This window comes from Pseudomonas putida, assembly GCF_028682475.1.
In the GTDB taxonomy this organism is placed as follows: domain Bacteria; phylum Pseudomonadota; class Gammaproteobacteria; order Pseudomonadales; family Pseudomonadaceae; genus Aquipseudomonas; species Aquipseudomonas putida_AG.
The window spans coordinates 229,089-323,008 of record NZ_JANHLE010000002.1 but is presented as its reverse complement, the minus strand read 5'-3'; the positions used below and the strand labels follow the sequence as shown (position 1 = coordinate 323,008).

The following is a 93,920-nucleotide window of genomic DNA, read 5'->3' as shown; positions in this document are numbered from 1 at the left end:
GAGGAAGGAAAGCAATCAGGCGATGGTGCCCAACAGCTTCTCCCACTCTTTGTTTTCTTTCTTCGACACACCACCGAGCAGGTCCAGGGCCTGGCGCAGACGGTAGCGAGTCAGGTCCGGGCCAAGAATCTCCATGGCGTCGAGCACCGATACCGAGCTAGCCTGACCGCTGATCGCGGCGAACATCAGCGGCATGGCATCACGCAGTTTCAGCTCCAGGGCCTCGACCACAGCCTGGATGCAACCGGTAATGCGGTCTTTTTCCCACTGACGCAGGCTTTCCAGTTTCCACAGGATCAACTGGATAACCTGACGCACCTGATCGGCCGAGAGTTTCTTGTGCTCGAACAGTTTGGCATCGAGCTTGAGCGCGCCTTCAAAGAAGAAGCCACCCAGCGGTGCGATCTGGCTGAAGGTCTCTACCCTGCCCTGCACATGCGGGGCGATCTTCATCATGTAGTCGTTGTTGAACGCCCACTTCTGCACCCGCGCGGCGAATTCTTCCACCGGCAGGTCACGCAGCCACTGGCCGTTGAGCCAGGACAGCTTCTCGATATCGAAAATCGGCCCCCCCAGGGAAACCCGCGACAGGTCGAAGTGCTCGACCATCTCGGCCAGGGAGAACTTCTCGCGCTCGTCAGGCATCGACCAGCCCATGCGCCCCAGGTAGTTGAGCATGGCTTCCGGCATGAAGCCCATGCGCTCGTAGAAGGTCACCGAGGTCGGATTCTTGCGCTTGGACAGCTTGCTCTTGTCCGGGTTACGCAGCAGCGGCATGTAGCACAAAGTTGGCTGTTCCCAACCGAAGTACTCGTACAACTTGATCAGCTTGGGCGCCGACGGCAGCCATTCTTCGCCGCGCAGGACGTGGGTGATGCCCATCAGGTGGTCGTCGACGACGTTGGCCAGGAAGTAGGTCGGCAGGCCGTCGGTCTTCATCAGCACCTGCATGTCCATGCGGTCCCACGGGATCTCGACATCGCCACGGAGCATGTCCGGCACCACGCAAACGCCTTCGCTCGGCACCTTCATACGGATCACATGCGGCTCGCCAGCGGCCAGGCGGCGCTGCACTTCTTCGGCCGACAGCAGCAAGGCACGACCGTCATAGCGCGGGGTCTCGCCACGGGCCATCTGTTCGGCACGCATCTGGTCCAGCTCTTCGGCGGTGCAGAAGCACGGGAAGGCGTGACCCATGTCGACCAGTTGCTGGGCGTACTGCTTGTAGATGTCGCCACGCTCGCTCTGCCGGTACGGGCCATGCGGGCCACCGACGTCCGGACCTTCGCTCCACTCGATGCCGAGCCAGCGCAGGGCGTCGAAGATCTGCTGTTCGGACTCGCGGGTCGAACGCAACTGGTCGGTATCTTCAATACGCAGGATGAACTCGCCGCCGTGCTGCTTGGCGAAGCAGTAGTTGAACAGGGCGATGTAGGCGGTGCCGACGTGGGGATCGCCAGTCGGCGAAGGCGCGATACGCGTGCGAACGGTGGTCATGAGAGTCTCGAACTAGAGATGAATCAAAGGCTGGATGTTAACAGGGAGCGGGCACCGGGCTCCAGCAATGGGCGCGATCAACACTTGTGGCAGCGGATCCAAACGCGGTTAAATTTGCTTACATTTTTGGAACGATAGTACCCCATGCCCGCTCAACTCAAACGTCGCCTGCTGGTTTTCCTGACCCTGGTTGTGTTCATCGCCCTTGCCTTCTTCGCCCACTGGTATGTCAAAGGACGCTTCTACGAGAGCACCGACAACGCTTATGTACAGGGTGAAATCACCCGGGTTTCCAGCCAGCTCAGCGCGCGCATCGACGAAGTATTGGTTCAGGATAACCAGCATGTCGCCAAGGGCGATCTGCTGGTACGCCTTGAGCCGGACGATTTCCGCCTGGCCGTGGAGCGCGCCCGCGCCGCCCTCGCCACCCGTGAAGCCGAGCGCCTGCAAGCCGAAAGCCGCTTGACCCAGCAATCCAGCCTGATCGCCGCAGGCCAGGCTCAAGTCGCCGCCAACCAGGCCACCCTGGGGCGCGCCGAGCTCGACTTCAATCGCGCCCAGGCCCTGCGCAAACCGGGCTTCGTCTCCGAAGAACGGGTGACGACGCTGTCGGCGGAAAATAGCGTCGCCCGCTCCCAGGTGAGCAAGGCGCAAGCCGACCTGCAAGGCCAGCGCCAGCAGATCAACGCCCTGAGCGCTGAAATCAAGCGCCTGGACGCGCAGATCGTCAATGCCCGTGCCGAGCTGGCCCAGGCCGAACTGAACCTGACCCGCAGCGAAATCCGCGCGCCGATCAGCGGCATGATCGGCCAGCGTGCCGCGCGTAATGGTCAGGTGGTACAGGCTGGCGCCTACCTGCTGTCGATCGTTCCGGACCAGGACATCTGGATCCAGGCCAACTTCAAGGAAACCCAGATTGGCCGCATGCTGCCGGGCCAGACCGCCGAGCTGGTGTTCGACAGCTACCCCGACACGCCGATCGCTGCCCGGGTCGACAGCCTGTTCGCCGCCTCCGGCGCCCAGTTCAGCCTGTTGCCACCCGACAACGCCACCGGCAACTTCACCAAGGTGGTGCAGCGTATTCCGGTGAAGTTGACCTTCGCCGCCGACAACCCGCTGAACGGCAGGATCCGTCCAGGCATGTCGGTCACCGCCACTGTGGACATCCGGGACACCACCGACAATGGCCGGTGATGCGCTGATCCGGCCTGCCGGCGAACCCAGCCGGCGCGACTGGATCGCGGTGATGAGCGTGATGCTCGGCGCCTTCATGGCGGTGCTCGACATCCAGATCACCAATTCCTCGCTCAAGGACATCCAGGGCGCCCTCTCGGCCACCCTGGAGGAAGGCTCGTGGATCTCCACCTCGTACCTGGTGGCCGAGATCATCATGATTCCGCTGACCGCCTGGCTGGTGCAGCTACTGTCGGCCCGGCGCCTGGCGGTGTGGGTGTCGCTGGGCTTTCTGGTCTCGTCGTTGCTGTGCTCCATGGCCTGGAACCTGGAGAGCATGATCATCTTCCGCGCCATGCAGGGCTTTACCGGCGGCGCGCTGATTCCGCTGGCGTTCACCCTGACCCTGATCAAACTGCCCGAACACCACCGCGCCAAAGGCATGGCGATGTTTGCCATGACCGCCACCTTTGCCCCCTCCATCGGCCCGACCCTGGGTGGCTGGCTGACCGAGAACTGGGGTTGGGAGTACATCTTCTACATCAACATCCCGCCCGGCCTGATCATGATCGGCGGCCTGCTGTATGGGCTGGAAAAGAAAGAGTCGCACTGGGAACTGCTGAAAAGCACCGATTACGCCGGCATCGTCACGCTTGGCGTCGGACTGGGTTGCCTGCAGGTATTTCTTGAAGAAGGCCATCGCAAGGACTGGCTGGAGTCGAGCCTGATCGTCGGCCTGGGCAGCATCGCCTTGCTGAGCCTGATCACCTTTGTGATCCTGCAATTTTCCAAACCCAATCCGCTGATCAATCTGCGCATTCTCGGCAACCGCAATTTCGGTTTGTCGAGTATTGCCAGCCTGGGGATGGGCGTGGGCTTGTATGGCTCGATCTACCTGCTACCGCTGTACCTGGCGCAAATCCAGAACTACAACGCCCTGCAGATTGGCGAAGTGATCATGTGGATGGGTATTCCGCAGCTGTTTCTGATTCCGTTGGTGCCGCAGTTGATGAAGGTGATCTCACCCAAGATTCTCTGCACCCTGGGTTTTGGTCTGTTCGGCCTGGCCAGCTTCGGTTCCGGGGTTCTCAATCCGGACTTTGCCGGCGAACAGTTCAATCATATCCAGATCATCCGCGCCCTTGGCCAGCCGATGATCATGGTGACCATCTCGTTGATCGCCACCAGCTACATCCTGCCGCAGGATGCAGGTTCGGCATCCAGTCTGTTCAACATCCTGCGCAACCTGGGCGGTGCCATCGGCATTGCGTTGCTGGCGACGTTGCTGGATGCGCGGACCAAGGTGTACTTCGATTACTTGCGCGAGTCCGTCGTACCGAGCAACCCACAGGTGGCGGAGCGTCTGGCGCAGCTGACGGAACGCTTGGGTAGCGATACTGCGGCGCTGGGCAAACTGAGTGAAATCACCCACCAGCAGGCGATGATCATGGCCTACAACGATGCCTTCCATTTTGTCGGTATCGGTCTGGCGATCAGCATGCTGGCGGTGATGATGACGCGCAAGTTGCCGCTGGGGTTGAAGGCTGGAGAAGCCCACTGATCAGCCTTGCAAATCGCTTTGTAGGAGCGGATTCACCGGGACGCCGGACCGCCGCGATGGACTGCGTAGCAGTCCCATTTTGGGGCCGCTCTGCGCCCCATCGCGGATAAATCCGCTCCTACACAGTCAGTAAGCGCTCGCGCAACGCGGTAATCTCGTCACGCAACTGCGCCGCCGCCTCGAACTCCAGGTCCCGCGCCAACTGGTACATCTTCTCTTCCAGCAGCTTGATACGTTTGGCAATCTCCCCCGGAGAGCGCAACTCGGCTTCGTAGCGCGCGCTTTCTTCGGCGGCCTTGGCCATGCCCTTGCGCTTCTTGCTGCGCGAGCCGGGCACGTTGGCGCCTTCCATGATGTCGGTGATGTCCTTGACCACACCCTTGGGCACAATGCCATTGGCTGCGTTGAAGGCAATCTGCTTGTCACGACGACGTTCGGTTTCGCCGATGGCCCGCTGCATCGAGCCGGTCATGTTGTCGGCATATAGGATCGCCCGGCCATTGAGGTTGCGCGCCGCACGGCCGATGGTCTGGATCAGTGAGCGCTCGGAACGCAGGAAGCCCTCCTTGTCGGCATCGAGGATGGCCACCAGCGACACCTCGGGCATGTCCAGGCCCTCGCGCAACAGGTTGATCCCCACCAGCACATCGAAGGTCCCCAAGCGCAGGTCGCGGATGATTTCGACGCGCTCCACGGTGTCGATGTCCGAATGCAGGTAGCGCACCCGCACGTCGTGATCGGCGAGGTAGTCGGTGAGGTCTTCGGCCATGCGTTTGGTCAGGGTAGTGACCAGCACGCGCTCTTCCACGGCGACACGCTTGCGGATTTCCGAGAGCAGGTCGTCGACCTGGGTAGTCGCCGGGCGCACTTCAACCTGAGGATCGACCAGGCCGGTCGGCCGCACCACCTGCTCCACGACCCGGCCAGCATGCTCGGCCTCATAGTTCCCGGGGGTGGCGGAAACGAAGATGGTCTGTGGACTGACGCTTTCCCACTCGTCAAAACGCATCGGCCGGTTGTCCAGCGCCGAAGGCAGGCGGAAGCCGTATTCGACCAGGGTTTCCTTGCGCGAGCGGTCGCCCTTGTACATCGCCCCGACCTGGGGAACGCTGACATGGGACTCATCGATCACCAGCAGTGAGTCCGCTGGCAGATAATCGTAGAGCGTCGGTGGCGGCGCCCCGGCCGGACGACCGGAGAGGTAGCGCGAGTAGTTCTCGATGCCGTTGCAGTAACCCAGTTCGATGATCATTTCCAGATCGAAACGGGTGCGCTGCTCCAGGCGCTGGGCTTCGACCAGTTTGTTGGCCTTGTGCAGGTATTCCAGACGCTGCTGCAACTCCTCCTTGATGCCCTCCACCGCCTCAAGCAGGGTTTCACGCGGGGTCACGTAGTGGCTCTTGGGGTAGAAGGTGAAACGCGGCAACTTGCGGATCACTTCGCCGGTCAGCGGATCGAAAGCGGCAATGTTCTCCACTTCATCATCGAACAGCTCGATGCGGATGGCTTCCAGGTCCGATTCGGCCGGGAAGATATCGATCACATCACCCCGCACACGGAAGGTCGCGCGGGCAAAGTCCATTTCGTTGCGGGTGTACTGCAAGTCGGCCAGGCGGCGTAGCAAGGCACGCTGGTCGAGCTTGTCGCCACGGTCCACGTGCAGGACCATCTTCAGGTAGGTTTCCGGGCTGCCCAGACCATAGATACAGGACACCGTGGTGACGATGATCGCATCGCGACGCTCCAGCAGCGCCTTGGTCGCCGACAGGCGCATCTGTTCGATGTGGTCGTTGATCGAGGCATCCTTCTCGATGAAGGTATCGGACGACGGCACATAGGCTTCGGGCTGGTAGTAGTCGTAGTAGGAGACGAAGTACTCCACGGCATTATTGGGGAAAAATGCCTTGAACTCGCCGTACAGCTGCGCCGCCAGGGTCTTGTTCGGCGCCAGCACCAGAGTCGGCCGCTGCACCTGGGCGATGACGTTGGCGATGCTGAAGGTCTTGCCCGAACCCGTCACCCCGAGCAGGGTCTGATGCGCCAGGCCCGCTTCGATGCCTTCGACCATCAGGCGAATGGCTTCGGGCTGGTCGCCGGCCGGCTGGAAACGGGTGACGAGCTGAAACTCGGACATGACAAACCTCTGTGTAATCGCGACGTGTTTATCGCAGACGCTGGTAACTGTATTTATAGACAGTGCTTATACCGAATTAGGGCTCTCGAACGCCAGTTTCAACGCAATGATGTGAGTATGGACCGGTCAATTCGACTAACGGTCGAAAAATAATCGGCGAAACAGCAGGAAAAGCTGCGTCAGACTGTCGCCGTGACCGATGGGTATCACTATACTGACTCCCCGTTTGTGCACCGCTCTAGTGCATTCGACTGGAGCGTGCGACCTCTTCCACTCTCCATTCAGAGCCAAGGTAATAATGAGCCTGTTTTCCGCTGTCGAGCTGGCACCACGCGACCCCATTCTGGGCCTCAACGAAGCTTTCAACGCCGATACCCGTAGCAACAAGGTCAACCTGGGTGTAGGTGTTTACTGCAACGAAGAAGGGCGTATCCCACTGCTGCGTGCAGTGATCGAAGCCGAAACCCAGCGCGCTGCCCAGCACGCTTCCCGCGGTTACCTGCCGATCGATGGCATCGCCGCCTACGACCAGGCCGTACAGAAGCTGCTGTTCGGTGCCGAGTCGCCGCTGCTGGCTGCTGGCCGGGTCATCACCACCCAGGCCGTTGGCGGTACCGGCGCCCTGAAGATCGGTGCCGACTTCCTCAAGCAGGTTTCGCCAAACGCCGTCGTGGCGATCAGCGACCCGAGCTGGGAAAACCACCGCGCCCTGTTTGAAACCGCTGGCTTCCCGGTCCAGAACTACCGCTACTACGACGCCGCTACTCACGACGTCAACCGCAGCGGCATGCTCGAAGACCTCAACGCCTTGCCGTCCGGCTCGATCATCGTGCTGCACGCCTGCTGCCACAACCCGACGGGCGTCGACCTGAGCCTGGACGACTGGAAAAATGTCCTCGAAGTGGTCAAGGCCAAGGGCCACGTACCGTTCCTCGACATGGCCTACCAGGGCTTTGGCGACGGCATCTACGAAGACGCCTTCGCCGTGCGCCTGTTCGCCGAGTCGGGCCTGAACTTCTTCGTCTCCAGCTCGTTCTCGAAATCCTTCTCGCTGTACGGCGAGCGCGTGGGTGCGCTGTCGATCATCACCGAGTCCAAGGAAGAGAGCGCGCGCGTGCTGTCGCAGGTCAAGCGCGTGATCCGCACCAACTACTCCAACCCGCCGACCCACGGCGCCACTATCGTCGCCACCGTGCTCAACAGCCCGGAACTGCGGGCAATGTGGGAAGACGAGCTGGGCGAGATGCGCCAGCGCATCCACGGCATGCGCAAGCAGATGGTTGAACAGCTGGCCAAACTGGCTCCCGGGCATGATTTCAGCTTCGTCGCCCGTCAGCGCGGCATGTTCTCGTACTCGGGCCTGAGCGTCGAGCAGGTGGCGCGCCTGAAGAACGAGTTCGGTATCTATGCCCTGGATACCGGTCGCATTTGCGTGGCCACCCTGAATCAGAGCAATATCGATGGGGTGACCAATGCGATCGTCGAGGTCCTGTAACTGACTTTTTGCCCGGGGGAGGCTTGACTTCCCCTTAGCAATCAGTAAGATACGCCACAGATTCCGCGATAGCTCAGTCGGTAGAGCAAATGACTGTTAATCATTGGGTCCCAGGTTCGAGTCCTGGTCGCGGAGCCAAACACCTGAAAAACCTCCAGTTGCGCTGAGCACTGGAGGTTTTTTCGTTTCAGCCCCTCCCTACTGCTGGTAAGGCTCAGTCACTGGCTTTTGCTCATCCACCAGCGACCACACCAACAGTTTTGCCGGCTGCGTCGCACTGGCATTGTAAGACACCAGGTGCACCGACCCTGGTGCTTCGTACCAGAACTCTCCCGCCTTGTAGGTGACCGGCTTGGGCTCGCCCTTGAGCTGGGACACCACTGTGCCTTCGAGCACATAGGCCATGACCGCCCCCGGATGTTGATGCGCCAAGGACTTCTGCCCAGGCGCATAACTGACCGTGAGCATGATGGCTTTCTTGCCAGCGGCATTGCTCGGCAATTGTTCCTGCAGGATCTTGACCGCCTCCTGACCCGGCTCCGGACCATGGGCCCAAGCGCCCGGCAGGGTAAACAGGCTAGCGACGATCAGGGTGCTGACAGGTAACAGACGCGATTTCATTGGCACTGCCTCGTGATGGGGAATACCGGCAGGTTATGCCGGCCCTCACGAGGTAAAAAGCGCCAATTCGGGGAAAAATGCGGAGGCTAATCAGCTGCGGCCGATGGGATAGAAGGTGCCGTTGCTCCAGACCCCCAGCCATTGCTGCCCGTCGATCTGCTGCGGAACAGCCAGGTCCACCAGCTGATAAAACACATTGCGATGGATCAGCGCCTCAAGGTTGCTGCGCATGTGCACATACGGCGACGGCTCCTGGGTCTGCGCATCGATCTCGAAACGCAAAGGGTGGTCGGGACCGGCGTCGACCTGATCCTCGACATTGCTGGTGAAGCGCAGCACCTGCTGCTCCCCCTCACCTTCGACCTCAAGACTGACCGCAACAAATGGCGCATCATCGACCTTGATGCCGACCTTCTCCACCGGCGTCACCAGAAAGTAATCGTCACCGTCGCGACGAATGATGGTGGAGAACAAGCGGACCATCGGCTTGCGCCCGATTGGCGTACCCAGGTAGTACCAGGTACCGTCACGGGCGATGCGCATGTCGATATCGCCACAAAAGTCCGGGTTCCACAGATGCACCGGTGGCAGCCCTTTTTCGGACTTGGGAATCTGCGCCAGCAGATCATTGGCCTTGCCGGAATCTGTCATCACCCTCTCCTCAACGACTCATGCCCAAAAGGCTACGAGCGTAATCCTCTAGCGGTGGCCCGAGCAAATCTTCCGGCCTGTTGTCGTGGAACGTCAGCAATCCGCCACGACTGTTGATCCGCGTGGTATCGATCAGGTAGCGGGTATTGGTTTCGATGAGCATCAACTGGATTACCCCGGTATCGATGCCCAGACGGTCGACCGCTTGCTCGTCATACCACTCATCGCCATTGCCGATACGGTCGTCGGTGCGGGCAAAGCGCGCGTAGAGCAGATAATGCGCCCCCACCCCACGCGCCTCGACCAGGGCCTGCTCCAGCCCCAGCGGCCCTTGGGCACGACGGACCATGGGGAAGTATTCGATAAAGCCTTTGAACGCCTCTTCGGCCACCACGTTGGGCCGTGGATAAGGCCCTTTACCCGGCGGAACGAAAGCGCCCTGGCCGATGTAGATGAACGAGTCAGGCTGCAGGCGTACCGACAGCGACCGACGAGTGTCGCTGTGATCGAGCAGACCGGCGTCGCTCATGTGATAACGGACACCCTCACCCATATCGCTGACATTCATGCAGCCGCCCAGCGCCGTCAGCGCCAGCAGCAAAACCAGGCTACGCATCAATCCTCCAGTGGCCGGTGACGGAAAACCGGCGAATGGCCGACAGATGCAGCTTTTGCGCCAGTCTTAGCCGCCGATGATTTTCATCACCGTTGCACCGCCAGAAAACGCCACCGGCTGCTTGTCGCCAAGGGCCTTGACCAGCAACCCCTGCAGCGCGGGCAAAGCCTGATGACGCGGTTTGTCGAGCAAGTCGCCGATATAGTGACGGTTACTCGACGACAGGCAGCCATGCAGCCAGCCCGTGGACGACAGGCGCAAGCGTGAACAGGTGCGGCAAAACGGTACGCTTTCGTTGGCGATCACGCCAAAGTAGCCCTGACCCGGGATCTGATAGCGCAACGCTGTGGCATCCACGGGCGCATTGGCCTGCAGGTATTCGTAGCGCTCACCGATCAACTGCAGCAAATGCTCAAGACTGACGAACTGCTGCAGGAAGGCATTGCTGTCGCGCGCCAGATGCCCCATGCGCATCAACTCGATAAAGCGCAGCTCGTAGCCACGAGCGAGGCAGTACTCGAGCAGCGGTACCACCTGATCGAAGTTCTGCCCACGCAAGGGCACCATGTTGACCTTGATGTTCATCCCGGCAGCACTGGCCTGCTCCATGCCATCGAGCACGCTAGCCAGGTCGCCACCACGGGCAATACGCCGGAAGGCATCCGGATCGAGGGTATCGAGGGAAACGTTGAGCCGACTGATACCGGCCGCACGCAGCAACGGCAGCTTGCGGGCCAGTAATTGACCGTTGGTGGTCAGACTGATTTCGTCCAGGCCCAGGCCGGCGACGGAGCTAAGGAAGGTTTCAAGCTTGGGGCTGACCAGCGGCTCGCCGCCGGTAATCCGCAAGCGTTCGATGCCGGCTGCTTCGATCAGGTAGGCCACCGCGCGGGCCATGGCCTCGGCAGACAGCTCATCCTGGGCCGCCACCAGACGCTTGCCGTCCGGTACGCAATAGGTGCAGGCGTAGTTGCAGGCAGCGGTAAGGCTGACACGCAAATTGCGAAAACGCCTGCCTTGGCGGTCGACGATCATGGATGACTCCGGCATGGATGAATCGGGCCTGCAAAACCTGACTCAAAAATCAGGTTTTTGCAAGCCTCATACCTGAGTATATTCCTGCCCGGGCCGCGCCAGTAGTTTCGCTCGGCCTCTGAATATGTCAGCTGCCGGTTGTGTCCGGATCACGCTTGCGCTTGTTGCCCATGCGCACGCCGATATCCATCAGGAACTGGAAAAAGCCTTCCTGGTCTTCCAGCACGTTACTCCAGAACGGCGAGTGGTACAGCGCCACCGCGCCGTGCACCAGTGCCCAGGCGGCGCAGTAGTGGAAGTAAGGCGGCACGTCTTCGAGCTTGCCTTCGCTGATGCGGCCTTTGATCAGCAAGGTCAGACGGTCGAAATTGGAGGCACGGATCTTGTGCAACTCCTCGACCATCTCCGGCACCTGATTGCCCTTGACCACCTTCTCTTCGAGGCGGTCGAACAAGCGGTAACGCTGTGGATCGCGCATGCGGAATTCGAAGTAGGCACGCGACAGGGCTTCCTTGTCGCGATCAACATCGGCAGAGTGCAACAGTTCGTTCAAATCGCGCTCATAGTCGAGCATCAGGCGCAGGTAGATCTCCGCCTTGGATTTGAAATGCTTGTAGATCGTGCCTTTGCCGATACCGACTGCATCAGCGATCATCTCGACGGTGACACTGTCTTCACCCTGTTCGAGAAACAGCTTGAGCGCGGTATCGAGAATTTCTTGCTCACGGCGACGAAACTCACGGACCTTACGAGGTTCTTTCTGCATAAGAAGGACTGGATCAAAATCGAAGCCGGTTATTATGCCTAACTTGCGCCAAAATGCACGGATCATCCGACCATGTCTATGTTTCTTGATGAGTTTGAACAGGCGCCAGGCCTTCGCTACCTGAACCATGCTGCTGTCGCCCCCTGGCCAACAAGGGCCAGCCAGGCGGTTGCGCGCTTTGCCAGCGAAAACGTTTGGCTCGGCGCCAGGGACTATCCAGACTGGATGGCGATGGAGCAACGCCTGCGCGAACGCCTGATGCGCCTGACCAACGCCCCATCGACCGATGACATCGCCCTGGTCAAGAACACCTCCGAGGCACTTTCGTTCGTGGCTTTCGGCATTGATTGGCAGGATGGCGACCAGATCGTCATCAGCGATGAAGAGTTCCCGTCCAACCGTATCGTCTGGGAAGCCTTGGCCGATCAGGGCGTCGAAGTGATCCAGGTGAGCCTCAAGGGCCAAGACCCGGAAGCCGACCTGCTGGCCGCCTGCGGTCCGCGCGTACGTTTGCTGGCAATCAGTGCCGTGCAGTTCGCCAGTGGCCTGCGTCTGGACCTGGTGCGACTCGGTCAGGGCTGTCGTGAGCGCAACGTGCTGTTCTGCATCGACGCCATTCAGCAACTGGGCGCCCTGCCCTTCGATGTCCAGGCCTATCAGTGCGACTTCGCCATGGCCGATGGCCACAAGTGGATGCTCGGCCCGGAAGGCCTCGGCGTTTTCTACTGCCGCGCCGAAGTTCGCCCACAGCTGCAACTCAGCGAATACGGCTGGCACATGCTCGAGCACATGGGCGACTACACCCGCACCACGTGGGAGCCGGCCCGCAGCGCCCGGCGCTTTGAGTGTGGCAGTCCGAACATGCTCGGCGCCGCGGCGCTGGACGCCAGCCTGTCGCTGCTGGAAGAAGTGGGCATGGGACAGGTATCGACGCTGTTGGCAGAACGAGTGCAGTGGCTCTATGAAGGGCTGGCGGCGATTCCCGGGGTTCAACTGCACAGCCCGGAAGATCCGCAACGCCGTTCCGGCATTGTTTCGTTCAGCATTGCCGGCGTGGACAATGCCCAGGCCTACCACTTACTGAAACAGCAGCAGGTGGTGTGCATCACCCGCGGGCCTGGCGTGCGCTTTTCCCCGCATTTCTACACGCCCAGGCAGATAATCGACGAAACTCTGGCAATTGTGCGGCAAATTGCAGAGCGATGAGTGCTCAGCAGTCGCGGCCGTATTCCAAATCTGTTTAAAAAACGAGCAATAGCCGCTGGCAGCCGGCCAATCCTGACCAATACTTCAGGTGTTGGCGCGGCGCATCCCCCCAAGTGGCGCGCCGATAAAGGTGCTCAGGGACCGCGTACCTTTGTTTTACTCCTAATGGTCTTAACCCGGATTCACCCCCCAGAACCCGGGTTTTTTTTGCCTGTGATTCTGCGGTGGGAGCGGGCTTGCCCCGCGATGCGAGGTTGGCTGCAGCGATGTCATCGCGGGGCAAGCCCGCTCCCACCTAAACGCGCGCCAGCGGGAACAGGCGCTTGAAATTCGCGGTGGTCTGCTCAGCCAATTGCTCGTATTTTTCACCCCGCACCATCGCCACGAACTCCGCCACTTCCCGCACATACTGCGGCAGGTTCGGTTTACCACGGTACGGAATCGGCGCCAGGTAAGGCGAATCGGTTTCGACCAGCAGGCGGTCAGCCGGCACTTGCCGAGCGACGTCGCGCAAGGCATCGGCATTGCGGAAGGTGACGATGCCGGACAGCGAGATGTAGTAGCCCAGGTCCAGCGCCGCCTTGGCCATGTCCCAGTCTTCGGTGAAGCAATGCAGCACGCCAGCCTGACTCAGGTCTGCTTCGCGCAGCAGGGTCAGGGTGTCGGCGCGCGCCGCACGGGTGTGAATGATCACCGGCTTGCCGGTCACTTGCGCCGCGTGCAGGTGCAGGCGGAAGGAATCCTGCTGCACGTCGGCCGCTTCCGGCTCGTAGTGGTAGTCCAGTCCGGTTTCGCCGATAGCCACCGCATGCGGGTGTTCAAGCTCCTTGAGCAGCCACTCCAGCGGCGGTGCGCCGTCGGGGGTCAGGTCGAGCGGATGGATACCCACCGAACAGTCGACGTCGCGGTAACGTTCGCTCAGATCCTTGACCGCCTTGGCGTTGTCGGCACTGACGCCGATGCACAGGAAGTGACCGACCCCGCAAGCACGGGCGGCATCAAGCGCCGCATCCAGAGAGCCCTGGTGAGCGGTAAGGTCGAGACGGTCGAGGTGGCAGTGGGAATCTACAAGCATGGGCACATGACAACACTGAAAAGAAATAAAGGGACAGCTCGGTTCAACGCTGGCCAGGCAACATTGCCCAGGAGGCCAGCAGCGCTTCGAGCAACAGCACGCGATTGAGATTGGCCTTGGCCAGGACTTTCTGGCGCTGGGCGAGGATCCAGTCCTGAATCTCCAGAACCTTGCCCTGGCCGCTCTTCTGCGCCAGGTACTGCACAACCTTGCGCATATCGCTCAAGCCTAAACCTTCCTCATCCTCGGTCAACTGATAGCGCAGGATGAGGTTCGACCAGTCACAGAACCAGTCGAACAGCAGCAGCAAGGGAATGGCACTCCAGGCTTCGGCCAGCTGGCTTGGGGATTGCTGCTGCTTGAGCAGCTTCTTCACCCCGTCGACCACCAGCGCGCGCTGCTCGCGTACACCCTGGGCCTGCAGGCTGACCGCAGCCAGCGGCGAGCCAGCCGCCAGGCTGAGCAGATCCAGACGCTCCTGCTCATCGCACTCAGGCAAGGCTGTAGTTAACCAGGCCAGGCTTTGTGTGGCACTGGGCAAAGGACACGTCTGCTGCACACAACGACTCTTGATGGTCGGCAACAAGCGGCTTGGCTGATGGCTGACCAGCAGCAACACGGTATTGCCGGACGGCTCTTCCAGACTTTTGAGCAAGGCGTTGGCCGCATTGATGTTCATCGCCTCGACCGGCTCGATCAACACCACCTTGCGCCCACCCAGCTGTGCGGTCTGGACCACAAAGGACACCAGGTCTCGCACCTGGTCGACCTTGATCGGCTTGTCGGCTTCCTCCGGCTCCAGCACATAGTTGTCCGGGTGGCTACCAGCTGCCAGCAACAGGCACGACTTGCATTGCCCACAGGCTTGCAGATCGACCGGGCGCTGACACAGCAGCAAGGCCATCAACCGCTCGGCCAGCGCGCGCTTGCCGATACCTTGTGGCCCATGCAGCAGGTAGGCATGCGCGTGCTGGGTGCGTCCGGCCAGTTGTTGCCACAAGGCCTGCTGCCAGGGGAAGGCCTCAGCCACGGCAGCGTTCCAGGATCTGCGGCAGCAAGGCATCCAGTGCCTGTTGCACCTGTGCCAACGATTGTGCGGCGTCGATCAGTTTGTACTGCTGCGGGGCTGCCTTGGCGCGTGCCAGGTAAGCCTGACGCACAGCCTCGAAAAAGGCCTGACCTTCCTGCTCGAAACGATCCAGGCGACCGCGGGCCGCCGCCCGCGACAAACCGATTTCCACCGGCAGATCGAAGACCAGGGTCAGGTCCGGGCGCAGCGTGCCCTGGACAAAATTTTCCAGCGTGGCAATGCGCTCCAGCGACAGGCCACGGCCGCCACCCTGGTAGGCGTAGGTAGCATCGGTGAAACGGTCACAGAGCACCACCGCACCACGGGCCAGCGCCGGGCGAATCACTTCGGCCAGGTGCTGGGCACGGGCGGCGAACACCAGCAACAGCTCGGTGTCGGCGTCCATTTTTTCGTCGCTGGGCGCCAGCAGCAGTTCGCGGATCCGCTCGGCCAGCGGCGTACCGCCAGGCTCACGGGTCAGCACCACATCCACACCCCGGGCACGCAGGTGCTCGGCCAGGTACTCGCGGTTGGTGCTCTTGCCCGCGCCTTCGGGACCTTCCAGGGTGATAAACAAGCCGCTCACAGGCAGTCCTTACAGTTGATCATTGCGAAGAGGTTTCACTGGCCGGTGCCGACGCTTCAGGTACCGGCTCAGGGCTCGCCTCAGGGGATTGCGGGACCTGCGGTTCAGCCTCAGGCTCAGATTCGGCCCCAGACTGAGAGTCGGTGACAGGTGCCGGGCTGGAACGATAATCGGCACGGCGCTTGATCTGGTACTCGCGGACCGCCGAATTGTGCGCATCCAGGTCGTCGGAGAAGATATGGCTACCGTCGCCACGGGCAACGAAGTACAGGCTGCTGCCCGGCGTCGGGTTCAAGGCGGCATGGATAGCTTCGCGGCCGACCATGGCAATCGGGGTCGGCGGCAGGCCAGCATTGGTATAGGTGTTGTACGGCGTCGGTTCGCGCAGGTCGGCGCGGGTGATCTTGCCGTTGTAACGTTCACCCATGCCGTAGATCACTGTCGGGTCGGTCTGCAGCAACATGCCGATACGCATGCGGCGCACGAACACCCCGGCGATCTGACCACGTTCCTGCGGCACACCGGTCTCCTTCTCCACCAGCGACGCCATGATCAGCGCCTGGTACGGATCACGATACGGCAGGTCGGCCGGCCGCTCCGCCCACTCCTTGGCCAGCACTTCGTCCAGACGTGCGTAGGCTTGCTGGAGGAACTCGACATCGGTCATACCGCGCACGAAGCGATAGGTATCGGGGAAGAAACGCCCTTCAGGGAACACCCCGGGATGACCAAGTTTGTCCATCACCTCGGTATCACTGAGGCCATCGAGGGTCTGCTTGATTTTCTCGTGCCTGGCCAGCGCCGAGCGCACCTGGCGGAAGTTCCAGCCTTCGACCAGGGTCAGGCTGTACTGCACGACATCGCCACGGCGCCAGACCTCGAACAGGTCACGCACGGTCATGCCCGGGGTCATGCGGTACTCGCCGGTATGCAGCGGCACCCCCGCCATATTGAAGCGCCAGTACAGACGCAGCCAAAAGGCATCGTCCAGCAGGCCTTCATGCTCCATGCGGTAGAACATACGGTTGGGGTTGGTACCGGTAGGCACGTCGAGCAGTTGCTCCTGGCTAACGTGCAGGGTCTGCTCCAGCGCCGAATTCACTTTCCAGGCCGAAAAACCCAGGATCAGGCCTGCCAGAATCAATCCGGTTTCCAGCAGCACCAAGAATTTACGTCTCACAAATCAGGCATCCAGTAACGTACGGGCAATGGCCTGCAGTTTACGGGTGAGCGGGCCCGGCGACCAGTTCAGCGATGCAAAAGCACGCACCGGCCAGATACCGTAGACGCTGTTGCAGACGAATACTTCGTCAGCCTGCTCCAGGTCCTGCAGGGACAGATCGGTAATGTGCAGCGCAATCCCGGCTACTGCCGCGTGCTCAATCAGGGCCGCACGCATGACCCCGGCCACGCCACAGCGGCTCAGGTCAGCCGTCAGCAGCTCGCCGCCGCGCACCAGGAACAAATTGCTGTAGACCCCTTCGATGATGCGACCGGAAACATCGCGCATCAATCCTTCGGCATGCTCGGCATCCTGCCATTCGGCACGCGCCAGCACCTGCTCAAGTCGATTGAGGTGTTTGAGCCCGGCCAACAGCGGTTGTTCCGCAAGACGAGTGTTACAGGGAAAAAGACGAACGCCCTGCTCGGCATGCTGAGCAGGATAGGCGGGCAAGGGACTGCCCTGCAGGATACGCCGTGGTGCCGCGCCAACCGCAGGCGCATAGCCGCGCTGGCTGTCACCACGGACGAGAATCAGTTTAAGTACGCCGTCACCCAGCAAGCGGGCATAACGGCATAGCTCGTCGCGAATCAGGCCGTGATCGGCGCTGATCGCCAGGCGCTGGCAACCCAGCGCCAGGCGCTCGAGATGATACTCGAGTAACGATGGCCGACCGGCCCTGACCGCGATGGTCTCGAACAGACCATCGCCGTAGGCCAGCGCACGGCTTTGCAGGTTGACTGCATCCGCCGGCTGGCCATCGATCCAGCTGTGCATCACTCGGCGAACCGGCGGAACACCAGCGAGCCGTTGGTACCGCCAAAACCGAAGGAGTTGGACAGGACGACATCGATCGGCATGTTGCGCGCCTCATGCGGCACGAAATCCAGATCGCAACCTTCGCTTGGCTCATCGAGGTTGATGGTCGGCGGGGCTACCTGGCTGTTGATCGACAGCACGCTGAAGATCGCCTCCACGGCACCGGCGGCGCCAAGCAGGTGACCGGTCATCGACTTGGTCGAGCTGACCGCCAGCTTGTAGGCGTGGTCGCCGAACACCGACTTGATCGCCGACGCTTCAGCCAGGTCACCGGCCGGGGTCGAGGTACCGTGAGCGTTGATGTAGTTCACCTGATCAGCGTTCAGGCCGGCATCGCGCAAGGCGTTGACCATGCAGCGCGCTGCGCCGCTGCCGTCTTCCGGCGGCGAGGTCATGTGATAGGCGTCGCCACTCATGCCAAAACCAACCAGCTCGGCATAGATGGTCGCACCACGGGCCTTGGCGTGCTCGAGCTCTTCGAGCACCAGCGCACCGGCACCATCGGCGAGAACGAAGCCGTCACGGCCCTTGTCCCACGGACGGCTGGCACGGGTCGGGTCGTCATTGCGGGTCGACAGCGCCCGCGAGGCACCGAAGCCGCCCATGCCCAGACCGCAGGCGGCCATTTCCGCACCACCGGCAATCATCACGTCGGCTTCACCGAAGGCGATGTTGCGCGCCGCCATGCCGATACAGTGAGTACCGGTCGTGCAGGCCGTGGCAATGGCGTAGTTAGGTCCCTGTACACCCAGGTGGATCGACAGGAAACCGGAAATCATGTTGATGATCGAACCCGGCACGAAGAACGGCGAAATACGCCGCGGGCCTTGTTCATGCAAAGTCCGGCTGGTTTCTTCGATATTGGTCAGGCCACCGATACCCGAGCCCATGGCCACGCCAATGCGCTCGCGGTTGGCATCGGTCACTTCCAGGCCGGCGTTACGCACTGCCTGAAAACCGGCTGCCAGGCCGTACTGAATGAACAGATCGAGCTTGCGGGCTTCCTTGACCGACAGGTACTGCTCAACCTCGAAGCCCTTTACCGAGCCGCCAAAACGGGTGGAGTAGGCAGACAGGTCCGTATGTTCGATCAGACCTATGCCACTGCGGCCAGCCAGAATGCCCTGCCAACTGCTCGGCACATCCGTACCCAGTGGCGACAGCATACCCATACCGGTGACCACGACGCGTCTACGCGACACAGCACTCTCCTTATTCACATTGACTACATCTCTTGTAAAGAAAAAACCGCACGCCGGCGAAGGCAGTGCGGTTTTTCCATGACAAGAAGCGACGACTACAACGTCTTAAGCCTGGTGGCTGGTGACGTAGTCGATAGCAGCTTGAACAGTAGTGATCTTCTCGGCTTCTTCGTCAGGGATTTCGGTCTCGAATTCCTCTTCCAGAGCCATCACCAGCTCAACGGTGTCAAGGGAATCGGCACCCAGATCTTCGACGAAGGAAGCAGTGTTCACTACTTCTTCTTCTTTAACGCCCAGTTGCTCGGCGACGATTTTCTTGACGCGTTCTTCGATGGTGCTCATACCTTGTTTTCACTCCTAATGGACATATGTCAGGCAGCTGGCCGGTGTGTAAGTGTATAGAAAGACGTCCGCTTTTCAAGCGCAACACGCCTCGCCAGACCACACCTGCCAACCGACTAGAATCTGGTTGCAGCTTTATAACGGATTTTAGACAGCTCGTATGACATTTTTTTGAAGCAATCCGTCACATTAGATTTACATGTACATGCCGCCGTTGACCGGAATGGTCGCGCCAGTCACATAACCTGCGCCTTCAGAGGCCAGGAAAGCCACCACATTGGCGATTTCCTGAGCCTGGCCCAGACGCCCCAGAGGGATCTGGGTCTGCAGCGCTTCGCGCTGAGCTTCAGGCAGTTCGCGGGTCATGTCGGTATCGATGAAGCCCGGGGTCACCGAGTTGACGGTAATCGCACGGGAGCCGACTTCACGCGCCAGAGCACGGCTGAAACCTTCCAGGCCGGCCTTGGCTGCAGCGTAGTTGACCTGCCCGGCATTACCCATGGCGCCGACTACCGAACCGATGCTGATGATACGACCCCAGCGCGCCTTGGTCATGCCGCGCAGCACGCCCTTGGACAGACGGTAGAGGCTGTTCAGGTTGGTGTCGATGACGTCGAACCACTCGTCGTCTTTCATGCGCATCATCAGGTTGTCACGGGTGATGCCGGCGTTGTTGACCAGAATGGTCGGCGCGCCGAACTGCTCCTGGATCTTGGCCAGGGTGGCAGCGACCGACTCGTCGCTGGTCACGTTCAGCTCCAGGCCGGTGCCGGTGATGCCGTGTTCTTTGAGGGTCGCGGCGATACGCTCGGCACCCGAGGCGGAGGTCGCAGTACCGATCACGGTAGCGCCCAGACGGCCCAGTTCCAGGGCGATCGCCTGGCCGATACCACGGCTGGCGCCAGTAACCAGTGCAACTTTACCTTGCAGGCTCATGCAAGCTTCTCCTAAATCAGGCCAGCGCCGCGAGGGTAGCGGCGAAAGCATCCGGGGTATTGAGGTTAGAGGTGTTCACGCCGTCGGCGCAGCGCTTGTTCAGGCCAGCCAGAACCTTGCCCGGACCGCACTCGACCAGCTGTACCGCACCCTTGGCGGCCAGGGTCTGTACGCATTCGACCCAGCGAACCGGCTTGTACAACTGCTCGAGCAGATCGCGCTTGAGGGTGTCGAGGTCCGCGGCAACGGCAGCGCTGACGTTCTGTACCACTGGAATTTGCGGGGCCTGCCAGTCGATGGCATTGACCGACTCGGCAAAACGCTCGGCAGCAGGACGCATCAGTTCGCAGTGCGACGGCACGCTGACCGGCAGCGGCAGCGCGCGCTTGGCACCGGCGGCCTTGCAGGCTTCCATGGCGCGCTCGACAGCAGCCTTGGCACCAGCGATCACGACCTGACCTGGCGAGTTGAAGTTGACCGCGCTGACCACTTCGCCCTGGGCTGCTTCAGCGCAGATACCCACGACGACAGCGTCGTCCAGACCGAGGATTGCCGCCATGGCGCCCTGCCCGGCCGGCACGGCCTCTTGCATGAGCTCGCCACGACGCTTGACCAGTTTGACCGCGTCACCCAGGCTCAGGCTGCCAGCGGCAACCAGCGCGCTGTACTCGCCCAGGCTGTGGCCGGAAACGAAAGCCGGACGCGCACCGCCCTCTGCCAGCCACAGACGCCACAGGGCGATCGAAGCAGTGAGAATGGCCGGTTGGGTTTTGTCGGTTTGGTTGAGTTGCTCTTCCGGACCGTTCTGAGTCAATGCCCAGAGGTCATAGCCCAGAGCCTCGGAGGCCTCGCGGAAGGTATCAATGACCAGCGGATACTGGGCGCCCAGCTCGGCAAGCATGCCGAGGGACTGCGAACCTTGACCGGGAAAGACGAATGCGAGGGATGCAGACATTGAACAAGCCCCTAATGATCTTGTCGTCGGAAATGAAGCACCCAGCACCAGGCTGAGCACAAGAAACTGAAGACTTGGATGGTAATGAGGACCAAGCGGTCACATTTAACCACTTCCTGAGGCATATGCCTAAAGCAACAGATCTTCCAGGCGCCCGTGCAGGCGCTGCGGCAGATTCTCCTGAATCTCGATCAAAGCGCGCTGAATGGCACTCTGAAAGCCCTGCACGCCGGCAGAACCATGGCTTTTGATGACGATGCCCTGCAACCCCAGAAAGCTTGCGCCATTATGCCGCGCCGGTGCCAGGTCGGCCTGCAGGCGCTTGAGCAGCGGCATGGCCACGGCACCGGCCAGGCGTGCACCGAGCCCGCCCTTGAACAGGGCTTCGATGCGCGCACCGATCATGGTCGCCAGACCTTCGCTGGACTTGAGCAGGATGTTGCCGACAAAGCCGTCACACACCACCACATCCGCCTCTCCACGGTACAACCCGTCACCTTCGACAAAGCCGATGTAGTTCAACCCGCGGGCGTTCTGCAACATGTTGGCGGCGAGTTTGACCTGCTGGTTGCCCTTGATGTCTTCGGTACCGACATTCAGCAAGGCCACCCGCGGCCGGGAGATACCCAGGGCTTGAGCCGCCACCGAGCCCATCACGGCGAACTGGTAGAGGTTTTCGGCGCTGCAGTCGACATTGGCGCCCAGGTCGAGCAACTGACAATAGCCGGTCTGGGTCGGAATGGCCGCCACCATGGCCGGACGGTCGATACCGGGCAGGGTTTTCAGCACATAGCGCGACAGCGCCATCAGCGCGCCGGTATTACCAGCACTTACGCAGGCCTGAACCTTGCCATCACGCAATAATTCCAGGGCCACGCGCATGGACGAATCGGGCTTGCCACGCAACGCTTGCGAGGGCCGCTCATCCATGCCGATCACTTCGCTGGCGGCAACAATCTGCAGGCGCGCGCGATCCGCTGCCGACTGGCCAGCGATAAGATCTTCAAGGAGGGAGGGTTGACCGACAAGGGTCAGGTGCAGCGAGGGGGTAGCCGACAGGCAAGCAATACTCGCCTGAACAATGCTGCGGGGACCGAAGTCCCCGCCCATTGCGTCAATCGCGATGATCTGAGCGGACAAGGATTACTCGTCAGCGCCCTTGTCGATCACTTTACGACCACGGTATACGCCTTCTGGCGATACGTGGTGACGCAGGTGTACTTCACCAGTGGTTTTCTCTACGGACAGAGCGTTTTCCGAGAGAGCGTCGTGCGAACGGCGCATGTCACGGGCAGAGCGGGATTTTTTGTTCTGCTGAACAGCCATAATTGATTAACTCCTAAACGTTTGGGTCACGCTTTAACTGCGCCAATACACTGAACGGGTTGGACCGTGTTACCTCGTCCTTGCTCGGTTCGGGCTCATCGGCGCCCGCCGGCTGCTGGCATTCTTCCGGATGATGAGCAGGCACGATGGGCAGGGCGAGCAAAAGCTCCTCCTCGACCAAGGCCTGCAGATCCAAAGGATCTTCGCCCAGTTCCAGCACGTCATAACCTTTCGGCAACGACTGGGTATTCGCACCCTCCTTCACCACGGCGTAAGTGCATTCGCTGTGGATCGGCAGGGTGACCAGCTCAAGACAACGCTGGCAAACCATCTTGACCTCGACGCTCAGGTCGGTGTGGATAACCACAGCCTTCTGCTCGTCTCGCTCAAAATCGAATTTAGCCTGCACCGTACCGACAGTGTCGGAAAGCGGGTCGCAGAGTCTCTCCAAATCGGCGAGTTGCAGTGTTCCTTCGAGGGAAACACCACGATCGGCCAATTTGCGCGGGTCAACGTGAGGTGGAATCGGGTCATTCAACATAGGCGCAGCATTCTAGGGATGACCCCCGCCCCTGTCAAAGGAAATTCGGCCCCGTTCAGCATGTTAGAATCGTTTCACCTGCCCAGGAGTTTATCATGCTGCCTTTATTACTGGCTTCCAGCTCGCCCTACAGGCGCGAATTACTTGAACGCTTGCGCCTGCCCTTCAGCTGGGCTTCACCGGATATCGACGAACACCGCCTGCCCGAAGAGCCTGCCGTTGACCTGGTCAAACGCCTGGCACGAGAGAAAGCCCAGGCCCTGGCCACCAGCCATCCCGAGCACCTGATCATCGGCTCGGACCAGGTCGCCGTGCTCGGCGAGCAGATCCTCGGCAAACCGCACACCTTTGAGCGGGCCTGCGAGCAATTGCTGGCCGCCAGCGGCAACCACGTCACCTTTCTTACTGGCCTGGCGCTGCTCAATAGCGCTACCGGCCACTGCCAGGTCGATTGCGTGCCGTTCACGGTCAACATGCGCGAACTGGACCTGGCGCGCATCGAACGCTACCTGCGCGCCGAAGAGCCTTATGACTGCGCTGGCAGCTTCAAGGCCGAAGGCTTGGGCGTCAGCCTGTTTCAGGGCACCCATGGCGTCGATGCCACCAGCCTGGTCGGCCTGCCGCTGATTCGACTGGTGGACATGCTCCTGATCGAAGGCGTAACCCTGTAGGAGCGGGCTTGCCCCGCGATGCGACTCAACTGGCAGCTCACAATCGCGGGGCAAGCCCGCTCCCACCGCCCCCAAATAAAAAACCCCGACATCTGCCGGGGCTTTTTTCACTTCGCTCGCACTCAGCGCAACGACGGCCCCTGAAAGCCCATCCACAGCGCCAGACGCTCGGCAATACTGGTACCCAGGCGCTTGGAGAAGCGATCGAACGGCGACTCTTCGATGGTGAAGTCGACCAATTCTTTCTCGCCTACCACTTCGCGCGCCACGTAACCGGCGCTGCCCAGGCCATCCACCAGCCCCAGGGCCAGTGCCTGCTCACCCGACCAGATCAGGCCGCTGAACAACTCAGGATGCTCTTTGTCTTTCAGGCGATCACCACGCCCTTGCTTGACGCTGGCAATGAACTGCTTATGGGTGGTTTCCAGAACGCCCTGCCAGAACGCGGTCTCCTCAGGCTTCTGCGGCTGGAACGGATCGAGGAAGGCCTTGTGCTCGCCCGCCGTGTAGGTACGGCGCTCGACACCGAGCTTCTCCATGGTGCCGACAAAGCCGTAACCGGCCGCCGTGACACCAATGGAACCGACCAGACTGGCCTTGTCGGCATAGATCTGGTCCGCAGCGCTGGCGATGTAATAGGCACCGGAAGCACCCAGATCACTGATCACCGCGTACAGCTTGATTTGCGGGTACTCGGCGCGCAGACGACGAATTTCGTCATAGATGTAGCCCGACTGCACAGGGCTGCCACCCGGACTGTTGATCCGCAGGATCACCGCCTTGGTTTTCGAATCCTTGAACGCTTCGCGCAAGCCGCCAACGATGTTATCGGCACTGGCGGGCTCCTGATCGGCAATCATCCCGCGCACTTCAACCAGCGCGGTGTGACTGACGCTTCGGGAAGCAGCCTTGTCCACATTCATCAAGGGACTGAACAGCGCGAGAATGCCAAACAGATAGACGAAGGTCAGCAGCTTGAAGAAGATCCCCCAGCGCCGCGCACGACGCTGCTCCTGCACACCCGCCAGGAGGGTTTTCTCCAGCAGCTTCCAGCTTTTCTGCTCTTCGTTGCCTTCGGCGCTTGGCGCCTTCCACTCGTCAGCCATGCTCACCTACCCTGGAATTACCGCGACAGGCGACCGGCTCAGCCAGGCCTGCAACTGTGAAAAGTGCTCGATACAGACTTGTGGCCCGAAAGCACTCAGTGCTTGCGGCGACATGGCCCCGTAGGCAACAGCCACCGAATGCATGCCAGCGTTGCTGGCCATCAACAGGTCGAACGACGAATCGCCGACCATCAACGCCCTGCCCGGCTCGACCCGGCAATGCGCCAGAATTTCTTCGAGCATTTGCGGATGGGGCTTGCCACGACTCTCGTCGGCAGCGCGAGTGATATCGAAGTAATCCTGCCAACCATTGGCCCGCAGCACCCGATCCAGACCCCGACGCGCCTTGCCGGTAGCCACCGCCAGACGATAGCCCTGTGCACGAAACGCTTCCAGCGACTCCACCACGCCGTCGAACAAGGGCGACGGCTGCTCGTCCAATGCCATGTACACATCGGCATAGTGCTGACGGAACACCGCCACCTGCTCGGCATCCAGGTGCGGATACAGCGTGGCGATCGCTTCGGACAGCGCCAGGCCAATTATACCCTTGACCGCCTCGTCATCGCAGGTAGCGTGACCGGCGCGACCTGCGGCCAGATGCATGGCTTCGACAATGCGCCCGACCGAGTCAGCCAGCGTGCCATCCCAATCGAAGATCAGCAGATCGTAATCACGCCGCACTCAAGCGCTCCACAGTCTTGGCCCACATCTCGTCCACCGGTGCCTCGAGCTTGAGCTCGCCACCATCAGGCAGCGGCACGGTCAGGGCATAGGCATGCAGAAACAGACGCTTACCGCCCAGGTCGCGAATCTCGCGAGTGAAATCTTCATCGCCGTACTTGCTGTCACCGGCGATGCAGTGCCCGGCATGCAAGGCGTGCACGCGGATCTGGTGGGTACGACCGGTGATCGGGCGCGCCTCGACGATGGTGGCAAATTCACCAAAACGACGCAGCACGCGGAAAATGGTCAGCGCCTCCTTGCCTTCGTCGTTAACCTCGACCATACGCTCGCCAGAACGCAGATTGCTCTTGAGCAGCGGCGCATTGACCTGCTTTTTCGCCGTTGCCCAGTGACCACGGACCAGCGCCATGTAGCGCTTGTCGACACCATCACCGCGCAATGCGGCATGCAGGTGACGCAACATGCTGCGCTTTTTGGCAATCATCAACAGCCCTGAGGTGTCGCGGTCCAGGCGATGGACCAGCTCCAGCTCCTTGGCATCCGGACGCATCTGACGAAAGGCTTCGATCACGCCGAAATTCAGACCGCTACCGCCATGCACGGCGATCCCCGCCGGTTTGTTCAGCACGATCAAGGCCTTGTCTTCATAGACGATGGCGGCCTCAAGGCGCTGAAGCAAACCCTGAGCCACCGGCACAGGCTCGTCGCGCTCGGGCAGACGAACGGGCGGCACGCGCACGATGTCGCCGGCCTGCAACTTGTACTCGGGCTTGATCCGGCCCTTGTTCACCCGCACTTCGCCTTTACGCAAAATGCGGTAAATCAAGGTCTTGGGAACACCCTTGAGTGCAGTGATGAGAAAATTATCGATTCGTTGGCCGGCAAGTTCCGGCGCGACCTCGATCAGCTGGACGCCGGAGGTCGGAGGGGCATTAGTCGTCATTTGCCAATCATAACAATTTTTTATGGATTTGAAGCACTTAATGATTGCTGCTATAGTCGCGAACGCCGCCAAAAGCGGCTGGGCAGCGGACTCACGGCTTCTAGCCGGCCCTGACCGACGCAAAATCTCGAGGACGCGAGGCCGTCCGACGGGGCTTTTGCCAGTTTACAGAATTGCCTGGAATCGCCACCAGCGCCGTGCAGAGAAGACCGATAAAAAACGACAAGAGCGGTGTTTTGCCCTCCCCCGATGTTTTTTTCGATGCCACTCTGTCAGTGCCGTCAATTTCACGCAGTCATGGTGAAAGCTTCGGAAATACCAGCCTTGGACATAAAAGGCGCGGGCTCCCGTATTGGAGCTGGCGATAAATGCAACCCGTTGCGGATTCAGCGCGCGGCAGCACCCGAATTATCAGGGATACGTGTAGGGTGGAGATGCACAACCGTCGGACCGTGTAGCACCGCGTCCAGTCCACAGGCCTTCTGGCCAGGCGACCGGACCCGGTCTTGATCAAGATGCCCCCAGGGCGTCCACGGCCGAAGGCTGATTCCTCCTCCTGACTGAGTGCATTTGACACCACAGCAAGCAGGACGCGTCGTCGCGACTTCGGCAGTACTGGGTTACCAGTCTGGCTCGACAGTCGCTGGACACGGGGGTGGCCCGCCACCCCTTGCGCACCTGACACCGACCGTGAGAAGTCGTGTGTGCCGAACGCCGTTTCCGGCAGCCCGGAAACCGACGGTATTACATGAAAAGAATGCTGATTAACGCGACTCAACCCGAAGAGTTGCGTGTAGCTCTGGTAGACGGCCAACGTCTCTACGACCTGGACATCGAGTCCGGTGCGCGCGAGCAGAAGAAGGCCAACATCTACAAAGGCCGGATCACCCGGATCGAACCCAGCCTGGAAGCCGCTTTCGTCGACTTCGGCTCCGAACGCCATGGCTTTCTGCCGTTGAAAGAAATCTCCCGCGAATACTTCAAGAAGTCCCCGGAAGGCCGGGTGAACATCAAGGAAGTGCTCAGCGAAGGCCAGGAAGTTATCGTCCAGGTCGAGAAAGAAGAGCGCGGCAACAAGGGCGCCGCCCTGACCACCTTTATCAGCCTGGCTGGCCGTTACCTGGTGCTGATGCCGAACAACCCGCGTGCCGGTGGCATCTCCCGCCGCATCGAAGGCGAAGAGCGCAATGAACTGCGCGAAGCCCTGAACGGCCTGGTCGCCCCTGCCGACATGGGCCTGATCGTGCGCACTGCCGGCCTTGGCCGCAGCAGCGAAGAAATGCAGTGGGACCTGGATTACCTGCTGCAGCTGTGGACTGCCATCAAAGAAGCCTCGCAGGACCGCGCTGCGCCTTTCCTGATCTACCAGGAAAGCAACGTCATCATCCGCGCCATCCGCGACTACCTGCGCCAGGACATCGGCGAAGTACTGATCGACAGCATCGACGCCCAGGAAGAAGCCCTGACCTTCATCCGCCAGGTGATGCCGCAGTACGCCAGCAAGATCAAGCTGTATGAAGACAGCGTTCCGCTGTTCAACCGCTTCCAGATCGAAAGCCAGATCGAAACCGCCTTCCAGCGTGTGGTCGACCTGCCGTCCGGCGGCTCGATCGTCATCGACCCGACCGAAGCCCTGGTGTCCATCGACATCAACTCGGCGCGCGCCACCAAAGGCAGCGACATCGAGGAAACCGCCCTGCAGACCAACCTGGAAGCGGCTGAAGAAATCGCCCGCCAGCTGCGCCTGCGTGACATCGGCGGTCTGATCGTCATCGACTTCATCGACATGACCCCAGCCAAGAACCAGCGCGCCGTCGAAGAAAAGGTACGCGAGTGCCTGGAAGCCGACCGTGCCCGCGTACAGGTTGGCCGCATCTCGCGCTTCGGCCTGCTGGAAATGTCCCGTCAGCGCCTGCGTCCGTCCCTGGGCGAAAGCAGCGGCATCGTCTGCCCGCGCTGCAGCGGCACCGGCATCATCCGTGACGTCGAATCCCTGTCGCTGGCGATCCTGCGCCTGATCGAAGAAGAAGCCCTGAAAGACCGCACCGCTGAAGTTCGCGCACAAGTGCCGATTCCTGTTGCAGCCTTCCTGCTCAATGAAAAACGCAACTCGATCACCAAGATCGAACTGCGCACCCGGGCGCGTATCGTCATCCTGCCGAACGACCACCTGGAAACTCCGCACTTCGAAGTCCAGCGCCTGCGCGACGACAGCCCGGAAGCGCTGAGCAGCCAGTCCAGCTACGAAATCGCCGCCGCCGAGACCGAAGAAGTCCAGCCGACTGCCGCCACCCGCACCCTGGTTCGCCAGGAAGCCGCGGTCAAGACTGCACCGGCTCGCGCCAATGCTCCGGTTCCAGCTGCCCCGGAACAACCTGCCGCACCGGTCCACGTCGCGCCAGAACCAAGCCTGTTCAAAGGCCTGGTGAAGTCGCTGGTCAGCCTGTTCGCCGGCAAGGAAGAGCCTGCCGCCGCCCCAGTGGTTGCCGAAAAACCGGCCACCGAGCGCCCGCAGCGTAACGAAGAGCGCCGCAACGGTCGTCAGCAGAGCCGCAACCGCAATGGCCGTCGCGATGAAGATCGCAAGCCTCGCGAAGAGCGCGCACCGCGTGAAGAGCGTCAACCACGCGAAGCCCGTGAAGAAACCCAGGCCCGCGAAGAGCGCGCTCCACGTCAGCCACGCGAAGAGCGTCAGCCTCGCGCCCCGCGTGAAGAGCGCCGCTCCCGCGAAGACCGTCCGGTCCGCGAACTGCGCGAGCCGCTGGATGCTGCCACCCCGGCCGTGCGTGAAGAGCGTCCTGAGCGCGCCCCGCGTGAAGAACGCCAGCCTCGTGAAGAGCGCAGCCCACGTGAAGAGCGTGCACCACGCGAAGAGCGCGCGCCTCGTGAAGAACGTGCGCCACGCGAAGAGCGTCAGCCACGTGCGCCACGTGAAGAGCGCCAGCCTCGTCCAGCCGAGCAGGCTGCGGAAGCGGCTGAGGAGCAATTGCCGAACGAAGAACTGCTGCAGGACGACAACCAGGAAGGCACCGACGGCGAACGCCCACGTCGCCGCTCCCGTGGCCAGCGTCGCCGCAGCAACCGTCGTGAGCGTCAGCGTGATGCCAACGGCAACGTCGTTGAAGGCACCGAAGACGGTAGCGAAGAAGGCAACGAGCCGTCGGCCGCCGACCTGGCAGCTGGCCTGGCAGTCACCGCTGCAGTTGCCACCAGCAACATCAGCGCTGAAGCCGAAGCGCAAGCCAACGTTCAAGCTGAACGCGCTACTGCCGCCATTGAAGAGGCTGCCCCGGTAGCTGCTGAGGTTGTCGCCGTAGAGACCGTTGAAGCAACCGAACCTGCTGTGGTCGAACCTGTTGTGGTTGAAGCGCAACAGCCTGTCGTTGCTGAAGAAGTGGTAATCGCCCCAGTGGTCGAGCAGCCATTCAGCGAACCTGTGGCTGCAGTGGAAGCGAGCATTGAGCCGGTTGTCGACGTTGCCCCTCAGCCAGTTGTAGAAGCACCGGTTGAAGTAGCTGTCGCCGCCGAGCCTGTCGTTGAAGCACCACGCGAGCCAGAAGTTGTTCAGGCCCCAGTGGTTGAAGCCGAAGCTGAAACTGCCAAGCCGGCTGTTGCCGAGCCAGCGCCGGTTGCTGCGGAACAGGCACCTGCTGCCGAGCCAGCGGTGGCCGAAGCCCCGGTAGTGATGCTGCCAAACGGCCGTGCACCCAACGACCCGCGTGAAGTGCGTCGCCGCAAGCGTGAGGCCGAAGCAGCAGCTGCTGCCGCCGCCCAAGCCGCACCGGTAGAGCAACAAGCTGAAGCCCTGGAAACTGCAGAAGAGCACAAACCGCTCGTCTGATCATCCAGGCAGTAAAAAGCCCCGCCAGGTAACTGGCGGGGCTTTTTTTATGGCCTCTGTGGGAGCGGGCTTGCCCCGCGATGCGATGCAACTGATGTGCTGCAATCGCGGGGCAAGCCCGCTCCCACAGCGATCAGTACAGATTCGGCTCCATCTCAAGCCTGACGCCGAAGCGCTCAAGAATGTCAGCCTGGATTTTCTGCGCCAACTGATGCAACTGCAGGCCAGTGGCCTGGCCATAGTTGACCAGTACCAACGACTGCAAACGGTGCACCCCGGCATCGCCTTCACGGTGACCTTTCCAGCCTGCCTGTTCGATCAGCCAGCCCGCCGCCAGCTTCATCTGCCCGTCAGCCTGTGGATAAGCCACCAGCCCCGGATACTGCAGACGAATCTTGTCGGCCAGCACAGCGGCGACCACCGGGTTCTTGAAGAAGCTCCCGGCATTGCCCAACTCGACCGGGTCTGGCAGTTTCTCCCGACGAATGCTGCAAATCGCATCGCTGACATTCTGCGCCGTCGGCTGACTGATACCCTGTTCGCTCAAGCGCTGACGCACCGGCCCGTAGTCCAGATGCGCCTGCATGACGCGACTCAAGGCAAAACGCACACGCAGAATCAGCCAGCGCCCCGGATGCTGTTTGAACAGGCTGTCGCGGTAGGCAAACTGGCACCCTTCAAGATCAAAGTCATGCAACTCGCCGGTCTCGCGATCCAGCGCGGTCAACCCGACGAAGACATCCTTGATCTCGACCCCGTAGGCACCAATGTTTTGCATCGGCGCGGCACCGACGGTACCGGGAATCAGGCTGAGGTTCTCCAGCCCTGCCAGGCCTTGCGCCAGGCTCCACTGCACGAAAGGATGCCAGGGCTCCCCGGCCTCGGCTTCGACAATCACCCGCCGACCATCATCAGCCAGGATGCGCAGACCACGACTGGCCATACGCAACACCAAGGCCTGCACATCCGCGGTCAACAGCAGATTGCTGCCGCCGCCAATGACCAGCACCGGAACATCATGCTGCCTGGCGTCCGCCAGGGCCTGTCGAACTTCGTCATCGTTGTGAGCTTCGGTGAAATACCGCGCCCTGACGTCAATACCGAAGGTGTTGTACGGCTTGAGCGATACCTGCTCCTGCCACTGAGCGCTCATAGACGACCCTTGAGTTCGATGACCAATTGGCGGCAGGCAGCTTCGATCAGATCAAGTACCTGCTCGAAACCTTGCTCACCGCCGTAGTAAGGATCCGGCACTTCATCCAGCACGCCCTCATAGCGACGCAGGAACAGGTCCAGCTCGGCTTTTGCCCCGGCGGGTTGCATGGCCCGCAGATGGCCAAGGTTGCTCTTGTCCATCGCCAGGATCAGGTCGTAATCATTGAAATGCCTGGGCTTGACCTGCTGTGCGCGCTGCTGCGACAGGTCATAGCCGCGCAATTGCGCGGCACGACGGGTGCGGCTGTCCGGCTGTTTGCCGACATGCCAGTCACCGGTACCGGCCGAGGCCACTTCAATCAGCTCGCCCAGGCCTTCGACCTGAAGCTGGTGGCGCAATACGCCCTCGGCGGTGGGCGAGCGGCAGATATTGCCCAGGCACACGAACAGAACCCGCATCAGGCCTCCAGAATGCGCCGTACGCGCTCGAGGTCTTCGGGAGTATCGACACCCACCGGTGGCGCCTCGATGGCATCGGCGACGTGAATACGCACGCCGTGCCAGAGCGCCCGCAGCTGCTCAAGCGATTCGGTGCGCTCCAGCCAGCAAGGTCCCCAGCCAACGAAATCCTGCAGGAAACCCGCACGGTAAGCGTACATGCCGATGTGCCGACGAAAAGGCACGCCTTCTGGCAGCGTATCGCGGCTCTGGGCAAACACATCCCGCGCCCAGGGCAATGGCGCCCGGCTGAAAGTCAACGCCAGGCCATTGCAGTCGCTGACCACTTTGACCGCATTGGGATTGAACACCGCCGTGACGTCGCTGATCGGTTCGGCCAGGGTCGCAATGCCTGCTTCTGGATGCGCCGCGAGGTTGGCCGCCACCTGGTCAATGATGACCGGCGGAATCAGCGGCTCATCGCCCTGGACATTGACGACAATGGCGTCCGCAGCCAGCCCGAGTTTGGTGGCCACTTCGGCCAGTCGGTCGGTACCCGAATCATGGTCTTCGCGGGTCATCAGCACTTCAGCGCCAAAGGCCTCGCAGACCTGGTAGATACCGGCATCATCGGTGGCAATCACCACGCGACTGGCGCTGCTCTTGCGCGCCTGCTCCCAGACGTGCTGAATCATCGGCTTGCCAGCAATCGGCAGCAACGGCTTGCCCGGCAGACGGGTAGAAGCCAGCCGCGCCGGAATCACCACAGTGAAGGTCAAGCTCATTTGTCCAGACGCTCTTCATCGGTCAGGGTACGGGCTTCGCTTTCGAGCATCACCGGGATACCGTCGCGGATCGGATAGGCCAGGCCAGCGCCCTTGCTGATCAGCTCGGTCTTGTCGGCGCTGAGTTTGAGCGGGCCTTTGGTGATCGGGCAGGCCAGGATGTCGAGCAGTTTGGTGTCCATGGATATTCCTCAGGCCAGTGGCCGGAAAAAGAAAAGAATCAGGGCTGCGATGGCGCCTGCAACAGTCGCTCAAGCTGGCCGTCGAACCAGGCCACAAAGGCCGGTGAAGGCACAGCGTCGACCGCCAGGTACCACCAGTCGTCAGCTGCAAAGGCACGGCATTTGACCGCGTCTTTCTCGGTCATGACCAGCGGCAGCGCAGGGCTGAAGCTCAGGGCCTGGGCGCTGTACTCGGCATGATCGGCAAACGGGTGCGGCACAGGCCGCCAGTTTAGCCCCTGCAGGGTATTGAAGAAACGTTGCGGGTTACCAATGCCGGCAACCGCGTGAACCGCTTGACCCGCCGGGAAGTGCTGCACGCTTACGCGCTCGCCGCTGCGCAGGTTGACCAGCGCGGTTGGCTTGAGGGCAAACCCATAGCCATCGTCACGATCGGCGGTGGCGCCGTTGTAGAGCAGTGCATCCACCTCCTGCAGGCGCTCCACCGGCTCGCGCAGAGGACCTGCGGGCAGACAGCGGCGATTACCCAAGCCCCGGGCGGCATCGATCAACACCAGCTCCAGGTCACGGGCCAGGCGGTAATGCTGCATGCCGTCGTCACACAGGATCAGGTCCACTGGCTCGCTGGCCAGCAACGCCTGCACGGCGCGCGAACGGTCGGGATCAATCATCAGCGGTACGCCGCTGCGCTGGACGATCAGCAATGGCTCATCCCCGGCCTCGGCCGCACTTTGTTCAGCGCGCACCCGCCAGGGCAATTGCGGCGGTTTGGCGCCATAGCCACGACTGACCACACCGACGCGCAGGCCTTGCTGACGGCAATGCTCGATCAACCAGAGGATCATCGGTGTCTTGCCGGTGCCGCCAACGGTGATATTGCCCACCACGATCACCGGCACCGGGGCGCGGTAGCTTGGACTTTCGCCGCTGAGGAAGCGCGCGCGTTTGCGTAGCACCACCCGGCGATAGAGCGCCTCGAGCGGGCGCAGCAGGCCCAGAGCCGGATGCCCGGCGTACCAGGCATTGAGCAGACGGTCGGCAAAAGCCATCAAGGCGTTCCTTGGGCCGCCTCGACGGTGGTCATGCGCAACTGGCTGAAACCGAGCTTGCCGGCCGCATCCATGGCAGTGACCACCGCCTGGTGCGGGGTCTTGCCGTCGGCGCTGATCGACAACGGCAGTTTGGTGTCACCGGCAGATTCTTTCTGCAGGGCTTCGGTCAGCGTCGCCAGATCGCTCTTGGGCAACAGGTTGTTGTTCAGCGAATAGACGCCATCGGCGCTGATGGTGATCTCCAGTTGCTTGAGCTCGCTGTCGGGTGCGGGCGCACCACTGACAGACTCCGGCAGCTCGACCCGCAGCTGGGTTTCGCGGGTGAAGGTGGTAGTCACCACGAAAAACAGCAACAGGATAAACACCACGTCGATCAATGACGCCAGGTTGATGTCCACGGTCTCCCGTGCCTTGCGCCGGAATTTCACGCCTTGCCCTCGGCCAGGTCGACGTCACGGTCGCCCTGCACCACTTCGACCAGCTTGATCGCCTCTTGCTCCATGCCGACCACCAGTTCGTCGATACGGCGCTGCAGGAAGCGGTGGAAGAACACCGACGGAATACCGACCATCAGACCGGCTGCGGTGGTAATCAAGGCTTTCGAGATACCGCCGGCCAGCACCGCGGCATTGGTGGTCATGCCGGTCCCCATGAAGGCACTGAAGATATCGATCATGCCCAGCACAGTGCCGAGCAGACCGAGCAATGGCGCCATCGCGGCAATGGTGCCCAAGGCATTGATATAGCGCTCCAGCTCGTGGATAACCCGGGCTGCAGCTTCTTCAATGCACTCTTTCATGATCTCGCGGCCATGCCGGGAGTTAGCCAGGCCAGCCGCGAGGATCTCACCCAACGGCGAATCGGCGCGCAGGGCCTTGAGCTTGTCACTGGTCAGCTGCTTGTCTTTGATCCACAACCACACCTGACCCAGCAGGTGCGGCGGGGTGACCCGGCTGGCGCGCAGGGTCCAGAGACGCTCGGCGACGATAGCCATGGCGGCGATGGAACTCAGAATGATCGGCAGCATCATCCAACCACCGGACTTGACCAATTCCCACACAGTTAGCATCCCCTTGAAAAAGTCCGCCACTCTACCATAGGACCCTTGGACGCTCATCTGCCGAAGGTCGTCAACTCGGGTCACGCCAGAAGCGCCGCTGGCTGCGCATCCCCAGCGGCTCGCCGAAAGTCCCCAGACGCAGGCGCAGCGCGCCGTGCACAGCACTGTCGAAGGCTTCGATGCCATTTATCCGGTAGCGCTCCATGACTTCGGCATGGGGATGGCCAAACGCGTTGTAGCGCCCCCTGGAAATCAATACGCCACGCGGCGCCGTGGCTGCCAGCAACGCCTGGCTGGATGAGGTGCGACTGCCATGGTGCGGTGCCTGCAGCCAGTCGACCCGGGTAGCTTGCCAGTCGCTGATCCAGGCCCGCTCGCCAGCGGCATCGAGATCACCGGCAAGCAATAGCCGCTCGCCACCCGCCTCAACCAGCAGTACGCAGGAGTCCTGGTTACTGTCGCGGGCACCGCGCCACTGCCAGACCGAAAAATTCACCCCATCCCACTGCCAGCGCTCGCCATTGACACAGGGCAACGCTTGCAAGGCTGACGCAAGCCGCGCCGATTCACCGCCGCGCACCTGATGCACCGGCAATCCGCGCTTGATCGCCAGGGCGCCGCCAGCATGATCGGCGTCGGCGTGACTGAGTAGCATCAGATCGAGCTCGTGCACCCCCAACTTGCGCAAAGTCGGTAGAACGACCCGCTCCCCCAGATCGTGATCACCCAGCGCAGGCCCGGCGTCATACAGCATCGCGTGCTGACGGGTACGCAGCACGAACGCCAGACCCTGGCCGACGTCCAGTTGCCAGACTTCTACTTGGCCATGCGGTACCCACTCTCGTGGCGCAAACGCAGCCAGCAGGAGCAATGGCCAGCCGAGCACACGCATTGGCAGACCACGGGGCAGTAACAGCAGCACAGCTCCCAGCCAGAGCAATGCCCAGAGCGGCCATGACAAATACTCCGGTGTCCATGCAGGCTGAATGTGGGCGAGGTTTTCCAGCAGGCCGAACAGCACGCCAAGCAGACCACCTGCCAGCCAGAGCAATCCTTGCCCCACTAACGGCACAGGCAGCAGCAGGGTTCCCAGCAATGCCACTGGCAGCACCGCCAGGCTGATCCAGGGCACGGCAAACAAGTTGGCCAGCGGCGCACTGAGACTGACCGGCAGCCCCAAAGCGATCAACACCGGCAGCAATCCCAAGGCAATCAACCACTGCGCCCGTCCCCACGCCCGCCAGGGGCTCCAGACCCCGAGCCGGCCACTGAAGGTGAAGAGCAGCACCGCAACCGCGGCAAAAGACAGCCAGAATCCGGGCAGCAGACTGGCCAGCGGCTCCCACAGCAACACGGCATTGAGTGCCAGCAACAACGGTAAGCCCACCCCCAGATGGCGATAGCGCAAACGCCAGAGCAGCACCACCGCGAGCATCATGCAGGCGCGCTGTACCGGCACCTGAAAACCGGCCAGCAAGCCGTAACCCAGCGCGGCGGCAAAGGCTGCGCCACAGGCCCAGGGCAACCAGGGCAAGGCCTGCGGCCAAAGTCCAAGCCGCGCCAAACCGGCTATCAGCCCATAGACCATTCCGGCCAGCAGGCCGACATGCTGCCCGGAGATCACCAGCAAGTGCACCGTGCCGGTCGCCTGCAGCGTTTGCCAGCTGTCCCGGGCCAACCCTGCGCCATCGCCCAGTACCAGGGCAACCAGCTCTGCCTCGCGCCCCTGGGCATCCACACCCGACAAGCGCTGACGCAGCCCGTCGCGCCAGGCGCCCTCGGCAGGCGTCAGCCGCTCCCCGGCCTTGACGTTACCGGTGGCGCCAATCCGCCGGGCCAGCAAGGCGGCCTCGCGGTCCGGACCATGCGGGTTGAGCAAGCCATTGGGACGCTTGAGGGTGACCGCCAGCCGCCAGCGCTCGCCACTGTTCACCTGCGGCCCGGCAAACCAGCTCAGTTGCAGGCGCTGCGGCAACTGCGCGCGGCGAGATTGAGCGGCATCGAGTTCGAATCGAATTGACCGGCCGTTGTGCGCGGGCAAGCCGACCACCCTGCCCTCCAGCCACACAGTACGACCATCGAGCGCAGGCGCCAGACGATCATCCAGCGCTTGCTGCGCCGATAGACAGGCCCAGCACAGGCCGAGCAGGAACAGCCCGAGCGGACGAACTCGCCAAGGCAGACAACACAGCCCAACCAAGGCCATCAAAACGACGATCCCGACCGATGGCAATACCGGTAAGGCACGCAGGCACAGCAGGCCCAGTGCCAGCGCTAACATCCCTGTGCGCATGGTTTACAGCTCCAGAACAGATCCACCCTTTGAGGCTTAGATCAGTGGAGCCGACAGCTCACTCAATAATTGTCACAAAGTCTGTAATGGGGGCTTTTTAGAATCGGTGCATACTTGCCCCCTTCACCCAGTCGAGAGCCTACATGCCGCGTCGTCTCTTCAAACGCTACATGCCCGACCCGACCAGCATCAGGGAACACAAATCCTTACGCTTTCTCGGCCGGCTATTGCATGACCCGAACCTCTGGCACCTGAATCGTCATTCAGTGGCGCGGGCGATGGCTGTCGGCCTGTTCGCGGCATTCATTCCGGTGCCGATGCAAATGCTCCTGGCCGCCAGCCTGGCGATCCTGGTGCGTGGCAACATGCCGATTGCTGTCAGCCTGGTCTGGCTGACCAACCCGTTCACCATGCCGCCGGTGTTCTACTGCACCTACCAGATGGGCGCCTGGCTGATGCAGGTGCCAGCCAGAACCTTGCCGGACGAATTGACCTTCGAGTGGATCACCGGCGAGCTGTCGACCCTGTGGCAGCCGTTTCTGCTCGGCTCGGTGGTCTGCGGCCTGCTCCTCGGTGCCCTGGCCTACTGCCTGACCATGCTCTACTGGCGCTGGTGGGTAGGCCGGCAGTGGCACCGACGCAAGCAAAAGGTCTCAGCTGCGCATTCCTCGCCCACTGACCAGTAGGCGCACGCAGCCGACGTACAGCACAGCCGTGGCAATGAGCATGAAGCTGATGGCCACGCTGATGCGAATGTCCGAAACCCCGAGAATGCCGTAACGGAACGAGTTGACCATGTGCAGCACCGGGTTGGCCAACGACACCGTCTGCCAGAATGGCGGCAACAGGTTGATCGAGTAGAACACCCCGCCCAGGTAGGTCAACGGTGTGAGGACGAAGGTCGGAATGATCGAGATGTCGTCGAAGTTGCGCGCAAACACCGCATTGATGAAGCCGAGCAGCGAAAAGATCGTCGCGGTCAGCAGCACCACCAGGATAGTCACGCCCAGATGGTGCACCTGCAGGTGCGTGAAAAACAGCGACAGCGCCGTGACAATCACCCCCACCGCCAGACCACGCAGTACCCCGCCGAGGGTGTAGCCTATCAGGATGGTGTGCGGCGAAACCGGCGATACCATCAACTCTTCGATCGAGCGCTGGAATTTGCTGCCAAAGAAGCTCGAAACCACGTTGCCGTAGGAGTTGGTGATCACCGACATCATGATCAGCCCGGGCACAATGTACTCCATGTAGGTGAAACCACCCATGTCACCAATCTGCCGGCCAATCAGGTTCCCGAAGATCACAAAGTACAAGACCATGGTGATTGCCGGGGGAAGCAGGGTCTGCGGCCAGATCCGGGTGAAACGACGCACTTCGCGGTGGACAATGGTATTGAGGGCGACCAGGTTGGCGCTCAGCTCCGAACTCATACCGCCACCTTCGCCAGGTTTTTCTCGACCAGTGACACGAACAGCTCCTCAAGGCGGTTGGTCTTGTTGCGCAGGCTTTGCACTTCGATGTTCTGCACCGCCAGCTGGCTGAACAGACCGGTAATCCCCGCTTCGTTGTCCACGCCCTTGTCCACCTGCACTTCCAGGGTGTTCGGGGTGAGCAGACGGCACGGATAGCCGATCAGTTGCGGGGCTTGCTGCAGATCATTCTTGAGATCGAGCAGGAAGGTCTCGACATGCAGCTTGCCGAGCAGCTCGCGCATGCTGGTGTTCTCGACAATCGTGCCGTGGTCGATGATGCCGATGTGTCGGCACAGCTGTTCGGCCTCTTCCAGGTAATGGGTGGTCAGAATGATGGTGATGCCCTGCTGGTTCAGCTCGGTGAGAAAGCTCCACATCGAGCGGCGCAGTTCGATATCCACACCTGCGGTCGGCTCATCGAGAATCAGCAAGCGCGGCTCATGGATCAACGCCCGGGCGATCATCAAACGACGTTTCATGCCGCCCGACAGTGAACGCGATGGCACATCGCGCTTGTCCCACAGGCCGAGCTGGGTCAGGTACTTCTCGGCGCGTTCCTTGGCCACTTTCGCCGGGATGCCGTAGTAACCGGCCTGGGTCACGACGATGTCGAAGGTCTTTTCGAACTGGTTGAAGTTGAACTCCTGCGGCACCACACCGATGCTGCGCTTGAGTGCGGCCGGCTGGCGATCGAGGTCGTGGCCAAAAATACTCACCGTACCGCTGGTCTTGTTGACCAGGGTCGAGAGGATGCCAATGGTGGTGGACTTGCCAGCGCCATTGGGACCGAGCAAGGCAAAGAAGTCACCTTCGGCGACATCCAGGTCAATCCCCTTGAGGGCCTGGAAACCGTTGCCGTAGGTTTTGGTTAGCTGCCTTATGGACAGAGCAGAACTCATAGCGGGTCGCGTACCAGTTTTAAAGGTTCAAGACGCGACCGGACAGGCCGGCCGCAGTGAATATGACCATGGTGCTTGTCCAGGCCATACAAGTACAGTCATGTGTATCGATAATGACTATCAGGTTAACCGTTGTGATCAGGTCAGCGCGGTCATGACCGCTGCCTGATAGGCCGGGCGCTCTTGCAAACGCTCGTACCAGGCGCGCAGGTGGCGCATTTCAGGACGTTCGATAGGCATCTCGAACCAGGCATAGGCAAAGCAGCCCAGCGGGATATCGCCCATGCCCAGCTCGTCGCCGGACAGGTAAGGCTTGTGCGCCAAGGCCTGGTCAGCAATCGACAGCAGCTGCGCGCAGGTCTTGTGTGCGGCATTGATCGCAACCCAGTCCTGCTGATCTGCAGGCGTGCGCAGGATGCCCCAGAACAACGGGCGAAACGGCGTCGCCAGGGAAGAGGTCACCCAGTCCATCCACTTGTCCGCCTCGGCGCGCTTGCGCGCATCAGGCTCGTACCAGCCCGAGTCACTGCCGTACTGCGCCGACAGGTAGCGCACAATGGCATTGGACTCCCAGAGCACCAGGCCGTCATCTTCGATCATCGGCACCAGGCCATTGGGATTCAATGCGCGGTACTGAGGTTCGTTGACCAGGCCGAAGGCACCACCGGCATCGATCGATTCGTACTCCAGCCCCAACTCTTGCGCGCACCACAGTGCCTTCCTGACATTGGTCGAATTCTTCCGGCCCCAGATCTTGAGCATAACGGCGTCCTGATGAATGTGCGGTCGCCCAGTCTACCCCAGGCGCTCGCCCTGACAATCGCCCACGCATCCAGGCGAACTCCTGCAGCCACAGCCTGTCACTGTTCTGACAAGCCGATTGGCGGATGCGGTCTAAGCTCTGATGGATCGCAAAAGCCCTTAAGTTTCACGGAGGAAAGACTATGTTGCTGTTGTGGTTATTGGTTCTGGTGATCGGTGCGGCCTACCTTGCCCACCGGCGCATTGCCGCCGTGCCGGCGCTGGCCCTGCTTGCAGGGTATGTGCTGCTGATGGGCATTTTCAGTCACGCCCCCGGCTGGCTACTGGCATTCTTCTGGCTGGTGCTGGGAGCCAAGGCCGCACTGGTACTGCTGCCGGAGCTGCGCCGCAAAGTCTTCAGCGGCCCGCTGTTCGCCTGGTTCAAGCGCACCCTGCCAGCGATGTCGCAGACCGAGCGCGAGGCTATCGATGCCGGCACCGTCTGGTGGGATGGCGAACTGTTCAGCGGCCGCCCGAACTGGAACACCTTGCTCGATTACTCCAAGGCCGAGCTGACTGAAGAAGAACAAGCCTTCATCGACGGCCCCACCGAAGCGCTGTGCGCCATGGTCAGCGACTGGCAGATCGGTCAGGACCTGGACCTGCCGCCAGCCGCCTGGGAGCACATCAAGTCCAACGGCTTCTTTGCCCTGATCATCCCCAGGGAATATGGCGGCAAAGGCTTCTCGGCCTATGCCCACTCGCAGGTGGCGATGAAGCTGGCCACCCGCAGCGGCGACCTGGCCTCGACGGTCATGGTGCCCAACTCCCTCGGCCCGGCTGAACTGTTGCTGCACTACGGCACCGACGCGCAGCGCCAGCATTACCTGCCGCGCCTGGCACGCGGCGAGGAAATCCCCTGCTTCGCCCTCACCGGCCCGCTGGCCGGCTCCGATGCTGGCGCGATGCCCGACACCGGGGTTATCTGCAAAGACCAATGGCAAGGCGAGGAAGTGATAGGCCTGCGCCTGAACTGGGAAAAGCGCTACATCACCCTCGGCCCGGTGGCGACCTTGCTGGGCCTGGCCTTCAAGGCCTACGACCCGGAGCATCTGCTGGGTGAGGAGGAAGAGCTGGGTATCAGCCTGGCGCTGATTCCGACCGACACTCCCGGTGTCGAGATCGGCCAACGCCATTTGCCGCTGGGCGCCGCGTTCATGAACGGGCCCAACAGCGGCAAGGATGTGTTCGTGCCGCTGGACTTCCTTATCGGCGGCCAGGACATGCTCGGCAAAGGCTGGATGATGCTGATGAACTGCCTGTCGGTCGGCCGCTCGATCTCCCTACCGGCGGTGGGCACCGGCGCGGCCAAATACACCAGCCTGGTTACCGGCCAATATGCGCGGATTCGCGAACAGTTCAACGTGCCATTGGCCGCTTTCGAGGGCATCCAGGAATCCCTGGCACGGATCGGCGGCAATGCCTTCCTGATGGACAGCGCTCGCCTGCTCACCGCCAAGGCCGTGGACCTGGGCGAAAAGCCCTCGGTGCTCTCGGCGATTCTCAAGTACCACCTGACCGAACGGGGCCGCGAGTGCATTCAGCACGCCATGGATGTGCACGGCGGCAAGGGCATCATCATGGGCCCGAACAACTACCTGGGGCGCAACTGGCAGGGTGCACCGATTTTCATCACTGTCGAGGGCGCCAACATCCTCTCGCGCAACCTGATGATCTTCGGCCAGGGCGCGATCCGCTGCCATCCGTTCGTGCTCAGGGAGATGGCCCTGGCCGGGCGTGAGGACCACGACCAGGCGCTCAGGGAGTTCGACCAGCTGCTGATGCAGCACGTCGGCTTCGCCGTCGGCAACGCCGCCAGCACCTTGGTTCTCGGGCTGGGCCTGGGGCATTTCGAGAAAGTACCGGGTGACGCCCTGAGCCAGGGCTACTTCCGCGCACTCAATCGCCAGGCCGCGGCCTTCGCCCTGCTCGCCGACTTGTGCATGATGCTGCTCGGCGGCGAACTCAAACGTCGCGAACGCCTGTCCGCGCGCCTGGGTGATGTGCTGAGCCACCTCTACCTGAGTTCGGCGGCGCTCAAGCGTTATCACGACCTGGGCTCGCCGGAGCACCTGCAACCGCTGCTGAGCTGGGCCCTGGAAGAAAGCCTGGGCCAGGCCGAGAAAGCCCTGGACCGGCTGCTCGACAACTTCCCCAATCGCTTCCTTGGCTGCGCCCTGCGCCTGGTGGTATTCCCGTTCGGCCGCCGGCACACCGGCCCGAGCGACGCGCTGGATGCCGAAGTGGCCGCGTTGATCGGCCGCGCCAAAGGCGATCCAGCGCTGGAAGAGCTGCTTGCCGGCTGCTATCGCCCGCAAGATGCCGACGATCCGGTGGGCGCCCTGCAGCAGGCCTGCACCTTGCTCGACGAATGCGCACCGCTGCATGAGAAGCTGCGTCAGGCCCTCAAGACTGGCCAGGTCAGCCCGACGCCCGGTGAATCGACCATCGAGGCGGCCCTGCGCGCTGGCGTCCTTCAGGCCACAGAAGCACACACCCTGGAGGCCGCCGAAACAGCCCGGCGCCGGGTCATTGACGTTGATGCCTTCAGTAAAGAAGAACTGCAGCCCACGCCGGGCAAAATTCGTTAACGGCCGGGACATCGGGCGCCGGGAGCCGTATACTCCCGCGCCCGTTTTTGCTCAAGAGGACTGCCAGCATGGCTACCGATCGCCTGGAATACCATCTCGCCCTGCTTACCCACCTGCGTACCATTCTGGTTGCCCTGGGTGAAGCCGAGCAGGTGCCGGAAGAAAGCCACGCGCTGTTCCTGGAGCGCTTCGACGACCTGATGCTGCAGATGCCCGTCGACCCGGAGAGCATCTACCTGGGTCAGGACCTGATGTGCCAGGTGATCCAGCGCTACCCGCAGATCGCCCACCTGGTGCCACGTGACCTGCTGTGGTTTTTCGGTGGCGACTGTCTGCATTACATGCCCGACGAAGAGCAGCAGATGTACCAGACCCTGGAAGAGCGCCGCTACGAAGCGGAGCAGAACGACGAACCGTTTGACTGGAACCAGGAAAAGCAACTGCTGAGCATGTCTGACGACGACAGCAAGCACTGAGTGGCAAAGGTGCGCAGGGCTGAAAAATGCCCTGCCGCACAGCAGTCCCGATAAAAATCAGGACGAAAAAAAACGCCGTTCAAGCGAACGGCGTTTCTTTGTTTGGAGCGGGAAACGAGACTCGAACTCGCGACCCCGACCTTGGCAAGGTCGTGCTCTACCAACTGAGCTATTCCCGCAAAATGAAGCAACCGGCTGTGCCGGACAGAAAAAAGGCCATCGGCCTTCTTTCCAACGCATGCAGTACTCAAATACTGCGACGCCAAATTTGGAGCGGGAAACGAGACTCGAACTCGCGACCCCGACCTTGGCAAGGTCGTGCTCTACCAACTGAGCTATTCCCGCATTGGCGTCCCCTAGGGGACTCGAACCCCTGTTACCGCCGTGAAAGGGCGGTGTCCTAGGCCACTAGACGAAGGGGACACACTACAACATTCACTCCCTGCCGCGTTGCGCTGTGTGCTTTACGCTGCAAGTGGCGCGCATTCTAGGGATGCTGATAAAGCTCGTCAACTCCTTTGTATAAATTTATTTAAATCAATGACTTCCACACTGGCAAAGTAACTGCCCCAAGGCCATTGCCAGCCCGTGGCAGGGTGGGCAATGGCCTTTTGCTTGAAGTTTCTCAACTAATCCGGATACCGGGATACAACGGCCCGATCTGCGCCTCCCAGCCCTCCCCACCTCCGTTCATATCCTTGAAGACTGCCTGCTGCCTGGGCCAAGGGAAACCTGGAACCAGTCGCTGATCCCTCGCCCAATACCTGCCGCCAGGCCAACCGATCTGGGCGAGCCCGCCGCCTCCATACTGGTTATAGATTTCCCGCAACTCCGACAACCACAGACGCTGGTCCCCACCGACAATGTATTGCGATGAGCCCATCAAGTTCATCCTGCGAACATTCTGCACCGTCACGCTGTAACTGCGGGACTGCCCTGCACTGTCGCTAACCGTAATGGTTGCCGAACCATTGGCACGCGACATCACCGTGCCGTTGCCATCGACGCTGGCCACATTGGCGTTGCTCGAACTGTAGCGCAGCGGCGGCGTACCACCCGACGCCAGTCGTTGCCGGGAAGTATTGGCCGGTCGGCGACTGGGGCCCTGGCCGTTATCGGCCCGCACATAAATCACGCCATTGAGGAGCATGAGGCTGGTGTCGATCACTAACGGTGGCCGCGAGTCGACAATCACCCGCCATGGCGCAGAGACCGGTTGACTGCCATAGAGCCCCTTGGCCGTGAAATCATGCTGTCCGACCGACAGACCGTTGAGCGCCGCCTGCCAGGTGCCATTGGCAGGCACCGTTAGTGTTTGTTTCGCCGCTCCGTTGTCCAGGATCTGAACCTGCAACCCGCCTTGCGCGGTGCCATGCAGCGTCACTGCCGTGGCATAGGTACGGCCGCCGTTGCCAATCGCCGTGCCGTTGCTGTCGAGAACCCGGGTAATCACCGGGGTCACGCCCTGGCGCACTTCGAAGGTACGTGGCGCAGACTCCCGGCCACTGCCGTACAGCGCTGTGGCCTTGACGCTGTAGCGCCTGATAGTCAGGCCGGTCATGATCAGGGTCCAATCGCCCGCACCGTTGGCCGCTGTGGTTCCGGCCGACACCAGCCCCTCGAAGACCTCAATGCGCTGGCCAATGCTCGCCTTGCCCGACAAAGTGACACGCGAATCGAAGGTAAAGCCGCCTTCGCCCACCTCACCCTGGGAGTCCCTCACACTGACCAGGGTCGGCAGCACTTCTGCCACCACACTGAACGAACGGATATCCGATTCCTGCCCACTGCCATACAACGCCTTGGCCCTGAGCCGGTAAGGCCGGACTGTCAGCCCCTGCAACGAATGGGACCAGTCGCCGCTGGCGTTGGCCGTTACTGTCGCAAGCGAAGTCGTACCGTCAAACAGCTCCACGCGCTGACTGTTACTGGCCTTGCCGGCCAGGATCACCGAGGTGTCCACCGTCGTGCCCGCCTCGGCGACCTCACCGCGTGAATCACTGACACTGGTAATGCTCGGCTTGATATCGACATAAACCGTGAACGTACGCAGCGCCGACTCCTCACCATTGCCATACAGTGCCTTGGCCCTGACGCTGTAGGTTTGCGGCGCCAGGCCGGACAGCGTCAGGGTCCAGTCACCGCTGGCAGTCACTCGTGCAACCCCTTTGGAATCCGCCCCCGCGAAGATCTCCACCTGCTCGTTAGCACTGCCCTTGCCCCCCAAGGTAACCGAGGTATCGACCGTGGCGCCGCCATCGCCGAGCTCGCCTCTCGAATCCCTGACGCTGTCGAGGGTCGGGAACACATAATCGACCACACGGAAGCTGCGCGCGGCCGATTCCGCGCCACTGCCATACAGTGCCCTGGCCTTGATTACATAGACTTTGACCGCCAGACCGCTGAGCGACAGCGTCCAGTTGCCCTGGGCATCGGTACGCACGGTATCGAGCACAGCCTGCCCGTCGAGCACCTCCAGCGGCTGATCAATACTGGCTTTACCCGACACAATGATCTGGGTATCGACCGTTGTCTGCCCTTCGGCCAGTTCGCCCCTGGAGTCCATGACACTGGTGATTGCCGGGTTGACCGCGGCCACAACCTGGAAGCTCCGCACTTCGGACGCCCATTCATCCCCATACCTGGCCCTGACCTGCAGGCTATAGCCTCTGATCGCCAGCGCGGTTCGTGGCAGGCGCCAGTTGCCTTCGCCATCCACCGGCACCACGCCCCACGATTGAGCCCCCTCGAAAATCTCGACTTCCAGCCCGGCGCTGGCCTTGCCCGATAGAGTGACCGCAGTGTCCACCGTAGCCCCGCCATCAGCGACATCGCCCCGCGAGTCGTCCACGCGGGTGATACTCGGGATCAGCTGGGTGACCACGGTAAAGCCCCACACTGGCGACTCTGTACCGCTGCCATACAGGGCTTTGGCCTTCAGCTCGTAACGCCGGGGCAACAGATCCATCAGCGGGAAGCGCCACACTCCCAGATCATTCGCCCCCGCCCGCCCGAGCACGGTATCGCCGTCGAGGAGCTCGACGCCCATCGACACCCGTGCCGTGCCGGTAACCGTGACGGCGGTGTCGACACTGATGCCGCCGTCGGCCACCTGGCCCCAGCTGTCGATAACGTTGGTGATGTCTACCGGAATCGGTGTACCGATATAGAGTTGCAGGACATTCGATAGCCTGGTCTGACTACCGCGCTTGAGTGAGTACAAGACATTGACGGTGGTGCCACGCGATACCTCGACCAAGGCGGAAGCAATGCGGAAACTCACCGGACGTCCCTTGGATGCCTCGGTTACCGGCAGCCAGTCGCTGACTGTGCCATTGGCGTAAACACTCTGCCAGTAATAGGTGAGCACGTCGCCCGCCTCTGTGTCGGTGTATTCGATCCGCACGGTGGCGCCGTTGGGGATGATCGCCTCTGGATCGAGGACATCGCCGTCGGCCTCCGGGACAACCGGTGCAGGCAGCTCGTGGCGCAAGTTGAGTACCGTGAAGTAGCTGCGTGCCGATTCGCGGGTAGCGTTTAGGTCCGCGTCGGTGACACGGTAATACAGTTCCAGAGTTCCGCCATCGAGCACTGCGATATGTTCGGCCGCTACCAGGATCTCGATGGCATTGTCGACATCATTGGCGCTGACATCCTCTTCTACCTCGTGCAGGTAGACGCTGCCATCGGCACGCTTACCCTGCCAGATCAGCTTGACGACATCACCGACGACCATCCCCGGATAAGGGCCAAGCCTTACCCATGCGTGTTCCAGCCGGCTGTCCAGCAAACCGTCGACCGCCTGCAGGATGAGTGGCGCAGGCAACTCGGAAAGCTCGCCGATGATCCTGGCGAACGCACGTTTGGAAGATTGCGGCGGCTCACCACTGGCCTTTCTCAGCACGTAGGACGCATCCCCCGTGCCCGAGGCGATTGCGCGGATATCGGCATTGGGGACCTTGAAGTCCAGAGCCACGGGCGGCTTACCGATCTGCACCGACTCAGTGTGAACGAGCGGCGCCCCGATCTTCGGCGTGCCAACCCAAGTGAATTCGATGAAGTCACCTTCGGCATAAGGATCGCCATCTACCCAGACCGTTACGGTGACATCATTCGGCCCCAAAGCGATCAGGTCGATCGCCCCATTAACCGCCTCCCTGATGATCGGTGCCGCCAGCCGCCAGGCCCCCGCCTCTACTTTCACAGCAGTGAAACGCGACCAGTCGGAGGAATAGTTCCAGACCTCGTCGTAGACTTCGTAGTTCAGTTGCAACGCAGCGCTATCCCCACCGGCCAGGATCGCGTCCTGGTCAACCAGGATTACCACCGGATCCTTGCCAGCCGCTTCGCTCTCGCTGATCTGTCGCGGGATGCGCACGCTGCCCCAGCGCAGTACCACGGTATCGCGGGCGGCCCGCTCGGGGTAATAGCCAATGGTGACCGGAACGCCTTTGGCCGCCCACTCAGCGGTGACGCCGTTGTCGATAACGTCCTGCGGCACTTGTGGCACCGGCAGTTCGGAATGCCCAGGCTTGTGCGGTTCCTTATCGACACCGGCGGGCCGGTTGAGTTTGACCCGCAAGCGCAAGGGCACTGAGTCCTCTGCCACCGTCGCACCCTGGCGCAGCAGCTGGAAGTGGATGTCCTCTACCCACCCCTCGTTGAAGCGATCTTTAGGCAGGTGGAAGAAAAGCCGCTTGCCCTCGTCCGCCTGATCCACGATCAATTCCAGTATCCGCTCCCCTTCAATGGACACTGTCAAGCGGTCGCCTTTGAGCATGTCCAGATAGGGGTCGATGACCGTCAGAACACCCGACGGATCGTCTTCCACGATGGCGATGTTGAGCCCCGCGTCACCCTGTTCGACCGGGGTGACCATGCTGGCAATGAACAACGGTCGCAGTGCCAGAATGCCCAGTTCTTTGCGATTGGGAGGAAAAAGGCTGGCGCTGAAGATTCTCATGGCGACTCCTTGCCGGGCATGGCTGGTGGGAAGATCAAAACATTCAACAAGCAGTGCCCCGAGACTGGTGGGGCAGTCATAGGCTGATCAAGCGGGATCAATGCCCAACACCTGGCAAATCTCACTTTCAGGCTTGCCATCGGCGTTTTTATCAACATTGCTGTCATTGAGGTCGTAAACCCACGCTGTGCCAGCGCCAATCTGGTCTGCTGTCCAGTAGAGGTAAGGCAAATACCCCAGGTAGTCGCCAACAGAGTGGGAGTCGGACTGATAGAGGCGCCACAGGCGTTTGATCCGTTCCAGCGACGCCGGTACCCGTTGAGCCGCGTCACAAGCCCTACGGCTACTTGCCCAGTCCGATCCTGGGCTAACAAAATGCACCCGGCTGTAATCTTTTATGTAGGGCTGTTGATAAGCGGACTGTGGCATGCCTGTTTACCCATAAGCGTTGGAGATTTTCGCTGCGCACCCTGATGCCGCCGTGTCAGGCAGCCTCAATTGCCGCGTTGATCGTGCGCTGGGCGTTGAGCGCACGCCCACGGGTCGCCGAGGAAGCACGGTAGGTAACGAACCCATCCAGTTGTTTGCGGACCGCCGAGCTGTCACCACCGCCTGCTGCCTGCCCCCATGTCACCACCCGGCCATCACGCCTCAGGGCAACAAAACCATGGGTGTTGCTGTAAATGGCCTGGACATCGACCAGGTCAGCAAGCACTGGCGCGATGTTGCCTCCGACAGTCGTGCCGCCCCAGGCCTTCACGGTGCCATCGCTGCACAATACGGCGAACGCCTTGGAGGAGCCTGTCACCTGGACTACATTGGTCAGGTCGGCGATTTCATCAGGAACCACGCCCCCCTCCGCCGCCGTGCCACCCCAGGCGACCACAGAACCATTGGCGCGCACCGCAGCGAATACGTTCCAGTTGGAGGCCACATCGACGATGTCAGTCAGGCCTGCAATACCCGACGGCAGGTTTCCACCATGGGCCGCGCTGCCCCACGCCAGCACATGGCCGCTTTCGCGCTTGACCACAAAGGCGCCCGCATTGGCGCTGCAGATTTCGACGATATCGGCGTAATCGGCAACGGGAGCGGCATTGCCGCCGTAAGCGGCATCGCCCCAGGCCACGACAGTGCGGTTACCGCGCAAGGCGGCAAAAGCCTTGAAATTACCCTTGATATCGACAATGTCATTCAGTGAGGCGATTTCGGGCGGAACCTTGCCACCCGAGGCCGCAGCGCCCCAGGCGACCACCTGACTGGTAGCGCGCAAGGCAGCGAACGCGGTACTCGCCCCCACCACCTTGACGATATCGGTGTAAGCGCTGATTGGAGCCGGCACCGTGCCACCGGATGCGGCAACGCCCCACGCCACCACCTGCCCGGAGGTCTTGATGCCGGCAAAGGCGACACCGTTGGCCACCACCGTGGTGAAGCCGTCTGGCGAAACGCTGCCCATGTTGCCGCCGTTGGTCACGTTGCCCCACACGGTGACAATCCCGCCGACCCGGCGTATTGCATAGGCACTGGTGGTGCAACTGACCTCGACGATGTCATTGAGGGTGCGGATCGTCGGATCAATGCTCGCACCGAAGGCGGCATTGCCCCAGCCACGCACCCGCCCGTCATCGCGATGGGCAACAAACGCGGCGGTGCCGTTTACCGTGGTATCGGCACCGCTGCCGATGATATTGGCCGGGTTGAGCGTCACTTGATCATTGTTGGTGCGTACCTGCAGCGGCAAATGCGGCTGAATATCGCGCCAACGGTTGGCGACCGTCCATTGCGGGTCGGTGGAATACTTCCACTCTGCCTGCAGCGCTTTATTTAGGTCGTTGGCGTCAAAGGCCTGCAGATAGCGCGGCGATCCCGAAGAGCGATAGGTGCTGCGGTTGAATCTGGCCCCAAGGATTTTCAACTGCCCGCCACCGATAATCACCCGCACATCGTATTCAGCGATTGGCGAAGGCTCTGCCGGTCCGCTGCCACCGCGCTGCACGTGGTACTGCAGTTCGATGCTGGCATTTTCATTGGCCTTGATGACCGCGTAGTCCACCTTGAAGCGCTGCACGCCAACCGACACCACCGGGTGGGTCTTGTCGTCGCCTGCTTTGCCGGCAACCACAACCCGGACCTTGTCGCCAGGCAGCAACCGGGCCTCACTGCCGATCACCACCGTGGCCCCCGCCGTTACCGTGTTGGGATCAATCACACCTTCAGCGTTCGCTTCGGCAATGGTTGGCGCGGGTAAAGGCGGTGCCGCACTTTCCTTTACCGTGAAATGCAGCACCGGTGTCCGCAGTTCGCCCTCCTCAACCCGTTCGACTCGACAAATCACCGTGACGTTATTGTTTTCGTTTTTCTTGAGCTCGGCATAAGGCACGGGGAAGACCACAGGCTTGCCAATCATACTGCCGTCGATTCGCTTACCTGCAGGTTTATAGCTATTGCCCTTGTTGTCGGTCCACTCCAGATAGACCACATCGCCGGCGTCCATCCCCGTGTAGTCCTTGAGTGTGGCCGTTGTACCGTCGGGTACGTCACGCAGGTCGAGGCTGCCTTCGGCTACCCCGTCGACAGTGACCGGCTCGAGTTCAGGTTCAGGCTCCGCGCTTTTAACCACCCGGAAGCTCAGGTCCTCGGTACGCGCTGTACCTGAAGCCAGCTCTACCCGGCAGATCACCGTGACCCGATTGTTGAGGTTCTTCTCTATCTCGGCATAGGGCACAACAAATGGCACAGGATTGTCGACCATACTGCTGGTGATATCCGTCCCTTCGGGTTTGTATTCATTGCCCTGGTCATCCGTCCACTCCAGATAAACAACATCCCCGGTGTCCATGCCTGCGTAGACAGCCAGGGTGACGTTCGCCCCAGCGCTGACCTCTTTGAGGTCAAGTTGCCCCTCACGCTCCTGGGCGACAGTCACCGGCCCGAGTTGCTGCTCTTGCCCCCCGACTCGCAAGGTCAACACATCGGATTCGCTGATACGCCCCCCGTCATCTGCACGCACAACCCAGTAGGAGGCCTCTACCGTACCGTTCAGGTTGTCCGTGACCTTATCTTTGGAAATTGCCAAGGTAAACAGGTCACGCCCGAAGTTGTTCTTGGTGATCCTGATCCAGTCGGTAAAAAGGCCGGTCTGCGAACCCTTCCAGGAAAAATGCAATTGGTCGTTAATGGCGATCCCGGCATAGCGCTTTACTTCAATTCGAGTGCCAGAGACTGGCAAGTTTTCGGGATCGGACTCGATGATGTCCGCATCTTTGACATTCGGTGCCGGCAACTCTTTCCGGGGGACGCCCACGTTGTATTGCGGCGTAACAAGCGACTTGCGCGCGACGCCATCGATGTCAATCAGCTCATAAAAAAGCTGCAAGGTCCCGCCCTCAAGGAACCTGAGGTGCTCGCCGTCGACGATGAACTTGATAGGCAGCTTGAGGCTGGCATCGTTATTGCTAATGTCATGAGGCTCGATCTCCGGGAAGTACGGCGACAGGTCGGGCCTTGTACCCTGCCATGTCAGCCTAATCGTCTGGCCCTCCTCCATGGTCTCATCCCAAGGCACTTCGATGGTGGTCATCGGCAGTTGCGGATCCAGACTGCCGCCCACGGCATCCTTGGCCTGCGGCGCGGCCAGTTGCACAGGTTCACCGACGATACTGACGAATCGCCCCTTGGCTTGCAGGAGCGCGCCACCGGCCTTTTTCAACTGGTACCTGAACACCGCTTGAGTCTTGGCCAGGCGGCGTACATCACGGTTGGGCACCGGAATTTCGATCACACTGGGGACGTTATCAACCACCTGCGGAGGATAGCTGATATCAACCGGCTGCCCGTCGGCGCTGGTACCCATAAGGGTGACGATGACTTCATCGAGTTCCTCGAAATTTTCCGCCAAGGCAATAATCTGCAGCGTCGCTGGGTTAGTGCCCAACGTATTGAGATCCAGGATGTTGTTTCGCGCTTCCTTGACAATCCCGGCAGCCAGCCGTGAGCCACCAGTGTCAACCACCACGCGAACCTCGGCACTCCAGTCCTCGGACTGATTGTCCACCAGGTCGTAAACTTCAAAGGCGACTGCCAGGCCGCCATTGTTGAATGTCTCCCCCGTATCGATCACCTGCCCAGTCTGGGGATCCTTCCTAATGAGCTTCTGCGCAGTGACGTTCTCCGAGTCCCCGGCCGCCAGGATGGTCGCCTCGTCCACCGTGATGACGATGGCTGTGTTGGCCTCGACCTCGGCCTGGGTCACGGTGTGGTAAACGAATTGCCCGCCCCAGGTCAGCCGGATCACATCGTGCTCGGCCATGAACGGGTACGGCTCGAGAGTGACGGGTACACCTTTTTTGGCCGTCGCCGCGTCCACCCCATCGTTGATGATGTCCTGCGGCAAACTCAGTTTCAGCTCGGAATGCCCCGGCTTGCTGCCGTCCTGGTCCTGGCCACCGGGACGGTCCAGATTGATCAGCACAGAGGTGAGTGCAGAGTCCTCGGGCACCTGACCGATCCGCGTGACCTTGTAGCCAATGGTGGTGATGCTATTGGTCAACCGATTGGGCGCGATGAAAAGTGTCTGGCGCTTGCCGGCCTCGCCGTCCCCAATCGGCTTGCGGGTGACTTCAGTGCCCCCCAGCAGCACCGCAACACTGTCGCCCCTGTCCATTTGCGGCCAAGGCGGAACGAACAGCTGCAAGCCCTGCTGGGGGAAATTGTCGCGGGCCGCCGCGAGGTTGATACCCCACTCGCCACTGGGTACCGGTCCGGTTCTGCCAGGAATCTCCAGCTCGACCAACTGCTGGATACCTGACTGGGCAAACAAACCCTGCACCAGGCTTGATTCACTACCCTCTTCGGGCACACCTTCCTCTGGCAGAACATCTTCTGACAACGCCTCTTCTGACGACATGCTGGCCACCCTGTTGGTTGAGCAGGTAAGTGCCAAGTATTGAATACCGGTCAGGCAATACTTCCAACTGGCATTTTTATCAGGCACTCGAAACCCTCCCTGATATCAGCGCATATTTCATAACTTCAACGTCCTGTCTACTGACAAAAATATCAGGTGCTCACTAGCAACAATGGGACAACAATCATATCGCCCATCCTGGACTGTTTTGGGAATTCTCCTACAGACGACAACTAAATACGCGGTGTAGATTTCGCGCAATTTTAGTTACCACCATTTCAAAACTCAGGGACGCCAAATCAATGAATACAAATAACTCCATACATGCCACTTTTTTGTTAAAACCCCTCAGCCTGGCTACTTGTACATTGTTTCTTGCCGCACCCTTGGCGCACGCCGCGATAGTTGAAAATGGTGACAGCCTGGTTATTGATGCAAACACTGCGCTCGATAGCTATACCGTCCGCACCAACAGTACGCTGACCATGAACAACGCGACGGCCAGCAGCGTCTTCATTCAGTCGGGGTCCAATCTGGTCATCAACGGCGGCACCATCCAGGGCATCGACAACGACGGACTGGAAGTCACCAACAGCACCGCCACGGTCAGCAACGCCCGGATCAATGGCGACTTTCTGGGCCTGTCGGTGAACCGCGTAGCGGGCACCTCGACAGGTTCACAAGTCACCCTCGACAGCAGCGCGATCACCGGCGGCGAAGAGGGCGCCCAGGTCACTGGCGCCAGCACCCTGTCCCTGGCCAACTCCACTGTGACCGGCACGGGTATCGGCAGCCGCGGCATCAACCTTCTGGGGGGCGCGGCGATTGCCACCGGCAGCCAGATCAGCGGCCAGAGCAACGGTGTGCGCATTACCCACGACATCGATAGAGTCGGCGATCCAAGTCTGGTGCTGGAGGGCTCACGGGTCGAGGGCCGTACAGGCGCGGCGATCCTGGTGGAACGCGACGTAATCGCCGACATCGCCGTCCGCAATGGCTCCACCCTGGTCGGTGCCGATGATCTGCTGATCCAGGTGCGGAACAATTCCACTGCCAACGTCGACGTAGTCAACAGCAACCTCGACGGCATCGTCCGCGTCGCAGCCGACAGCAGCGCCAACCTGACGCTGGAGCAGGCCAGCTGGAGCGGTGACTTCGAAGTGGAAGCCGGCGGCAACGGCACCCTCAACCTGCAAAGCCAGGCGTCGTTCAGCGGTCGGCTGGTGAATGTCAGCCAACTGGACATCGGCGACCAGTCCTCCTACAGCATGGTCGAAAACACCCGGCTGGAAACCCTGAACATGGCTGGCGGCACCGTCAACATGGGTTCGGGCAGCAACTTCTATCTGCTCAACGTCGACAACCTCTCCGGTACCGGCGTCATCAAGATGAACGTCGACTACAGCACCAACACCCACGACCGGCTGACCGTCAACCAGAACGCCAGTGGTAATTTCGAGCTGTGGGTACCCGATTCGGGCGTCGACCCTGTGGCCCCGGAGCAACTGACCCTGGTCAACACCGCAGCGGGCGATGCGCAATTCAGCCTGATTAACGGCCGTGCGGTGGCAGTCGGCGCCTGGTCCTACGAGCTGTCTTCGGCCAGCAATGGCAACGGCGGTACCGAATGGTTCCTCGACCCGCAAAAACGCACGGTCAGCCCGGCCACGCGTTCGGTCATGGCGCTGTTCAACACCGCACCGACCGTCTGGTATGGCGAAATGACCTCGCTGCGCAGCCGCATGGGTGAGCTGCGTTTCAACGGCAGCCAGCCTGGCCTGTGGATGCGCAGCTACGGTAACCAGTACAACGTTGCCGACGGCAGCGGCACCGGTTACCAGCAGAACCAGCACGGCCTTTCGCTCGGTGCCGATGGCCGCCTGCCCTGGGGCGACGGCCAGTGGCTGATCGGTGCCCTGGCCGGTTACAGCCGCTCGGACCTGGACCTCAACGAAGGCACTTCCGGCACGGTCGACAGCTACTACCTCGGCGCCTACACCACCTGGCTCGACGCCGAGTCGGGTTACTACTTCGACGGCGTGGCCAAGTTCAACCGCTTCCAGAACAAGGCCAAGGTCGCCGTCAATGATGGCAGCCACGCCAAGGGCGACTACGACAACCTCGGCATGGGCGTTTCCGCCGAGTTCGGTCGCCATATCCCACTGTCCAGCGGTTACTTCATCGAGCCTTTCACCCAGTGGTCGGCAGTGGTGATCCAGGGCGACGATTACCACTTGAGCAACGACCTGCAGGCTGATGGCGACCAGACCCGCTCGCTGCTGGGCAAGGCCGGCCTGACGGCGGGTAAAACCTTCGAACTCGCCAGCGGCGGCAAGCTGCAGCCTTACCTGCGTGCGGCGATGGCGCACGAGTTCATCAACAACAATGAAGTCCAGGTCAACAACAACCGCTTCAACAACGACCTGTCGGGCTCGCGTGGCGAACTGGGCGCTGGTCTGGCGCTGGGCCTTGCCAGCGGCTTGCAGGTGCATGTCGATCTGGAATATGCCAACGGCAAGCACATCGAACAGCCGTACGGCGCGAACCTCGGGTTGCGTTACAGCTTCTGAAGCGGTGACAGGATTGCTATGAGTCCTGATGCCACGAAATCAGCCATAGACTGAACTTTTAAACACTGAAAGGACTGCAGTCGAACACAAAAAAGGGTAAATGCACTGTGCATTTACCCTTTATTTGCTCCCTGCCTGTATCAGGCTAGAGCCTGCAGGTTTGACCGGCCGAGGACATCCAGAAGGTAACTACATCGGATTTCCCCAACACAGGAAAGCCATTAACCTCTGCCTCGTAGACGATACTGCCGTAACGAAGCTCAGTGGTCAGGAACCAAGGATCATAGGGCACATGAACGACAAAGCCGTTATTGGCCTCTTCGATTGTCGGGGTAAAGGTGAATTTATACTCATTGCCCGGCACCGGCGTACTGCCTCCAGCATCCATCCACCCCTGATAAGTAAAGGCCAGTTCCTGATTCGCCAGTTTCGGTTCCCCACCCGGTACTTGAATGAACATTCCCCATACGCCAGCCTGGTTTCTACGTAACGACCCACAATTGAACCAGTCAGCGCCAAAGTCTTCGTCAGGATTGAGGAACTCTGGCTTAGGCACCATAATTTGCGAGACGCGTACACGAACGGGCTTGACCCCTGAGGTAATGATATTATCGCTGATCGCTGGATGGGCCACTGTATAGTGGACCGGCAGCGCGTCGCTATTGCCTTCTTCGTCGATGAGCGACCAAGGGATAGTGAACGAGATTTTGAAATCCGGCGGCTCAGTACCCAATACGCGATATTCTCCCCCCGGCGTTGGGACGACCTTGCCGTTCCAGTACAGTTGGACAAGATCACCCGCCTTCGATCTCCCATACAACTCTACCGATGCAGTGGCAGGCTGGTTCGCATCTGCCTCGGTCAGTTCATCGGGAGGGCCGCCCGCTGCGCCCTGAACGACAGGCAACGCCAAAAGCGGATGCACGACGCCCGGCGGGACAGTCGGATCTACCGGGCCCGGCACACGTAGATCGACTTTTACGTCGAGGCCGAGTGGCTCTGCGAAATCGCGATTACCGCGAACAATTTTGTATGTCACCCGCGAGTCTTTCCAGCCCGCCTCACCAGGCTTGCTCTCATCCCCCGGATTGCCATTGTGCACAGCGGAGTAAGGCAGATCTACCACAGCCCCTGTTTGCGGCATGGTTTGCGCTGGCCGGTCAACGCCTTCGAAGGCGACCACCACCTGGTCACCGGCACTCCAATTTGTATAAGGGTCGATCTCGACTACCACCCCCTGAAGGGCATCGGCCTGATCAATCACACCATCCTCACTAACGGGTACCCTGGGTGGTTTCAAATCGGTAGGTGCTGGTACCAAGGTGATGTTGACGTGCTTGAATGCCGATTGACGGCCGACATTACCTTTACGGTCCGCCAACGTATAGAACAACGTCTGATCACCTTCCCTGCCCGCAAGCATGTCCTTGGTCAGGTCAACGGTGATCGGAAGCGACACATCCGTACGGACAACAGTCCCCACTTTTAACGCCGTCGGAATGGTGCTGCCCAGGTAAACCACCACCTCGTCGCCGATCCTCGCGTCACCGTAGCCGAGCGGCACGGTGACAATGACTTTGTCGCCATTGGCAGCCAGATACTCCGCCGTGATGCCACTTGCCTCTACTTCGGCGGGTAGCTCGATCAATGCGCCGGCGTTACCGCCATTGGGTGGCGTCCTGTCGATGCTAATGGGAAAGCTCTCGGAGTAGATAGGGTTCCCCCCTGTATTAACTTCATATGACAGTTGAGAAATTCCCGCGTTGACTGTCGCCGTATCCGGCAGGGTCATTGGCAGGGGGAAATCCTCCGGGAGGAGCGGCGTCGTAAAAGGATATCGCGCACCTGTCCGGACTCCGTTCCAGCGTAAAAAAATGTACCCGCGCACCCCGGGCGCGCCGCTCTGAGGGAATTCAGGAATATTGACAGCGAGTGGCTGCCCGTGGAACCTTGAATGTAATTGATTCTGGTTGTCATCAGGCGTATCTGGCAACAGCAGGTTTTTATCGTCCAGCACTGGCGCAGGAACAGCCTTTTTTGCAGTGCGCCGCAACGTTTTACTCTTAGCTCGCGCTTCTTCGGCATTCAGTTTTACTTGGAGATTCATGATTCAGCCTCATTCATTGGACTTGGTTTTTCTTACGAATAAATCGCCAAGAACACCGGACATGGCGAACGCATACCACTGGACAACTTCAACACTGAAGCCCGCCGCATAATGCGGCGAATAAAACAACATCACGCTTCATTACAAAGATCATTATCCGGCCCGCAGACTTTGCCACTCGGTAGCGTCCGATTGATATACACCTGCCTCCGCCGCGAACTACCGAACCCACCGTCGACTTTGGTCAAGGTGTAATAAGCGATGGCAGAACCGTTGTTTTCCATCGGTTCGATAAACACCAGGTAAGGCACCACGACTTCAAATCCATCGCGCGCTTCAGCGGCGCTCAGCATTTTGCGCTGCGACCACAAAGTGCCTTCAATTGGTTTGTTTGAACCGAGGTCTTCGTAACCCTGACAATAAACTTCCACCAGGTCGTCGGCCGCGAATAAAGTCGAATCACCTTCAACTTTGATAGTGACTCCTTCCCAGATTCGCGGCCTGGAACAGCAATTGAGGTAGCCCTGATTGTCGGCGTGCGGGAAGTCCGGAGTCTTCAACCCTTCGATGGGCACGATCGTCACTTGCACGGCAGTCGCGGGTGCCTGCTGCTGGTTGACGCCGTTATCCGTGACGTAGGAGACCGGCAGGGCCGCGTTGTTCAGGTCCTGTTCGACGATCCTCCACGGCACACTCAATGTCAGCGGCTTGCCAGCCACATCGCCCGGCTGCACCTGATAACGGGCGGCCACTTCGGCCACTGCGCCCCAGAACACCTCGAGCCCTTCGCCTGGTTGCGGGTCCTCGAACAACGTCAGCAGCACCCGGGCATCGCGCCCATGATCCTCGGCAGTCAGGGTATCGGGCCGGTCCGAGACTTCGCCTCGTACTTCCAGCCTGGTCAGGTCATTGTTGAGCAGGGCCGGAGCATTGGCATGATCCTGGCCGGCGATGGTGAAATCGAAGGAGACTGACACTTCAGGGGATTTAGGCGTTAGCGATCCACCAAAACGGATCTGATAGCTCACCTGCAGCGTGCCAGGCCCCAAACCATTGGCCGTCAGCTCCCGCCAGGGCACGAAAATCGGCAACGGAAAGTTGCTGGGGTCAACTGCAAATTCCGCCAACACATTGCCACCCCAGTTAACGATGACGAAATGCGAAGCCTCAGCGTTGTCATAGCGGCCGATTTCGACCGTCACCCCGCCCTGATTGGTAGCCCCCTCACGGGCATGCTGGCGGTCAATCAAGCCGCGCGCCGACAGAGGGATGCGCGGCGCTGGCAGATTTTCCGGCGCCAGTACCAGGTCGACGCCAATACCGGCCGAATAGGACAACGGGCTTTCGTTGCCTGCCAGGTCATACAGCCGATAAAACAGATAGCGCTGCCCCCCACCACTGTCACGTATCACGTCTTCAGCAAGAGGCAGGAGCAGGCGCCGGTTGTCGATATCGTCCTGGCTGAACGTCTGCTCTCCGGCGATGGGCGTATCGCCCGGCATCGGATCGTCGCTGGCCCAGAAGAACACAGCCCGATCAAATGCACGCATGCTGCTATAGGAAGGCACTGTGACCAACACCTGGCCATGCTGCTTCAGGTAGTCATCGGTAATAACCCCGAGCAATTCATCAGGGTAGCGCGCCCCCGCCGGCTGTTGATGGTCATGGGGCGGCACGGTATCGATGGTGACCCGCTTGATCAGCGAGAAACTGAAATTCCCGCCCTGGTTGATTCGGTAAGACAAGTCATAAGTGCCATGCACCAGCTCTCTTTGCGGCACCGTCAGGGTCTTGTCTCCCGGCTCGACCGGGGTCGGGTACTCTTGATCCCTGACCGAGACAAACCCTGAGCCGGCGATACGCCAACCGATAGAAACAGTTTCCCTGGTAATTCGCGGGTCGTCCGAGAATGGCCAGGCGGGCACCACCACCTCGAGGTCATCATTGAGCACGGCACGCGCGACAATGCCCTCGGGGTTCTCCAGCCCTTGCTCATCCCTGATGATCGCCGGCACTTCGGGCACAGGAAGGGTTAGCTCATTGAATAGATGAGTCGGCTTTCTACGCGCGTCCATGGATGCTCCCGTCCTGATCGAGACGGCATCGCGATGGCCTTGCCTTGGGCCACCCGAGCGGTCAGGAGTGATTGAACGCGAATTCGCTCAGGCTGGAAACTGACAGAAATAACAGGTGCGTTGCGGCAGGAAACGGACTAAGGAGGGGGTGAAAAACACCAGGGGCAGGAATTTCAGGCACAAAAAAAGAGGCCCTTGGGCCTCTTTCTTGACCGGCTTGCGCCGATTGAATCTGGAGCGGGAAACGAGACTCGAACTCGCGACCCCGACCTTGGCAAGGTCGTGCTCTACCAACTGAGCTATTCCCGCATTGGCGTCCCCTAGGGGACTCGAACCCCTGTTACCGCCGTGAAAGGGCGGTGTCCTAGGCCACTAGACGAAGGGGACACACTACAACATTCACTCCCTGCCGCGTTGCGCTGTGCGCTTTACGCTGCAAGTGGCGCGCATTCTAGGGATGCTTTGGAAAGTCGTCAACCCCTCTGTATAAATTTATTTAAATCAATGACTTCCCGGTGCTGTGCGAGGCAATCTAAAAAGCAAAATGCCATCAGGGAGTCCCTGACAAACGCCAAACAGCTCTATCCGGGCAAAAGCTAAGCCACTACACTCAAACGGTAAATCATCCTGTATGAGGCGTTAACGGTGACACCACTTATGATCACCCTGCTTATCGTGGCGGGGATCGCGTTATTGATCGTGATCGGCTACCTCAACAATGTGGTCGAGAACAACAAGCTCGAGCGCGCCCGGCTGAAGATCGAGCTGGCTGAACGCTTGCGCCGGTGTGGCGAGATCACCGAAACCTTTCCTGGCCAACTGATGACCCCGGCCTTGAAGCTGCTGTTGACCCGCCTCGAACTCAACCTCAACCAGCGTCAACTGGCCCTGGATAAAAACAGCCGCACTATCCGCGCGCGCATTGCCGAACTTGAAGGCCTGATTGCCCAAGGTGAAGCGCTGCCGGTGAATAACCCACCCGCGCCGATCCAGACCGAAGCCCGGGCCAAGGATGTGCGTTTTCTACTGGAAGGCATGCACAACCAGATCACCCGTGCCGCACAGGAAGGCTTCCTGCCGACCAACGAGGCCAAGTACTGGGTCAAGGAAATCCGCCACATTCTGGTTTTGCTGCACATCGAGTTTTTCAACAACCTCGGCCAGCAGGCGCTGCAGCAGAATCAGCCAGGGCATGCACGCCTGGCCTTCGAGCGCGGCGTTCAGTACCTGCGCAAGCAGCCGGACCCGGCGCTGTATCGCGAGCAGCTCGAGTACATGGAAAAGCTGCTGGCCCGGGCCAATGCCCAGGTGCTGAGCCAGCTGGAACCTGCCGAAGACGAAGTGAACGAGCTGACGGAAGGCCTGAAGACCGATACAACGGAAGACTGGAAGAAGAAAGTCATTTACGACTGATGCAGAATTCTTCGCGGGGCTAGCCCGCTCCCACCAGGTTGATGTAAAACCTGTGGGAGCGGGCTAGCCCCGCGATAATGTCAGCAGTCAGTCAGGCGCAGAAAGATCGCCGCCAGACGCTCCAACCCCTCCTGATCCGCCGCACTGAAGCGCGCCAGCTTCGGACTGTCCAGATCCAGCACACCAATCAGTCGCCCTTCCTTGACCAGCGGAATAACCAGCTCGCTATTCGATGCGCTATCACAGGCGATATGCCCCGGGAACGCATGCACGTCTTCAACCCGCTGGGTTTCGCGACTGGCCGCTGCCGCACCGCACACGCCACGACCGAACGGAATCCGCACACAGGCAACCTGGCCCTGAAACGGCCCCAGCACCAGTTCCTCATTACGGTTCAGGTAAAAACCCGCCCAGTTCAGGTCTTCAACCTGGCTATAAAGGAACGCCGAGAATTGCGCGGCATTGGCAATGAAGTCGCGCTCATCGGCAAACAGGGCTTCCAGCTGCGCCGCCAGCAAGCCATAGCCTTCGAGGCCTGCGCCAGAAGCGTTCAGGTCAATCATGTTTTTGCTCCAACAGTTGCAGTCCGACCCAGTACCGGGCGAACTGATAGGCACAACGGCCATTACGGTTGCCGCGGCCGGTCGCCCAGCGCACAGCGAGTATGTCCAGCGCCTCATCGCGCTGCCAGGCCAGCCCGGCGGAACGGGCCAACTGGCCGATCCAGTGTTCGACCACATTGAGGAAGTGGTCCTGGGTGAAGGGATAGAACGACAGCCACAGGCCGAAGCGGTCAGACAAGGCGATCTTGTCTTCTACCGCCTCGTTGGGGTGCAGTTCGCCGTCGACCATTTTCCAGTTTTCGTTGTCGCTCTGCTTTTCCGGCACCAAGTGCCGTCGGTTCGAGGTGGCGTACAACAGCACGTTGTCCGGCGCCTGCTCAAGCGAGCCATCGAGCACACTCTTGAGCACCCGGTAGTCGCCCTCCCCGGCCTCGAACGAGAGGTCGTCGCAAAACAGCACGAATCGCTGAGGCAGCTTGCTCAGTTGCTCTACCACCCGTGGCAGGTCGGCGAGATGATCGCGCTCGATCTCAATCAGCCGCAGGCCGGCCTTGGCATATTCGGCCAACAGCGCGCGCACCAGCGAAGACTTTCCAGTGCCGCGCGAGCCCCAGAGCAGCGCGTGGTTGGCGGGCATGCCATCGAGGAACTGGCGCGTGTTGCGTCCCAGTTGCTCGCGCTGCAGGTCAACCCCGATCAGGTCCGACAGGCGCATGTCGAGGCTGACTTCCAGCGGCAGCAGGTAGCCGCTGCGGCCATCACGTTGCCAGCGCGCGGCCAGGCAATGGTTCCAGTCGATCTGCGAGCGCGGTGCGGGCAATAATGGTTCAAGGCGGGCGAGCACGCTTTCGGCACGCTCCAGAAAAGCATTTAAACGAGAGTCCACAATGGTTCCTCAAGACAGGTTCAAGGACAACGGCACTGCTGAATGTGCGACAGGGCGTGCCAGCAGCCGGGGCTGATCGGCTATGCTTGCGCAGCGCACGGAATGTGAAACTGGCCCGGGACTCATGGATATCAAGTTCACCAATCGCCTGTCCTACAAGCAAGCCCGGCTGACGGTCCTGGTCGGCTTCATCCTGGGTACCTTGCTCAGTCTCATCCAGATCGGTATCGATTATGCCAGCGAAGACGCCTCCATCAACCGCGAGATGCAGGCCCTGCTGCAAATCAGTCACAACCCGGCCGCCCGGATTGCTTACAACATCGACTCGGAACTGGCGCAGGAGCTCACCGGCGGCTTGCTGCAATCACCGGCGATCACCCGCGCGTGGCTGATCGACAACAACGATACAGTGCTCGCGGACGTGCAGCGACCGCGGGAAGAAAGCAGTTATCGTTTGATCAGCGACTTCCTGTTCGGTGAAAGCCGCCGTTTCCAGGACCCGCTGTATCTCGGCCACATGCCTGACGAATACCTCGGCACCCTGTACCTGGAGGTCGACACCTTCGCCTTTGGCGGCCGCTTTCTAAAGCGCGCCGAAGTCACCCTGCTCAACGGCTTCATGCGCAGCCTGATCCTTACCGGCATCCTTCTGGCGCTGTTCTATTTCATGCTGACCAAGCCGTTGGTGCGGGTAATCAGTGCCCTGGCCAATCGCGACTCGCGCCAACCGGAGCAGTCCAAGCTGTCATTCCCGCCCGGCCATCAGCACGATGAAATCGGCGTGCTGGTGAAAGTCGCCAACCAGCAGTTCGTCAGCATGGCCACGGAAATTCAGCAACGGCGCAGCGCCGAAAACCGCCTGACCGAGTACCTCAACGAACTGGAAGACATCGTCTCGGCACGCACCATCGAGCTCAAGGCCAGCAACACGCGCCTGAGTCAATCCAACCAGGAACTGGAAGATGCCCGGCGCCGGGCCCTGGACATGGCCCAGGCACGGGCAGCCTTTCTGGCCAACATGAGCCATGAAATTCGTACCCCATTGAATGGCTTGCTGGGGATGATCGCCCTGTCTCTGGACAGCCCGCTCACTGCCGAGCAGCGTCAGCAGCTGTCGATTGCCCACGACTCCGGCAAGGTGCTGGTGGAGCTGCTCAACGATATTCTCGACCTGTCCAAGTTTGACGCCGGCCAACTGGAGCTCGAACGCATCCCGTTCGACCTTGGCGCCCTGGTCGAAGACACCGCCAACCTGCTATCGCAGAACGCCGCACCGAGTGTCGAGCTGACCTGCCTGATCGACCCGCAGTTTCCCGCCATGGTCCTCGGCGACCCTACCCGCGTGCGCCAGATTGTCAGCAACCTGCTGTCCAACGCCCTCAAGTTCACCCGCTTCGGCCGCGTCGATGTGCGCTTGAGCGCCTACAGCGGTGGCGTGCGCCTGGAGGTCTGCGACACCGGCATCGGCATCCCCCATGAAGCCCAGACGCGGATTTTCCAGCCGTTCATCCAGGCCGGTGCCGGTATAACCCGCCAATATGGCGGTACCGGCCTGGGGCTGACACTGACCAACAACCTGTGCGAGGCCATGCAGGGGCGCCTGAGTATTCGTTCACAAGCCGGTTTCGGCAGCCAGTTCAGCGCCGAGCTGCCCCTGCCCTGCCACTCCCCGGCCGTCCCCGCCGAACGCCTGCACGGCCGCGTCGCCGCCTTGAGCAATGCCGGCAGCGGTTTAGCTGAGCTGTTACACACCCTGCTACCTGACTGGGGCCTGGATTACCGGCGCTATGACCACCCTGACGCACTACGTGACGCCCACCCTGACCTGTTGATAACCGACGATCTGGACAACCTGTTTGCCCTTCGCCCGCAGATAAAGGCGCCGATCCTGCTGGTGACCGCCTACGGCAACTTTCTTCCGGGTGAACAGGCCGTGCACCTGGCGCCCTTGCAACAGCAGGCCCGCCCCCTGGCGCGCAATGCCCTGTACCAGACGCTGCGGCGCACCCTGCACGGTCCCGATAGCAGCAATTCCAATGCACATCCGGGCGCTCTGCGCAGCCAGCGCCGTGCACATATCCTGCTGGTCGAGGACAACCCGGTGAACCAGTTGGTGGCCAAGGGCATGCTGGCCAAGCTCGGTTGCGACGTCAGCATTGCCGCGCACGGCGCAGAAGCGCTGGAGCAGCTCGAGCGCACGCCCTTCGATCTGGTGCTGATGGATTGCAACATGCCGGTCATGGACGGCTACGAGGCCAGCCGCCGAATCCGCCAGAGCGGACGCTGGCCAAACCTGCCCATCGTCGCCCTGACCGCCAACGCCATGCCCGAAGAGCGCGAACGCTGCCGGGCGGCGGGCATGAACGACTACCTGGCCAAGCCCTTCCGCCGCGAAGAGCTGCTGGGCCTGATCGATCACTGGGTGCCGCTGACGACTACCTGAGCAGCTTCTCGATCGACGCCGCCAGTGCCTCGGGCTTGGTGCTCGGCGCATAGCGGGTGACGTTGCCGCTGGCCGGATCGACGAGAAATTTGGTGAAATTCCATTTGATCTTTTGCGAACCGAGCAGGCCGGGTGCGCGTTTTTTCAGCTCGACGAACAACGGGTGGGCGCCATCGCCATTGACCTCGATTTTGCGAAACAGCGGAAAGCTGACACCGAAGTTGGTTTCACAGAACTGGGCGATTTCGCGCGCATCGCCCGGCTCCTGCTTGCCGAACTGGTTGCAGGGAAACCCCACCACCACCAGCCCGCGCTCGCGATAACGCTCCCAGAGCTGCTCAAGGCCCTTGTATTGCGGGGTAAAACCGCACTGACTGGCGGTATTGACCACCAACAGCACCTTGCCCTGGAAGTCGCCCAGGACCTTCTGCTCACCGCTCAGGGTGACGCAGGGAATATTCAGCAGTGCGTCGGCCATGACCCGATCTCCTCTTATCAGCGTGGAACCAGGTCCAGGCAGACCGAGTTGATGCAGTAGCGTAGCCCGGTCGGCGGCGGACCGTCAGGAAACACGTGCCCCAGATGGGCATCGCATTGGGCGCAAGTGACTTCGGTACGGATCATGCCGTGCGAGGTATCGCGAATCTCGATCATCGCGCGGTCCTCGATCGGCTGGTAGAAGCTCGGCCAGCCGCAGCCGGAGTCGAACTTGGCGTTCGAATCGAACAATGGCGCACTGCAGCAGATACAGTGGTAGACACCATCAGTCCTGGTACTGTTGTACTTGCCACTGAACGGCCGCTCTGTGCCCTTCAGGCGGCAGACGTTGTACTGCTCGGGGTCGAGCATGGCACGCCATTCGTCCAGGGTTTTCTCTATCTTTTCCATGTGCAGGCCTCGGCAGACTAAAAACCCCGCGCTGCGTCTTTTCCACAACGCGGTCGGCACGTATATTATTGCGCCTCATCAGACATCAGTCTGGCACCCGCGTAACACGCTTTTCAAACGATTTCACAGCGCAGTGCGCGGCGATCTTTTCTAATCGGGATCACATCATGCAGGTCAGCAAATCGAACAAGCTCGCCAATGTCTGCTATGACATTCGCGGCCCGGTGCTCAAGCACGCCAAACGCCTGGAGGAGGAAGGCCATCGCATCCTCAAGCTGAACATCGGCAACCCGGCGCCATTTGGTTTCGAGGCGCCGGACGAAATCCTCCAGGATGTGATCCGCAATCTGCCGACCGCCCAGGGCTACAGTGACTCCAAGGGCCTGTTCAGTGCGCGCAAGGCGGTCATGCAGTACTGCCAGCAGAAGCAGATCGAAGGTGTCGGCATCGAAGACATCTACCTGGGCAACGGCGTCTCCGAGCTGATCGTGATGTCGATGCAGGCACTGCTCAACAATGGCGACGAAGTGCTGATCCCGGCGCCGGACTACCCGCTGTGGACTGCCGCAGTGAGCCTGGCCGGTGGCAACCCGGTGCATTACCTGTGCGACGAACAGGCCGACTGGTTCCCCGACCTGGACGACATCAAGGCCAAGATCACCCCCAACACCAAAGCCCTGGTGATCATCAACCCGAATAACCCGACCGGTGCGGTGTACTCGCGCGAACTGCTGCTGGGCATGCTCGAACTGGCACGCCAGCACAACCTGGTGGTGTTCTCCGATGAGATCTACGACAAGATTCTCTACGACGAAGCCGTGCACATCAGCACCGCATCGCTGGCCCCGGACCTGCTCTGCCTGACCTTCAACGGCCTGTCCAAATCCTACCGGGTGGCAGGTTTCCGTTCCGGCTGGCTGATCATCTCCGGGCCCAAGCACCATGCCCAGAGCTACATCGAAGGCATCGACATGCTGGCCAACATGCGCCTGTGCGCCAACGTGCCGAGCCAGCACGCGATCCAGACCGCCCTGGGCGGCTACCAGAGCATCAATGACCTGGTCCTGCCACCTGGCCGCCTGCTTGAACAGCGCAACCGTACTTGGGAGCTGCTCAACGACATTCCCGGAGTCAGCTGCGTCAAACCCATGGGCGCGCTTTACGCCTTCCCGCGGATCGACCCAAAGGTCTGCCCGATCCTTAACGATGAGAAGTTCGTGCTCGACCTGCTGCTCTCGGAAAAACTGCTGATCGTTCAGGGCACCGCCTTCAACTGGCCGTGGCCGGATCACTTCCGCGTGGTCACCCTGCCACGGGTCGACGACCTGGAACAGGCCATCGGCCGTATCGGAAACTTCCTGAAGACCTATCAGCAGTAACCTCCAGGCTTTTTGGAAGACCTGCGCCACTCTCGGCGCAGGTCCTACAGAATAATTTCCCTCTCTGTAAGCCCTGGCACTTTGACGTGCGGGATGATGGAATTCGGCTGTAATACAGAGAAGTACACAGTTTGAAATAGTCGCCCGGTTGAATCACTGCGGCCCGCACCTTATATACCCCCGCATACGTGACATTTTTATCCGTCAGGAGAACGTAACAACCATGATGCGCATCTTACTGTTTGTAGCCACCAACCTTGCGGTGGTGCTGATTGCCAGCATTACCCTGAGCCTGTTCGGCTTCAATGGGTTCATGGCGGCAAACGGGGTTGACCTCAAGCTCGACCAGCTGCTGGTTTTCTGCGCCGTGTTCGGCTTTGCCGGTTCGCTGATTTCGCTGTTCATCTCCAAGTGGATGGCGAAAATGAGCACCGGCACGCAGATTATCAGCCAGCCGCGCACTCGCCACGAACAGTGGCTGCTGCAGACCGTTGAAGAGCTGTCCCGCGAAGCCGGCATCAAAATGCCGGAAGTGGGTATCTTCCCGGCCTATGAGGCCAACGCCTTCGCCACCGGCTGGAACCGCAACGACGCACTGGTTGCGGTAAGCCAGGGCCTGCTGGAGCGTTTCTCGCCCGATGAAGTACGAGCGGTGCTGGCCCACGAGATCGGCCACGTCGCCAACGGCGACATGGTTACCCTGGCGCTGGTCCAGGGTGTGGTCAACACCTTCGTGATGTTCTTCGCCCGCATTATCGGCAACTTTGTCGACAAGGTGATTTTCAAGAACGAAGAAGGCCAGGGCATCGCTTACTACATCGCGACCATCGTCGCCGAACTGGTGCTGGGCATTCTGGCCAGCATGATCGTCATGTGGTTCTCGCGTAAACGCGAATACCGCGCCGACGAAGCCGGTGCCCGCCTGGCCGGTACCAGCGCGATGATCGGCGCCCTGCAGCGCCTGCGTTCGGAACAAGGCGTGCCAGTGCACATGCCTGACACCCTCAACGCCTTCGGTATCAACGGCGGCCTCAAGCAGGGCCTGGCTGGCCTGCTGATGAGCCACCCACCGCTGGAAGATCGTATCGAAGCCTTGCGCCGTCGCGGCTAAGGGACAAAGCAGGAAAAAAGGGCGACCTCAGGGTCGCCCTTTTGCATTTCAGCGAGACAGTCGATAGACCCGCTCCAGCAGATGGCTGGCGCCGGCCTGTTGAAACTTTGGACTGTCATCGAGCACATCGTGCGCTGCCAGCTCAAGCGGATGCCAGGCGGCGAACAGTGCCTGCACTTCCTCATCGGTAACGGCAAACGGCGGTCCGTCGATTTGCGCTTGATCGTAATCCAGGGTGATCAACAGGCCTTTTGCCGAAGCAGGCAAGATCGCCTGCAGATGCGCGACATAGCGCTTGCGCATCGCCTCCGGCAGAGCAATGACGGCAGCACGGTCATACAAGGCTGTGCAACCGCTGACGTCCTCAGCTGTCAGGGCGAAGAAATCACCGCAGCGAATCTCGATATCCTCGCAGCGGAAAACCTTGAAGGCGCCCTCCTGCGTCACCTGCGGCTGCAGTTGATGCTCCTTGAAAAAATCCTCCACAGCCCGTTCCGACAGCTCGACACCCAGCACCTGCAGGCCCTGCCCAGCCAACCAGAGCATGTCCAGGCTCTTGCCGCACAGCGGCACGAGCACCCGCGAGCCCGCCGCTACAGCCAGCGCCGGCCAATGCTGCTGAAGGTAGGCGTTGAACTGGGACTGATGAAAACCTATCTGATTGCTGTTCCAGCGTGAATGCCAAAACTCTGCCTGCATGGCTCACCTCGATAATTTCGATCAAATACTGCGGAAACTTATATTAGATTTAGATCAATGTTCTGCCTGAAGATGGGTTCATCTTAAACGTCAGGAACGCCCTTATGTTGCCCAGCCTGTTTATTTCTCATGGTTCGCCCATGCTTGCCCTGGAGCCGGGCGCGAGTGGTCCGGCATTGAAGCGCCTGGCCGCAGAACTGGGGCGACCGAAAGCCATTGTGGTGGTATCGGCGCACTGGGAAAGCCGTGAACTGCTGGTGTCCAGTAGCCCTCAGCCAGACACCTGGCATGACTTTGGCGGCTTCCCTGCCGCGCTGTATGCCGTGCAATACCCGGCTCCAGGCGATCCGGCCCTGGCTCAGCAGGTGAGCGAACTGCTGTGCGCCGCCGGCATGCCGGCCCGCCTCGACCCACAGCGGCCCTTCGACCATGGCACGTGGGTGCCACTGTCGTTGATGTACCCGAACGCGGATATTCCGGTGGTGCAGGTGTCCCTGCCGACCCAGCTCGGCCCGAAACTACAGGAGATGGTGGGCGCCGCGCTTGCCTGCTTGCGCGAACAGGACATCCTGCTGATCGGCTCGGGGAGCATCACCCACAACCTCGGTGAACTGGACTGGCGCGCCGGCCCGGAAAGCATCGAACCCTGGGCTGTGGCGTTTCGTGACTGGATGATCGAAAAACTGCAGGCCGGTGATACACCAGCCCTGCATGATTACCGGCATCAAGCGCCGTTTGCCGTGCGCAGTCATCCGAGTGACGAGCATCTTTTGCCGTTGTATTTTGCCCGCGGTGCGGGCAAGCGGTTCGGGATAGTCCATCAGGGCTTCACCCTGGGTGCCCTGGGAATGGACATCTACCGGTTCGATTGAACCCACAGGCAAAAAAAATCCCCGACTCAGTCGGGGATTTTTTTACAGCTCGCGGATCAGTCTTCGCGGTAGCGGCGCAGCTTCAGCTGCTTACCGGCAACGCGGGTGTCCTTGAGCTTGGCCAGCAGACGCTCCAGACCTTCTTCCGGCAGCTCGACCAGGCTGAAGCTGTCGCGCACCTGGATGCGGCCGATGGCTTCGCGGGCCAAGCCGCCTTCGTTAAGGATGGCGCCGAGCAGGTTCTTGGCCGCGATACCGTCACGCGCACCCAGCGCGGTACGGCAACGAGCACGACCTTCGCCCAGCGGCATTGGTGCACGACGCTCACGCTCGCCACGCTCCGGACGCTCGCCAGTGCGCTCACGCGGGGTGTAGGTCGGAACCAGCGGCTGCTCTTTCTCGACCGCTTCCAGGGTCAGCGCCTGAGCGTTGGTAGCCTTGCGCAGCAGGGCTGCGGCCAGGGCACGCGGGCTGCAACCGATGTCGGCGGTCAGGCGGTCAAGCAGATCGCCATGGGTCGATTCGGCATCAGCAACCAGCGGCGCCAGGCTGTTGGTCAGCTTCTTGATGCGCGCATCAAGAACGGCCTGGGCGTTTGGCAGACGAACTTCAGCAACCTTCTGACCGGTAACACGCTCGATCACCTGCAGCATGCGACGCTCACGTGGAGTCACCAGCAGCAGCGCGCGACCTTCGCGACCGGCACGGCCGGTACGGCCGATACGGTGAACGTAGGACTCCGGGTCGTACGGCATGTCAACGTTGAACACGTGAGTGATGCGCGGTACGTCCAGACCACGGGCAGCGACGTCGGTAGCGACGACGATGTCCAGACGGCCATCCTTGAGCGAGTCGATGACGCGCTCACGCTGGTTCTGGGCAATGTCACCGTTCAGCGCAGCGGCCTTGTAGCCTTTGGCTTCCAGGGCGCTGGCCAGGTCCAGGGTGGCCTGCTTGGTACGCACGAAGGCGATCAGCGCGTCGAACTCTTCCACTTCCAGCAAACGCAGGACAGCGGAAACCTTCTGGTCGGCGTGGACCATCAGGTGAGCTTGTTCGATCGCGGTGACGGTCTGGGTCTTGCTCTGGATCTTGACGTGCTTCGGGTCACGCAGGTGACGTTCGGCAATGGCGCGGATCGAAGCTGGCAGGGTGGCCGAGAACAGCACGGTCTGACGGCTTTCCGGCATGGCCTTGAAGATCACTTCGAGGTCGTCCATGAAGCCCAGCTTGAGCATTTCGTCGGCTTCGTCGAGCACCAGGTGGTTGACGGTTGCCAGGACTTTCTCGTCGCGACGCAGGTGGTCGCACAGACGGCCAGGGGTAGCGACGACGATTTGCGCGCCGTTGCGGATTGCTTTCAGTTGTGGGCCCATTGGGGCACCACCATAAACGGCCACCACGGTAACGCCCGGCATCTGCTTGGCGTAGGTTTCAAAAGCGGTGGCTACTTGCAGCGCCAACTCACGGGTTGGCGCCAGGATCAGGGCTTGCGGCTCGCGCTTGCTCGGGTCGATGCGGTTCAGGATAGGCAGTGCGAAGGCAGCGGTTTTGCCGGTACCTGTCTGCGCCTGACCGATCATGTCGTGACCGGCGAGAATAATCGGGATCGATTGCTGCTGAATGGCGGATGGCTCTTCGTAGCCGGTAGCCAATACTGCAGCAACAATGCTCGGATGAAGATCGAGAGCGGCGAAGCCGCCGGTTTCCTGGGTCATGGGTCTGCCTCTAAGTGCATCCGCAAAGACCCATGCTCCAAAGCTGCGCATGCCTTGTAAGACCCGAAGGTCACCCTGGCAGCTTTGTCGGCGGGGATTTGCGAAAACGATTGAAGAAAAAAAAGGAACGTCAAGGAGAGTCCGCGGTGCGGACGCGCAGCCGAAGCTGGCTTCGGGGAATTGCACTACCTAAACGAGGTCCGGTAAAAGACCGGCGCGTACTATACCTGATTTCGCAAATCACGGGAGATTTTTTTATTCCAACACGCCAGCGCCAGGCCACGTGACGACGGGTCTGGTACAAGCAGGTTGCAGGCGGCTGAATCGTTTTTCTGCCGCCTGCTCTAGCGCGCGGCTCAGGTGGCCGGGCGAATGGCGCCGATCAACGGCTGCAAAGAGTAACCCAGACGCGGCGCCAGCGCCTCTGCCCGGGCATTGAGGCCGTCCATATCCAGCTCCTGGTCAAGATCGGCCGGCACCATGATGATCACATTGCCCTCCTTGACCGGCAGCTCCCAGTAGTGGCGATGATACAGACCGCGCAACAAGGCCGCGCCCAGCGGCTTGCCATCATCGCCGGCCCACTGGTTGATCACCAGCCAGCCGCCGGGATTCAGGCGCTTCTGGCAGTCCTCGAGAAAACGCCAGGCCAGGTGGGCGACACCCGGACCGTGATCGGTGTACAGGTCGACGAAGATCAGGTCGGCGGGTTCGGCGCTGTCGAGCAACTCCATCGCATCGCCGATGCGGATATACAGACGCGGGTCGTCATCCAGCCCCAGGTACTCGATGGCCAGACGCGGCACATCCGGGCGCAACTCGATGGCTTCGACGTCTTCCAGCGGCAGGAACTTCAGGCAGGCCTGGGTCAGGGTTCCTGCCCCCAGACCGAGGAACAAGGCACTCTCGGGTTCGGCGTGGCACAGCGCCGCCACCAGCATGGCGCGGGTATAGTCATATTCCAGCCAGCTCGGATCGGCAGTGAACACGCAGCTCTGCTCAATCGCCTCGCCGAATTCGAGAAAGCGATAGTCTTCGACTTCCAGCACGCTGATGGTGCCGTATTGATCCTGCACCTGGGCCAGCACCCGCTCTACCCGTTCCACTGTCATGCTGTCTCCCGGCTTGTGCCGCTGCCCCAGGCAAAAACCGCCATTGTCCGTCAATGGCGCCAGTGCAACAAGGCGTGCGGCAACTGTTAACATGGCAGACAGCCCATTTCCGACCTGACCGAGCCCGTGATGAACCTACCCTGGAGTCCTGACAGCTGGCGTGCCTTGCCGATCCAGCAACAACCGACCTACCCCGATGCGGCACACCTGCTCAAGGTCGAACAGACCCTGGCCAGCTACCCGCCGCTGGTCTTTGCCGGCGAAGCGCGCGAACTGCGCCGGCAGTTTGCCGAAGTCACCCAGGGCCGGGCATTTCTCCTGCAGGGCGGCGATTGCGCGGAAAGTTTCGCCGAATTTTCCGCAGCGAAGATTCGCGACACCTTCAAGGTACTGCTGCAGATGGCGATCGTCATGACCTTTGCCGCCGGCTGTCCGGTGGTCAAGGTCGGGCGCATGGCCGGGCAGTTTGCCAAGCCGCGTTCGGCAGGTGACGAAACCATCGCCGGGGTGACCCTGCCGGCTTACCGCGGCGACATCGTCAACGGCATCGGCTTCGACGAAAAGAGCCGGGTACCCGACCCCGAGCGCCTGCTCCAGGCCTATCACCAGTCCACCGCCAGCCTCAACCTGCTGCGTGCCTTCGCCCAGGGTGGGTTTGCCGACCTGCACCAGGTGCACAAGTGGAACCTGGACTTCATCGCCAACTCGGCGCTGGCGGAAAAATACAGCCAGCTGGCCGACCGCATCGACGAAACCCTGGCCTTCATGCGTGCCTGTGGCATGGACAGCTCGCCGCAATTGCGTGAAACCAGCTTCTTCACCGCCCATGAAGCCTTGCTGCTGAACTACGAAGAAGCCTTCGTGCGCCGCGACAGCCTGACCAACGACTACTACGACTGCTCGGCGCATATGCTCTGGATCGGCGACCGCACCCGTCAGCTTGACGGTGCTCACGTCGAGTTCCTGCGCGGGGTGAACAACCCGATCGGGGTCAAGGTCGGCCCGAGCATGAACACCGAAGAGTTGATCCGCCTGATCGACGTGCTCAACCCGGACAACGATCCCGGTCGCCTCAACCTGATCGTGCGCATGGGCGCCAACAAGGTCGGCGAGCACCTGCCTGCGCTGATCCGCAGCGTCGAACGCGAAGGTCGCAAGGTGCTGTGGAGTTCCGACCCGATGCACGGCAACACCATCAAGGCCAGCAGCGGCTACAAGACCCGCGACTTCGCGCAGATCCTCAGCGAGGTCAAACAGTTCTTCCAGGTGCACCAGGCCGAAGGTAGCCATGCCGGTGGTATTCACATCGAGATGACCGGGCAGAATGTCACCGAATGCATTGGCGGCGCCCGGCCGATCACTGAAGACGCCCTGTCTGATCGCTACCACACCCACTGCGACCCGCGGATGAACGCCGATCAGTCGCTGGAGCTGGCCTTCCTGATCGCCGAAACCCTCAAGCAGGTCCGCCGCTGACAGCGCCGCGGGCCAGCGCCGGGCGCAATCGCGCGGCGCTGGCCCGTGGACAGTTGAGCTGCACCCGGCTCAAGCCGAGCCAGTCCGCCATGCGCCACAGGCTGTCCGCCAAGGCCTGTATCCCGGCCTCATCCAGACCCTGCGTTTGTTCATGCACGGCATGCACCGCCAGGCGATCACTGGCCCGCTCGGCACGCAGATCGACCCGCGCGGCAATCCGCTCGTTGTGCAGGAACGGCAGCACGTAATAGCCATAGACGCGCTTGTGCGCCGGAGTATAAATCTCCAGGCGGTAGCGAAAATCAAACAAGCGCTCCGTGCGCTCACGCTCCCAGACCAGCGAATCAAACGGCGACAGCAACGCACTGGCGACGACCTTGCGCGGCAGCCGCACAGTGTCCAGGCAGTAGGCCGGTTGCGACCAGCCCTGCACCGTGCAGGCTTGCAACCGCCCCGCTTCGAGCAGCTCGGCCAGCCGCGCACGGCTGTCGGCCGGACTCAACCGCCAGTAATCGCGCAGGTCCTTCTCGGTAGCCACGCCCAAGGCAGAAGCGGCCTGTAGTACCAGCCCACGCTGGGCATCGGCTTCGTCGAGCAACGGCTGTTGCAACAGCGCAGCCGGCAAAACCCGTTCAGGCAAATCGTACAAGCGCTCGAAGCCACGCCGCCCGGCCACCGTCACCAGGCCTGCGGCAAACAGCCATTCCAGCGCATGTTTTTCCGCGCTCCAGTCCCACCAGGGGCCGGCGCGCTCTTCGCGGGTCGACAGGCTACCCGCGCCCAGAGCGCCCTGGGCGGTGACTGCCGCCAGCACGCGGGCAATGGTCGGCTGCTGTTCACGGCCGAAACGCGCCAACTGTTGATAAATCCCCTGCCCTTGCCGCGCACGCTCCATGCGCCAGCGCAACAAGGGATAGAGTTGCAGCGGCAGCAACGAGGCCTCATGCCCCCAATATTCGAAGAGTTTGCGCTGGCGGCTGCGGCCCCAGGCAATCTGCTCAAGCAGCGCTTGTGGATAACTGCCCAGGCGGGAAAACAGCGGCAAATAGTGCGAACGCACCAGGGCATTGACCGAATCGATCTGCACCACCCCAAGGCGCTCGAACACCCGCTGCAGATGGCCGGCATTTACCTGCGCGCGAGGCGCCCGTGCGGCGAACCCCTGGGCCGACAGCACCAGGCGGCGCGCCTGCAGCGTAGAGAAGGATTGAGTGGTGGGCATGCCCGACTCCTGTAGAACAAGCCCACTTAAGGTAGTAGCGACACCGTCATGGCGCGACTCATTTCTTCAGCGGATCATCCCAGAATGGCCGCTCCACTTCCTGCAGGACATCGACACGACTCATGCCGATATCGTGCAGCGCCGCATCACTCAAGCGCGCCAGTTCCAGGCGCTGATGGTGCAGTTGCCGCCAGCGCGCCAATTGTCCGATAGCGCTGTGGAGCAGATGGGAGAAGCCGCCGTGGTGCGGCTGGGAATACATCAGGCCCAGCGATTTCTGACCTTTCATCGTCTTGCCCTCCGTGTGGGATGACGACAGTGTCAGTGCAGGCCTAAGATCAATCCAACGAATGTTTCTTATGTCATACATCTAGGGGATTGATGCCATGTCCCAGTACCAGAGTATCGACTCAGACGTCCTGCGCACCTTCGTCGCCATCGCCGAATACGGCGGTTTCACTCGCGCCGGTGAAGTGGTCAACCGCACCCAGTCGGCGGTGAGCATGCAGATGAAACGCCTGGAGGAAGACATTATCCAGCGCCAGCTGTTCGAACGGGATGGCCGTCAGGTGCGCCTCACCGCAGAAGGCCAGGTCTTGCTCGGCTACGCCCGGCGCATTCTCAAGTTGCATGGTGAAGTGTTCAACACCCTGCGCATGCCGCACATGGTCGGCATGGTGCGGATCGGTACGCCGGATGACTATGCCATGCGCTTTCTGCCCGGCATCCTCTCCAGCTTCGCCCAGGCCTACCCGCTGATCCAGGTCGAGGTGCATTGCGAAAGCTCGCGCCAGCTGATACAACGCCAGGATCTGGACATGACCATCATCACCTGCGAGCCCGGCCATGAAGTCGGTCAGTTGTTGCGCCGCGAGCGCGCCGTATGGGTTCAGGCCCAGGGATTCTGCCCACACGAACACAATCCCTTGCCGCTGGCTGTGTTCAACACCGATTGCTGCTGCCGGACCTGGGCCTGCAATGCCCTGGATGCGATCGACAAGGAATACCGCATCGCCTACACCAGTGCCAGCACCCCGGCGATCATGGCCGTGGTCAGTGCCGGCCTGGCGGTCACCGCCCAGTTGCAGAGCCTGATCACCAGCGACCTGCGGGTGATCGGCGCAGCCGAAGGCCTGCCCGAATTACCGACCGCCAGCATCATGTTGCTGCGCAATAACAACAGCCAGTCACAAATGACCGACTGCATGGCCGACTACATCAGCGAAGGCTTCAGATCTTGAACGCCAGCATTACCGCACAGAGTACGAGAAAGCCGCAAAACAGCGAACGCAGGACCTTTTCCGGCAAGGCGTGAGCCAGTTTCACGCCCCAACTGATGCTCAGCAGGCCACCCACTGCCAGCGGGATGCCCATGCTCCACTGCACATGCTGGTGAATGCCGTAGGTCAGCAAGGTCACTGCGGTACTGGGTGCGGCCAGGGCCAGCGACAACCCCTGGGCAACTACCTGGGTGGTGCCGAAGACGCTGGTCAGCACTGGCGTGGCCACCACCGCGCCGCCAACCCCAAACAACCCGCCCAGCACGCCAGCGCCACCGCCCAACACCCCGAGCCAAGGCCAGGGATGACGCAGCTCACTGCTCGGCTGGGCTGTACGCATGAACATGCGCGCCAGGTTCCAGGCCGCCAACGCCACCAGAAAAACAACGAAACCAAAGCGCATGGATTGCGCATCGACACCGACGGCCCAGATCGAGCCAATCCAGGCAAAGATAAAACTGGCGGCCGCCAGCGGCACAGCATGCTGCAGTTCGATGCGATTGCGCTGGTGATAGCGCCATAGCGCCAGCAACACGTTGGGTACCACCATCACCAGCGCTGTGCCCTGTGCCAGTTGCTGGTCAAGACCGAACAGCACACCGAGCGCCGGAATCGCGATTAGCCCGCCGCCAATGCCGAACAGCCCGCCGACCGTCCCCAGTGCAGCGCCCAGCGCTATGTACATTGCCGACTCGATCATTACCGTCTCTCAAAAATTCCAATCGCTGCATGCTACCGAGCTGATGCTAGCGGGGAAACGCACAGCAACGCACAATGGCTTTGCCGATTACGCAAAAGCAGACCCAGCGCCATGAACCCGGACGCCCTCACCGAACAACTCAGCCTGTTTCTGGATGTACTGGAAACCGGCAGCTTTTCCGCCACCGCCCGCCGCCACCCGCTGACCCCTTCCGCCGTGGCACGGCGCATCGATACCCTCGAAAGCGCTGTCGGCAGCCGTCTGTTTGTGCGCAGCACCCACGCCGTGCGCCCGACTCCAGCAGGCAACGCCTTTGCCGAGCGGGCCCGGCGCATCGTCGAAGAGCTGCGCCTGGCCCGTGCCGAGGCGGTGTCGTTGAGCAACGCCCCGGAGGGCCTAATCCGCATTGACGCGCCAGCAGCGTTCGGGCGCCGCCATCTGGCCCCGGCCATCGCCGACTTTCTGGTCGCCTACCCCGGGCTCGATGTGCAGCTGCGTCTGATCGACAGCTTTGTCGACCTGCATGGCTCGCACCTGGGCGAAGTCGATCTGGTGCTGCGCGCAGGCCCCTTGGCCGATACCCGTCTGGTGGCCACGCCCTTGGCCTACATGGTGCGCATTGCCTGCGCCAGCCCCGCTTACCTGGCAGCCCGGGGGGTGCCCGCCAGCCCCGCTGAACTGCCCGAACATGACGGCCTGGACTGGGACGGCCTGGCCCCGCCGTTCGCCTGGCGCTTCGCCGTCGACGGCCAATTGCGTCTGTATCGCCCTACGCGCATGCGCATGAGCGCCAACAACGCCGAGACCCTGTTGTTCGGCGCCCTGGCCGGCCTGGGCATCGCCCACTTGCCGACCTGGCTGATCAGCGAATACCTGCTGCGCGGCGAACTGTTGCCGCTGTTCTGCGAAAACGGTCTGCCGGCAGCCGAATCCAGCGGCATTTATGCCTTGCGCCTGGAACATGAAACGAACTCTCGCAGCCGTTTGCTGCTCGAATTCCTCAAGAGCCGCTTCAGCCCCGTGCCGCCCTGGGATCTGGCCCTGCAAAGCGAGCTGCGCTGGTAATCAGTGCGCTCATGGGCTGCGTGCTAAATTCAACTGCGTACCACTCAGCGCTGCGGCGCAACTCACAAGCGAGGCTCAAGATGCAAAAGGTCACTCCTCTGTACATTGCCGAAGCCAAATCCACCGGCGGTCGCGACGGCAGCTCGCGCTCCAGCGATGGCAAGCTCGAAGTCAAGCTGAGCACCCCCAAGGAACTGGGTGGCGCGGGTGGTGACGGCACCAACCCTGAGCAAATGTTCGCCGCCGGCTACTCGGCCTGCTTCATCGGCGCCCTGAAGTTCGTTGCCGGCCAGCAGAAAAAAGCGCTGCCGGCCGACAGCTCGATCACCGCCAAGGTCGGCATCGGCCAGATCCCCGGCGGTTTTGGTCTGGATATCGACCTGAATATCGACCTGCCAGGCCTGCAACAAGCCGAGGCGCAAGCGCTGGTAGACGCAGCCCACCAGGTCTGCCCGTACTCCAACGCCACCCGCGGCAACGTTGATGTGCGCTTGCACGTCAGCGTCTGAGGATAAATCCCAGGCATGAAAAAACCCGGCCAAGGCCGGGTTTTTTGTGCGAAACGCCAGTATTACTTGGCGCGGCCCTTGTAGGAGCCACCTTCGCGGGTATCGATCTCGATCATGTCGCCGATTTCGATGAAGTCAGCAACGCTCAGCTCGGTGCCGTTTTTCAGTTTGGCAGGCTTCATGACCTTGCCCGAAGTGTCGCCGCGCGCGGAACCTTCGGTGTAGTCAACCTGACGAACGATGGTGGTCGGCAGTTCAACCGAAACCAGACGGCCTTCGAAGAACACGGCTTCGCAGACGTCGGTCATGCCTTCTTCGATGAACGGCAGAACGGCCTCGATGTCTTCGGCGTTCAGCTCGTACATGGTGTAGTCAGTGGTGTCCATGAAGGTGTAGGTGTCACCGCTGATGAACGACAGGGTCGCTTCTTTGCGATCCAGGATCACGTCGTCCAGCTTGTCGTCAGCCGAGTAAACGGTTTCGGTCTTGTAGCCGGTCAGCAGGTTCTTCAGCTTGGTCTTCATGATCGCGCTGTTACGGCCCGACTTGGTGAATTCAGCTTTCTGAACCAGCCACGGGTCGTTGTCGATCCGCAGTACGGTACCGGGTTTCAGTTCTTTACCAGTTTTCATTGCGAGATATCCGAATTTGGATGGATTTACAAAAATCGAGGCCGCATATCATAGCCAATTTCGGTAAAACTTCACCAGCGCCGTGGCAAGGTCCGGCTGAGCGGCCTGCACGGCGCTCCAGCGGCGGGCGTGCTGATCGAGCTCGGCCCAGTGTTCAAGCACCTGTTGCCAGGCCTGCGCCATGTCGCGATCCATGTTCCAGGCACGCCACAAATCGACCAGCGCCGCCTTGGCCGACGGCGACAATCCCTCGACGTAGTGATCGAGGAACGCTTCGAGTTTTTCCCAGTGGGCGTACTCTTCCTGGATATAGATATGCCACAGCAACGGGCGCCCTGCCCATTGTGCGCGCACGAACGAGTCTTCGCCGCGCACGGCATTGAAGTCGCAGCTCCACAGCAGCTGATCGTAGTCATCCTGGCTGACGAAAGGCAGGATCTGCACGGTCAGCGCGCCACGCCTTGCCAGCTTGCCCGCCTGCAGATCACCATCGCCCAGCCAGGCCTGCACATTCCCCAGAATACGCCCCTCGGGCACCAGCAAATGGTTGTCACGATTGTCGGCGGCCAGCGCATCGAGCCAGCTGGCCAGGCTCGCGTTCTCATAGGCGAACAGTGAGATCAGGCGGGCGCCGCTGGCCGGGATCACGCCCAGGCGTTGAAGAAATGCCTGGCGGGCAGCCGGGTCCTGTTCGAACGCCGCGCGTCGCGCCAGCAGAGTGCCCTCTCGCAGCAGGCCGCCGGTTTTTGCGGTAAAGCCGGGAAAGAAAAACACTTTGCGCAGACCATTGGGCTGCGGTGAAGGCAAACCATGGCAACCTTCGACCCAGCCTTCAGCGCTGAGGTATTCCAGGTTCAGCCACAGGGGCGCACGCGGGCAATCGAGCATTGCCTGCACATAAGCAGCGGGCAACTGACAAGCAAAAGCGCCGATGACCACATCGGCGACTGGGGTGGGCTGCCAGTCCGGCAGCCAGTGGCAGACCTGCACACCCTGCTGCCATTGGCGCGGGGCCTGGGCGTCTGCCTCGGGGCAGATGCGGGCGAAGGCGCTGAGGTCATCCACCCACAGGCGCACCGCCACCCCCTGCTCGGCGACCAGTTGCCGGGCCAGACGCCAGGTCACACCGATATCGCCGTAGTTATCGACGACACAACAGAAGATGTCCCAGTCCGCTTTCATCGCTGGCCCCTTGGAAAAAGCGCCGATTGTCCGGGTAAATCATCGCAGACAAAAGCGTGTCGCGAAAAAAACCCGTTGCACCGTGCGACAATGAACATCCCTGACCTGGCCAGGAGGCCATCATGCCCCGCCCTGACGAACCGCGCTTCACCTTCAAGCCTGTGCAATTGATCCTGTGTATCGCCCTGGGCTTGTGGCTGGGTGCCGTTGCCATTGCCTTGAGCCTGTGGCTGGCCTGGCGCCTGCTCCCCGAAACAGTCGAGCCCGTGCGCCAGATGCTGATTCCGCCAGCCGCCACACCAGGCTCTGGCGCCGCAGCGCAGCAGCAGAGTCAGATGTTCGAGCAGTACAAACAGATCCTGCGCCATCAGGAACTGCAGCAGGCCGAGCAACAGGCCGAAGGCAGTGTGCGTAATCTTTCCAACCCCAAGTGCCAGTTCTGGCTGCAACAGAACCGCACCGCGCCGACCGAGAAGAGTCGTGCCCTCGTCCTGGAATTCTGTAACTGACGCCATGCACAAAGCCGACCTGCTGCAACGCATCATCGACACCCTGAGCTTCGACCTCGACGTGGCCCAGCGCGCAGCGCAGACCGCTTATGAAGCGGCCACCGCCGAAGAGAATATCGCCGAAAACAAGTACGACACGCTGGGCTTGGAGGCCTCCTATCTGGCAACCGGGCAAGCCCGGCGCATGGAGGAAATCCGTCAGGCACGGGCGGCGTTTGAGCACTTGGTACTTCGCGATTACGACCCGGCCCGCGGCATTCAAATCAGCAACCTGGTGACCCTGGAAGCCGAGAACGGCACCTGCCAGCGTCTGTTTCTCGGGCCTGAAGGCGCGGGGTTGAAGATTGGCCAAGGGGAACAACTGGTCACCGTGATTACCCCGCGCTCTCCGTTGGGGCAGTGTTTACTGGGTAAGGGCGAAGATGATGAAGTCAGCTTGAACCTGGGTGCAAAGCACCAGAGCTTTGTGGTGATTGAAGTCAGCTGAAGGGCACTGCACTGAACCGTTGCGCCAACCCTTGGGCGGCAAACTGCTCGATGATGAAATCGACAAACGCCCGTGTCTTGCCCGGCAACAGCTTGTGCTCGGCATAGTACAACGAAATGTTGCCATCATCCACGTACCAGTCCGGCAACACCCGCACAAGGCTCCCCGCCTGCAAGTAGGGCACGGCAAACGGCATGCTCACCAGCGCCACCCCCAGCCCCTGCTGCGCCACCGCACAGGCGGCTTCCGAATCGCTCATGGTCATGCGCAGGCGAATGTTCAGCGGTGTCTGTTCTTGCTGACGGTTGGTCAACGGCCAGTTGCGCACCCGACCGGTTTGCGGTGAACGGATCAGAATGCCGTCCAGCGCCTGCAGATCGGTCGGCTGCTGGATCAGCGGGTGACCTTCAAGAAACGCCGGGGCTGCCACCAGAATCCGGTGCGCCGGGGTCAGTTTGCGGGCGACAACGCCCTGGGGCAGATCAAAACCACCGCCGATCGCCGCATCGAACCCCTGACCGATCAGATCGACCTGACGATTATCGAAATGCCAGTCCGGACTGATGGCCGGATAGCGCTGCAGGAACTCGGCCAGCAACGGCACAATGTACAGGCGCCCGAAAACGGTGCCCATGCTCACTTTCAAGGTCCCGGCCGGCTGCCCTTCGGCGCTGGCGAGGTTGGCCACGGCATGCTGGATAGTCTGGAAGCTGCTGGCCACTTCGCCGAGAAAACGCTGACCCGCTTCGGTCAAGGTCAAGCGCCGGGTGCTGCGCTGAAACAAACGCACCCCCAGACGCGCCTCCAGCCGGGCAACGTTCTTGCCCACCGCCGCTGGCGTCAGGCTCAGGCGCCGGGCCGCCTCGGCGAAGCTGCCGACTTCGGCGCTACGCACGAAGCATTCGATGCTGCTGAAAGTTTCCACAGGCGCGATTCCATACTTCTGGTTTACACAGACTATAGCGATTACCGGCTACTCAGCGGGTAATCCAGCGCCGATACTGAGCCCCATCCAAGGCATCCGGCCTTGTTCTTTAGGGAGCACAGCATGTCGACTGAAACTCGCCTCAACGGCAAAGTGGCCCTGGTCCAGGGCGGATCGCGCGGTATCGGCGCAGCCATCGTCAAACGCCTGGCCGCCGAAGGCGCCAGTGTCGCCTTCACCTACGTTAGCGCCACGGCACAGGCCCAAGCCCTGCAGGAAAGGATCATCGCCAACGGCGGCAAGGCCCTGGCCATCCAGGCCGACAGCGCCGATGCCAGCGCCGTGCAGCAAGCGGTGGCGAACACCGTTGAGGCCTTTGGCAGGCTGGACATCCTGGTCAACAACGCCGGGGTACTGGCCGTCGCGCCGCTGCTGGAATTCGACCTCGACGACTTCGACCGCACCCTGGCCGTCAACGTGCGCAGCGTCTTCGTCGCCACTCAGGCCGCAGCCCGGCATATGGGCCAGGGCGGGCGCATCATCAACATCGGCAGCACCAATGCCGAACGCATGCCATTTGCTGGTGGCGGCCCCTATGCCATGAGCAAATCGGCGCTGGTTGGCCTGACCCGCGGCCTGGCCCGGGACCTCGGCCCCCTTGGCATCACCATCAACAACGTCCAGCCAGGTCCGGTAGACACTGATATGAACCCGGCCCATGGCGAGTTTGCCGAAAGCCTGATGGGGTACATGGCTGTCGGCCGTTACGGCGAAGTCGAGGAAATTGCCGGTTTCGTCGCCTACCTGGCCAGCCCCGAAGCCGCTTACATCACCGGCGCCAGCCTGACCATCGACGGCGGCTTCGCTGCCTGATGCCCTGATGTCCGTCCCGGCTTGCCCGGCTGTGTTCGATCTGTCGAGCGCAGCCTGGCCAGCCGGGGTCTGTTTCTGGTTCATGCCGTGATCCATTGTCACCATGGACAAGATGAACACGATAGATTGGCGTCACGCTCGCGCATTTCCCATACTGTCAGGCCTTAACTGCCACTGATCGAGACGGTCCATGACCACCTCTGCTACCCCCTTGAGCCGCGGCCTGATCCTGCTGATGGCCACCGCCACCGGCCTTGCCGTTGCCAGCAACTACTACGCGCAACCGCTGCTGCACAGCATCGCCGAGCATTTTGGCCTGACCACCTCCAGCGCCGGGGCCATCGTCATTGCCGCGCAACTGAGCTATGGCGCGGGTCTGCTGTTGTTGGCGCCACTGGGCGACCTGTTCGAACAGCGCCGGCTGATCGTCAGCATGATCGCCATCAGCACCCTGGGCCTGTTGATAAGTGCCTTCTCGCCGAGCCTGGTCTGGCTGTTGCTAGGTACCACGCTGACCGGTTTATTCTCGGTGGTGGCCCAAATACTGGTGCCGATGGCCGCGGGTTTGAGCGATCCGAACCAGCGTGGGCGGGTGGTCGGGACGCTGATGAGCGGGCTGCTGCTGGGCATTCTGCTGGCCCGCACAGCGGCCGGTTTCATGGCCGAACTGGGTGGCTGGCGCAGTATCTATCTGCTGGCTGCAGGGCTGATGGCGATCTGTGCCATCGCCCTGGCGCGCGCTCTGCCAGAACGCCACCAGCATGCAGGACTCAGCTATCCGGCATTGATCGGCTCGGTGTTTCGTCTGTTCGTCGATGAGCCGGTATTGCGCCTGCGCTCGTTGCTCGGATTGCTGGCCTTCAGCCTGTTCGCGCTGTTCTGGACCCCGCTGGCGTTTCTGCTTGCAGCCGAGCCCTATCACTATTCGGATGCCGTGATCGGCCTGTTCGGCCTGGCCGGCGCTGCCGGTGCGCTGTCGGCCAACTGGGCCGGGCGTCTGGCGGATCGCGGCAAGGGGCCGCTGGGCACTACCGTCGGCTTGCTGGCCCTGCTGCTGTCCTGGGTGCCGTTGGGCTTCGCGCAATCGTCGCTGCTGGCTTTGTTGATCGGCGTGCTGCTGCTGGACCTGGCTGTGCAGCTGGTACACGTGAGCAACCAGAATGCGGTGATTGCCCTGCGTCCGGAAGCGCGCAACCGCCTCAACGCTGGCTACATTACCTGCTACTTCATTGGCGGCGCACTGGGTTCGTTGCTCGGCACCCAGTTGTTCCAGAGCTACGGCTGGCACGGCATCGTTCTCGCCGGCCTGACGATCGGCAGCCTGGCCTTGCTGGTCTGGGCGCTGGCTGAACGTCAGCGCAGTCTGCGCGCGCGCATGGCCTAAGGCACAGGCCGCAGGCGACCCTCCGTCGCCTGCGAATTGACTTGTGGCGATCCCGGGTCTTGAGTAGGGAGTGCTCAACAGCCCCTCTATCTGGATGCCACAATGACAAGACTCACGGTTCAGTCCGGCGATTTCTTGCAAGGTGAAGGCGAGTACCGCAATGGATCGCTGACACTCAAGACCTGCCGCAGCCCTTCTCCCGGGGAAAGAATTGCCCTTACCGGCATCAGTGAACTGATCGTCGCCAATCAGGAGTCCAACCGCAGCCTGGGCAGTGCCTTGGGCTGGGGCATGGCCGGCGCCCTGGTGGCCGGGCCGGTCGGCCTGATTGCCGGCCTGTGGCTAGGCGGCAAAGAAGAGGAAATCACCTTCCTGGCCACCTTCAAGGATGGCCGCAAGCTGATGGCGATCACCGACAAAAAGACCTGGTCGAAGCTCAACGGCCACTGGCGCCGCCATATACAGCCGGCTGCCAATCGCTGAATCGACGTTCAGCGCTTTCGTTCTATCGTTTGCAACTGCGCACGCAACAGGGGCACCGGGATCCGGTCGCCCCTGCTAAGATGCGCGCCCGTCTGCCCGGCGCAATGCCCGCAGGCCTTCTGCAATTCATTGGACTTACGCCCCTCCGGACCGCGACCGAACCCTGACGGCGCGTCCGCTGCATGCCCCCAAGGAGCTTTTTGCATGACCCCGCCCCGCCCTCGCCTGCCCGTGAGCCTGCTCGGCTTGAGCCTGGCCCTGCCCGCCTGCCACAGCCTGGCCGAGGACAGCATCCTCCTGGCACCGCTGAAGGTGTCCGAAACCTACAGCGAGGGCTATCAGGTACAGGAGGCGTCGGTCGCCGGTTTTGCCCCGGCGCCACTGCTCGATACACCGGCGTCGGTGGCGGTGTTCAGCGAGCAACTGCTGGCTGATCGACAGGTGCGCAAGCTCAGCGAAGTATTGCAAAGCGATGCTTCGGTGGGCGAAAGCTATGCGCCGATCGGCTACTACGAAAACTTCAACGTGCGCGGTTTCGAACTCAATGCCGCCAGCAGCTACAAAATCAACGGCCAGACCATCGCCGGCGAGCAGAATGTGGCGTTGGAGAACAAGCAGCAGGTTGAATTGCTCAAGGGCCTGTCCGGGTTACAGAGCGGCGTGGCCGAGCCCGGCGGGCTGATCAACTACGTGACCAAACGTCCGGAGGATGTGCACTCGCTGACGGTATCGAGCAACGAGCAGGGTGAACGCTACATCGCCACCGATCTTGGCGGCTGGTTCGGCAGCGAGCGCCAGTTCGGTGTGCGCGCCAACCTCGCCCATGAAGACATCCGCTCTTACGTTGACCACGCCGACGGCAAGCGTGATTTCGCCGCCCTGGCTTTCGACTGGCAGATCAACCCCGACGCGGTGTTGCAACTGGATGCTGAGTACCAGCAACGTGAACAGCGTTCGGTGCCGGGTTATCAACTGCTGGGCGGCACCCGCCTGCCCCACGACATCGACCCGCACGACCGCCTGGCCTACCAGCGATGGGCGAACCCGGTCACCATCGACTCGCTGAACCTGGGTGGGCGCTTCGAATACCGCTTCAGCGATAGCTGGACCGGCAGTGTCAGTGCCTCGCGCAGCAAGGTGGTGATCGACGATTACAGCTCGTTTGCCTGGGGTTCGAGCGAGGGGGCCTACTTCAGCAGTGCAGGCGACTACGACATCTATGACTACCGCAGCCCCGACGACACCCGACGCACCGACGAAGCTCAGGCAGCACTCAACGGCCGTTTCAATGCCCTGGGTGTGGGTCACGAGCTGACGCTCGGTACCAGTGCCCAGCGCCGCACGCTGGACCAGCGCCCGTATTTCAACGAATGGATCGGCAGCGGCAACATTTACCAGCCAACACCGGCGTTGCCACCGTCCGACAAAACCGTTGGTTCCAGCACCCGTCGCCTGGACAGCCGTCAGTACGGCCTGTTCGCCAGTGACCGGATCAGTTTCAACGAGCAGTGGCAGACGGTGCTGGGCGCACGCCTGGTGCGCCTGGACGAGAAAACCTTCGACGAGGATGGCAACCCCAGCCGTCATACCCGCGACTATCAACTGCTGCCCAACGCCGCCCTGATCTACAAGCCGCGTGCGGATATCTCCCTGTACACCAGCTACAGCAAAGGTATCTCGTCCGGTGGCACCGCGCCGTGGTTCGCCAGCAACCGTGCCGAAATCCTCGCCCCGACGCTGTCGCACCAACTGGAAGTCGGCATCAAGCGCGACTGGCAGCGCCTGAGCCTGAGCGCGGCGTTGTTCCAGCTGCGTCAGGCCTATCAATATTCCCGCCCGGACGGCGCCGGTAACTTCACCTACGTGCAGCAAGGCCAGCAAAAGAACATCGGCCTGGAACTGGGCGCCAGCGGCTGGTTGAGCGATCGCCTGCAGATCAATGCCAGCGCGGCGGCCATCCGTGCCCGGGTGAAGAACAGCGGCACTGCCGACTACGAAGATCATCAGGCGCTCAACGTGCCGAACTTCCGGGCTGCGCTGCAGGCCGATTACAGCCTGCCGATCCGCGGCCTGGCGCTGCTTGGCGGGGCACGTTACAGCGCCAGCAAGTATGCCAATCAGGCGGGTACGGTGGAGGTCGGCAACTATGCCGTGTTCGATGTCGGCAGCCGCTACAGCACCAGGATTGCTGGCTACGACACGACGCTGCGGCTGATGGTCGATAACGTCTTCGACAAGCGCTACTGGCGAGATGCCGGGGAGTACCTGGGCGATGGCTATCTGTTCCAGGGCGCGCCGAGGACTGCTCGGCTGTCGGCTTCTGTGAGTTTCTGAGGGAATTATCGCGGGGCAAGCCCGCTCCCACAGGGGGGGGGCAACTCAACTTGGTGGGAGCGGGCTTGCCCCGCGATTGATGCCGAAAATGCAAAAAGCCCCCGGTCTTTTCAGGCCGGGGGCTTTTCTAAATGTGGCGGTGAAGAAGGGATTCGAACCCTTGATACAGTTTCCTGTATACACACTTTCCAGGCGTGCTCCTTCAGCCACTCGGACACTTCACCGTTTCTCTTCAAGCTGTTCAGCCTGTCGAGGCGCGCTAATGTAGTCGAAACAGGTTCTGATGGCAAAGGTTTTTTTCAGAATTTTCATGCGCTTAAGCCAGTCCGCGAAAAAACCGCCGCACACAGGGCAAAGTCGCCAATCTCTGGAGTGCTTCGGCAGCCCCCAACCCTTCAGCCCCAACTTGCACGGAAAAGCCGCCCGAGGCTGACCGGCCAGTCAGTCACAGCGCTTTACCTCCCTGCCCGGCGTGAGTAACGTCTGCCCAACTCTCCCTTTAGGAACTGTGTCATGAGTGAGCTGATTACCTACCACCTCGAAGACGGCATCGCGACCCTGACCCTGAGCAACGGCAAGGTCAACGCCATCTCGCCAGACGTCATTGCCGCCTTCAATGCCGCTCTGGATCAGGCTGTGACGGATCGTGCCGTAGTCATCGTCACCGGCCAGCCGGGCATTCTGTCCGGTGGCTACGACCTCAAGGTGATGACCGCCGGCCCGAAAGAAGCGGTCAGCCTGGTCACCGCCGGTTCCACCCTGGCCCGGCGCATGCTCTCGCACCCATTCCCGATCATTGTTGCCTGCCCCGGCCATGCCGTGGCCAAGGGCGCGTTCCTGCTGCTGTCGGCCGACTATCGCATCGGCGTCGAAGGCCCTTTCAGCATCGGCCTGAACGAAGTGCAGATCGGCATGACCATGCACCACGCCGGTATCGAACTGGCCCGTGACCGCCTGCGCCGCTCGGCCTTCCACCGCTCGGTGATCAACGCCGAGATGTTCGACCCAGTCAGCGCCGTGGATGCCGGCTTCCTCGACAAGGTGGTAGCGGTCGAACAGCTGCAGGAAACGGCCCTGGCCGCTGCGCGTCAGTTGAAGAAGATCAACATGAACGCGCACAAACACACCAAGCTCAAGGTTCGCAAGGCGCTGCTCGACGCCCTCGACGACGCGATCATCCGCGACCAGGAACACCTGGGCTGACCCCTACCAAGGCCTGATTGCGTTTACTTACACAATCAGGCCACTACGACCGCATTGAGCGTTTGCCCGCGCAAGTGCACACCCGTACACTGCGCCGCGTTTGCCTATGTGAGTCGTATGATGCTTTTTCTTACACGCATGTTCCTGCTGGGACTGCATTTTGTTCTGATCGGTATTGTCGGAGTATTGATCGGCCTGTGTCGGCCATTCAACCCGGACAACAGCCGGATTTATGCGCGCCTGTACGGGCTGCCCGCCACCTGGCTGATGCGCCTGGAGGTCAAGGCCGAGGTCGGTCCGCTGTTCGACCAGCCGCCTGGTTGCGTGATCATCGCCAATCACCAGTCCAACCATGACCTGTTCGTCCTTGGCCACGTGGTGCCCCCGCGCACCGTGTGCATTGGCAAAAAAAGCCTGAAGTGGGTTCCGCTGTTCGGCCAGCTGTTCTGGCTGGGCGGCAATGTGCTGATTGACCGTGGCAACTCCTACCATGCTCGCCGTGCCATGCAGACCACCACACGCACCTTGCGTGAAGACGACACGTCGATCTGGGTGTTCCCTGAGGGCACGCGCAATCCCGACGAGCAACTGATCCCGTTCAAGAAGGGCGCCTTCCACATGGCCGTCGAGGCCGGTGTGCCGATCGTACCGGTATGTGTCAGCCGCTATGCCCGGCGCCTGCGCCTGAACAGCTGGCGGCGCAGCAAGGTGATCATCCGCTCCCTGCCGCCGATTGCCACCAGCGGCCTGACCCAGCAGGACGTACCGGCCCTGGCTGAACAATGCCGACTCCAGATGCAGCGCTGCATCGACCTGATGGAAGCTGAACTGCAACAGGCCTGAACGGTTGCTCAATTCTGCGTGGCAGACCAAGCTACTGCCACGGTCATCAGAAGAAGCGAATCACCATGGGACGAGTCGTTGCGGCGGCGGTGTACAGCGCCGGCAGAAAAGTCACCAACATCAGCATCGATGAAGGCAGCCAGTGGGCCAGTAAACCCGGGCATTTCGTCTGGATCGGCCTGGAAGAGCCCAATGCCCAGGAGCTGGCCAACCTGCAATGCCAGTTCAACCTGCATGAACTGGCCATTGAAGATGCCCTGGAAAAACACAGCCGGCCGAAGCTGGAAACCTTCGGCGACGCGCTGTTCATTGTCACTTACTCGCCGGTGCGCCATGAAGGCAAGCTGGAGTTCATCGAAACCCACATCTTCGCTGGCAATGGCTACATCATCACCTGCCGCAATGGCCACTCCAAATCCTACGCCCTGGTTCGCCAGCGCTGCGAAGCGCGGCCACTGCTACTGGAGCATGGCGAGGATTTCGTGCTCTACGCCCTGCTCGACTTCGTCACCGAAAACTATCAACCGATCGGCGAAGCCATCCACGGCGAGATCGAGGAGCTGGAACAGAGCGTGCTGAGCAACTCGCTGCAGGAGGACGACATCCGCCGCCTGCACAGCCTGCGTCGCGACATTCTGCGCCTGCGCCGCTACGTAGCGCCGATGGTCGAAATCAGCGAAGAACTGCAGCGCCTGACGTTCCCCTTTATCGACAAGAACATGCGCCCGTACTTTCGCGATGTGCAGATTCACGTGACCCGGCAGATGGAAGACCTCGCCGGGATCCGTGACATCGCCAGCCAGACCATCGAAATCGGCATGCTGCTAGAGGCATCACGCCAGAGCATCGTGCAACGCAAGTTCGCCGCCTGGGCGGCGATCCTGGCGTTTCCCACCGCAGTGGCGGGCATCTACGGAATGAACTTTCAGAACATGCCGGAGTTGAGCTGGCATTACGGCTACTTCGCCGTACTCGGTGGCATCGCCGTGGGTTGCACGGCGCTGTTTGCCAGCTTCAAGCGTTCAGGCTGGCTTTAAGCCGCGACCTCAGGTCGAGCTGCCCTGGGGTTTGTGGGCGACGAAACGCATCATCCATTCGGCCACCGTGCTGCCCTGGTGCTCATGCGCCAGGCTGTCGATGCCTTTGCGGTAGACCTCTTGACCCAGCTTGTCCTGGCGCAGCTCAAGCAGTGCTCGCGAATAGTCGTGGATAAACTCCGGGTGCCCCTGGAAGCACAGCACCTGATCACCAATGTGGTAAGCGGCGTTTGGACAGAAATCGCTTGAGGCAATCACGGTGGCGTTTTCCGGCAAGCGGGTGACCTGATCCTGGTGGCTGATCAGCAGGGTCAGCTCCTCGACCTGCGGGCTCATCCACGGCGCCTTGGCGTTCATGACATAACGATGGGTACCCACCCCCCAGCCCTGGGTGGCACGCTCGCTCTTGCCACCGAGCAGCAGCGCCAGCAGTTGATGACCGAAACACACACCCAGCAACTTGTCGCCACGCTGATAGCGATCGAGCAGAAACACTTTGAGTGTTTCGATCCATGGATCATCACCGAACGAATCGGCTTTGCTGCCCGTCACCAGGTAGGCATCGAATACCTGGTTATCATCGGGGTATTTGCCGTCCATCACGTTATACACGTCAAACTCGGCGGCGATCGGCTGGCGGGTGAACAGCTGCTCGAACATCCGTCCGTAGCCCTGATACTGCCCGATCAGCTCGGGTCGCAGGACGTCGGTTTCCAGGATGCAGATGCGTAACGACATAAAAATAGTCCTGAACGACAAAAGGCGGGATTGCCCCCTAGAGCCTGCCCCGAATAAGGCTTGCAGGCAAGTATGATGCACTGACGAACGGTCACTTCAAGTGGATCCAGGTACAGAACCATTGCAAGCGTCTAGCAAGGGGAATAGTTGCCAGATGGCATAAGGCCTCATAACCAAAAAGCACAATAAAAAATATAGAAATACGAAAGCGTTCTAAAATACAACTGACGTTGACCCTAAGGTTAGTTGTATACCCATTAGCAAAGGTTCGCGTCTGGACGTCAAACCGCGTTACCCATGTTTGCCGGATCGACGACAAGGAAGCCATTGGGCACTCAGGAATAACAACAAAAAGGCGGTCAGCCATGTTCAAACAACACAAAGTACGTCAAGCCGGTCTCATTCTCTTCGCCACGACATTGCTGTTGATCCTGCCGAACCTGTCACGTCTGTTCGGCTGAATCTCACTATGGCCCTCTACGGCCTTGCGCAGGTACTCTGCCAGCCTTGATTCGCTGGAGAGTGTCTATGTGCCACTACTTGGTCCTGTTGTCAGCCCTGCTCTGCCTGCCCCTGCAGGCGGCGCAGCTGACCCTGGAGCTGGGCAGCACCAGCCGCCACTGGCAAAGTGCCGAACTGTTGGCCCACCCCAAGGCGCAGGACATCCGCATCGACAACGACGTGTCCTATAAAAAGACCATGCATTACCGCGCTGTGCCCTTGGCGGTGTTGCTCGAAGGCGTTGGGCCAGAGGATCATCTGCAAGCGGTGGCCGAGGACGGCTTTGCCGCCGAGATGCCGGCAGCGCCGTTGCTCAAGGAGGGCCCGGCGCGCGCCTGGCTGGCCATCGAAGATCCGGCCAGGCCCTGGCCGCCATTGGGTGCTGGCAAGCACAGCGCCGGGCCGTTTTATCTGGTTTGGACCGCACCGCAAGCCGGGCGCATCAGCCCGGAACAGTGGCCATTTCAAGTCACCCGCATTCGTCGCCTGGCGACGGTCGCCGCCCGCTTTCCAGCCTTGCTGCCGGCTCCTGGCCTGGCCAGTGACGACCCGATCAATCTGGGCTTTGGCGTGTTCCAGAAAAACTGCCTGGCCTGCCATCGCCTCAATGGCGCTGGCGATGCCCAGTTCGGCCCGGACCTGAACCTGCCGCACAACCCTACCGAGTATTTCCAGCCAGCCTTCCTGCGCAGTTACATTCGCGATCCGCAGAGCCTGCGCCAGTGGCCCCAGGCGAAAATGCCCGGTTTCACCAGCGCCGTGCTCAGCGACCCGGAACTTGGCGCCCTGCTCGCTTACCTGGCACACATGGCCACGCGCAAGCAACCCTGATAGCCCCGTTCAGGCCAGCGGACGCTCCTGTTTCACGCCCCAGCCTTCGATTTCACCACCCAAAGGGGCTATGACCGCTTCGAAATCCTGCTCGAACTCATCGATGCCGCCGTAGGTGGCATACATCACCTTGCTCAATTCCAGGTGCCAGGCACCATCATCACGCTCGTGTACCTGAGCGCTTAGCGATTCTCCACGAAACTGTCCCGCTGCCCGTCGCGCCCGCGCCTCATCAGGAAAAACCGCATAGAACTCAATGGGATGAATCTGGGCAAAATTGAAGCCGCCCTCTTTCATCTGGCGTAATACCGTGCTGCTGATGTCCTCGTATTGGCTGCTCATGAATCGTCCTCCTAACTACTGATGGATAGACTTTCAGTGCAAAACGCACCTGCCCGCCACACAAGCTGTGCGGGGGCAATTCGAGCTGATGCATGACGTGGATCGGCAAGCCCGGGCGATCGCAAAAATCGGCCCGACCTTGATTGCAGCGTAGTGCCAAGTTGCCAAGCGCGCCAACCGGCCGCTTCAAGGCACTTCGGTAATGGCGGTGATCTCCACGCCGCTCTGCTCCTTCAGCCATTTGGCAGTGGGCATGCTGGCACGATCCTGGAAATCATTGAGGTCCAGTTCATCCATAACCGGGAACAGGTGGGTACGAATCAGCCGCGCGGCCTCCTCGATGCTGGGTTCTTGCTCCGACGCGAACGGCAGC

82 protein-coding genes, 7 tRNA genes and 1 pseudogene (1 of these 90 only partly in view) are annotated in these 93,920 nt (G+C 61.1%); 30 read left to right on the top strand and 60 right to left on the bottom strand.

The genetic code is table 11. The features are described 5' to 3' along the window. Positions 1 to 15 precede the first annotated feature (15 nt). On the bottom strand, positions 16 to 1,497 hold the full coding sequence (gltX, locus tag NPS47_RS03565; RefSeq protein WP_274293712.1) for a glutamate--tRNA ligase: 1,482 nt from the start codon (positions 1,495 to 1,497) through the stop codon (positions 16 to 18). Positions 1,498 to 1,641: 144 nt separating this feature from the next. Between gltX and NPS47_RS03560 the strand changes: the two genes are divergently transcribed. Beyond that, positions 1,642 to 2,691, top strand: coding sequence for an HlyD family secretion protein (locus NPS47_RS03560; protein ID WP_274293711.1), 1,050 nt, complete (start codon positions 1,642 to 1,644; stop codon positions 2,689 to 2,691). A 49-nt stretch (positions 2,692 to 2,740) separates the two neighbouring features. After that, positions 2,741 to 4,231 carry a DHA2 family efflux MFS transporter permease subunit gene (locus NPS47_RS03555; RefSeq protein WP_274293722.1) on the top strand — a complete coding sequence of 497 codons (1,491 nt, stop codon included), beginning with the start codon at positions 2,741 to 2,743 and terminating at the stop codon, positions 4,229 to 4,231. 118 nt (positions 4,232 to 4,349) lie between these two features. Here the strand turns inward: NPS47_RS03555 and uvrB are convergent, their stop codons facing one another. Then, positions 4,350 to 6,365 carry an excinuclease ABC subunit UvrB gene (gene uvrB / locus NPS47_RS03550; RefSeq protein ID WP_274293710.1) on the bottom strand — a complete coding sequence of 672 codons (2,016 nt, stop codon included), beginning with the start codon at positions 6,363 to 6,365 and terminating at the stop codon, positions 4,350 to 4,352. Positions 6,366 to 6,663: 298 nt separating this feature from the next. On the opposite strand from uvrB, the gene NPS47_RS03545 reads away from it, so the two are divergent. Together NPS47_RS03545 and NPS47_RS03540 are read left to right on the top strand one after the other, a co-directional pair. After that, positions 6,664 to 7,860 (top strand): amino acid aminotransferase, encoded by a 1,197-nt coding sequence (locus tag NPS47_RS03545; protein WP_274293709.1) that lies wholly within the window; start codon positions 6,664 to 6,666, stop codon positions 7,858 to 7,860. 62 nt (positions 7,861 to 7,922) lie between these two features. Then, positions 7,923 to 7,998: transfer RNA gene (locus NPS47_RS03540), tRNA-Asn, on the top strand. A 60-nt stretch (positions 7,999 to 8,058) separates the two neighbouring features. On the opposite strand, the gene NPS47_RS03535 is transcribed toward NPS47_RS03540, so the two are convergent. From NPS47_RS03535 to NPS47_RS03515, 5 genes are all read right to left on the bottom strand, one after another. Next, positions 8,059 to 8,481 carry a cupin domain-containing protein gene (locus NPS47_RS03535; protein ID WP_274293708.1) on the bottom strand — a complete coding sequence of 141 codons (423 nt, stop codon included), beginning with the start codon at positions 8,479 to 8,481 and terminating at the stop codon, positions 8,059 to 8,061. Positions 8,482 to 8,571: 90 nt separating this feature from the next. Continuing rightward, complete coding sequence (locus NPS47_RS03530) at positions 8,572 to 9,132, bottom strand: DUF1285 domain-containing protein (protein ID WP_274293707.1); 561 nt, start codon at positions 9,130 to 9,132, stop codon at positions 8,572 to 8,574. Between the two features lie 10 nt (positions 9,133 to 9,142). Next, positions 9,143 to 9,748: a DUF4823 domain-containing protein gene (locus tag NPS47_RS03525; protein WP_274293706.1), complete on the bottom strand. Its 606-nt coding sequence runs from the start codon at positions 9,746 to 9,748 to the stop codon at positions 9,143 to 9,145. 66 nt (positions 9,749 to 9,814) lie between these two features. Continuing rightward, positions 9,815 to 10,783 carry a GTP 3',8-cyclase MoaA gene (locus NPS47_RS03520; protein WP_274293705.1) on the bottom strand — a complete coding sequence of 323 codons (969 nt, stop codon included), beginning with the start codon at positions 10,781 to 10,783 and terminating at the stop codon, positions 9,815 to 9,817. Between the two features lie 127 nt (positions 10,784 to 10,910). After that, positions 10,911 to 11,549, bottom strand: coding sequence for a TetR/AcrR family transcriptional regulator (locus tag NPS47_RS03515; RefSeq protein ID WP_274293704.1), 639 nt, complete (start codon positions 11,547 to 11,549; stop codon positions 10,911 to 10,913). Between the two features lie 72 nt (positions 11,550 to 11,621). Here NPS47_RS03515 and NPS47_RS03510 point away from each other — a divergent pair, with 72 nt between their 5' ends. Then, positions 11,622 to 12,755, top strand: a complete 1,134-nt coding sequence (locus NPS47_RS03510; RefSeq protein WP_274293703.1) for an aminotransferase class V-fold PLP-dependent enzyme — start codon at positions 11,622 to 11,624, stop codon at positions 12,753 to 12,755. 295 nt (positions 12,756 to 13,050) lie between these two features. Here the strand turns inward: NPS47_RS03510 and NPS47_RS03505 are convergent, their stop codons facing one another. From NPS47_RS03505 to NPS47_RS03450, 12 genes are all read right to left on the bottom strand, one after another. Beyond that, positions 13,051 to 13,830 carry a TatD family hydrolase gene (locus NPS47_RS03505; protein WP_274293702.1) on the bottom strand — a complete coding sequence of 260 codons (780 nt, stop codon included), beginning with the start codon at positions 13,828 to 13,830 and terminating at the stop codon, positions 13,051 to 13,053. Positions 13,831 to 13,873: 43 nt separating this feature from the next. Then, a complete protein-coding gene (locus NPS47_RS03500; RefSeq protein ID WP_274293701.1) occupies positions 13,874 to 14,860 on the bottom strand; it encodes a DNA polymerase III subunit delta' in 987 nt (328 codons plus the stop codon). After that, positions 14,853 to 15,485 (bottom strand): dTMP kinase, encoded by a 633-nt coding sequence (gene tmk / locus NPS47_RS03495; RefSeq protein WP_274293700.1) that lies wholly within the window; start codon positions 15,483 to 15,485, stop codon positions 14,853 to 14,855. Before tmk ends, NPS47_RS03500 begins: the two co-directional genes overlap by 8 nt. A gap of 19 nt (positions 15,486 to 15,504) precedes the next feature. Further along, positions 15,505 to 16,665 (bottom strand): endolytic transglycosylase MltG, encoded by a 1,161-nt coding sequence (gene mltG / locus NPS47_RS03490; RefSeq protein ID WP_274293699.1) that lies wholly within the window; start codon positions 16,663 to 16,665, stop codon positions 15,505 to 15,507. Between the two features lie 3 nt (positions 16,666 to 16,668). Next, on the bottom strand, positions 16,669 to 17,484 hold the full coding sequence (gene pabC / locus NPS47_RS03485; RefSeq protein WP_274293698.1) for an aminodeoxychorismate lyase: 816 nt from the start codon (positions 17,482 to 17,484) through the stop codon (positions 16,669 to 16,671). Beyond that, positions 17,484 to 18,728: a beta-ketoacyl-ACP synthase II gene (gene fabF / locus NPS47_RS03480; RefSeq protein ID WP_038608596.1), complete on the bottom strand. Its 1,245-nt coding sequence runs from the start codon at positions 18,726 to 18,728 to the stop codon at positions 17,484 to 17,486. The genes pabC and fabF overlap by 1 nt, the downstream gene beginning before the upstream one ends. A gap of 105 nt (positions 18,729 to 18,833) precedes the next feature. Next, a complete protein-coding gene (acpP, locus tag NPS47_RS03475; RefSeq protein WP_003175607.1) occupies positions 18,834 to 19,070 on the bottom strand; it encodes an acyl carrier protein in 237 nt (78 codons plus the stop codon). Between the two features lie 195 nt (positions 19,071 to 19,265). Beyond that, positions 19,266 to 20,006 carry a 3-oxoacyl-ACP reductase FabG gene (gene fabG / locus NPS47_RS03470; protein WP_038608595.1) on the bottom strand — a complete coding sequence of 247 codons (741 nt, stop codon included), beginning with the start codon at positions 20,004 to 20,006 and terminating at the stop codon, positions 19,266 to 19,268. 16 nt (positions 20,007 to 20,022) lie between these two features. Next, complete coding sequence (gene fabD / locus NPS47_RS03465) at positions 20,023 to 20,961, bottom strand: ACP S-malonyltransferase (protein WP_274293697.1); 939 nt, start codon at positions 20,959 to 20,961, stop codon at positions 20,023 to 20,025. Between the two features lie 129 nt (positions 20,962 to 21,090). Continuing rightward, on the bottom strand, positions 21,091 to 22,101 hold the full coding sequence (gene plsX / locus NPS47_RS03460; protein ID WP_274293696.1) for a phosphate acyltransferase PlsX: 1,011 nt from the start codon (positions 22,099 to 22,101) through the stop codon (positions 21,091 to 21,093). Positions 22,102 to 22,104: 3 nt separating this feature from the next. Then, positions 22,105 to 22,287, bottom strand: coding sequence for a 50S ribosomal protein L32 (rpmF, locus tag NPS47_RS03455; protein ID WP_010223221.1), 183 nt, complete (start codon positions 22,285 to 22,287; stop codon positions 22,105 to 22,107). Between the two features lie 13 nt (positions 22,288 to 22,300). Next, positions 22,301 to 22,828, bottom strand: a complete 528-nt coding sequence (locus NPS47_RS03450; protein ID WP_010223220.1) for a YceD family protein — start codon at positions 22,826 to 22,828, stop codon at positions 22,301 to 22,303. 95 nt (positions 22,829 to 22,923) lie between these two features. Here NPS47_RS03450 and NPS47_RS03445 point away from each other — a divergent pair, with 95 nt between their 5' ends. Further along, positions 22,924 to 23,499 carry a Maf family protein gene (locus tag NPS47_RS03445; RefSeq protein WP_274293695.1) on the top strand — a complete coding sequence of 192 codons (576 nt, stop codon included), beginning with the start codon at positions 22,924 to 22,926 and terminating at the stop codon, positions 23,497 to 23,499. 122 nt (positions 23,500 to 23,621) lie between these two features. Here the strand turns inward: NPS47_RS03445 and NPS47_RS03440 are convergent, their stop codons facing one another. Genes NPS47_RS03440 through rluC form a run of 3 tightly spaced genes read right to left on the bottom strand, consistent with a single transcriptional unit; the run spans position 23,622 to position 26,235 of the window. After that, positions 23,622 to 24,605 (bottom strand): S49 family peptidase, encoded by a 984-nt coding sequence (locus NPS47_RS03440; protein WP_274293694.1) that lies wholly within the window; start codon positions 24,603 to 24,605, stop codon positions 23,622 to 23,624. 6 nt (positions 24,606 to 24,611) lie between these two features. After that, positions 24,612 to 25,289 carry an HAD family hydrolase gene (locus NPS47_RS03435; protein WP_274293693.1) on the bottom strand — a complete coding sequence of 226 codons (678 nt, stop codon included), beginning with the start codon at positions 25,287 to 25,289 and terminating at the stop codon, positions 24,612 to 24,614. Then, positions 25,279 to 26,235 carry a 23S rRNA pseudouridine(955/2504/2580) synthase RluC gene (gene rluC, locus NPS47_RS03430; RefSeq protein ID WP_010223216.1) on the bottom strand — a complete coding sequence of 319 codons (957 nt, stop codon included), beginning with the start codon at positions 26,233 to 26,235 and terminating at the stop codon, positions 25,279 to 25,281. The genes NPS47_RS03435 and rluC overlap by 11 nt, the downstream gene beginning before the upstream one ends. Positions 26,236 to 26,983: 748 nt before the next feature. Between rluC and rne the strand changes: the two genes are divergently transcribed. Beyond that, positions 26,984 to 30,076, top strand: coding sequence for a ribonuclease E (gene rne, locus NPS47_RS03425; protein ID WP_274293692.1), 3,093 nt, complete (start codon positions 26,984 to 26,986; stop codon positions 30,074 to 30,076). A 133-nt stretch (positions 30,077 to 30,209) separates the two neighbouring features. On the opposite strand, the gene murB is transcribed toward rne, so the two are convergent. The 8 genes from murB to NPS47_RS03385 form a co-directional block, all read right to left on the bottom strand. After that, positions 30,210 to 31,229: a UDP-N-acetylmuramate dehydrogenase gene (murB, locus tag NPS47_RS03420; RefSeq protein ID WP_274293691.1), complete on the bottom strand. Its 1,020-nt coding sequence runs from the start codon at positions 31,227 to 31,229 to the stop codon at positions 30,210 to 30,212. Continuing rightward, positions 31,226 to 31,690, bottom strand: a complete 465-nt coding sequence (locus NPS47_RS03415; protein WP_274293690.1) for a low molecular weight protein-tyrosine-phosphatase — start codon at positions 31,688 to 31,690, stop codon at positions 31,226 to 31,228. The genes murB and NPS47_RS03415 overlap by 4 nt, the downstream gene beginning before the upstream one ends. Continuing rightward, a complete protein-coding gene (kdsB, locus tag NPS47_RS03410; RefSeq protein WP_274293689.1) occupies positions 31,690 to 32,454 on the bottom strand; it encodes a 3-deoxy-manno-octulosonate cytidylyltransferase in 765 nt (254 codons plus the stop codon). The genes NPS47_RS03415 and kdsB overlap by 1 nt, the downstream gene beginning before the upstream one ends. Continuing rightward, positions 32,451 to 32,636, bottom strand: a complete 186-nt coding sequence (locus NPS47_RS03405) for a Trm112 family protein (RefSeq protein WP_011532874.1) — start codon at positions 32,634 to 32,636, stop codon at positions 32,451 to 32,453. Before NPS47_RS03405 ends, kdsB begins: the two co-directional genes overlap by 4 nt. A gap of 38 nt (positions 32,637 to 32,674) precedes the next feature. Further along, positions 32,675 to 33,685: a tetraacyldisaccharide 4'-kinase gene (gene lpxK / locus NPS47_RS03400; protein WP_274293688.1), complete on the bottom strand. Its 1,011-nt coding sequence runs from the start codon at positions 33,683 to 33,685 to the stop codon at positions 32,675 to 32,677. Further along, the gene (locus NPS47_RS03395; RefSeq protein WP_157191723.1) at positions 33,685 to 34,116 is read right to left on the bottom strand and encodes an ExbD/TolR family protein; all 432 of its coding nucleotides are present in this window, start codon (positions 34,114 to 34,116) and stop codon (positions 33,685 to 33,687) included. Before NPS47_RS03395 ends, lpxK begins: the two co-directional genes overlap by 1 nt. Beyond that, positions 34,113 to 34,748 carry a MotA/TolQ/ExbB proton channel family protein gene (locus NPS47_RS03390; protein WP_038608555.1) on the bottom strand — a complete coding sequence of 212 codons (636 nt, stop codon included), beginning with the start codon at positions 34,746 to 34,748 and terminating at the stop codon, positions 34,113 to 34,115. The genes NPS47_RS03395 and NPS47_RS03390 overlap by 4 nt, the downstream gene beginning before the upstream one ends. Before the next feature lie 70 nt (positions 34,749 to 34,818). Beyond that, positions 34,819 to 37,041 carry a DNA internalization-related competence protein ComEC/Rec2 gene (locus NPS47_RS03385; protein WP_274293687.1) on the bottom strand — a complete coding sequence of 741 codons (2,223 nt, stop codon included), beginning with the start codon at positions 37,039 to 37,041 and terminating at the stop codon, positions 34,819 to 34,821. Positions 37,042 to 37,184: 143 nt separating this feature from the next. Here NPS47_RS03385 and NPS47_RS03380 point away from each other — a divergent pair, with 143 nt between their 5' ends. Then, positions 37,185 to 37,727, top strand: a complete 543-nt coding sequence (locus tag NPS47_RS03380; RefSeq protein WP_274293686.1) for a DUF2062 domain-containing protein — start codon at positions 37,185 to 37,187, stop codon at positions 37,725 to 37,727. Here the strand turns inward: NPS47_RS03380 and NPS47_RS03375 are convergent. From NPS47_RS03375 to NPS47_RS03365, 3 genes are all read right to left on the bottom strand, one after another. Further along, positions 37,695 to 38,474 carry an ABC transporter permease gene (locus NPS47_RS03375; protein WP_274293685.1) on the bottom strand — a complete coding sequence of 260 codons (780 nt, stop codon included), beginning with the start codon at positions 38,472 to 38,474 and terminating at the stop codon, positions 37,695 to 37,697. The two genes, NPS47_RS03380 and NPS47_RS03375, sit on opposite strands and share 33 nt — an antisense overlap. Next, positions 38,471 to 39,415, bottom strand: coding sequence for an ABC transporter ATP-binding protein (locus tag NPS47_RS03370; protein ID WP_274293684.1), 945 nt, complete (start codon positions 39,413 to 39,415; stop codon positions 38,471 to 38,473). The genes NPS47_RS03375 and NPS47_RS03370 overlap by 4 nt, the downstream gene beginning before the upstream one ends. 138 nt (positions 39,416 to 39,553) lie before the next feature. Beyond that, a complete protein-coding gene (locus NPS47_RS03365) occupies positions 39,554 to 40,177 on the bottom strand; it encodes a glutathione S-transferase family protein (RefSeq protein WP_274293683.1) in 624 nt (207 codons plus the stop codon). A gap of 182 nt (positions 40,178 to 40,359) precedes the next feature. On the opposite strand from NPS47_RS03365, the gene NPS47_RS03360 reads away from it, so the two are divergent. Both NPS47_RS03360 and NPS47_RS03355 read left to right on the top strand, forming a co-directional pair. Further along, positions 40,360 to 42,807: an acyl-CoA dehydrogenase gene (locus NPS47_RS03360; RefSeq protein ID WP_274293682.1), complete on the top strand. Its 2,448-nt coding sequence runs from the start codon at positions 40,360 to 40,362 to the stop codon at positions 42,805 to 42,807. A gap of 68 nt (positions 42,808 to 42,875) precedes the next feature. Continuing rightward, positions 42,876 to 43,283 (top strand): PA2817 family protein, encoded by a 408-nt coding sequence (locus tag NPS47_RS03355; RefSeq protein ID WP_274293681.1) that lies wholly within the window; start codon positions 42,876 to 42,878, stop codon positions 43,281 to 43,283. A gap of 103 nt (positions 43,284 to 43,386) precedes the next feature. Here the strand turns inward: NPS47_RS03355 and NPS47_RS03350 are convergent. The 6 genes from NPS47_RS03350 to NPS47_RS03325 form a co-directional block, all read right to left on the bottom strand. Beyond that, positions 43,387 to 43,462, bottom strand: a tRNA-Gly gene (locus NPS47_RS03350). A 90-nt stretch (positions 43,463 to 43,552) separates the two neighbouring features. Continuing rightward, positions 43,553 to 43,628: transfer RNA gene (locus NPS47_RS03345), tRNA-Gly, on the bottom strand. A gap of 2 nt (positions 43,629 to 43,630) precedes the next feature. Further along, positions 43,631 to 43,706, bottom strand: a tRNA-Glu gene (locus tag NPS47_RS03340). 202 nt (positions 43,707 to 43,908) lie between these two features. After that, positions 43,909 to 48,246, bottom strand: coding sequence for an Ig-like domain-containing protein (locus NPS47_RS03335; RefSeq protein WP_274293680.1), 4,338 nt, complete (start codon positions 48,244 to 48,246; stop codon positions 43,909 to 43,911). An 87-nt stretch (positions 48,247 to 48,333) separates the two neighbouring features. Continuing rightward, on the bottom strand, positions 48,334 to 48,675 hold the full coding sequence (locus NPS47_RS03330) for a hypothetical protein (RefSeq protein ID WP_274293679.1): 342 nt from the start codon (positions 48,673 to 48,675) through the stop codon (positions 48,334 to 48,336). 55 nt (positions 48,676 to 48,730) lie between these two features. Continuing rightward, the gene (locus NPS47_RS03325; protein WP_274293678.1) at positions 48,731 to 53,155 is read right to left on the bottom strand and encodes an RCC1 domain-containing protein; all 4,425 of its coding nucleotides are present in this window, start codon (positions 53,153 to 53,155) and stop codon (positions 48,731 to 48,733) included. A gap of 485 nt (positions 53,156 to 53,640) precedes the next feature. Here NPS47_RS03325 and NPS47_RS03320 point away from each other — a divergent pair, with 485 nt between their 5' ends. After that, a complete protein-coding gene (locus NPS47_RS03320; RefSeq protein WP_274293677.1) occupies positions 53,641 to 55,725 on the top strand; it encodes an autotransporter outer membrane beta-barrel domain-containing protein in 2,085 nt (694 codons plus the stop codon). 145 nt (positions 55,726 to 55,870) lie between these two features. On the opposite strand, the gene NPS47_RS03315 is transcribed toward NPS47_RS03320, so the two are convergent. The 4 genes from NPS47_RS03315 to NPS47_RS03300 all read right to left on the bottom strand — a co-directional run bounded on the left by NPS47_RS03315 (position 55,871) and on the right by NPS47_RS03300 (position 60,294). Beyond that, positions 55,871 to 57,832, bottom strand: coding sequence for a hypothetical protein (locus tag NPS47_RS03315; RefSeq protein ID WP_274293676.1), 1,962 nt, complete (start codon positions 57,830 to 57,832; stop codon positions 55,871 to 55,873). 131 nt (positions 57,833 to 57,963) lie between these two features. Further along, complete coding sequence (locus NPS47_RS03310; RefSeq protein ID WP_274293675.1) at positions 57,964 to 59,907, bottom strand: hypothetical protein; 1,944 nt, start codon at positions 59,905 to 59,907, stop codon at positions 57,964 to 57,966. Between the two features lie 233 nt (positions 59,908 to 60,140). Further along, a tRNA-Gly gene (locus tag NPS47_RS03305) sits at positions 60,141 to 60,216 on the bottom strand. A gap of 2 nt (positions 60,217 to 60,218) precedes the next feature. Then, positions 60,219 to 60,294, bottom strand: a tRNA-Glu gene (locus NPS47_RS03300). A 258-nt stretch (positions 60,295 to 60,552) separates the two neighbouring features. Here NPS47_RS03300 and NPS47_RS03295 point away from each other — a divergent pair. Then, positions 60,553 to 61,320: a hypothetical protein gene (locus tag NPS47_RS03295; protein WP_274293674.1), complete on the top strand. Its 768-nt coding sequence runs from the start codon at positions 60,553 to 60,555 to the stop codon at positions 61,318 to 61,320. 80 nt (positions 61,321 to 61,400) lie between these two features. Here NPS47_RS03295 and NPS47_RS03290 read toward each other — a convergent pair whose 3' ends face one another. Together NPS47_RS03290 and NPS47_RS03285 are read right to left on the bottom strand one after the other, a co-directional pair. Continuing rightward, positions 61,401 to 61,883, bottom strand: a complete 483-nt coding sequence (locus tag NPS47_RS03290; protein ID WP_191833507.1) for a GAF domain-containing protein — start codon at positions 61,881 to 61,883, stop codon at positions 61,401 to 61,403. Then, positions 61,876 to 62,769 (bottom strand): ATP-binding protein, encoded by an 894-nt coding sequence (locus NPS47_RS03285; RefSeq protein WP_274293673.1) that lies wholly within the window; start codon positions 62,767 to 62,769, stop codon positions 61,876 to 61,878. Before NPS47_RS03285 ends, NPS47_RS03290 begins: the two co-directional genes overlap by 8 nt. Before the next feature lie 82 nt (positions 62,770 to 62,851). Between NPS47_RS03285 and NPS47_RS03280 the strand changes: the two genes are divergently transcribed. Next, positions 62,852 to 65,212 carry a hybrid sensor histidine kinase/response regulator gene (locus tag NPS47_RS03280; RefSeq protein WP_274293672.1) on the top strand — a complete coding sequence of 787 codons (2,361 nt, stop codon included), beginning with the start codon at positions 62,852 to 62,854 and terminating at the stop codon, positions 65,210 to 65,212. Here NPS47_RS03280 and NPS47_RS03275 read toward each other — a convergent pair. Both NPS47_RS03275 and msrB read right to left on the bottom strand, forming a co-directional pair. Next, entirely contained in the window at positions 65,205 to 65,690 is a 486-nt protein-coding gene (locus NPS47_RS03275) for a glutathione peroxidase (protein WP_274293671.1), read from the bottom strand. The genes NPS47_RS03280 and NPS47_RS03275 overlap by 8 nt on opposite strands. Positions 65,691 to 65,707: 17 nt before the next feature. Next, on the bottom strand, positions 65,708 to 66,100 hold the full coding sequence (gene msrB / locus NPS47_RS03270) for a peptide-methionine (R)-S-oxide reductase MsrB (RefSeq protein WP_274293670.1): 393 nt from the start codon (positions 66,098 to 66,100) through the stop codon (positions 65,708 to 65,710). A 167-nt stretch (positions 66,101 to 66,267) separates the two neighbouring features. Between msrB and NPS47_RS03265 the strand changes: the two genes are divergently transcribed. Both NPS47_RS03265 and htpX read left to right on the top strand, forming a co-directional pair. Then, entirely contained in the window at positions 66,268 to 67,479 is a 1,212-nt protein-coding gene (locus NPS47_RS03265) for a pyridoxal phosphate-dependent aminotransferase (protein WP_274293669.1), read from the top strand. 223 nt (positions 67,480 to 67,702) lie between these two features. After that, the gene (htpX, locus tag NPS47_RS03260; RefSeq protein WP_038608512.1) at positions 67,703 to 68,590 is read left to right on the top strand and encodes a protease HtpX; all 888 of its coding nucleotides are present in this window, start codon (positions 67,703 to 67,705) and stop codon (positions 68,588 to 68,590) included. Positions 68,591 to 68,638: 48 nt separating this feature from the next. On the opposite strand, the gene NPS47_RS03255 is transcribed toward htpX, so the two are convergent. Further along, positions 68,639 to 69,289: a thiopurine S-methyltransferase gene (locus NPS47_RS03255; RefSeq protein ID WP_274293668.1), complete on the bottom strand. Its 651-nt coding sequence runs from the start codon at positions 69,287 to 69,289 to the stop codon at positions 68,639 to 68,641. Between the two features lie 104 nt (positions 69,290 to 69,393). On the opposite strand from NPS47_RS03255, the gene NPS47_RS03250 reads away from it, so the two are divergent. After that, positions 69,394 to 70,161, top strand: a complete 768-nt coding sequence (locus NPS47_RS03250; protein ID WP_274293667.1) for a DODA-type extradiol aromatic ring-opening family dioxygenase — start codon at positions 69,394 to 69,396, stop codon at positions 70,159 to 70,161. A 56-nt stretch (positions 70,162 to 70,217) separates the two neighbouring features. On the opposite strand, the pseudogene NPS47_RS03245 reads toward NPS47_RS03250, so the two are convergent. Continuing rightward, positions 70,218 to 71,913: pseudogene (locus NPS47_RS03245) on the bottom strand (DEAD/DEAH box helicase). A 322-nt stretch (positions 71,914 to 72,235) separates the two neighbouring features. Beyond that, positions 72,236 to 72,991, bottom strand: coding sequence for a spermidine synthase (locus NPS47_RS03240; protein ID WP_038608500.1), 756 nt, complete (start codon positions 72,989 to 72,991; stop codon positions 72,236 to 72,238). Positions 72,992 to 73,120: 129 nt separating this feature from the next. Here NPS47_RS03240 and NPS47_RS03235 point away from each other — a divergent pair, with 129 nt between their 5' ends. Beyond that, positions 73,121 to 74,467 (top strand): class II 3-deoxy-7-phosphoheptulonate synthase, encoded by a 1,347-nt coding sequence (locus tag NPS47_RS03235; protein WP_274293666.1) that lies wholly within the window; start codon positions 73,121 to 73,123, stop codon positions 74,465 to 74,467. On the opposite strand, the gene NPS47_RS03230 is transcribed toward NPS47_RS03235, so the two are convergent. Then, positions 74,448 to 75,689, bottom strand: a complete 1,242-nt coding sequence (locus tag NPS47_RS03230; protein WP_274293665.1) for a winged helix-turn-helix domain-containing protein — start codon at positions 75,687 to 75,689, stop codon at positions 74,448 to 74,450. The two genes, NPS47_RS03235 and NPS47_RS03230, sit on opposite strands and share 20 nt — an antisense overlap. 58 nt (positions 75,690 to 75,747) lie before the next feature. After that, positions 75,748 to 75,978 (bottom strand): DUF1127 domain-containing protein, encoded by a 231-nt coding sequence (locus tag NPS47_RS03225; RefSeq protein ID WP_425313473.1) that lies wholly within the window; start codon positions 75,976 to 75,978, stop codon positions 75,748 to 75,750. A 97-nt stretch (positions 75,979 to 76,075) separates the two neighbouring features. On the opposite strand from NPS47_RS03225, the gene NPS47_RS03220 reads away from it, so the two are divergent. Further along, positions 76,076 to 76,930, top strand: a complete 855-nt coding sequence (locus tag NPS47_RS03220; protein ID WP_274293663.1) for a LysR family transcriptional regulator — start codon at positions 76,076 to 76,078, stop codon at positions 76,928 to 76,930. Here the strand turns inward: NPS47_RS03220 and NPS47_RS03215 are convergent. Beyond that, on the bottom strand, positions 76,920 to 77,669 hold the full coding sequence (locus tag NPS47_RS03215; RefSeq protein ID WP_274293662.1) for a sulfite exporter TauE/SafE family protein: 750 nt from the start codon (positions 77,667 to 77,669) through the stop codon (positions 76,920 to 76,922). The two genes, NPS47_RS03220 and NPS47_RS03215, sit on opposite strands and share 11 nt — an antisense overlap. Before the next feature lie 111 nt (positions 77,670 to 77,780). Between NPS47_RS03215 and NPS47_RS03210 the strand changes: the two genes are divergently transcribed. Together NPS47_RS03210 and NPS47_RS03205 are read left to right on the top strand one after the other, a co-directional pair. Beyond that, complete coding sequence (locus tag NPS47_RS03210; protein ID WP_274293661.1) at positions 77,781 to 78,734, top strand: LysR family transcriptional regulator; 954 nt, start codon at positions 77,781 to 77,783, stop codon at positions 78,732 to 78,734. Between the two features lie 80 nt (positions 78,735 to 78,814). Next, positions 78,815 to 79,243 (top strand): organic hydroperoxide resistance protein, encoded by a 429-nt coding sequence (locus tag NPS47_RS03205; protein ID WP_038608475.1) that lies wholly within the window; start codon positions 78,815 to 78,817, stop codon positions 79,241 to 79,243. A 62-nt stretch (positions 79,244 to 79,305) separates the two neighbouring features. Here the strand turns inward: NPS47_RS03205 and NPS47_RS03200 are convergent, their stop codons facing one another. Together NPS47_RS03200 and earP are read right to left on the bottom strand one after the other, a co-directional pair. Then, the gene (locus NPS47_RS03200) at positions 79,306 to 79,875 is read right to left on the bottom strand and encodes an elongation factor P (RefSeq protein ID WP_107026588.1); all 570 of its coding nucleotides are present in this window, start codon (positions 79,873 to 79,875) and stop codon (positions 79,306 to 79,308) included. A gap of 48 nt (positions 79,876 to 79,923) precedes the next feature. Further along, on the bottom strand, positions 79,924 to 81,057 hold the full coding sequence (gene earP / locus NPS47_RS03195) for an elongation factor P maturation arginine rhamnosyltransferase EarP (RefSeq protein ID WP_274293660.1): 1,134 nt from the start codon (positions 81,055 to 81,057) through the stop codon (positions 79,924 to 79,926). A 122-nt stretch (positions 81,058 to 81,179) separates the two neighbouring features. Here earP and NPS47_RS03190 point away from each other — a divergent pair, with 122 nt between their 5' ends. After that, positions 81,180 to 81,566: a hypothetical protein gene (locus NPS47_RS03190; protein ID WP_274293659.1), complete on the top strand. Its 387-nt coding sequence runs from the start codon at positions 81,180 to 81,182 to the stop codon at positions 81,564 to 81,566. A gap of 4 nt (positions 81,567 to 81,570) precedes the next feature. After that, positions 81,571 to 82,053 carry a GreA/GreB family elongation factor gene (locus NPS47_RS03185; RefSeq protein ID WP_274293658.1) on the top strand — a complete coding sequence of 161 codons (483 nt, stop codon included), beginning with the start codon at positions 81,571 to 81,573 and terminating at the stop codon, positions 82,051 to 82,053. Here NPS47_RS03185 and NPS47_RS03180 read toward each other — a convergent pair. After that, the gene (locus NPS47_RS03180) at positions 82,046 to 82,978 is read right to left on the bottom strand and encodes a LysR family transcriptional regulator (protein WP_274293657.1); all 933 of its coding nucleotides are present in this window, start codon (positions 82,976 to 82,978) and stop codon (positions 82,046 to 82,048) included. The genes NPS47_RS03185 and NPS47_RS03180 overlap by 8 nt on opposite strands. 123 nt (positions 82,979 to 83,101) lie before the next feature. Here NPS47_RS03180 and NPS47_RS03175 point away from each other — a divergent pair, with 123 nt between their 5' ends. The 4 genes from NPS47_RS03175 to NPS47_RS03160 all read left to right on the top strand — a co-directional run bounded on the left by NPS47_RS03175 (position 83,102) and on the right by NPS47_RS03160 (position 88,052). Then, positions 83,102 to 83,851: a 3-oxoacyl-ACP reductase family protein gene (locus NPS47_RS03175; RefSeq protein WP_274293656.1), complete on the top strand. Its 750-nt coding sequence runs from the start codon at positions 83,102 to 83,104 to the stop codon at positions 83,849 to 83,851. Between the two features lie 190 nt (positions 83,852 to 84,041). Continuing rightward, positions 84,042 to 85,235, top strand: coding sequence for an MFS transporter (locus NPS47_RS03170; RefSeq protein ID WP_274293655.1), 1,194 nt, complete (start codon positions 84,042 to 84,044; stop codon positions 85,233 to 85,235). A 102-nt stretch (positions 85,236 to 85,337) separates the two neighbouring features. Then, positions 85,338 to 85,718 carry a hypothetical protein gene (locus NPS47_RS03165; RefSeq protein ID WP_274293654.1) on the top strand — a complete coding sequence of 127 codons (381 nt, stop codon included), beginning with the start codon at positions 85,338 to 85,340 and terminating at the stop codon, positions 85,716 to 85,718. Between the two features lie 204 nt (positions 85,719 to 85,922). Then, on the top strand, positions 85,923 to 88,052 hold the full coding sequence (locus tag NPS47_RS03160; protein WP_274293653.1) for a TonB-dependent siderophore receptor: 2,130 nt from the start codon (positions 85,923 to 85,925) through the stop codon (positions 88,050 to 88,052). Between the two features lie 134 nt (positions 88,053 to 88,186). On the opposite strand, the gene NPS47_RS03155 is transcribed toward NPS47_RS03160, so the two are convergent. Further along, positions 88,187 to 88,276 (bottom strand) — tRNA-Ser (locus tag NPS47_RS03155). A gap of 289 nt (positions 88,277 to 88,565) precedes the next feature. Between NPS47_RS03155 and NPS47_RS03150 the strand changes: the two genes are divergently transcribed. The 3 genes from NPS47_RS03150 to NPS47_RS03140 all read left to right on the top strand — a co-directional run bounded on the left by NPS47_RS03150 (position 88,566) and on the right by NPS47_RS03140 (position 91,135). Continuing rightward, on the top strand, positions 88,566 to 89,255 hold the full coding sequence (locus NPS47_RS03150; RefSeq protein ID WP_274293652.1) for a crotonase/enoyl-CoA hydratase family protein: 690 nt from the start codon (positions 88,566 to 88,568) through the stop codon (positions 89,253 to 89,255). A gap of 120 nt (positions 89,256 to 89,375) precedes the next feature. Then, positions 89,376 to 90,098, top strand: a complete 723-nt coding sequence (locus NPS47_RS03145; protein ID WP_274293721.1) for a lysophospholipid acyltransferase family protein — start codon at positions 89,376 to 89,378, stop codon at positions 90,096 to 90,098. Positions 90,099 to 90,163: 65 nt separating this feature from the next. Then, a complete protein-coding gene (locus tag NPS47_RS03140) occupies positions 90,164 to 91,135 on the top strand; it encodes a magnesium and cobalt transport protein CorA (protein ID WP_274293651.1) in 972 nt (323 codons plus the stop codon). A gap of 9 nt (positions 91,136 to 91,144) precedes the next feature. Here the strand turns inward: NPS47_RS03140 and NPS47_RS03135 are convergent, their stop codons facing one another. Next, positions 91,145 to 91,873: an amidotransferase gene (locus NPS47_RS03135; RefSeq protein WP_274293650.1), complete on the bottom strand. Its 729-nt coding sequence runs from the start codon at positions 91,871 to 91,873 to the stop codon at positions 91,145 to 91,147. A gap of 528 nt (positions 91,874 to 92,401) precedes the next feature. Between NPS47_RS03135 and NPS47_RS03130 the strand changes: the two genes are divergently transcribed. Next, positions 92,402 to 93,205, top strand: a complete 804-nt coding sequence (locus NPS47_RS03130) for a cytochrome c (protein WP_274293649.1) — start codon at positions 92,402 to 92,404, stop codon at positions 93,203 to 93,205. Between the two features lie 9 nt (positions 93,206 to 93,214). Here the strand turns inward: NPS47_RS03130 and NPS47_RS03125 are convergent, their stop codons facing one another. Together NPS47_RS03125 and NPS47_RS03120 are read right to left on the bottom strand one after the other, a co-directional pair. Continuing rightward, positions 93,215 to 93,547 (bottom strand): ribonuclease E inhibitor RraB, encoded by a 333-nt coding sequence (locus NPS47_RS03125; RefSeq protein ID WP_274293648.1) that lies wholly within the window; start codon positions 93,545 to 93,547, stop codon positions 93,215 to 93,217. A gap of 186 nt (positions 93,548 to 93,733) precedes the next feature. Further along, positions 93,734 to 93,920 carry the 3' portion of a hypothetical protein gene (locus NPS47_RS03120; RefSeq protein WP_274293647.1) on the bottom strand. It continues 50 nt past the right edge of the window, so 187 of the gene's 237 nt are visible here — the last part of the coding sequence; the start codon falls outside the window, past its right edge; its stop codon occupies positions 93,734 to 93,736.

Bases quoted from the DNA above. Each gene is read 5' to 3' on its own strand.
- gltX (WP_274293712.1), bottom strand. From the start codon at position 1,497: ATGACCACCGTTCGCACGCGTATCGCGCCTTCGCCGACTGGCGATCCC.
- NPS47_RS03560 (WP_274293711.1), top strand. From the start codon at position 1,642: ATGCCCGCTCAACTCAAACGTCGCCTGCTGGTTTTCCTGACCCTGGTT.
- uvrB (WP_274293710.1), bottom strand. From the start codon at position 6,365: ATGTCCGAGTTTCAGCTCGTCACCCGTTTCCAGCCGGCCGGCGACCAG.
- NPS47_RS03545 (WP_274293709.1), top strand. From the start codon at position 6,664: ATGAGCCTGTTTTCCGCTGTCGAGCTGGCACCACGCGACCCCATTCTG.
- NPS47_RS03535 (WP_274293708.1), bottom strand. From the start codon at position 8,481: ATGAAATCGCGTCTGTTACCTGTCAGCACCCTGATCGTCGCTAGCCTG.
- NPS47_RS03530 (WP_274293707.1), bottom strand. From the start codon at position 9,132: ATGACAGATTCCGGCAAGGCCAATGATCTGCTGGCGCAGATTCCCAAG.
- NPS47_RS03525 (WP_274293706.1), bottom strand. From the start codon at position 9,748: ATGCGTAGCCTGGTTTTGCTGCTGGCGCTGACGGCGCTGGGCGGCTGC.
- NPS47_RS03520 (WP_274293705.1), bottom strand. From the start codon at position 10,783: ATGATCGTCGACCGCCAAGGCAGGCGTTTTCGCAATTTGCGTGTCAGC.
- NPS47_RS03515 (WP_274293704.1), bottom strand. From the start codon at position 11,549: ATGCAGAAAGAACCTCGTAAGGTCCGTGAGTTTCGTCGCCGTGAGCAA.
- NPS47_RS03510 (WP_274293703.1), top strand. From the start codon at position 11,622: ATGTCTATGTTTCTTGATGAGTTTGAACAGGCGCCAGGCCTTCGCTAC.
- NPS47_RS03505 (WP_274293702.1), bottom strand. From the start codon at position 13,830: ATGCTTGTAGATTCCCACTGCCACCTCGACCGTCTCGACCTTACCGCT.
- pabC (WP_274293698.1), bottom strand. From the start codon at position 17,484: ATGCACAGCTGGATCGATGGCCAGCCGGCGGATGCAGTCAACCTGCAA.
- acpP (WP_003175607.1), bottom strand. From the start codon at position 19,070: ATGAGCACCATCGAAGAACGCGTCAAGAAAATCGTCGCCGAGCAACTG.
- fabG (WP_038608595.1), bottom strand. From the start codon at position 20,006: ATGAGCCTGCAAGGTAAAGTTGCACTGGTTACTGGCGCCAGCCGTGGT.
- fabD (WP_274293697.1), bottom strand. From the start codon at position 20,961: ATGTCTGCATCCCTCGCATTCGTCTTTCCCGGTCAAGGTTCGCAGTCC.
- rpmF (WP_010223221.1), bottom strand. From the start codon at position 22,287: ATGGCTGTTCAGCAGAACAAAAAATCCCGCTCTGCCCGTGACATGCGC.
- NPS47_RS03450 (WP_010223220.1), bottom strand. From the start codon at position 22,828: ATGTTGAATGACCCGATTCCACCTCACGTTGACCCGCGCAAATTGGCC.
- NPS47_RS03445 (WP_274293695.1), top strand. From the start codon at position 22,924: ATGCTGCCTTTATTACTGGCTTCCAGCTCGCCCTACAGGCGCGAATTA.
- NPS47_RS03440 (WP_274293694.1), bottom strand. From the start codon at position 24,605: ATGGCTGACGAGTGGAAGGCGCCAAGCGCCGAAGGCAACGAAGAGCAG.
- rluC (WP_010223216.1), bottom strand. From the start codon at position 26,235: ATGACGACTAATGCCCCTCCGACCTCCGGCGTCCAGCTGATCGAGGTC.
- rne (WP_274293692.1), top strand. From the start codon at position 26,984: ATGAAAAGAATGCTGATTAACGCGACTCAACCCGAAGAGTTGCGTGTA.
- murB (WP_274293691.1), bottom strand. From the start codon at position 31,229: ATGAGCGCTCAGTGGCAGGAGCAGGTATCGCTCAAGCCGTACAACACC.
- NPS47_RS03415 (WP_274293690.1), bottom strand. From the start codon at position 31,690: ATGCGGGTTCTGTTCGTGTGCCTGGGCAATATCTGCCGCTCGCCCACC.
- kdsB (WP_274293689.1), bottom strand. From the start codon at position 32,454: ATGAGCTTGACCTTCACTGTGGTGATTCCGGCGCGGCTGGCTTCTACC.
- NPS47_RS03405 (WP_011532874.1), bottom strand. From the start codon at position 32,636: ATGGACACCAAACTGCTCGACATCCTGGCCTGCCCGATCACCAAAGGC.
- lpxK (WP_274293688.1), bottom strand. From the start codon at position 33,685: ATGGCTTTTGCCGACCGTCTGCTCAATGCCTGGTACGCCGGGCATCCG.
- NPS47_RS03385 (WP_274293687.1), bottom strand. From the start codon at position 37,041: ATGCGCACAGGGATGTTAGCGCTGGCACTGGGCCTGCTGTGCCTGCGT.
- NPS47_RS03380 (WP_274293686.1), top strand. From the start codon at position 37,185: ATGCCGCGTCGTCTCTTCAAACGCTACATGCCCGACCCGACCAGCATC.
- NPS47_RS03375 (WP_274293685.1), bottom strand. From the start codon at position 38,474: ATGAGTTCGGAGCTGAGCGCCAACCTGGTCGCCCTCAATACCATTGTC.
- NPS47_RS03370 (WP_274293684.1), bottom strand. From the start codon at position 39,415: ATGAGTTCTGCTCTGTCCATAAGGCAGCTAACCAAAACCTACGGCAAC.
- NPS47_RS03365 (WP_274293683.1), bottom strand. From the start codon at position 40,177: ATGCTCAAGATCTGGGGCCGGAAGAATTCGACCAATGTCAGGAAGGCA.
- NPS47_RS03360 (WP_274293682.1), top strand. From the start codon at position 40,360: ATGTTGCTGTTGTGGTTATTGGTTCTGGTGATCGGTGCGGCCTACCTT.
- NPS47_RS03355 (WP_274293681.1), top strand. From the start codon at position 42,876: ATGGCTACCGATCGCCTGGAATACCATCTCGCCCTGCTTACCCACCTG.
- NPS47_RS03335 (WP_274293680.1), bottom strand. From the start codon at position 48,246: ATGAGAATCTTCAGCGCCAGCCTTTTTCCTCCCAATCGCAAAGAACTG.
- NPS47_RS03330 (WP_274293679.1), bottom strand. From the start codon at position 48,675: ATGCCACAGTCCGCTTATCAACAGCCCTACATAAAAGATTACAGCCGG.
- NPS47_RS03325 (WP_274293678.1), bottom strand. From the start codon at position 53,155: ATGTCGTCAGAAGAGGCGTTGTCAGAAGATGTTCTGCCAGAGGAAGGT.
- NPS47_RS03320 (WP_274293677.1), top strand. From the start codon at position 53,641: ATGAACAACGCGACGGCCAGCAGCGTCTTCATTCAGTCGGGGTCCAAT.
- NPS47_RS03315 (WP_274293676.1), bottom strand. From the start codon at position 57,832: ATGAATCTCCAAGTAAAACTGAATGCCGAAGAAGCGCGAGCTAAGAGT.
- NPS47_RS03310 (WP_274293675.1), bottom strand. From the start codon at position 59,907: ATGGACGCGCGTAGAAAGCCGACTCATCTATTCAATGAGCTAACCCTT.
- NPS47_RS03290 (WP_191833507.1), bottom strand. From the start codon at position 61,883: ATGATTGACCTGAACGCTTCTGGCGCAGGCCTCGAAGGCTATGGCTTG.
- NPS47_RS03280 (WP_274293672.1), top strand. From the start codon at position 62,852: ATGCTTGCGCAGCGCACGGAATGTGAAACTGGCCCGGGACTCATGGAT.
- NPS47_RS03275 (WP_274293671.1), bottom strand. From the start codon at position 65,690: ATGGCCGACGCACTGCTGAATATTCCCTGCGTCACCCTGAGCGGTGAG.
- msrB (WP_274293670.1), bottom strand. From the start codon at position 66,100: ATGGAAAAGATAGAGAAAACCCTGGACGAATGGCGTGCCATGCTCGAC.
- NPS47_RS03265 (WP_274293669.1), top strand. From the start codon at position 66,268: ATGCAGGTCAGCAAATCGAACAAGCTCGCCAATGTCTGCTATGACATT.
- htpX (WP_038608512.1), top strand. From the start codon at position 67,703: ATGATGCGCATCTTACTGTTTGTAGCCACCAACCTTGCGGTGGTGCTG.
- NPS47_RS03255 (WP_274293668.1), bottom strand. From the start codon at position 69,289: ATGCAGGCAGAGTTTTGGCATTCACGCTGGAACAGCAATCAGATAGGT.
- NPS47_RS03250 (WP_274293667.1), top strand. From the start codon at position 69,394: ATGTTGCCCAGCCTGTTTATTTCTCATGGTTCGCCCATGCTTGCCCTG.
- NPS47_RS03240 (WP_038608500.1), bottom strand. From the start codon at position 72,991: ATGACAGTGGAACGGGTAGAGCGGGTGCTGGCCCAGGTGCAGGATCAA.
- NPS47_RS03235 (WP_274293666.1), top strand. From the start codon at position 73,121: ATGAACCTACCCTGGAGTCCTGACAGCTGGCGTGCCTTGCCGATCCAG.
- NPS47_RS03230 (WP_274293665.1), bottom strand. From the start codon at position 75,689: ATGCCCACCACTCAATCCTTCTCTACGCTGCAGGCGCGCCGCCTGGTG.
- NPS47_RS03225 (WP_425313473.1), bottom strand. From the start codon at position 75,978: ATGAAAGGTCAGAAATCGCTGGGCCTGATGTATTCCCAGCCGCACCAC.
- NPS47_RS03220 (WP_274293663.1), top strand. From the start codon at position 76,076: ATGTCCCAGTACCAGAGTATCGACTCAGACGTCCTGCGCACCTTCGTC.
- NPS47_RS03215 (WP_274293662.1), bottom strand. From the start codon at position 77,669: ATGATCGAGTCGGCAATGTACATAGCGCTGGGCGCTGCACTGGGGACG.
- NPS47_RS03210 (WP_274293661.1), top strand. From the start codon at position 77,781: ATGAACCCGGACGCCCTCACCGAACAACTCAGCCTGTTTCTGGATGTA.
- NPS47_RS03205 (WP_038608475.1), top strand. From the start codon at position 78,815: ATGCAAAAGGTCACTCCTCTGTACATTGCCGAAGCCAAATCCACCGGC.
- NPS47_RS03200 (WP_107026588.1), bottom strand. From the start codon at position 79,875: ATGAAAACTGGTAAAGAACTGAAACCCGGTACCGTACTGCGGATCGAC.
- earP (WP_274293660.1), bottom strand. From the start codon at position 81,057: ATGAAAGCGGACTGGGACATCTTCTGTTGTGTCGTCGATAACTACGGC.
- NPS47_RS03190 (WP_274293659.1), top strand. From the start codon at position 81,180: ATGCCCCGCCCTGACGAACCGCGCTTCACCTTCAAGCCTGTGCAATTG.
- NPS47_RS03185 (WP_274293658.1), top strand. From the start codon at position 81,571: ATGCACAAAGCCGACCTGCTGCAACGCATCATCGACACCCTGAGCTTC.
- NPS47_RS03175 (WP_274293656.1), top strand. From the start codon at position 83,102: ATGTCGACTGAAACTCGCCTCAACGGCAAAGTGGCCCTGGTCCAGGGC.
- NPS47_RS03170 (WP_274293655.1), top strand. From the start codon at position 84,042: ATGACCACCTCTGCTACCCCCTTGAGCCGCGGCCTGATCCTGCTGATG.
- NPS47_RS03165 (WP_274293654.1), top strand. From the start codon at position 85,338: ATGACAAGACTCACGGTTCAGTCCGGCGATTTCTTGCAAGGTGAAGGC.
- NPS47_RS03160 (WP_274293653.1), top strand. From the start codon at position 85,923: ATGACCCCGCCCCGCCCTCGCCTGCCCGTGAGCCTGCTCGGCTTGAGC.
- NPS47_RS03150 (WP_274293652.1), top strand. From the start codon at position 88,566: ATGAGTGAGCTGATTACCTACCACCTCGAAGACGGCATCGCGACCCTG.
- NPS47_RS03145 (WP_274293721.1), top strand. From the start codon at position 89,376: ATGCTTTTTCTTACACGCATGTTCCTGCTGGGACTGCATTTTGTTCTG.
- NPS47_RS03140 (WP_274293651.1), top strand. From the start codon at position 90,164: ATGGGACGAGTCGTTGCGGCGGCGGTGTACAGCGCCGGCAGAAAAGTC.
- NPS47_RS03135 (WP_274293650.1), bottom strand. From the start codon at position 91,873: ATGTCGTTACGCATCTGCATCCTGGAAACCGACGTCCTGCGACCCGAG.
- NPS47_RS03130 (WP_274293649.1), top strand. From the start codon at position 92,402: ATGTGCCACTACTTGGTCCTGTTGTCAGCCCTGCTCTGCCTGCCCCTG.
- NPS47_RS03125 (WP_274293648.1), bottom strand. From the start codon at position 93,547: ATGAGCAGCCAATACGAGGACATCAGCAGCACGGTATTACGCCAGATG.